This window comes from Ruegeria sp. BE10, assembly GCF_056538905.1.
This window is the reverse complement of sequence record NZ_JBQFTX010000002.1, coordinates 279482-392676: the sequence shown is the minus strand read 5'-3', so window position 1 is coordinate 392676 and position 113195 is coordinate 279482. Positions and strand designations below refer to the sequence as shown.

The 113195-nt window shown below is 58.0% G+C and carries 115 protein-coding genes (2 of these 115 running past the window's edge); 69 read left to right on the top strand and 46 right to left on the bottom strand.

What is annotated here, in order from left to right; translation table 11 throughout:
* Positions 1-1667: the 5' portion of an efflux RND transporter permease subunit gene (locus ACR0M2_RS07325; RefSeq protein WP_480704395.1), read on the bottom strand. It extends 2110 nt beyond the left edge of the window; 1667 of the gene's 3777 nt are visible here — the first part of the coding sequence; its start codon is at positions 1665-1667; its stop codon lies beyond the left edge, outside the window.
* Positions 1664-2896: an efflux RND transporter periplasmic adaptor subunit gene (locus tag ACR0M2_RS07320; RefSeq protein WP_480704394.1), complete on the bottom strand. Its 1233-nt coding sequence runs from the start codon at positions 2894-2896 to the stop codon at positions 1664-1666. Before ACR0M2_RS07320 ends, ACR0M2_RS07325 begins: the two co-directional genes overlap by 4 nt.
* A 224-nt stretch (positions 2897-3120) precedes the next feature.
* On the opposite strand from ACR0M2_RS07320, the gene ACR0M2_RS07315 reads away from it, so the two are divergent.
* From ACR0M2_RS07315 to ACR0M2_RS07295, 5 genes are all read left to right on the top strand, one after another.
* Entirely contained in the window at positions 3121-3792 is a 672-nt protein-coding gene (locus ACR0M2_RS07315) for a hypothetical protein (RefSeq protein WP_480704393.1), read from the top strand.
* 39 nt (positions 3793-3831) lie between these two features.
* Positions 3832-5154, top strand: a complete 1323-nt coding sequence (locus ACR0M2_RS07310) for a PQQ-like beta-propeller repeat protein (protein ID WP_480704392.1) — start codon at positions 3832-3834, stop codon at positions 5152-5154.
* Between the two features lie 48 nt (positions 5155-5202).
* Positions 5203-6666 carry a ribosome biogenesis GTPase Der gene (gene der / locus ACR0M2_RS07305; RefSeq protein WP_170359077.1) on the top strand — a complete coding sequence of 488 codons (1464 nt, stop codon included), beginning with the start codon at positions 5203-5205 and terminating at the stop codon, positions 6664-6666.
* A gap of 165 nt (positions 6667-6831) precedes the next feature.
* The gene (locus ACR0M2_RS07300; RefSeq protein ID WP_480704391.1) at positions 6832-7818 is read left to right on the top strand and encodes a fatty acid desaturase; all 987 of its coding nucleotides are present in this window, start codon (positions 6832-6834) and stop codon (positions 7816-7818) included.
* A 96-nt stretch (positions 7819-7914) separates the two neighbouring features.
* Complete coding sequence (locus ACR0M2_RS07295) at positions 7915-8529, top strand: helix-hairpin-helix domain-containing protein (RefSeq protein WP_480704390.1); 615 nt, start codon at positions 7915-7917, stop codon at positions 8527-8529.
* Between the two features lie 58 nt (positions 8530-8587).
* Here the strand turns inward: ACR0M2_RS07295 and serS are convergent, their stop codons facing one another.
* Both serS and ACR0M2_RS07285 read right to left on the bottom strand, forming a co-directional pair.
* Positions 8588-9880, bottom strand: coding sequence for a serine--tRNA ligase (serS, locus tag ACR0M2_RS07290; RefSeq protein ID WP_170375861.1), 1293 nt, complete (start codon positions 9878-9880; stop codon positions 8588-8590).
* A 71-nt stretch (positions 9881-9951) separates the two neighbouring features.
* Entirely contained in the window at positions 9952-11616 is a 1665-nt protein-coding gene (locus ACR0M2_RS07285) for a mechanosensitive ion channel family protein (RefSeq protein ID WP_480704389.1), read from the bottom strand.
* 201 nt (positions 11617-11817) lie between these two features.
* On the opposite strand from ACR0M2_RS07285, the gene yajC reads away from it, so the two are divergent.
* The 10 genes from yajC (at position 11818) to ACR0M2_RS07235 (ending at position 18728) form a co-directional block, all read left to right on the top strand.
* A complete protein-coding gene (gene yajC, locus ACR0M2_RS07280; protein ID WP_058280646.1) occupies positions 11818-12105 on the top strand; it encodes a preprotein translocase subunit YajC in 288 nt (95 codons plus the stop codon).
* A 33-nt stretch (positions 12106-12138) separates the two neighbouring features.
* Positions 12139-13800, top strand: a complete 1662-nt coding sequence (gene secD / locus ACR0M2_RS07275; RefSeq protein ID WP_425080423.1) for a protein translocase subunit SecD — start codon at positions 12139-12141, stop codon at positions 13798-13800.
* A gap of 1 nt (position 13801) precedes the next feature.
* The gene (secF, locus tag ACR0M2_RS07270; protein WP_480688259.1) at positions 13802-14770 is read left to right on the top strand and encodes a protein translocase subunit SecF; all 969 of its coding nucleotides are present in this window, start codon (positions 13802-13804) and stop codon (positions 14768-14770) included.
* On the top strand, positions 14751-15509 hold the full coding sequence (locus ACR0M2_RS07265; protein WP_254428447.1) for a sulfite exporter TauE/SafE family protein: 759 nt from the start codon (positions 14751-14753) through the stop codon (positions 15507-15509). Before secF ends, ACR0M2_RS07265 begins: the two co-directional genes overlap by 20 nt.
* Positions 15510-15518: 9 nt before the next feature.
* Complete coding sequence (locus tag ACR0M2_RS07260) at positions 15519-15872, top strand: Mth938-like domain-containing protein (RefSeq protein ID WP_170375855.1); 354 nt, start codon at positions 15519-15521, stop codon at positions 15870-15872.
* A gap of 66 nt (positions 15873-15938) precedes the next feature.
* On the top strand, positions 15939-16553 hold the full coding sequence (gene ccmA / locus ACR0M2_RS07255) for a heme ABC exporter ATP-binding protein CcmA (protein WP_480704388.1): 615 nt from the start codon (positions 15939-15941) through the stop codon (positions 16551-16553).
* On the top strand, positions 16550-17206 hold the full coding sequence (ccmB, locus tag ACR0M2_RS07250) for a heme exporter protein CcmB (protein WP_170349106.1): 657 nt from the start codon (positions 16550-16552) through the stop codon (positions 17204-17206). The genes ccmA and ccmB overlap by 4 nt, the downstream gene beginning before the upstream one ends.
* 61 nt (positions 17207-17267) lie before the next feature.
* Entirely contained in the window at positions 17268-18041 is a 774-nt protein-coding gene (locus tag ACR0M2_RS07245; protein WP_170359058.1) for a heme ABC transporter permease, read from the top strand.
* Positions 18038-18196 carry a heme exporter protein CcmD gene (gene ccmD, locus ACR0M2_RS07240; protein ID WP_170349104.1) on the top strand — a complete coding sequence of 53 codons (159 nt, stop codon included), beginning with the start codon at positions 18038-18040 and terminating at the stop codon, positions 18194-18196. Before ACR0M2_RS07245 ends, ccmD begins: the two co-directional genes overlap by 4 nt.
* Entirely contained in the window at positions 18189-18728 is a 540-nt protein-coding gene (locus ACR0M2_RS07235) for a DsbE family thiol:disulfide interchange protein (protein WP_480704387.1), read from the top strand. The genes ccmD and ACR0M2_RS07235 overlap by 8 nt, the downstream gene beginning before the upstream one ends.
* 76 nt (positions 18729-18804) lie before the next feature.
* Here ACR0M2_RS07235 and acnA read toward each other — a convergent pair whose 3' ends face one another.
* The gene (acnA, locus tag ACR0M2_RS07230) at positions 18805-21495 is read right to left on the bottom strand and encodes an aconitate hydratase AcnA (RefSeq protein WP_480704386.1); all 2691 of its coding nucleotides are present in this window, start codon (positions 21493-21495) and stop codon (positions 18805-18807) included.
* Between the two features lie 218 nt (positions 21496-21713).
* On the opposite strand from acnA, the gene ACR0M2_RS07225 reads away from it, so the two are divergent.
* Positions 21714-22415: a DUF1223 domain-containing protein gene (locus ACR0M2_RS07225; RefSeq protein WP_170549499.1), complete on the top strand. Its 702-nt coding sequence runs from the start codon at positions 21714-21716 to the stop codon at positions 22413-22415.
* Here ACR0M2_RS07225 and ACR0M2_RS07220 read toward each other — a convergent pair whose 3' ends face one another.
* From ACR0M2_RS07220 to purB, 5 genes are all read right to left on the bottom strand, one after another.
* On the bottom strand, positions 22416-23339 hold the full coding sequence (locus tag ACR0M2_RS07220) for a lysophospholipid acyltransferase family protein (RefSeq protein ID WP_170349100.1): 924 nt from the start codon (positions 23337-23339) through the stop codon (positions 22416-22418).
* A gap of 97 nt (positions 23340-23436) precedes the next feature.
* Positions 23437-24528: a flagellar motor switch protein FliG gene (locus ACR0M2_RS07215; RefSeq protein WP_480704385.1), complete on the bottom strand. Its 1092-nt coding sequence runs from the start codon at positions 24526-24528 to the stop codon at positions 23437-23439.
* Between the two features lie 68 nt (positions 24529-24596).
* A complete protein-coding gene (locus tag ACR0M2_RS07210; protein WP_425080429.1) occupies positions 24597-25139 on the bottom strand; it encodes a tetratricopeptide repeat protein in 543 nt (180 codons plus the stop codon).
* 104 nt (positions 25140-25243) lie between these two features.
* Positions 25244-25396 carry a chitin-binding domain-containing protein gene (locus ACR0M2_RS07205; RefSeq protein ID WP_425080430.1) on the bottom strand — a complete coding sequence of 51 codons (153 nt, stop codon included), beginning with the start codon at positions 25394-25396 and terminating at the stop codon, positions 25244-25246.
* Positions 25397-25518: 122 nt separating this feature from the next.
* Complete coding sequence (gene purB / locus ACR0M2_RS07200) at positions 25519-26823, bottom strand: adenylosuccinate lyase (RefSeq protein WP_170549488.1); 1305 nt, start codon at positions 26821-26823, stop codon at positions 25519-25521.
* An 88-nt stretch (positions 26824-26911) separates the two neighbouring features.
* On the opposite strand from purB, the gene ACR0M2_RS07195 reads away from it, so the two are divergent.
* From ACR0M2_RS07195 to ACR0M2_RS07180, 4 genes are all read left to right on the top strand, one after another.
* Positions 26912-27244, top strand: a complete 333-nt coding sequence (locus ACR0M2_RS07195; protein ID WP_170349096.1) for a hypothetical protein — start codon at positions 26912-26914, stop codon at positions 27242-27244.
* A complete protein-coding gene (locus ACR0M2_RS07190) occupies positions 27241-27663 on the top strand; it encodes a DUF6314 family protein (RefSeq protein ID WP_170349095.1) in 423 nt (140 codons plus the stop codon). The genes ACR0M2_RS07195 and ACR0M2_RS07190 overlap by 4 nt, the downstream gene beginning before the upstream one ends.
* Before the next feature lie 75 nt (positions 27664-27738).
* The gene (locus ACR0M2_RS07185; protein ID WP_480704384.1) at positions 27739-28326 is read left to right on the top strand and encodes a biotin transporter BioY; all 588 of its coding nucleotides are present in this window, start codon (positions 27739-27741) and stop codon (positions 28324-28326) included.
* 139 nt (positions 28327-28465) lie between these two features.
* The gene (locus ACR0M2_RS07180; RefSeq protein ID WP_480704383.1) at positions 28466-29026 is read left to right on the top strand and encodes a hypothetical protein; all 561 of its coding nucleotides are present in this window, start codon (positions 28466-28468) and stop codon (positions 29024-29026) included.
* 361 nt (positions 29027-29387) lie between these two features.
* On the opposite strand, the gene ACR0M2_RS07175 is transcribed toward ACR0M2_RS07180, so the two are convergent.
* Positions 29388-30602, bottom strand: a complete 1215-nt coding sequence (locus tag ACR0M2_RS07175) for a bifunctional alpha/beta hydrolase/OsmC family protein (protein WP_480704382.1) — start codon at positions 30600-30602, stop codon at positions 29388-29390.
* A 235-nt stretch (positions 30603-30837) separates the two neighbouring features.
* Here ACR0M2_RS07175 and ACR0M2_RS07170 point away from each other — a divergent pair, with 235 nt between their 5' ends.
* A complete protein-coding gene (locus ACR0M2_RS07170) occupies positions 30838-31029 on the top strand; it encodes a hypothetical protein (protein ID WP_170349091.1) in 192 nt (63 codons plus the stop codon).
* A gap of 4 nt (positions 31030-31033) precedes the next feature.
* On the opposite strand, the gene dddP is transcribed toward ACR0M2_RS07170, so the two are convergent.
* Positions 31034-32377: a dimethylsulfonioproprionate lyase DddP gene (dddP, locus tag ACR0M2_RS07165; protein WP_170375832.1), complete on the bottom strand. Its 1344-nt coding sequence runs from the start codon at positions 32375-32377 to the stop codon at positions 31034-31036.
* Positions 32378-32499: 122 nt separating this feature from the next.
* Between dddP and ACR0M2_RS07160 the strand changes: the two genes are divergently transcribed.
* Positions 32500-33240, top strand: coding sequence for a heme-dependent oxidative N-demethylase family protein (locus ACR0M2_RS07160; RefSeq protein WP_480704381.1), 741 nt, complete (start codon positions 32500-32502; stop codon positions 33238-33240).
* A gap of 36 nt (positions 33241-33276) precedes the next feature.
* On the opposite strand, the gene ACR0M2_RS07155 is transcribed toward ACR0M2_RS07160, so the two are convergent.
* From ACR0M2_RS07155 to ACR0M2_RS07135, 5 genes are all read right to left on the bottom strand, one after another.
* Positions 33277-34188, bottom strand: coding sequence for a hypothetical protein (locus ACR0M2_RS07155; RefSeq protein ID WP_226688305.1), 912 nt, complete (start codon positions 34186-34188; stop codon positions 33277-33279).
* A 199-nt stretch (positions 34189-34387) separates the two neighbouring features.
* Positions 34388-35182, bottom strand: coding sequence for a lytic murein transglycosylase (locus ACR0M2_RS07150; protein ID WP_170349087.1), 795 nt, complete (start codon positions 35180-35182; stop codon positions 34388-34390).
* A gap of 54 nt (positions 35183-35236) precedes the next feature.
* Positions 35237-35515: a hypothetical protein gene (locus tag ACR0M2_RS07145; protein ID WP_170349086.1), complete on the bottom strand. Its 279-nt coding sequence runs from the start codon at positions 35513-35515 to the stop codon at positions 35237-35239.
* 139 nt (positions 35516-35654) lie between these two features.
* Positions 35655-37061: a type I glutamate--ammonia ligase gene (gene glnA, locus ACR0M2_RS07140; protein WP_170359023.1), complete on the bottom strand. Its 1407-nt coding sequence runs from the start codon at positions 37059-37061 to the stop codon at positions 35655-35657.
* 27 nt (positions 37062-37088) lie between these two features.
* On the bottom strand, positions 37089-37427 hold the full coding sequence (locus ACR0M2_RS07135) for a P-II family nitrogen regulator (RefSeq protein WP_058280621.1): 339 nt from the start codon (positions 37425-37427) through the stop codon (positions 37089-37091).
* Between the two features lie 169 nt (positions 37428-37596).
* On the opposite strand from ACR0M2_RS07135, the gene ACR0M2_RS07130 reads away from it, so the two are divergent.
* The 3 genes from ACR0M2_RS07130 to tig all read left to right on the top strand — a co-directional run bounded on the left by ACR0M2_RS07130 (position 37597) and on the right by tig (position 42143).
* The gene (locus tag ACR0M2_RS07130) at positions 37597-39198 is read left to right on the top strand and encodes an NAD(P)H-hydrate dehydratase (protein WP_480704380.1); all 1602 of its coding nucleotides are present in this window, start codon (positions 37597-37599) and stop codon (positions 39196-39198) included.
* Between the two features lie 303 nt (positions 39199-39501).
* Positions 39502-40626 carry a porin gene (locus tag ACR0M2_RS07125; protein ID WP_170375824.1) on the top strand — a complete coding sequence of 375 codons (1125 nt, stop codon included), beginning with the start codon at positions 39502-39504 and terminating at the stop codon, positions 40624-40626.
* Between the two features lie 185 nt (positions 40627-40811).
* Positions 40812-42143: a trigger factor gene (gene tig, locus ACR0M2_RS07120; protein ID WP_170349082.1), complete on the top strand. Its 1332-nt coding sequence runs from the start codon at positions 40812-40814 to the stop codon at positions 42141-42143.
* Between the two features lie 97 nt (positions 42144-42240).
* Here the strand turns inward: tig and ACR0M2_RS07115 are convergent, their stop codons facing one another.
* From ACR0M2_RS07115 to rpsF, 6 genes are all read right to left on the bottom strand, one after another.
* On the bottom strand, positions 42241-43089 hold the full coding sequence (locus ACR0M2_RS07115) for an acyl-homoserine-lactone synthase (protein WP_170359015.1): 849 nt from the start codon (positions 43087-43089) through the stop codon (positions 42241-42243).
* Positions 43090-43185: 96 nt separating this feature from the next.
* Positions 43186-43887 carry a helix-turn-helix transcriptional regulator gene (locus tag ACR0M2_RS07110; RefSeq protein ID WP_170349080.1) on the bottom strand — a complete coding sequence of 234 codons (702 nt, stop codon included), beginning with the start codon at positions 43885-43887 and terminating at the stop codon, positions 43186-43188.
* Between the two features lie 239 nt (positions 43888-44126).
* Complete coding sequence (locus ACR0M2_RS07105; protein ID WP_170349429.1) at positions 44127-44567, bottom strand: lytic transglycosylase domain-containing protein; 441 nt, start codon at positions 44565-44567, stop codon at positions 44127-44129.
* A 190-nt stretch (positions 44568-44757) separates the two neighbouring features.
* Positions 44758-45378, bottom strand: coding sequence for a 50S ribosomal protein L9 (gene rplI, locus ACR0M2_RS07100; RefSeq protein WP_170349079.1), 621 nt, complete (start codon positions 45376-45378; stop codon positions 44758-44760).
* Between the two features lie 12 nt (positions 45379-45390).
* Entirely contained in the window at positions 45391-45618 is a 228-nt protein-coding gene (gene rpsR / locus ACR0M2_RS07095) for a 30S ribosomal protein S18 (RefSeq protein WP_005982441.1), read from the bottom strand.
* Between the two features lie 27 nt (positions 45619-45645).
* Positions 45646-45999 (bottom strand): 30S ribosomal protein S6, encoded by a 354-nt coding sequence (gene rpsF, locus ACR0M2_RS07090; RefSeq protein WP_170349078.1) that lies wholly within the window; start codon positions 45997-45999, stop codon positions 45646-45648.
* A gap of 296 nt (positions 46000-46295) precedes the next feature.
* Between rpsF and ACR0M2_RS07085 the strand changes: the two genes are divergently transcribed.
* The gene (locus ACR0M2_RS07085) at positions 46296-46814 is read left to right on the top strand and encodes a hypothetical protein (RefSeq protein ID WP_170349077.1); all 519 of its coding nucleotides are present in this window, start codon (positions 46296-46298) and stop codon (positions 46812-46814) included.
* Positions 46815-46940: 126 nt separating this feature from the next.
* The gene (locus tag ACR0M2_RS07080) at positions 46941-47513 is read left to right on the top strand and encodes a YceI family protein (protein WP_480704379.1); all 573 of its coding nucleotides are present in this window, start codon (positions 46941-46943) and stop codon (positions 47511-47513) included.
* A gap of 55 nt (positions 47514-47568) precedes the next feature.
* Here ACR0M2_RS07080 and ACR0M2_RS07075 read toward each other — a convergent pair whose 3' ends face one another.
* A complete protein-coding gene (locus ACR0M2_RS07075) occupies positions 47569-48795 on the bottom strand; it encodes a cytochrome b/b6 domain-containing protein (RefSeq protein ID WP_480704378.1) in 1227 nt (408 codons plus the stop codon).
* A 170-nt stretch (positions 48796-48965) separates the two neighbouring features.
* On the opposite strand from ACR0M2_RS07075, the gene fabD reads away from it, so the two are divergent.
* The 7 genes from fabD (at position 48966) to mltG (ending at position 55297) form a co-directional block, all read left to right on the top strand.
* A complete protein-coding gene (gene fabD, locus ACR0M2_RS07070; protein WP_170375819.1) occupies positions 48966-49904 on the top strand; it encodes an ACP S-malonyltransferase in 939 nt (312 codons plus the stop codon).
* Positions 49905-49944: 40 nt separating this feature from the next.
* On the top strand, positions 49945-50682 hold the full coding sequence (gene fabG, locus ACR0M2_RS07065; protein ID WP_170359008.1) for a 3-oxoacyl-[acyl-carrier-protein] reductase: 738 nt from the start codon (positions 49945-49947) through the stop codon (positions 50680-50682).
* A 209-nt stretch (positions 50683-50891) separates the two neighbouring features.
* Positions 50892-51125: an acyl carrier protein gene (locus ACR0M2_RS07060; protein ID WP_008756330.1), complete on the top strand. Its 234-nt coding sequence runs from the start codon at positions 50892-50894 to the stop codon at positions 51123-51125.
* Positions 51126-51263: 138 nt separating this feature from the next.
* Positions 51264-51803, top strand: a complete 540-nt coding sequence (locus ACR0M2_RS07055) for a GNAT family N-acetyltransferase (RefSeq protein WP_170349072.1) — start codon at positions 51264-51266, stop codon at positions 51801-51803.
* 119 nt (positions 51804-51922) lie between these two features.
* Complete coding sequence (locus tag ACR0M2_RS07050; RefSeq protein ID WP_170349071.1) at positions 51923-52666, top strand: 1-(5-phosphoribosyl)-5-[(5-phosphoribosylamino)methylideneamino]imidazole-4-carboxamide isomerase; 744 nt, start codon at positions 51923-51925, stop codon at positions 52664-52666.
* Positions 52667-52870: 204 nt separating this feature from the next.
* A complete protein-coding gene (fabF, locus tag ACR0M2_RS07045) occupies positions 52871-54136 on the top strand; it encodes a beta-ketoacyl-ACP synthase II (protein WP_170349070.1) in 1266 nt (421 codons plus the stop codon).
* Positions 54137-55297 carry an endolytic transglycosylase MltG gene (mltG, locus tag ACR0M2_RS07040; protein ID WP_480704377.1) on the top strand — a complete coding sequence of 387 codons (1161 nt, stop codon included), beginning with the start codon at positions 54137-54139 and terminating at the stop codon, positions 55295-55297. It abuts the gene before it with no gap.
* 40 nt (positions 55298-55337) lie between these two features.
* Here the strand turns inward: mltG and ACR0M2_RS07035 are convergent, their stop codons facing one another.
* Together ACR0M2_RS07035 and ACR0M2_RS07030 are read right to left on the bottom strand one after the other, a co-directional pair.
* The gene (locus tag ACR0M2_RS07035; RefSeq protein ID WP_170505521.1) at positions 55338-56594 is read right to left on the bottom strand and encodes a DEAD/DEAH box helicase; all 1257 of its coding nucleotides are present in this window, start codon (positions 56592-56594) and stop codon (positions 55338-55340) included.
* Between the two features lie 296 nt (positions 56595-56890).
* A complete protein-coding gene (locus tag ACR0M2_RS07030; protein ID WP_480704376.1) occupies positions 56891-57421 on the bottom strand; it encodes a winged helix-turn-helix transcriptional regulator in 531 nt (176 codons plus the stop codon).
* A 45-nt stretch (positions 57422-57466) separates the two neighbouring features.
* Between ACR0M2_RS07030 and ACR0M2_RS07025 the strand changes: the two genes are divergently transcribed.
* From ACR0M2_RS07025 to ACR0M2_RS06935, 19 genes are all read left to right on the top strand, one after another.
* Complete coding sequence (locus ACR0M2_RS07025) at positions 57467-57841, top strand: VOC family protein (protein ID WP_170396213.1); 375 nt, start codon at positions 57467-57469, stop codon at positions 57839-57841.
* Positions 57842-58274: 433 nt separating this feature from the next.
* Positions 58275-59645: a DNA-packaging protein gene (locus ACR0M2_RS07020; RefSeq protein ID WP_170396479.1), complete on the top strand. Its 1371-nt coding sequence runs from the start codon at positions 58275-58277 to the stop codon at positions 59643-59645.
* Between the two features lie 120 nt (positions 59646-59765).
* Positions 59766-60578, top strand: coding sequence for a class I SAM-dependent methyltransferase (locus tag ACR0M2_RS07015; protein WP_170396211.1), 813 nt, complete (start codon positions 59766-59768; stop codon positions 60576-60578).
* 166 nt (positions 60579-60744) lie between these two features.
* Positions 60745-61914 carry a phage portal protein gene (locus ACR0M2_RS07010; protein ID WP_480704375.1) on the top strand — a complete coding sequence of 390 codons (1170 nt, stop codon included), beginning with the start codon at positions 60745-60747 and terminating at the stop codon, positions 61912-61914.
* Positions 61907-62125 carry a GTA head formation protein, RCAP_rcc01685 family gene (locus ACR0M2_RS07005; protein WP_058280601.1) on the top strand — a complete coding sequence of 73 codons (219 nt, stop codon included), beginning with the start codon at positions 61907-61909 and terminating at the stop codon, positions 62123-62125. Before ACR0M2_RS07010 ends, ACR0M2_RS07005 begins: the two co-directional genes overlap by 8 nt.
* Before the next feature lie 26 nt (positions 62126-62151).
* Complete coding sequence (locus tag ACR0M2_RS07000) at positions 62152-62697, top strand: HK97 family phage prohead protease (protein WP_480704374.1); 546 nt, start codon at positions 62152-62154, stop codon at positions 62695-62697.
* Between the two features lie 34 nt (positions 62698-62731).
* The gene (locus ACR0M2_RS06995; protein WP_480704373.1) at positions 62732-63910 is read left to right on the top strand and encodes a phage major capsid protein; all 1179 of its coding nucleotides are present in this window, start codon (positions 62732-62734) and stop codon (positions 63908-63910) included.
* Between the two features lie 178 nt (positions 63911-64088).
* The gene (locus ACR0M2_RS06990) at positions 64089-64688 is read left to right on the top strand and encodes a head-tail connector protein (protein ID WP_480704372.1); all 600 of its coding nucleotides are present in this window, start codon (positions 64089-64091) and stop codon (positions 64686-64688) included.
* A complete protein-coding gene (locus tag ACR0M2_RS06985) occupies positions 64685-65023 on the top strand; it encodes a phage head closure protein (RefSeq protein WP_226688315.1) in 339 nt (112 codons plus the stop codon). Before ACR0M2_RS06990 ends, ACR0M2_RS06985 begins: the two co-directional genes overlap by 4 nt.
* The gene (locus tag ACR0M2_RS06980) at positions 65020-65433 is read left to right on the top strand and encodes a DUF3168 domain-containing protein (RefSeq protein ID WP_480704371.1); all 414 of its coding nucleotides are present in this window, start codon (positions 65020-65022) and stop codon (positions 65431-65433) included. The genes ACR0M2_RS06985 and ACR0M2_RS06980 overlap by 4 nt, the downstream gene beginning before the upstream one ends.
* Positions 65434-65453: 20 nt before the next feature.
* Entirely contained in the window at positions 65454-65867 is a 414-nt protein-coding gene (locus ACR0M2_RS06975; protein ID WP_058280596.1) for a phage major tail protein, TP901-1 family, read from the top strand.
* Positions 65868-65871: 4 nt separating this feature from the next.
* Positions 65872-66192: a gene transfer agent family protein gene (locus tag ACR0M2_RS06970; RefSeq protein WP_170358975.1), complete on the top strand. Its 321-nt coding sequence runs from the start codon at positions 65872-65874 to the stop codon at positions 66190-66192.
* Positions 66189-66398: a rcc01693 family protein gene (locus ACR0M2_RS06965; protein WP_480704370.1), complete on the top strand. Its 210-nt coding sequence runs from the start codon at positions 66189-66191 to the stop codon at positions 66396-66398. The genes ACR0M2_RS06970 and ACR0M2_RS06965 overlap by 4 nt, the downstream gene beginning before the upstream one ends.
* Positions 66385-67047: a phage tail tape measure protein gene (locus tag ACR0M2_RS06960; RefSeq protein ID WP_170349055.1), complete on the top strand. Its 663-nt coding sequence runs from the start codon at positions 66385-66387 to the stop codon at positions 67045-67047. The genes ACR0M2_RS06965 and ACR0M2_RS06960 overlap by 14 nt, the downstream gene beginning before the upstream one ends.
* A gap of 16 nt (positions 67048-67063) precedes the next feature.
* Positions 67064-67696, top strand: a complete 633-nt coding sequence (locus ACR0M2_RS06955; RefSeq protein WP_480704369.1) for a phage distal tail protein, Rcc01695 family — start codon at positions 67064-67066, stop codon at positions 67694-67696.
* On the top strand, positions 67696-68583 hold the full coding sequence (locus ACR0M2_RS06950; RefSeq protein WP_480704368.1) for a DUF2163 domain-containing protein: 888 nt from the start codon (positions 67696-67698) through the stop codon (positions 68581-68583). The genes ACR0M2_RS06955 and ACR0M2_RS06950 overlap by 1 nt, the downstream gene beginning before the upstream one ends.
* Positions 68580-69026, top strand: a complete 447-nt coding sequence (locus ACR0M2_RS06945; protein ID WP_480704367.1) for an NlpC/P60 family protein — start codon at positions 68580-68582, stop codon at positions 69024-69026. Before ACR0M2_RS06950 ends, ACR0M2_RS06945 begins: the two co-directional genes overlap by 4 nt.
* Positions 69026-72988 (top strand): baseplate multidomain protein megatron, encoded by a 3963-nt coding sequence (locus ACR0M2_RS06940; RefSeq protein ID WP_480704366.1) that lies wholly within the window; start codon positions 69026-69028, stop codon positions 72986-72988. The genes ACR0M2_RS06945 and ACR0M2_RS06940 overlap by 1 nt, the downstream gene beginning before the upstream one ends.
* 8 nt (positions 72989-72996) lie before the next feature.
* The gene (locus tag ACR0M2_RS06935) at positions 72997-73293 is read left to right on the top strand and encodes a DUF7742 family protein (protein WP_480704365.1); all 297 of its coding nucleotides are present in this window, start codon (positions 72997-72999) and stop codon (positions 73291-73293) included.
* Here the strand turns inward: ACR0M2_RS06935 and ACR0M2_RS06930 are convergent.
* Positions 73274-73612 (bottom strand): TraR/DksA family transcriptional regulator, encoded by a 339-nt coding sequence (locus tag ACR0M2_RS06930; RefSeq protein ID WP_480704364.1) that lies wholly within the window; start codon positions 73610-73612, stop codon positions 73274-73276. The two genes, ACR0M2_RS06935 and ACR0M2_RS06930, sit on opposite strands and share 20 nt — an antisense overlap.
* Positions 73613-73696: 84 nt before the next feature.
* On the opposite strand from ACR0M2_RS06930, the gene cysE reads away from it, so the two are divergent.
* Entirely contained in the window at positions 73697-74506 is an 810-nt protein-coding gene (cysE, locus tag ACR0M2_RS06925; protein ID WP_170358963.1) for a serine O-acetyltransferase, read from the top strand.
* Between the two features lie 7 nt (positions 74507-74513).
* On the opposite strand, the gene ACR0M2_RS06920 is transcribed toward cysE, so the two are convergent.
* The 7 genes from ACR0M2_RS06920 to ACR0M2_RS06890 all read right to left on the bottom strand — a co-directional run bounded on the left by ACR0M2_RS06920 (position 74514) and on the right by ACR0M2_RS06890 (position 80805).
* Positions 74514-74753 carry a hypothetical protein gene (locus ACR0M2_RS06920; RefSeq protein ID WP_170358960.1) on the bottom strand — a complete coding sequence of 80 codons (240 nt, stop codon included), beginning with the start codon at positions 74751-74753 and terminating at the stop codon, positions 74514-74516.
* 154 nt (positions 74754-74907) lie between these two features.
* Positions 74908-76212 carry a pyruvate dehydrogenase complex dihydrolipoamide acetyltransferase gene (locus tag ACR0M2_RS06915; protein ID WP_480704363.1) on the bottom strand — a complete coding sequence of 435 codons (1305 nt, stop codon included), beginning with the start codon at positions 76210-76212 and terminating at the stop codon, positions 74908-74910.
* Positions 76213-76226: 14 nt separating this feature from the next.
* Positions 76227-77597 carry a pyruvate dehydrogenase complex E1 component subunit beta gene (locus ACR0M2_RS06910; protein WP_480704362.1) on the bottom strand — a complete coding sequence of 457 codons (1371 nt, stop codon included), beginning with the start codon at positions 77595-77597 and terminating at the stop codon, positions 76227-76229.
* A gap of 15 nt (positions 77598-77612) precedes the next feature.
* The gene (pdhA, locus tag ACR0M2_RS06905) at positions 77613-78602 is read right to left on the bottom strand and encodes a pyruvate dehydrogenase (acetyl-transferring) E1 component subunit alpha (protein ID WP_170349044.1); all 990 of its coding nucleotides are present in this window, start codon (positions 78600-78602) and stop codon (positions 77613-77615) included.
* Positions 78603-78767: 165 nt separating this feature from the next.
* Positions 78768-79067 carry an FtsB family cell division protein gene (locus tag ACR0M2_RS06900; RefSeq protein WP_170349043.1) on the bottom strand — a complete coding sequence of 100 codons (300 nt, stop codon included), beginning with the start codon at positions 79065-79067 and terminating at the stop codon, positions 78768-78770.
* Between the two features lie 132 nt (positions 79068-79199).
* Complete coding sequence (locus tag ACR0M2_RS06895; RefSeq protein ID WP_170375783.1) at positions 79200-79544, bottom strand: lysozyme inhibitor LprI family protein; 345 nt, start codon at positions 79542-79544, stop codon at positions 79200-79202.
* Positions 79545-79614: 70 nt separating this feature from the next.
* Positions 79615-80805 carry a phosphoglycerate kinase gene (locus ACR0M2_RS06890; RefSeq protein ID WP_480704361.1) on the bottom strand — a complete coding sequence of 397 codons (1191 nt, stop codon included), beginning with the start codon at positions 80803-80805 and terminating at the stop codon, positions 79615-79617.
* Between the two features lie 132 nt (positions 80806-80937).
* Between ACR0M2_RS06890 and ACR0M2_RS06885 the strand changes: the two genes are divergently transcribed.
* Positions 80938-81444: a peptidylprolyl isomerase gene (locus ACR0M2_RS06885; protein WP_170349040.1), complete on the top strand. Its 507-nt coding sequence runs from the start codon at positions 80938-80940 to the stop codon at positions 81442-81444.
* Entirely contained in the window at positions 81437-81985 is a 549-nt protein-coding gene (locus ACR0M2_RS06880; protein ID WP_170396176.1) for a peptidylprolyl isomerase, read from the top strand. Before ACR0M2_RS06885 ends, ACR0M2_RS06880 begins: the two co-directional genes overlap by 8 nt.
* A 43-nt stretch (positions 81986-82028) precedes the next feature.
* Here the strand turns inward: ACR0M2_RS06880 and aqpZ are convergent, their stop codons facing one another.
* The 6 genes from aqpZ to ACR0M2_RS06850 form a co-directional block, all read right to left on the bottom strand.
* Positions 82029-82715, bottom strand: coding sequence for an aquaporin Z (gene aqpZ, locus ACR0M2_RS06875; protein WP_170358950.1), 687 nt, complete (start codon positions 82713-82715; stop codon positions 82029-82031).
* A gap of 122 nt (positions 82716-82837) precedes the next feature.
* Complete coding sequence (locus ACR0M2_RS06870) at positions 82838-83659, bottom strand: M90 family metallopeptidase (RefSeq protein ID WP_480704360.1); 822 nt, start codon at positions 83657-83659, stop codon at positions 82838-82840.
* A 97-nt stretch (positions 83660-83756) separates the two neighbouring features.
* On the bottom strand, positions 83757-84257 hold the full coding sequence (locus tag ACR0M2_RS06865) for a bactofilin family protein (protein ID WP_170349036.1): 501 nt from the start codon (positions 84255-84257) through the stop codon (positions 83757-83759).
* Positions 84247-85572, bottom strand: coding sequence for a DUF5930 domain-containing protein (locus ACR0M2_RS06860; RefSeq protein ID WP_170358946.1), 1326 nt, complete (start codon positions 85570-85572; stop codon positions 84247-84249). The genes ACR0M2_RS06865 and ACR0M2_RS06860 overlap by 11 nt, the downstream gene beginning before the upstream one ends.
* Positions 85573-85752: 180 nt before the next feature.
* The gene (locus tag ACR0M2_RS06855) at positions 85753-86592 is read right to left on the bottom strand and encodes a ferritin-like domain-containing protein (protein ID WP_170396170.1); all 840 of its coding nucleotides are present in this window, start codon (positions 86590-86592) and stop codon (positions 85753-85755) included.
* 61 nt (positions 86593-86653) lie between these two features.
* Positions 86654-87115 (bottom strand): peroxiredoxin, encoded by a 462-nt coding sequence (locus tag ACR0M2_RS06850; protein WP_170396168.1) that lies wholly within the window; start codon positions 87113-87115, stop codon positions 86654-86656.
* 68 nt (positions 87116-87183) lie between these two features.
* Here ACR0M2_RS06850 and ACR0M2_RS06845 point away from each other — a divergent pair, with 68 nt between their 5' ends.
* The 4 genes from ACR0M2_RS06845 (at position 87184) to ACR0M2_RS06830 (ending at position 93720) form a co-directional block, all read left to right on the top strand.
* Positions 87184-90570 carry a YhdP family protein gene (locus ACR0M2_RS06845; RefSeq protein WP_480704359.1) on the top strand — a complete coding sequence of 1129 codons (3387 nt, stop codon included), beginning with the start codon at positions 87184-87186 and terminating at the stop codon, positions 90568-90570.
* 31 nt (positions 90571-90601) lie between these two features.
* Complete coding sequence (gene queA, locus ACR0M2_RS06840) at positions 90602-91648, top strand: tRNA preQ1(34) S-adenosylmethionine ribosyltransferase-isomerase QueA (protein WP_480704538.1); 1047 nt, start codon at positions 90602-90604, stop codon at positions 91646-91648.
* A 112-nt stretch (positions 91649-91760) separates the two neighbouring features.
* Positions 91761-93032 (top strand): MFS transporter, encoded by a 1272-nt coding sequence (locus ACR0M2_RS06835; RefSeq protein ID WP_170375765.1) that lies wholly within the window; start codon positions 91761-91763, stop codon positions 93030-93032.
* 109 nt (positions 93033-93141) lie between these two features.
* On the top strand, positions 93142-93720 hold the full coding sequence (locus ACR0M2_RS06830) for a DUF924 family protein (RefSeq protein ID WP_170358939.1): 579 nt from the start codon (positions 93142-93144) through the stop codon (positions 93718-93720).
* Here the strand turns inward: ACR0M2_RS06830 and ACR0M2_RS06825 are convergent.
* Positions 93717-94151, bottom strand: coding sequence for a hypothetical protein (locus ACR0M2_RS06825; protein WP_480704358.1), 435 nt, complete (start codon positions 94149-94151; stop codon positions 93717-93719). The genes ACR0M2_RS06830 and ACR0M2_RS06825 overlap by 4 nt on opposite strands.
* A 216-nt stretch (positions 94152-94367) precedes the next feature.
* Between ACR0M2_RS06825 and lpdA the strand changes: the two genes are divergently transcribed.
* The gene (gene lpdA / locus ACR0M2_RS06820; RefSeq protein ID WP_170358935.1) at positions 94368-95762 is read left to right on the top strand and encodes a dihydrolipoyl dehydrogenase; all 1395 of its coding nucleotides are present in this window, start codon (positions 94368-94370) and stop codon (positions 95760-95762) included.
* Positions 95763-95906: 144 nt separating this feature from the next.
* Here the strand turns inward: lpdA and ACR0M2_RS06815 are convergent, their stop codons facing one another.
* Positions 95907-97292: a M20/M25/M40 family metallo-hydrolase gene (locus ACR0M2_RS06815; protein WP_480704357.1), complete on the bottom strand. Its 1386-nt coding sequence runs from the start codon at positions 97290-97292 to the stop codon at positions 95907-95909.
* Positions 97293-97612: 320 nt separating this feature from the next.
* On the opposite strand from ACR0M2_RS06815, the gene hemA reads away from it, so the two are divergent.
* The 3 genes from hemA (at position 97613) to ispG (ending at position 101369) form a co-directional block, all read left to right on the top strand.
* A complete protein-coding gene (hemA, locus tag ACR0M2_RS06810; protein ID WP_170410202.1) occupies positions 97613-98836 on the top strand; it encodes a 5-aminolevulinate synthase in 1224 nt (407 codons plus the stop codon).
* Positions 98837-98964: 128 nt separating this feature from the next.
* The gene (locus ACR0M2_RS06805; RefSeq protein WP_170349025.1) at positions 98965-100176 is read left to right on the top strand and encodes a helix-turn-helix domain-containing protein; all 1212 of its coding nucleotides are present in this window, start codon (positions 98965-98967) and stop codon (positions 100174-100176) included.
* Positions 100177-100247: 71 nt separating this feature from the next.
* Entirely contained in the window at positions 100248-101369 is a 1122-nt protein-coding gene (gene ispG / locus ACR0M2_RS06800) for a flavodoxin-dependent (E)-4-hydroxy-3-methylbut-2-enyl-diphosphate synthase (protein ID WP_170358927.1), read from the top strand.
* Positions 101370-101390: 21 nt separating this feature from the next.
* On the opposite strand, the gene ACR0M2_RS06795 is transcribed toward ispG, so the two are convergent.
* The 4 genes from ACR0M2_RS06795 to ACR0M2_RS06780 form a co-directional block, all read right to left on the bottom strand.
* Entirely contained in the window at positions 101391-102461 is a 1071-nt protein-coding gene (locus tag ACR0M2_RS06795) for an agmatine deiminase family protein (protein WP_480704356.1), read from the bottom strand.
* 196 nt (positions 102462-102657) lie between these two features.
* Complete coding sequence (locus ACR0M2_RS06790; protein WP_170358923.1) at positions 102658-103554, bottom strand: FkbM family methyltransferase; 897 nt, start codon at positions 103552-103554, stop codon at positions 102658-102660.
* 190 nt (positions 103555-103744) lie between these two features.
* A complete protein-coding gene (locus tag ACR0M2_RS06785) occupies positions 103745-104503 on the bottom strand; it encodes a DsbA family protein (RefSeq protein ID WP_170358921.1) in 759 nt (252 codons plus the stop codon).
* The gene (locus ACR0M2_RS06780) at positions 104500-105882 is read right to left on the bottom strand and encodes a M48 family metalloprotease (RefSeq protein WP_170349020.1); all 1383 of its coding nucleotides are present in this window, start codon (positions 105880-105882) and stop codon (positions 104500-104502) included. Before ACR0M2_RS06780 ends, ACR0M2_RS06785 begins: the two co-directional genes overlap by 4 nt.
* Here ACR0M2_RS06780 and ACR0M2_RS06775 point away from each other — a divergent pair.
* From ACR0M2_RS06775 to ACR0M2_RS06755, 5 genes are all read left to right on the top strand, one after another.
* The gene (locus tag ACR0M2_RS06775; protein WP_480704355.1) at positions 105881-107044 is read left to right on the top strand and encodes a pyridoxal phosphate-dependent aminotransferase; all 1164 of its coding nucleotides are present in this window, start codon (positions 105881-105883) and stop codon (positions 107042-107044) included. The two genes, ACR0M2_RS06780 and ACR0M2_RS06775, sit on opposite strands and share 2 nt — an antisense overlap.
* A 66-nt stretch (positions 107045-107110) precedes the next feature.
* Complete coding sequence (locus ACR0M2_RS06770) at positions 107111-108331, top strand: N-acetylmuramoyl-L-alanine amidase (RefSeq protein WP_480704354.1); 1221 nt, start codon at positions 107111-107113, stop codon at positions 108329-108331.
* Positions 108332-108426: 95 nt separating this feature from the next.
* Entirely contained in the window at positions 108427-110913 is a 2487-nt protein-coding gene (locus ACR0M2_RS06765) for a penicillin-binding protein 1A (protein ID WP_480704353.1), read from the top strand.
* Positions 110914-111003: 90 nt separating this feature from the next.
* Complete coding sequence (gene prfB, locus ACR0M2_RS06760; protein WP_480704352.1) at positions 111004-112128, top strand: peptide chain release factor 2; 1125 nt, start codon at positions 111004-111006, stop codon at positions 112126-112128.
* A 172-nt stretch (positions 112129-112300) separates the two neighbouring features.
* Positions 112301-113195: the 5' portion of an amidase gene (locus ACR0M2_RS06755; RefSeq protein ID WP_480704351.1), read on the top strand. It continues 506 nt past the right edge of the window; the window shows 895 of its 1401 coding nt (coding positions 1-895); the start codon lies at positions 112301-112303; its stop codon lies off the right edge, out of view.

Genomic DNA, 113195 nt, shown 5'->3' with positions numbered 1-113195 from the left:
CCTGCAAAGCCACCGAAGACGAACAGCAAGGCACCCGACAGCACGCCCCCGGGCAGCAGATAGTCAGGGTTCAGCATCTGCATCGCGCCCAAGAAGATCATGTACAGCGATGGGGGGACCATAATTGCGCGAACCCACCACGGGGCCACACTGCGCAGCCATTTCGAAGTTCGATCGAACGTGCGGCTCATTCGTCCGGATACGCCGCCGACGACCGGCAGGTAGATCAGCGCCACGATCAGCGAAGAGGACAGAACGAAGATCAACGTGATCGGCAGCATCTTCATGAATTCGCCGGGCACGCCGGGCCAGAACAGCATCGGCAGGAAGGCACACAGCGTCGTCGCGGTCGAGGACACGATGGGCCAGAACATCCGCTGCGCCGCCTCGACATAGGCGTGCATCGGGCCGATGCCTTCTTTGATGCGCTTGTCTGCGTATTCAACCACAACAATGGCACCGTCGACCAGCATCCCCACCGCAAGGATCAGCCCGAACATCACCATGTTCGAGATGGTGACGCCCATGACGGCCAGAAAAGCAAAGCTCAGCAGGAACGAGGTTGGGATTGCAAAACCAACCAACAGCGCAGCGCGCGTACCCAGCGAGGCCAGAACGACGATCATCACCAGCGCGATCGCGGTTAGGACCGAACCTTCAAGCTGACGCACCATCGAATCGACAATGCGGCTTTGGTCGTTCGAGGTGCCAACATCTACGGCGGCCTGCAGTTCGGCGGGCCATTTCTCTTGTGCTGCTGCAAGAGTCGCTTTGACGTCGTCCACTGTGTCGATCAGGTTGTAGCCTTTGCGTTTGACCACCTGAAGTGCCACCGTGGACTGGTTGTCAAACCGCGCGGTGCCTTCACGGTCTTCGAAAGTATAGTTGATCTGCGCAAGCTCACCCATCGTCACCACGCGGTCGCCATTGACCTTGACGGGTAGGCTGTAGACATCTTCAGCGGTTTTGAATGAAGACGGGATTTTGACCGAGAAAGTGCCTTGTGCTGAATCCACCTCACCAGCAGCGATCAGCTGGTTGTTGTTTTGGACAACTGTGATCAATTCGTCGGCCGAGACGTTGTAAGCCTCCAGCCGGAGCGGATCGATAATCACCTCGAGCAATTCGTCTCGGTTGCCCGCAATCCCGGCTTCAAGCACTGAATCCAATGATTCAAGATCGTCCTGCAAGTCTTTGGCGATACGCGCCATTGTTCGCTCGGGGACTGCGCCAGTTAGGTTGACGATGACGATAGGGAATTCCGAAAAATTAATCTCGAAAAGCGAATACTGCTCAGCCCCTTCAGGGAAATCGGCCTGAGCGCTGTTCATCGCGTCGCGCACATCCGCCATGATCGCGGTCTTATCCCAGCCGAATTCGAACTCTAGCGCGATACCGGCATAGCCTTCGGCAGCAGTGGCGGTCATTTCCTTGAGACCGTCCAGATCCGCCAGTTCAGTCTCCATCGGCTTGATCAGAAGGTTTTCAGAATCCTCGGCGGAAATGCCGGGAAATTGGACCGAGACGAAAAGCGCCGGGATTTCGATATCCGGTTCACCCTCTTTGGGCAGGCTGACATATGCAAACCCGCCGACAATCAGCGAGATCGCGATGAAGGCCAACACCATACGGGCCCTGTGGGCGGCCCATGCAACCAATCCTGTCATTGTGCAGCTTCCTGGTAGGTTGGTTCGACCTTAACGCCTTGCGTCACGAATTCCTGGCCGATCACAATGACATCAGAGGTTTCTGGTAGCCCATCAACCCAGACGCCTTTTGCGGTGTCGCGCAATAGCAAAATCGGCATGAATTCCACGATCTGGTCAGCGCCGACCGTGCGCACACCGATCTGCCCTTCGTTGTTCAGGGTCAGGGCGGATTGCGGCAGAAGATGGGCCTTTGCCCCGTCGGCGGCAATACGGATATTGGCCGTCTGACCATCGCGAATGGCTAGTTCCGGGTTTGGAACGGTGATTTCAACTTCGAAGGTGCGGGTCGTTTCATCCGCCGACCTGCTCAGAAAAGTCACGCGGCCTTTGACCTCAAGACCCGTGATCAGGCGCGCCGATGCTTCCGAACCGACGATGATCTTGTTTACATCCGTTTCGGGCACGAACCCCACCAGCTTGATCGGGTTTAATTGAATCACGGTCGCACACAGCGATCCGGGCTGCATCAGGCTGCCCAGTTCGGCGGTATCGCTTTCCAGCAGGCCCTTGAATGGGGCTTCGATGGTCTGACGGTCAATCTCGCGCTGGGCGGCTTTAACCTCGGCAGTGGCGGCTTCGATCCCGGCGCGGGTGGCCTCCAGTCCGGCCTCGGCGGTTTTGACGCCCGCTTCGGCAGAGCGCATCGCGGCTTCGCTGGAAATCCGTCGCGTTTCCGACCCGAACCCGGTTTCCGACAGTTTCTGTGCGGCCGTCAGGTTGATTTGCGCCTCAGCAACCAGGGCATGCGCCTCTTCCAGGCGGGCTTCGGCCTCAGGGATGCGGCTTTCGGCTTCAAGTTTGGCGGCCATAGCCTCGGCCAGGCTTGCGGGGCGGGTGCCTGGGTCAAGCTCGCACAGCAGGTCGCCCGCTTCGACGAACGCACCCTTGCGCTTGGGTTCCGAAATCACGGTCGACGTTGTTTCGGCCAGAACTTCGACCTGGCGATTGGCTCTGGTCTGGCCGCGCAACAACACGGCGCTGTCAATTTCCCGTGCGGACGAGCGCAAGACGACCACACCGATTGCATTCTGCGCCGTCTGGGGATCGGATACAAATTCTGCTTCGGATGACGTATCTGTTTCAGAGTCGCCGCGACCGGCAAATGCAAACAATGCGTCGCGTTCAAAGACCAAAAGGAATAACGCGGCAATCACCAGAATCGCATTCACGAATGAAATCAATCGCATACGGGGCCTCTCTAAAAATTCTTTGCCGATTGTCCTTCGGCGTGCATGTTTAAAAGTGGGGGCAGGCACGCGCGTTTTCTACACTAAACTGAATAGTTCGGTTCACTTTTTTTCGCAAGGGCAGCGTGACGCCGCGAAAATGTGCGAATTCCGGCCCTTGGCTTGGCAAGGTCGCCGGGGTATGACATGGCGCCATAGAAAATGTGACAGCCCAGGGAGCAGGGATGAGCGACGTCGACAGTTTTATTGATGAGGTGACCGAAGAGGTTCGCCGTGATCGCCTGTATCTGCTGCTGCGTCGTTGGGGTTGGATCGGCATTCTGGCCGTGGTTCTCATCGTTGGCGGGGCCGCGTTTAACGAGGTTCGCAAGGCCCGTACCACCGGTCAGGCTGAAAAGCTGGGTGACGAGATTCTCAGCGCGCTCGCGCAGAATGACTCGGCCGAACGTGCAAGCAGCCTGGCCAGCATTGATGCGGTAACACCCGGCGGTGATGCGGTTCTGAACATGTTGTTGTCTTCGTCGCAGGTTGAGGCCGGGTCGCGGCAAGAGGCTGTGGACAGCCTGAACGCCATCGCTGTTCAGGGTGATCTGCCGGAAATTTATCGTGCGATTGCTACATTCAAGGCTCTGCTGCTGCAAAGTGACACTTTGCCCGTGGCGGATCGCCGTCAGCAGTTCGAGGCGCTGTCTGCGCCGGGCGCACCGCTGCGCTTGTTGGCCGAAGAACAACTGGCACTGATTGATGTCGCCGAGGGGAATGCGGACGCAGCAATCGAGCGTCTACAGGCGATGCGGCAGGACGCCGAGATTGGCGTGGACCTTCAGCAACGCGCCGCGCAACTGATTGTCGCGCTTGGCGGCGAACCAGAACCACTGGTGGCCCAGCAGGGCTGAACCGGCGGCAATTAGAATGACAGGCGAGTTCGGAGTATCATGGTGACAAGTCTTTTCTCCCGCATTGGATTGACGGCTGCGGCCCTATCGCTGAGTGTTCTTGCCGCATGTGAGGAACCCGAGGTCATCCTGCCAGGTGCCCGTGAAGACATTCGGCCCACCTCTGACAACGTGACTTTGGTAACCCAGGGTTCGAAACCGATCAGCCTGCCTGCGCAAAAAGCCAACGCCAATTGGTCGCAAAGCGCCGGGACGCCCGCATTTCGCACCGGCAACGCGGCACTGCGCGCGACGCCTCAGCGTGTGTGGTCGACCTCGATCGGGGATGGGGATTCGCGCAAGCGTCGCATCACCGCAGAACCTGTTGTGGCCGGTGGCCTGATTTATACGCTGGATGCAGGCGCGACCGTTTCCGCGGTTACACCGCAGGGACAGGTGGCCTGGAGCAAGAATCTTATCCCGGCCAATGATGGCGACGCGGACGCGACCGGCGGCGGATTGGCCTATGCCAATGGTGTGCTTTACGTGTCGTCCGGGTTTGGGCGTCTGACGGCGTTGGATGCGAAAACTGGGGCGATCAAATGGCAAAAACGCCTGAATGCCCCAGGAAACGGCGCACCTTTGGTCAATGATGGTTTGTTGTATCTGGTAGCAGGTGATGAAACCGGCTGGGCCGTGAACACCAAGGACGGCCGCATCGCGTGGCAAGTTCAGGGTACGCCAAGCGTGGGCAATGTTCTGGGGGCTCCGGCCCCTGTGATTGCACAGGAGTTTGCCGTCTTTGCCTTTGGTTCGGGCGATATTTCCGCGTCTTTCCGCAAGGGGGGGATCGGGCGCTGGAACGCTTCGGTCGCGGGTGGGCGCCGGGGACGTGCGGCCGCACAGATAGTGGATGTGACCGGCGGACCAATGGTGGTGGGCGATACGATCTATATCGGCAATCACTCGGGCCGCACCGTGGCGTTTAACGCCACCTCGGGTGAGCGGATCTGGACGGCGGATGAGGGGGCTGTGGATACGGCATGGCCTGCGGGTGATAGCCTGTTTCTGATCAGTGACCGCAGTCAGTTGGTCCGGCTGAACAGAGCAGACGGTTCGATCATCTGGGCGCAGGATTTGCCCGGTTTTGTCAAGGACAAGCCCAAACGCCGTGGTCCAATTGTTGCGCACTATGGCCCGATCCTGGCCGGTGGGCGCATCATTGTCGCGTCGAATGACGGTTTCCTGCGGTTCTTTAACCCGGTCGACGGCACGCTGGTCAACAGCGTCGAGGTTCCCGGCGGCGCCACCACGGCCCCGGTAGTGGCCGGCCAGACGTTGTATGTCGTTTCGACCAAAGGTGATCTACACGCTTTCCGTTGATCGCAAGATGCGCTAAAGGGCGCGTCTGAGTCTTGAAAGTTGAGTATCATGTCGCTGACCCTCGCCATCGTGGGGCGCCCGAATGTGGGCAAATCCACTCTGTTCAACCGCCTTGTGGGCAAACGCTTGGCCTTGGTCGACGACCAGCCCGGCGTGACGCGCGACCTGCGCGAGGGCGAAGGGCGTCTGGGCGATCTGCGCTTTACCGTAATCGACACAGCGGGTCTTGAGGACGCGACCGATGACAGCCTACAGGGACGGATGCGTCGGCTGACCGAACGCGCGGTGGATATGGCCGATGTCTGCCTGTTCATGATCGACGCGCGGGTGGGGTTAACCCCAACGGACGAGATGTTCGCCGAGATCCTGCGCAAACGCTCGAAACATGTGATCCTTGCCGCCAACAAGGCCGAAGGAAGCGCGGCCGATGCGGGTGTGCTTGAGGCGTATAATCTGGGTCTGGGTGAGCCCGTGCGCCTGTCGGGTGAACATGGCGAGGGGATGACAGACCTTTATGCGCAACTCATGCCGCTGGCAGATGCCGCGGCTGAGCAGGCCGAGGATGATGCCCCGCAAACCGATATCGAACTGGACGAAGACGGCGAGGGCGAGGCGCCGCTGATCACAGCCGCCAAGCCGCTGCAGGTTGCGGTAGTCGGGCGGCCAAATGCCGGAAAGTCCACACTGATCAACAAGATCATCGGCGAAGACCGCCTGTTGACCGGCCCCGAGGCTGGTATCACCCGCGATGCGATCAGCCTGCGGATTGACTGGGCCGATCCTGATGGCGACAGCACCCCGATGCGGATTTTCGACACGGCGGGCATGCGCAAGAAGGCTAAGGTGCAGGAAAAGCTGGAAAAGCTTTCGGTGTCCGACGGTCTGCGCGCCGTAAAATTTGCCGAGGTCGTGGTGGTGTTGTTGGACGCAGCCATTCCGTTTGAACAGCAGGACCTGCGCATTGCTGATCTGGCCGAGCGCGAAGGCCGCGCCGTCGTTGTCGCAGTTAACAAATGGGATATCGAAGAGAACAAGCAGGAAAAGCTGCGCGATCTGAAAGACTCCTTTGATCGTCTGTTGCCGCAATTGCGTGGCGCACCGCTGATCACCGTATCTGCCAAGACTGGTCGGGGGCTGGAACGTCTGCGCGCTGCCATCCTGCGTGCGCATGACGTTTGGAACCGTCGTGTACCCACAGCAGCACTGAACCGCTGGCTGACGGCCATGCTGGAGCAGCACCCGCCGCCAGCCCCGCAGGGCCGCCGGATCAAGCTGCGCTATATGACTCAGGCCAAGACCCGTCCCCCTGGATTTGTGGTGATGTGTTCACATCCCGACAAGATGCCAGACAGCTACACCCGCTATTTGGTGAATGGCCTGCGCGAGGATTTCGATATGCCCGGGTCGCCTATCCGCCTGACATTGCGTGGGCAGGGTGACAAAAATCCCTATAAGGGGCGACGCAAGAAAAACGCGGGCGCTCTGGCCAAACATCTCAAAGGTCGCGCGTAACTGCGCCAATTTTCAGCACTTTCGGCTGAAAGGCGTGACAGTCCCGCTGCCGCAGGCTAGCATTCGCCTGTGTGCATCTGTTTTTTGTGCGCGCTGCTTGATTACAAGCAAAACGCAAATAGTTTCGTGGTGATACTAATTGGGCCAAACGTGGGGACAGGCTGAATGAATTTGCGGGAATATACGCGACAATATGCGGTACAGGACAATCGGCTGGCCGCGCTAAGCTATTTTGGGACCTTCGCCGTTTATTTCGCGTCGTTGACGCTGGCAATTATCTATGTCGACCGCTGGTACATCATGATCCCTGCCGGGATCGTCTTTGCCTTTGCAGCTGTGCGTCTTTACGTTTTGCAACATGATTGCGGCCACCATTCCCTGTTTGAGACCCGCGAACAGAATGAATGGGCCGGGCACGGTTTGTCGCCCTTCACCTTTGCGCCATTCGAAGTGATGAAGCAGAACCACAACCTGCACCATTCGGGGATCGGTAATCTGGAACACCGCGAAACGGGTGAAATCCACACCATGACCCTGCGGGAATGGAACGCTGCAGACTGGAAGAAGCGATTGTTCTACCGGCTTTACCGCAACCCGTTCATTCTGGTTCCGGTTGGTGCGCTTTTCACCTACTTCATTCGCTACCGCTGGCCCAAAAACACGGTACGGTTTGGTGTGACCGGAGTTCTGCTGCACAATCTGTCGATCGTGATCTTCCTGGGGCTGCTTTATCTGATCGCGGGCACGACCGGTATTCTGGTCTGGCTGGTGTTCTCGTTGCTGGGGGGGATGCTGGGTGTGTTCCTGGTCTACCTGCAACATAATTTCGAAGATACGTATTGGGACCGCCGCCCGGACCTTGATCCGCAATTGGCAGCCTTGCAGGGGTCTTCTGCTTTGGATTTTGGTTGGTGGTTCGACAATGCGGTGGCGTGTATCACGCTGCACGACATCCACCATTTCAACGCCCGTATTCCATCCTATCGGCTGCGGGCGTGCCACTATAACCTACCGCCTGAATTCACCCCGCGTCGGATCAAGTTCCCCGAGGCGGTGGCGGCGCTGAATTTGAAACTCTGGGACGAAGATGCCAAGCGTCTCGTGCCATTCCCCAAAGAGGATAGAACCGGCACTCTGGCTCACGGCAATTGACGCAAAGACGTCGCCGAAACTGCTCGCAGATTAGTAGGCGTCTGGGCCCAGCGTGCATTCAATTGAAAATGTAGGGAGAGAAAGGAAGGCTTAGTAATGACCGCAGTGACCGATGTTAAAGGTGTAGGAAAGGCGCTTGGGCAGGCGCTGATCGCCAATGGGTACAAAACCGCTGAAGCCCTTGCCAAAGCCAACCCTGCCGACCTGGTCAAGGTTCCCCGAATTGGTGCCTCTAGCGCGCCTCTGTTGATCGCCGCGGCGAAAGAGGCGATAGCAACCAAGCCCGCAGCGAAAGCGGCTGCGGCAAAACCTGCAGCCAAAAAGCCAACTGCGGCCAAGACTGCCAGACGCGCGCCCGCGCGCAAACCTGCGACGCGCAGGCCTGCCGCCCGGAAAACCGTCGCAGCCGCCGCTGCCGAGAAACGTGCCGAAGAGGCCGCGCGCAAAGCTGCCGAGGAAAAAGCCGCCGCAGAAGCCAAGGCGCGCAAGAAGGCCAAAGCCAAGGCCAAGGCTGAAAAGGCCGCCAAAAAGCTGCAAGAGATGGAAGCCGCGATCTCAAAGGCCAAGGACAAGGTGAAGGCCAAGGCCAAGAAAGACAAAAAGTCTAAAAAGGACGGTAAGAAAAAAGATCAGTCCAAGAAGGGCGGTAAGAAAAAAGACCAGCCCAAGAAAGACAAAAAGAAGAAGGGTAAGAAAAAGACGAAGAAGTAATCCTCCTTCGCCTTACGTTCTGCAAGACCGGCACCACGCAATGCGGGTGCCGGCTTTTTTATGCCAGTGTGCCGTCCAGCTGCAGTGTTCGTTTGCCGCCCAGGTATGGCGCCAGCACTTCGGGCAGGGTCACAGTGCCATCCTCGTTCTGTCCATTTTCCAGAACCGCAATCAGGCAGCGTCCAACCGCCAGCCCAGAACCGTTCAGGGTGTGGACATATTCCGGTTTGCCGCCACCTTCGGGGCGGAAACGTGCGTTCATACGGCGGGCTTGGAAAGCTCCGGTTGTCGAGACCGAGCTGATCTCACGGTACGTGTCCTGCCCGGGCAACCAGGCTTCGATATCAAAGGTGCGGCGCGCGCCAAAACCCATGTCACCTGTACACAGAACGACGGTGCGGTAGGGGATGCCCATCTGCTCCAACAGGTCCTCGGCACAGCGCAGCATGCGTTTCTGTTCCTCATCCGACTTGTCGGGATGTGTGATCGAGACCATTTCGACCTTTTCAAACTGGTGCTGGCGTAGCATCCCGGCGGTGTCCTTGCCCGCGCTGCCGGCCTCGGACCGGAAACAGGCCGTGTGGGCGGTCATGCGGATGGGCAGGGCGGTTTCGTCCAGAATGTCACCGGCCACGGAATAGGTCAGCGTCACTTCGGACGTTGGGATCAACCACCAGCCATTGGTGGTCTGATAGCTGTCATCGCCAAATTTCGGCAGTTTATCAGTGCCGTACATCGCCTCATCGCGGACCAGAACCGGAGTCTGCATCTCGGTCAGGCCGTTCTTGTCGATATGGGTGTCCAGCATGAACTGGGCCAGCGCACGGTGGATACGCGCGACACCCTTCGACAGGTTTACAAAACGGCTGCCGCTGGTCTTGGCGGCGGTTTCAAAGTCCATCGCAGCCGCGACGGCGGGAATGTCGAAGTGTTCTTTCGGAGCAAAATCGAGTTCGCGCGGGGTGCCCCAACGGTTCACCTCGACATTGTCGTTCTCATCCGCACCTTGCGGCACATCCTCGGCGGGCAGGTTGGCGATGCGTGCCAGTTGGTCGGTTAGCAGCGCGTCCAGATCCTTGGCCTCGTTCTGCATGCGGGCGATTTCGGTCTTTTTCTCAGACACCAATGCGCGCAGACGCTGGAATTCATCCTCGTCCCCGCGCGCTTTGGCGGCACCGACCTCTTTGCTGGCCTTGTTCTGCTCCGCCTGAGCGGTTTCGGCGGCCAGAATCTTGGCCCGGCGGCTTTCGTCCAGCCGCAGCACATCTGACGACACCGGCGCATCCCCACGGCGCGCCAGGGCGGCGTCGAAGGCGTCAGGGTTTTCGCGAATGGCGCGGATGTCGTGCATGGTTCAGATCCTTAATGCGTGAATCACTAGGATCGCTTATGCACCATCTGAAAGGCAGGGTGTAGCACCGGTTACGACTTATCGGTGTCCTCGTGTGTTTCATGCGCCAGATGCCCGTCCCATTCTTCGGCGGGTATCTTCGGTTCGGGCGGATCGGCCATGTAAGACGGCGTCATGATCTGCACGTTGTTTTCGTTGAACACTGCCACGATGTTGCGGTGCAGATCCGAGCGGATTTTGGGGATGATACTGCCCCGCGTCGTATAGCCATTGATCTGGTAATTTATCGCGTAGTCAGCCAGTGCAGTCCACAACACGAACGGCTCGGGCTTGGTTTTGATCCCCTTGGTGCGCTTGGCGGCTTCGATCAGCATGGCCTCGACCTTCTCAGGTGGCTCCTCGTATCCGATGCCGACTGTGGTGTGCAGTAGCAGCCCACTACCATCTGTTTTCTTTGAAAAATTCACCACATCCGAATTCATCAATTGCGCATTGGGAATCGATATCAGCTCATTCTTGATGGATTTCAGGTGGGTTTCCATTAGCTTGATCTGCACCACATCGCCAATGTGGTCCCCGATCTGAATACGGTCCCCGATCGAGGTTGAGCGGCGGTAGATAACGAATAATCCAGCCAGCATGTTGGACACGACCGAATTCGCCCCCAGCGATAGCATAGCGCCAACCAATATGGTCAGGCCCTGAAACGCGGCCGAGTCCGACCCCGGAATGTAAGGAACGGCGAAAACCAGCGCGATGAGGATGACGACGACGCGGGCGATATTGAAGGTCGGGTTGACCCAGTGCTTCTCGAAATCGCCCATATCGAACGACCCGGCCTCAACGGCATCAAAGAACACGCGCATGCCCTTGATGATGTACATCGTGACCCAGGCGATCAGGGCCAGCATGATCATGTTGGGGATGTAAGAGAGAATGCCTTTGAAAATCAGCAGAACCGGTTCGGTCAGGTAGGTCAGTAGCAATTGCGCAAAATAGCGGGTTTCGGCAAAGGCGAGCAGAACAAAGGACAGGTAGTAGTAGAAGCCCAGGAAGAAGATAATGAGCAGAACGAAATTCAGACCATACCTGACCAGTGCGGCAATCGCCTCGGCCTGAACACTTTTGGCAGTGGCGGTTTCCACATCCCGCAAGTGGCGTTTGACAAATTTTAGCGTGCGCCGCCTGATCCTGCGATGCATCCACAGGATCGCAACGATGAAAACGGCAAACCCAAGGGTCCACGCGGCGGCTTCGATCGCGCCGGATACGCGGGCCTGTTCCGTGCGATTAGCCCGATAGCCAAGGATGGCTTCTTCGATGGCCTGACCGTGTAGGAAGCTGAGAACATCCAGCTCCATCTGGTCCAGATCAGCATCTGCCACGGTCACAATGGACACGATCACACCATCCGCGCGAATTCGGATGCCAAGCTCGGTCTCTTCGAATGAAATGTCGACCGAGGGGTCTTCTGAGGCCTCGGCAACCTCGATGATCTTGTTCTGGACACTTTCCGCCCGTTCCGGCGCGGGCAGGGCGCTAGAGCCGCGCAGGAAGAAGAGCATATCGCCGTCCACGATGACGGGGGCTTTGAAACTGTCTGTTTCCTCGGCCTCGGGTTCAACGATATCGGTGGGCGTTTCCTGTGCCCCAAGCGGTGCTGCAAGACACAAAATCAAGGCCAGCAATGACAGCAAAAGCGTCAACGATTGGAATGGTTTGTAACGAGCTGTCATTGTCCCTCCTCAGGTTTGACTATAGCTGAGTTCAGGCCTCTGCCTAGGACATATCTGCAACGCTTTGACGCGAGTTCATGCGTTGGGATCAGGTTCAGGTGGGTCACAGCACCGCCTTTGCTTGCAAAGGCGCATCTCAGGGCATAGGTTCCCGCCAAATTTGCGGAACCGTGCCGCAATCCAAAGCAAAAGGAATATCCCATGGAAGGTGGCGCATTCGCCCAGTTTCTCCCGCTGATCCTGATCTTCGCGATCATGTATTTCCTGCTGATCCGTCCGCAGCAGAAGAAGATGAAGCAACATCAGGCGATGGTCGAGGCCGTGCGCCGGGGCGATCAGGTTGTCACCCAGGGTGGTCTGATCGGCAAGGTGTCGAAGGTCAAGGAAGGCGAGAACGAGGTCGAGGTTGAACTGGCCGAAAACGTCAAGGTTCGTGTGGTCAAGTCGACTATTGCGCAGGTTCTGAACAAGACCGAACCGGCGAAGTAACTTCGCGCGACAATTCCTTGAAAAGGCAGGGTAATGCTGCAAATTAATACCTGGAAGCGGGTTCTGATCTGGTCGGTCTGTGTGATCGGTCTGCTGATGGCCCTGCCGAATGCGTTTTACACGCGCGTCGAGCAATCCAACGATGCCAAGGCCGCAATTGAACTTGGCATCGACACCCCCGAGATGCAGGCACAGGCGGCGCAATGGCCCAACTGGTTGCCATCGTCACTGGTCAATCTGGGTCTTGATCTGCGGGGTGGTGCACATCTGCTGGCCGAAGTGAAGGTCGAAGATGTTTACGAATCCCGGATGGAGGCGATGTGGCCGGAAATCCGTGACGCGCTACGCGATGAACGCGCGACTGTTGGTACGATCCGCCGGCAGGATTCGGCACCGGATGAGATTCGCGTTCGCATCAGCCAGCCCGAGGGCATGTCCCGCGCGCTGGAAGTTGTGCGCGGTCTGGCCCGTCAGGTGCAGACGCTGACCGGAGTGGGGGCTACCGATATCGAAGCCCGCGCCGATGGTGACACCATCGTCGTGCAGTTGTCTGAGGCCGAAAAGCTGGCCTCGGATGATCGCACCGTGCGTCAGGCGCTGGAAATCATCCGCCGCCGGATTGACGAGGTCGGTACGCGAGAGCCCACAATTCAGCGCCAGGGTGCAGACCGTATCCTGATTCAGGTGCCGGGCATTGGCAGTGCAGGTGAACTGAAAGAGATCATCGGCACCACCGCTCAACTGACTTTCAACTCGGTCGTCAGTCGCGGCACCGACCCGGACGCTGTTCCGGGGATAGGGCAAGAGGTCGTCCCGTCCATTGACGAAGATGGCGTTTATTACATCATTGAATCCGCCCCGGTTGTGACGGGTGAGGAACTGGTCGACGCGCAGCCCTCGTTCGACCAGAACGGTCGCCCGGCAGTCAGTTTCCGGTTCAACACGTCCGGCGCACGCAAGTTTGGCGACTACACGCTGGAAAACATCGGCGCGCCCTTTGCGATTGTATTGGATGACGAGGTGATCTCGGCCCCGGTGATCCAAAGCCATATTCCGGGCGGGTCGGGTATCATCACCGGTAACTTCACCGTTGAAGAAAGCACCAATCTGGCGGTCCTGTTGCGAGCGGGTGCGTTGCCTGCGGGGCTGGAGTTCCTTGAAGAACGCACCATCGGTCCTGAACTGGGGCAAGACAGCATCGATGCCGGTAAAGTGGCAACCATCGTAGCCTTTGTCGCGGTGCTGACCTTCATGGCGCTTAGCTATGGTTTGTTTGGCGTGTTTGCCAACATTGCGCTGATCATCAACGTCGGGCTGCTGTTCGGCCTGCTGTCGCTGATCGGGGCCACGCTGACCCTGCCGGGTATTGCGGGGATTGTCCTGACGGTCGGTATGGCGGTGGACGCCAACGTGCTGATTTTTGAGCGTATCCGCGAAGAACTGAAATCCGCCAGAGGCCCGGCGCGTGCCATTGAGCTGGGTTATGAAAAAGCCCTGTCGGCTATTCTGGACGCAAACGTTACCACTTTCATCACCGCCGTGATTCTGTTTGCCATGGGCAGCGGGCCGGTGCGCGGGTTCGCGATTACGCTGGGCTTGGGTATTCTGACCTCGGTCTTTACCGCGATCTTCGTGACGCGTTTGATGATCGTGATGTGGTTCGAACGCCGTCGTCCGAAAATGATCGAGGTTTGACATGAGACTGAAACTCGTACCCCAGAACACCTCGTTTGATTTCTTCAGCCGCTGGAAGGTCTGGCTGGGTATCTCGGCCCTGATGATGGTTGTGGCGTTTACGTCTTTCATGCTGCAAGGGCTGAACTTCGGTATCGATTTCCGTGGCGGGACCACGATCCGGACCCAATCCGCACAGGAAATCGACGTCGGCGCCTATCGCGACGCGATCTCTCCGCTGGAGCTGGGCGACGTGAGCATCACCGAGATTTTCGACCCTACATTTGGGCCGGATGAAAACGTCGCCATGATCCGCATTCAGGCGCAAGCCGATGCCGAGGCCGTCTCGGCCGCGACGGTTAACGCCGTGGAAGAGGCGCTGAAGGTGGCAGCGCCGGACATAGAATTTGTGTCCGTCGAATCCGTCGGCCCAAAGGTCTCCGGTGAATTGATCCAGACCGCCGTGATCGCGGTGGTTTTGGCGATTGGCGCCGTGCTGGTCTACATCTGGCTGCGCTTCGAATGGCAATTCGCTTTGGGAGCAGTTGCCGCGTTGGTCCATGACGTGATTCTGACCATCGGTATTTTCTCGGAACTACAGATTCGGTTCGATCTGGCCATTATCGCGGCGCTTCTGACCATCGTGGGTTATTCGCTGAACGACACTGTGGTCGTCTTCGACCGCGTGCGTGAGAACCTGCGGAAGTACAAGAAGAAAGATCTCAAAGAGGTTCTGAACATCTCGATCAACGAAACGCTCAGCCGGACGGTGATGACCTCAGTGACCACGCTGCTGGCGCTGATTTCGCTTTACGTGTTGGGTGGGGATGTGATCCGCGGTTTCGTCTTTGCGATGATCTGGGGTGTGATCGTGGGAACCTATTCTTCGGTCTTTGTGGCTTCGACCATCCTGCTGTGGCTGGGGGTCAAACGCGACTGGTCCAAGCCGTCCAATACGGCGGGCAATCAGTTTGCCAACATCGACGCCTGATATATTCGGCCAGTCCCCAATGGGGCTGGCCGTTATCATTTTTGCGGCTTTCCTCGGCGGCGTTGTTCGCGGGTTTTCCGGATTCGGCACCGCACTGATTTTCCTTCCTCTTTCCACACCCTTCCTTGGTCCATTCGGAGCCATCATCGGCCTGACTATAATGGACATCTTCGGCCCATTGCCGAACCTGCGTCGCGCTTGGCATGTTGTGCATCGCAAGGATCTGCTGCGGCTGTTGGTGGGCTGTGCGCTGTTGCTTCCTGTAGGGTTATGGGTGCTGACCAAGGTTGAACCCGAGGTTTTCCGCTATGCCGTCAGTCTGCTGGCGCTGTTTATGCTGGCCGTGCTGATCCTTGGCTTGCGGTATCACGGCCATGTTGGCCGGGGGATGGTTGCGGGAATTGGTGCAGCGGCCGGGTTTCTGGGCGGCGTGGCGGGCTTGCCCGGCCCGGCGGTAATCCTGTTTTACATGTCGCGCCCCATACCGGTCGAAGTGATCCGCGCCACGATTTTATTGTTCCTGTTCGGGTTCGATTTCCTCCTCCTTGGGTTCCTGACCGGGATGGAGCGGATCACTTGGGCGGCGGCGGCATTAGGCCTTGCATTGGCCGTGCCCAATTTGCTGGGCAACTGGCTGGGCGGTTGGTTGTTCCGGCCCGCGTATGAAAAGCTGTATCGCGCTGCGGCTTACCTGGCGATTGCGGTTGCGGCCTTGTCGGGCCTACCGCTTTGGGGCTAGAACACGGCCATGCGCCTGAATGAGATTTCCTATACCAACGCAGTCCCGGTTGACGGGTACGGCCCGGGCTTTTTCCGGATCGGTGGGCAGGTTTATGAGGGAGCCGTTCTGACAGGCCCCGCCGGAACCACGACCTGGGACGGGTATGAGGACAACGCGCCGCTGCTGGAACTTTCCGATACCGTGGACGTTTTGTTTATTGGCACCGGGGCTGAACTGAATCACATTCCTGCTGATCTGCGCACGGCCCTGGAAAATGCCGGGATCGGAGTTGAGATCATGAACTCTCCGGCTGCGTGCCGCACGTATAACGTGCTGTTGTCCGAAGGGCGGCGCGTTGCGCTGGCCTTATTGCCGGTCTGATCTGTCGGCAGGGCCTGCGTCAAATCTCACCTTTTGCGCCTGACGGCAATGAGATAAGCGGGACCCATGACATTGACTGTGACCGATCTGGCCATCGCCCGTGGCGGCGTTCCTGTGCTTGAAGGGCTGAGCTTTGCTCTGCCGCCGGGCAAGGCGTTGATTCTGCGCGGGCCGAACGGGATCGGTAAGACGACCTTGCTGCGCACACTGGCCGGGTTGCAGCCGCCGCTGGCGGGGCGGATTGACGGGGCCGAGGATCAGATCGCATATGCCTCGCATTCCGACGGGTTGAAGCCGACATTGACGGTGGTTGAGAATTTGACCTTCTGGGCCTCGGTCTTTGGCACTTATGAAATTCAGCCCGCGCTAGACGCCTTTGCGCTGAACGAGCTGTCCGACCGTCATGCAGGCAACCTGTCGGCGGGGCAGAAACGGCGGTTGGGTTTGGCGCGAATGCTGGTTACGGGGCGGCCGATCTGGATGCTGGACGAACCGACCGTGTCGCTGGACCGTAACGCGGTGCAGATGTTCGCCGATGCTGTACGCGCGCATCTGGGGCAGGGCGGGTCGGCCTTGGTCGCTACCCATATCGACCTTGGCCTGGACGGAGAGGTTCTGGACGTTGGCCCCAACAAGGCCAAGCCCAGCCCCATCGATGACTTCGACGGAGGCTTCCTGTGATTGCCCTGTTGCTGCGTGACCTGAAACTGGCCTTCCGCGCGGGCGGAGGGTTTGGTCTCGGTCTGGCGTTTTTTCTGATCGTGACCGTTTTGGTGCCCTTTTCAGTCGGGCCGCAATCCTCGCTGCTGTCGACCATCGCGCCCGGTGTTCTGTGGCTGGGCGCGCTGCTGGCTTGCCTGTTGTCGCTGGACCGCCTGCTTGCACTGGATTGGGAGGACGGCTCGCTTGACCTATTGGCCACCGCGCCGCTGCCGTTGGAAGCGGTAGTAACCATCAAGGCGCTGGCCCATTGGCTAACCACTGGCCTGCCACTGGTTCTGGCCGCTCCGTTTTTGGGCGTGTTGCTGAACCTGCCAGTGCCGGGGTTTTTCTGGCTGGTCGTATCGCTGTTGATCGGCACCCCGGCAATGAGTGTCATCGGCACTTTTGGCGCGGCCCTGACCGTGGGCCTGAAACGTGGCGGATTGCTGCTATCCCTGCTGGTCCTGCCGCTGTACGTGCCGACCCTGATCTTTGGGGCCGAAGTCGCGCGCCGTGGGGCGACGGGGATGGAAACCCAGACCCCGCTGTTGATGCTAGCGGGGATCACCGCCGCGACAATCGCCCTATTGCCCTTTGCCAGCGCAGCGGTGCTGCGCATTAACCTTCGCTGACGTGGTCAAACTTTGACTGATGTCAATTGAGAACGAACCCGACTCGGACTAGATAAGGCCCATGTCTATCGCAGCCAAAGCCAACGCCCTCTGGGAATACGCCAATCCGCGCAAGTTCCTTGCCACCAGTGAACGGGTGATGCCGTTTTTCTGGGCATCATCGCTTGCCTGCATCGTGGTAGGGCTGGTGTGGGGGTTCTTCTTCACACCGGATGACTACAAGCAGGGATCGACGGTCAAGATTATCTATCTGCATGTGCCTGCTGCGCTGATGGCGATCAATTGCTGGCTGATGATGCTGGCGACCTCGCTGGTGTGGCTTGTGCGGCGCCACCATGTCAGCGCGCTGGCGGCGCGTGCAGCGGCCCCTGTGGGTATTGTGATGACCCTGATCGCGCTGGCGACCGGGGCGATCTGGGGGCAGCCAATGTGGGGCACCTGGTGGGCCTGGGATCCGCGCCTGACCTCGTTCCTGATCCTGTTCCTGTTCTATCTGGGCTATGTCGCACTTTGGGAAGCTATCGAAGACCCTGATACGGCGGCCGATCTGACCTCGGTCCTGTGTCTGGTCGGGTCTGTCTTTGCGCTGCTCAGCCGCTATGCCGTGAATTTTTGGAATCAGGGGCTGCATCAGGGCGCATCCGTGATGCGGGCCGCCGCCGTGACCGGGGCGGATACCGAAGAGAAGGTCAGCAATATCTATTTCTACCCACTTTTGTTGTGCATCATCGGGTTTGTACTGCTGTTCATTGCTCTTGTTTTGTACCGCACGGGCACGGAAATTCGCGCGCGCCGGGTCAAGGCGCTTTTGGCGCGGGAAAGGGTAAGCGGATGATCCCTGATCTCGGAAAATATGCCGATACGGTTCTCTGGTCCTATGCGGCCTCGATCGGATTGCTGGCGCTGCTGATTGTGTTCAGCATCGTACGTGGCCGCAAGGTCCGGGCCGAGATGGAAAAGGTCGAACAAAGGATGACGCGCAATGGCTAAAATCTCACCCCTGATGATTGCGCCGCCGCTGATTTTTGGCGCTTTCGCCGTCCTAGCGGGCATCGGCATGTTCCGCGATGACCCCAACGCGTTACCGTCGGCCCGCGAAGGCCAACCCGCGCCGCCTGTGGCGCTGACGGAATTCGCGGGCAAGACAGGGTTTGATGATGCCACGCTGCGGGACGGAGAGGTCAAGCTGGTCAACTATTGGGCCAGCTGGTGCGCGCCGTGCCGGGTTGAACATCCCAACCTGCAGGCCCTGGCAGATGAGGGCATCCCCGTTTACGGCATCAATTACAAGGATCAACTGGCAAACGCCGAAGCCTTCCTGACCGAACTGGGCGACCCCTATGCCGGAATCGGCCGGGACGAGCAGGGGCGTATGGGATTGGACTGGGGCGTTTATGGCGTGCCCGAGACCTATGTGATCGATGGTGAGGGCACGATCATCCTGCGCTTTGCCGGGCCGATAACTCAGCGCGTGATCGAAAGCACGATCCGTCCGGCGTTGGAAAAAGCGGCAGGCAACTAAAGCCGCGATGGTTTAACCAAATGAGAAATGAAAAAAGGCGTCCAATCGGACGCCCTTAATTTTATAGCGCGCAGATTTAACCAGCTTTCGCCAAGTTCCGCAGCACATATTGAAGCACACCGCCGTTTTCGACGTATTCGATCTCGGGCGCGGTATCTATGCGGCACTTGAGGGTGATGGTCTTTGTGGTGCCGTCGCCATAGGTGATGGTGCATGGCACCTCTTGCAACGGTTCAACCGTATCCAGACCGTCAATCGAGACCGTCTCATCCCCCTTCAGTCCCAGCGATTTCCGGGTGTCGCCGCCGGTAAATTCGAAGGGGATCACGCCCATGCCAACTAGGTTAGAACGGTGGATGCGCTCAAAGCTTTCGGCGATCACGGCCTTGATGCCCAGCAACGCGGTACCCTTTGCCGCCCAATCGCGTGAGGACCCGGCGCCGTATTGCTGCCCCCCAAACACCACAAGCGGAACGCCCTGTTCCTGATAGGCCATCGACGCGTCGTAGATCGAGGTCTGCTGACCGTCCGGACCTTTGGTATAGCCGCCCTCGACGCCATCCAGCATCTCGTTCTTGATGCGGATATTGGCGAACGTGCCGCGCATCATGACCTCGTGATTTCCTCGGCGCGAACCATACGAGTTGAACTCGCGCGGCTGGACCTGACGCTCTGTCAGGTACTTACCCGCAGGCGAGGTTGCCGCAAAAGACCCCGCAGGTGAGATGTGGTCGGTGGTGACCATGTCGCCCAGAATGGCCAGAACCTTGGCGCCGTCGATGTTCGAGATGGTGCCCGGTTCGGGGCTCATACCCTGAAAATATGGCGGGTTCTGGATGTAGGTCGATGTCGGCGGCCAGTCATAGGTTTCCTGTTGCGGAACTTCGACCGCCTGCCATTTGTCGTCGCCTTTGAACACGTCGGCATATTTCGACTGAAATGCCTCGCGGGTGACGGTTTCCTGCACCAGATCGGCGATTTCCTTCTGGTCGGGCCAGATATCTTTCATGAACACATCATTGCCGTCTTTGTCCTGACCGATCGGTTCCGAGGTCAGGTCGATATCCATGGTGCCCGCCAGCGCATAGACCACCACCAGCGGAGGGGAAGCCAGATAGTTGGCGCGCACATCCGGCGAAATCCGACCCTCGAAGTTGCGGTTGCCCGACAGAACCGAGGTGGCGACCAGATCGCCCTCGGCAATCGCTTCGCTGATTTCCTTCTGGATCGGACCCGAGTTACCGATGCAGGTGGTGCAGCCATAGCCCACAAGGTTGAACCCGATGGCGTCCAGATGCTGTTGCAGCCCGGCGGCCTCAAGATATTCGGTCACAACCTGCGATCCGGGGGCCAGCGAGGTCTTGACCCAAGGCTGACGGTTCAATCCCAGCTCATGCGCCTTTTTCGCCACCAGACCGGCCCCGATCATCACATAGGGGTTCGATGTGTTGGTGCATGAGGTGATCGAGGCGATTACCACCTTGCCCGAATCCATGGTGTAGTCTTCGCCTTTGACGGCGACTTCCTTGGCCATCGGGCGTTTGAAGGTCTCAGCCATTTCCTTGGTGAAAGCGGCTTTGGCGCCAGTCAGCGCGACATAGTCCTGTGGACGTTTCGGACCCGATATGGCTGGAACGATAGTGCCCATGTTGAGCGACAGGGTGTCCGTGTAGATCGGGGCGTAGTTTTCATCCCGCCACAGGCCGTTCTCTTTGGCGTAAGCCTCAACCAGCGCCAGGCGATCCTCGTCGCGTCCGGTATTGCGCATATAGCGCAGGGTTTCGCCATCAATCGGGAAGAAACCGCAGGTCGCGCCGTATTCCGGTGCCATGTTGGCAATGGTCGCGCGGTCAGCCAATGGCAGGCGATCCAGACCGCTGCCGTAGAATTCGACGAATTTGCCAACCACGCCTTTTTCGCGCAGCATCTCGACTACTTTCAGAACCAGATCGGTGCCGGTAGTGCCCTCGACCATCGCACCGGTCAGCTCAAAGCCAACAACCTCGGGGATCAGCATCGAAATCGGCTGGCCCAGCATCGCGGCCTCGGCCTCGATCCCGCCAACGCCCCAGCCCAGAACGGCCATGCCGTTGACCATGGTGGTGTGGCTGTCGGTGCCGACCAGAGTATCGGGATAGGCAACTTCCTCTCCGTTCTGGTCTTTGTCGCTCCAGACGGTTTGGGCCAGATATTCAAGGTTTACCTGATGGCAGATGCCGGTGCCGGGTGGCACAACGCGGAAATTGTCAAACGCCGACTGCCCCCATTTCAGAAACTGATAGCGTTCCATGTTTCGTTCATATTCGCGATCCACGTTCATCTGGAACGCGCGCGGATTGCCAAACGCATCAATCATGACTGAGTGGTCGATGACCAGATCCACCGGGTTCAACGGATTGATCTTTTGCGCGTCACCACCCAGCGCCTTGATCCCGTCACGCATTGCGGCCAAATCGACGACGGCCGGGACGCCCGTGAAGTCCTGCATCAATACGCGGGCAGGGCGATAGGCAATCTCGCGCGGGTTTTTACCACCATTTGCGCCCCATTCGGCAAAGGCTTTGATGTCATCAACCGAGACAGAAAACCCGTCATCCTCAAACCGCAGGATGTTTTCCAACACTACTTTCAGTGCCGCAGGGAGTCTGGAAAAATCACCTAGACCGGCCTCTTGCGCGGCGCGAATCGAGTAATAGGCAATGGACTTGCCGTTCACGCTCAGGCTGCGGCGTGTCTTGGCGCTATCCTTTCCAACGGAAATGGGCATTGTTGGCCTCCCTTTCAAAATATTGGGTTTGGGGATTTGCTGATTGTTTTCTGGAGCATCATTGCCGGGCATTCAAGGCTTAGATACCTTGACTTCTAAGTTGTATGCTAAGGTATACAATTCAAGGGCGATTGTTTTAAATCTCAAGAAACCTTGATTGGCGGTTGAGCGTCGATCCGTTTAAACCGGATAAGCACCCCAAAAGCCCGAGATTTCATATGTTCAGAATTGCTCCTGTCACTGTGTTTGTTTCCCTGTTTCTGGCCACCTCAGCCCTAGCCGAGAATGACCCGGTTGTGGTTGAACTGTTCACATCACAAGGGTGTTCGTCCTGCCCGCCAGCCGATGAGTTGATGCATGATCTGGCACAACGTGACGATGTGATCGGACTGGCACTACATGTGGACTACTGGGACTATATTGGTTGGAAGGACGAATATGCCGATCCCAATCACACCCTGCGTCAGCGCGCCTATGCGCGTCAGGGCGGGCGGTCGATGATCTACACGCCTCAGATGGTTATCAACGGTCAGCAGGATGTGGTCGGTGCAAAGTCGCAGGAGTTGGAGTATCTGATCGATGCCCATCTCAAAGCTGCGCCCGAGGCCGAAGTGGTGGCGACCCGTTCGGGCAACGATGTCACGGTCGATGTTACGCCGGTCGAACTGCCAGAGGGTGAGCTTTTTGACGTGCGCGTGGTGCAGTATGCGCCGATGCGCCATGCCTCGATCCGCCGAGGAGAGCTGGCAGGGCATGAGCTGGACTATGCAAATGTTGTAGATACCTGGCAGGTCGCCGGGCAGTGGGACGGGGTGGCGCCGCAGAAGTTTTCGGCGGTGTTGACCTCGGACCTGCCAGCGGTCGTACTTGTGCAGAAGGTTGGGCATGGCCCAATCGTTGCCGCCACCAAGGTCAAGTGATCAGGGCATATCCTCGGGCTGAACGCCAAGTCCGTTCCAGGCTTTCCAACGTCGGTGAATCCAGAACCATTGTCCCATGTGCTGCCGTACCATGGCCTCAAGATCATCATTGGTGAACTGGGTCATGGTCTTGGCGTCAGTATGCGGAACCGGGTCATGCAGGACGATTTCGAAATCAATGCCATTAGGCTGGCGGATCGCATAGCACGGGATCAGTTCGGCTTTGTATTTCATCGCCAATTCGGCGTTCAAGACGGATGTCACGGCCGGTTTGCCAAAAAACGTCAGCTCTTCCCCGCCGTGGGCGTGCAGGTCTGAGACGATGGCAATGATACCGCCGCTCTTAAGGGAGCGCACCATTTCAACCATGCCGCGGCGGCCCTGTTCGAACATCGGCGCGCCGGTTTTGTAGAACGCGTCGACATACATGTCGTTGAAATAGGGATTCGCCATACGACGATAGAGGCATCCAATGGGCTGTCCACTGCGGGTTTGCAGGGCGATCCGCGCTGCCAGGTAGTGACCGAAATGCGCGGTTATCATCATGACGGGTCGCCCTTCGGCCACGGCGGCGTCAAAGGCAGCAATGCCGGGGCCGGACACCTTGGCGCTGGCCTGCCGTTCCGTGAAGCCTTCTGGCGAAAAGTGCTCCATGATGGCGCGACCTGCATTGTCGGGTACAGCGCGACAGATGCGATTTACCTCGGCGTCCGACAGGTCGGGGCGGGTGAGCTTCAGGTTGCTGCGCACGCGCTTAGTGAACCCGACCAAAGGGGCAAGCCCGCGTACGATGGCCCCCATCGTTGCGATACGCCGTTCATACGGCAACAGCCGCATTGCCCCGATTACACCTTTCAGAAACAGGCCGGTGACATAATATTTTCGAAGCGCCCCGCGGCTTAGTTCCGACTTTTCGACGGGCATAATCTGGTCTCACCGGCTGTTGCATTTTGCCGGGTCAGACATACAAGGCACATTCCGCGACCACAAGCATTCCTATGACCTAAACCGCGGCGCTTGCCTATTCCTCATTGTCTTCTTCGATCAGGGCGATCGTTCCTTCGTCAACCAGTGCACGAATAGCGCCAACAATCTGAGTCATGGCCTCTTCAGCCTCGGACTGCTTGACATTGCCGCGTTCGCCGATTTCTTCACGCAGGTTGTCGGCCATTCGCGATGACATGTTGGACAAAAGGAATTCGGTTGTATTTTGGTCATCCTCAGCAGTGGCCCCGGCCAACGCGGTGACCAGATCGGCCTGATCCACACTGCGGAGAACCGCCGGGACGTCGCGTGACAGAATACGGGCTGGGATATGCGCAAATGTAAAGATCGAACGGCGCACGACGCTGGCGAAATCCGAATCCTCTTCATCCAGCGCGGTTAGCAACCCGTCGCGGGTGGAGGCCGCCGACTGGTTCAGAATTGCGCCCACACGCGCCCCGGGACCATCCGCAAACGCCTGCGACGGCCTTTGGTCCAGCTGAGCCGCCAGCGACCAGCCGATGCGTTCCACCGCCTCGGGTGTGACATTGGCGGTTTTCGAAACCGCATAGGTGATCTGACGGGCAACAGGACCGGGCAGGTTCCCCAAAAGCTGCGCGGCCTTTGCGGTTTCCAGTTTCGATAGCATCACGGCGGCGATCTCGGTGCTTTCTGCTTGTGCCATGGCAGCTAGGTCTTCGGGTGGTACCTCGCGCAGCCGTTGCCAGGGATCACCAATCTGGCGCACTCCAGCCACCTTACGCAGCCGCGCGGCTGTAGCTGGGGCAATCTTACCATCCACCGCGTCCAAAGCACCGGCCAGACCGTGCGGGAAAGACAGGCCGACGCTGTCCAGCGCCTGTGCAAACTCCTGCGCCACTGCGTCCAATGTTACACGATCCACTAGCCCCATCTCACCCAGCTGATGGGTCAGTTTTTCCTGCAAATCGTCGGGAAGGTCTTCCAGCGGGATATCCGCGCCTTCATTCAGCAGCAGCCGCACGACCACGGCGGCCTTCTGTCGGTTGCTGAGCGCGCGAGGAATGACGCGAGGCGCTTCACTGTCCGCCTGATCTGTCACCGGAGCCGCCCCCGGTGCCACCTGTATCAAAGTGTTTGTAACCTGCATCTGCCTGCGGTGCCATAGTTGCGTTCCACAGGCAGATTACGGAGAGTCGGGTAAAGAAAGGCTGAAGCTTAGTAGTTATAGGTCAGCCCGGTGCGGATTGCCTCGCGCAGCGACGCCTCGGCCCAGGTGCCTTCACCACCGCGCGCCTTGATCTCGCGCCATTGTGCAATTGCCAAATCGGTTTTCCCTTCGGCCACAAAGCCCTGACCCATATAGCTGCGTGCTAGGATATTGTCGGGGTTGGTTTCGATGGCATTGGAATAAAAGACATTGGCCAGCTCAAGCTCACCCATTTTGCGATAGGTAAAGCCCCAGTAGGTCAGCACACGATCATCGTTTTGATCCATGATGCGTAGAATATTCTGAGCGTTTTCTAACTGGCCGTCATATGCCAATTCCCGCACGGCTTCATAAAGCTCATCTTGGGTGAAGTTGGTCTTGTCCGGCTTGACACAGCGCCCGGCATCCTTGTCGTAAACGCGGCCAAACAGGCATTTCTTGGTTGTGTTCGTTGGCTTGGGTGCGGCGCCGCTTCCACCGCCCGCAGCGTATGCCGCCGGTGCAAAGACAAAGGCCTGAAGGGCAATAGCTGAAACTAATACAAGACGCATTTTCCTACTCCGTTCTCTGGGCTGCTCTGATCAAGCATAGTGCGATCTGATAAAAAGCTAACAATCGCGCCTTCGCTTTTATTCACAAGTAGGAAATATAATTCTCAGCTGTTTACGATTTTCGCGCAGGTTTGGGTTTCGGAATCCCAATATGTCCCGTCTGCGCAGGACTGGGTTTGCTTGGAATGGCCAGTACAGGCCAAAGCGACCGAAGCTGAAACCGTAAGGGCCAAGGCGCAGAGAATGGTGCGTATCATGCTATTTCTCCCGTTCGGAAATATACGCGCACTATAGCTGATTTTGACCCGTCTGGCAAAAGAGCAGGGCCCGGATCGCGTTGTGCGAACCGGGCCCTTTGAACTGACTGAACGGTCAGGTTTTATTCGCCAAACACGCGGGCGAAGATCGTGTCGACGTGTTTGGTGTGGTAACCGAGGTCGAACTTCTCTTCGATTTCTTCAGGGCTCAGCGCTGCGGTGACATCGGCGTCGGCAAGCAGTTCTTCTTTGAAGTCGGTGCGATGTTCCCACACTTTCAACGCGTTGCGCTGAACCATGGCATAAGCATCTTCGCGGCTGACCCCTGCTTGCGTCAGCGCCAGCAGAACCCGCTGGCTCATCACCAGACCGGGGAACTTGTTCATGTTCTCCAGCATGTTCTCGGGGAAGATCAGCATCTTGTCGACCACGCCGGTTAGGCGGGCCAACGCAAAATCCAGCGTGATTGTCGCATCCGGGCCGATCATGCGTTCGACCGAGGAATGCGAGATATCACGTTCATGCCAGAGCGCCACATTTTCCATCGCCGGGATCACCGCTGCGCGCACCATGCGCGCCAGACCGGTCAGGTTCTCGGTCAGGACCGGGTTTTTCTTGTGCGGCATGGCCGAGGAGCCTTTTTGGCCCATCGAGAAGAACTCGGCACCCTCCAACACCTCGGTCCGCTGCATGTGACGGATTTCGATGGCGATGTTTTCGATGCTGCTGGCGATGACGCCAAGGGTCGCAAAGAAGGCCGCGTGGCGGTCACGCGGGATGACCTGCGTGCTGATCGGTTCAGGCACCAGACCTAGCTGATCGCAGACATGCTCTTCAACGCGGGGATCGATATTGGCGAAAGTGCCGACCGCACCACTGATCGCACCGGTGGCGATTTCCGCACGGGCGTCGCGCATGCGTGACAGGTTGCGGTCCATCTCAGCATAGAATCGGGCAAAGGTCAGACCCATTGTGGTGGGTTCCGCATGGATGCCGTGGCTGCGACCGATGCGGACGGTGTTCTTGTGTTCGATCGCGCGGCGTTTCAGGGCGGCCAGCAGGCTTTCGAGGTCAGCAATCAGCAGGTCCGCGGCGCGGGTAAGCTGTACGTTCAGGCAGGTGTCAAGTACATCCGAAGAGGTCATGCCCTGATGGACAAAGCGTGCCTCTTCACTGCCGACATGCTCGGCCAGATGGGTCAAAAAGGCGATAACGTCGTGCTTGGTGACGGCCTCGATCTCATCAATGCGGGCCACGTCGAATTCCACGTCCTTGGCCTTCCACACCGCCTCGGCGTTTTCGCGCGGGATGACGCCCAGATCGGCCATGGCGTCGCAGGCGTGAGCCTCGATCTCGAACCAGATGCGGAACTTGGTCTCGGGCGACCAGATGGCAACCATATCGGGGCGGGAATAACGTGGAATCATTGGCGGTGAGACCTTTTTGTGTTTGGGATAGAGCGTTGGCGCGGGGTTTAAACCCAGCCGCACAAGGGAACAAGGCACGAGTGCAAGTATGAGACGGTTTGCCCTGATTTTGGCCGTTTGGCCCGGTTTTTTGGCCGCGGAAGAGTTCCGGACACTGACCGGAGACGAGATTCTGGATGCCCTGACCGGCCAGAAGCTCGATTACGGGGACGGCGTCTGGCAGACATTCGATGAAACGATGCTGACGCAGTATTACTCGGGTCGCCCAAGCGCGGGCCGTTGGGCGGTGCGCGAGGATCGGTATTGCTCGGTCTGGCCGCCCTCTGATTTGTGGGCCTGTTATGACGTTCAGAAAAAGGGTGACGTGATCCGGTTCGTCGATGACAGCGGAGGCACCACCGACGGGACCTATGCCGAATGACCCAGCCTCGCAGCCTATCCGAGTTCGAAGGGAGCTGGAGTCTGAGCCGAACCATAAACGACGCGCGGGCAGGGCAGTTCGTGCAAGCCGAAGGTCACGCGGTTCTGCGCCCGGCTGAAAATGGGTTAATCTATGATGAAGAGGTCACGCTGCGTATTCCGGGTCAGGCCGAGATGACAGGCACCCGGCGCTACCTGTGGCGGGATGAAGGCGAAGGGATTGCGGTTCATTTCGAAGACGGACGGTTTTTTCATACATTGAAGCTGGAGCATTCGCAGTCTAGGGATCATCATGATTGTCCGCCAGACAGCTATGACGCGGTTTATGATTTCTCAGCCTGGCCGATTTGGTCCGTCCACTGGACGGTGAACGGACCGCGAAAAGCCTATGAAATGAAAACCGAATACCGCCCTCGATAGCGCAATCATCTTGAAGTCTCGATGTGAAATGGGCCATCCTGTGCCCCAATTTCCATCCGAACGTGGAGAAAGAAAATGACTACAAATGTTCTGGCTGAAGCAATCGGTCCGCGCGAGGGCACAGCGCTGCGCGTGAAACAGGTAGCGCTGGTTGCGCTGGGCATCGTGGCCTTGGCGATTGCTGCAAAGATTAAAGTGCCGATGTGGCCGGTTCCGATCACTATGGGCACCTTTGCCGTGTTGACCATCGGTACCGCCTATGGCGCGCGTCTGGGTTTGATCACCATGCTGGGCTATCTGCTGGTCGGCGCGCTGGGTTTTGACGTTTTCGCCGGGTCCTCGGCCGAAAAATTCGGGCTGACGTACATGATGGGCGGCACGGGCGGTTATCTGGTCGGCTACCTGATGGCTACCGTACTGCTGGGCGCGTTGGCCGCGCGCGGTTGGGATCGCTCGGTCGGGAAACTGGCGCTGGCGCTGGTGCTGGCCAATGTACTGATCTATGTGCCCGGCCTGCTTTGGCTGGGTCAGCTCTATGGTTGGGATAAGCCGATCCTGGAATGGGGTCTGACGCCCTTCCTGATGGGGGATGTGATCAAACTGGCGCTGGCCGCTCTGCTGATCCCCGGCCTGTGGAAACTGGTTGGCGACGCCCGCAACTGATTTCCGAATAACTTTGTGAATGACACCGCGCCCAAAGCAATTCGGGCGCGGTTTTTTGTGGCCTATTCCAAGAGATGCTGGACAAAACCGGCCACCGCAGTCCAAGCTGCATTCAACGAAAACATCAGGTTATTTAGAAATGAGAATTTTTGCTGGCTCGACTCTGGCCGCCTGTGCCGCCCTGTGGTTAGGGGCTGTGACACCGGCGTCTGCGGATACTCCTGTCACATACACCGAAGCAGGGCGCGCCCTGTTTGGCTTTTCGGTGCCCGACTATTGGGTCGTACGAACGGGCGGCCCGCGTGAGATTGAGGATACCGAACTGGGTGATCTTCGCGCTGTCGCACGTGTCATGGCCATACGGCCTTTGACCGATGACAACGTCTGGATGGGGTTCGTTTCACCTGCTGGCGTAAAGTCAATTAAGGATGGACTGCAATATCTTGAAGATATTGATAAGTTTCTTGTAAAAGATCCCGAAGTTACCAACACGTCCGACACACGAATTGGCGGTTTACCGGCGCGGGTGATCCGGGGGACCGGTACCCGCGACGGGCGTGGCATCAACTTTACGGCCTCGGTCATTGACCTGCCAAACAGTCGCGTGGCCGTTGTTGTCGCGATCCTGCGCAATGGCGCTGATCCGGCATATGTTGACGACCTGAATGCCGTTTTCGCGTCGTTTCGGGCCTCGCAGTAAGGAGATGTGCTGATGATCACAAAACGTATCAAACGTACAATCCTTGCGCTGGGGCTTGGGGCTGCAGGTTTTACGCTCTCTGCATGTGATGGTGTTTCAGTTGGTGTCGGCTATGGATACGGTTACGACCCGTTTTATGACTCGATGCTGTGGAATGACTACTATCGACGCGATGTTGACGTAGATATTGACGTCGACCGGCCTCCGCGGCCGAAGCCGCCTGCTGGCAAACCTCCGGCAAGACCAAAGCCGCCGGTTGCAAAACCACCTGCGCGACCGCGTCCACCAGTGGCGCGACCACCCGCAGCCAGGCCGCCGATCCATCGCCCGGCGCCACGACCGCGCAGATAGTTTCAGAGGGTCAGGTCAGAAGTTCCGTAGTGATATGGGCTGACCCTTCCAACGTTCTGTGTACAGGGCATTTATCTGCAATCTCCAGCAGCCGGGCACGCTGTTCCTGATCCAGCGGTCCTTCCAGGCGGATTTTGCGGCGGAACACGTCGATCTTGCCGTCTCCTGCAAGACCGGCATCCTGACCATGTACTTTGTTGTGGCAGACATCGACCGAGATACCCGTCAGTGGCCACCGCTTGCGCCGCGCGTACATGCGGATCGTCATCGACGTACACGCCCCCAGACCCGAGGAAACAAAGCCATAAGGCGACATGCCCCGATCCGTACCGCCATAGGATTCAGGCTCGTCCGCAACCGCGTGATGCCGGGGGCCGGATTGGATATCCTGCAAATACCCGGAGGGATCAACTTCTGTCACGCGCACCACGCCCTCGGGTGCGCCCGGCGGTGGTGCCGGTGGGCAGAGTGTGACGTATCGCTTGACCCATGCGGCGATCACATCCGCCGCGTATTCCGCATCCGAGGCCCGCGTGATCAGGTGATCGGCATCGTCCAACGTAACAAAGCTTTTGGGATGTTTGGCAGCAAGAAAGATGGTGCTGGCATTGTCGATGCTGACGGTTTCATCCCGGGGGGCGTGCAGGACCAGCAGGGCAGCTTTCAGGTCGCCAATGGCAGGAGTCAGAGCCGTTTCTGAAATGTCGTCGACAAATGCCTTGCCGATGCGGAACGGGCGACCGCCCAGCATGACCTCGGCTGATCCTTCCTGTTCGATCTGGGGCAGTGCAGCCTCAAAATGGTGCGAGACATGTCCGGGATCGGCTGGCGCGCCCAGCGTGACCACTGCCTTGACGCTTGGGATACCAGCGCGCGCGCGTAGAACGGCAGCCCCACCCAATGAGTGACCGATCAGCAAGGCGGGAGCCATGTTTCGCCCGGCTAGATACTGCGCGGCGGCAATCAGATCTTCTACATTCGAGGTAAAGGTGGTGTTCGCGAACTCTCCGCCCGAATGGCCCAGACCGGTGAAGTCAAAACGCAATACAGCAATGCCCATAGCCGCCAGACGCGCAGCAATACGGCGGGCGGCGGGAATATCCTTGGAACAGGTAAAACAATGCGCAAACAATGCGGTCGCAAGTACCGGTCCATCCGGCAAATCAAGGCGCGCAGCCAGCTGGTTGCCGTCGTGACCGGCAAAAGTGATGCGTTCGGTGGGCATGACAATTCCTTACCTATCGGGATGGCCCCAATAGTGTGTGCTTCGGTCTGGGCACTCAACCCCATTGTAAGAAGCGTCACGGGAAGGTGAGGGGAATACAGATATTTGGGTCGGATTCTTGTGAGAATTCGAGGTTCAATATTTGTGATGCCTGATCAATCAAATATTCGTTTTAATTATTTTTCTCTGATGTCCATCTTGCAGACGTCACACACAGTCAGCCAAGGAGGCTCAAATGGCACATACTGCATCCGCCCCGCGTGGCGTTGTTATTCGTCCCGATCTTTTGATCATCATTGCCCTGACCGGAATTCTGGGGTTCTCAGTGGGGCAAAATTGGCCACAGGCGGCACCGTCTACAACCGAAGCCGCCATCCCACACGAGGACTGGCATGGTAACGTCCGCCGCTCAACCTGGCCGGACTAATCCTTTATGTTAGACCCATAAGCTGAGGATCAAATGGGTATGTGCTGAGGTTTTCATACCCGTCCTCGGTGATCAGCACCTGATCTTCCAGCTTGATCGAAAAATCGCCCCCAACCTCGCCACAGGCGGCTTCGACACACAACACCATGCCGGGCTCAAGCGGATAGTCGTATGAGCCCGCAACCGCCTTGTCCGGATAGGCAACCAGAGGCCATTCATCACACAGACCCACGCCATGCATCAGGCAGCCGTATTTTTGCGCCTGAAACTTGTCGTCCAGCTTGTGTGCATTGGCGGTCAGTTCCGGAATCATCACGCCGGGTTTCAACATCTCCATATTGGTCATGATGTGTTCATGGGCGTGCTGCATGGCATAAACCATGTCAGGGCGGGGTTTCTCATCCCCGATCCACCACGTGCGCGAAATATCGATGCAGATACCGTAAGATCCGATCAGATCGGTATCAAAGGCGATGATTTCGTTCTTTTGCGTGATACGTGGGCCGCACTCCTGAAACCAAGGATTGGTGCGCTGCCCCGAGGCCAGCAGGCGGGTTTCGATCCATTCCCCACCGCGCCGGATGTTTTCGGCATGTAGTACGGCCCAGATGTCGTCCTCGGAGGTCTTGCCGTCACCCACATTGGCGCGCGCGAACTTCTCCATCTCGGCCACCGCGGTTTCACAGGCGTGATTGGCACAGCGCATGGCCAGGATCTCATCCGGGCCTTTTACGGCGCGGGTCTTTTCGGTGACCTCTTCACCCTCCATGATCTCAAACCCTTGCGCCTCAAGCGCGCGTAGGCCGTGCAACATGATCTTGTCGACGGCCAGACGTTTGTTGCCATCGCCATGTTCGTCGATCAGCAGCCGTACCTCGTTCGAGAACACGTCGGCCTGAACATCCACCTTGTCACCACGGTCAAAATAAAACAGGTCCGCTCCCGAGCGTTGTTCACGTACCAGAGGATTGAATTTTGACAGGAAGGGAGAGTTTTTATAGTCCCAGATCACCATGTAGCCATCGGCACACAGCAGCACGGCGCGGAACGGGTTATGGGTGTTCCACAACTGCATATTGGTGCTGTCCGTGGCATAACGGATGTTAAGCGGATCGAACATCAGCAGCCCACCATAGCCACGATCCACGATGGCCTTCGTCAGGCGCTTCCACCGGTATTCCCGCATCCGCGCCAGATCGGGCAGGGCAAGCCCGGCGGCTTCCCATTCGGCAAAGGCCAGTTGCGTCGGCCCGATCTCAATCCGATCATTCTCGTTCGGGGTGCCGTCGCCAAGCGTAGCGCCCTTTGCCGGGTCAATCTTGCGGCTGTCGCGATAGTGCTGGTTCATAGTGGGTCTCCCTGCCTGCGGTCGAGCGTGGAGAATCATTTCCCCCACGTCTTGAAGGTTTGCGACCGGGCATCCGTCGCTTTTTGACCGACAATCCAGTAAACTGGTGTTAGGTCAAAGGCATGACGATCCTCCAGACCTCAATTCCTTATGATCCGCTTGCCCCACGTCCTTTGCCCGGTATCCAACCGGTCAGCATGGATGATTGGCTGCATTGTGATGATGTGTTTGCCGCGCAGATGCAGCGGCGCACGACGTTGTTGGCCGAAAGACGGGCAGAGGTTCTGGCGCTGGACCCAAGTGCCGTACCTGCGGCGCAAGAGCTGTTGGATCTTGTCCTAAAGCACGCTTACCCTGGGTGTTTGGACCGGGTCATACGCCCGGACGGGCAGGGTGTTGAAATCGACCGCTCCAACCCCATGGATATGCTGTGTCGTCTGGTGCAGGAAGATTTCTGCATCCTTCAAAAGCACGGGGATGAACACGTTCTGACCGGTGCCATCCTGTGTTTTCCCGCCAGTTGGCGTTTGTCTGAAAAATTCATGCGCCCCTTGATCGACATTCATGGGCCCGTCGCCAGCTATGATGCCGATATCGCCCGCCGCGTGCAGCGCCTGTTTGATGGAATACAACCTGAACGTCCGCTTTGGCGCTTCAATGCCTTGTGGTACGAGGACGCGGAACTGCACCAACCCCGCAGTGCCAGCGCACCGCGTGATGTCCAAGAACCTGGGGTCGCGCAGTATCTGCGCAGCGAACGACAGACGCTTTTGCGTCTGCCTGAAACGAAGGCCGTGGTCTTTTCAATCCATACTTATGTGCTTGAGGCAAAGCGCCTGCGCAAAGCGGAAAACCCCGCCTAAGTGGCGGGGCTTCCAAGGAGGGTCTTCGGTTTAGTGCTACATGCCAAACGCGTTTGCGACACCGGCAATTGCCCCGCTTGTGCTGAGAGCGGAGATTGCGACGGAGTAGGCAAGTACCTGAGTATTAAGGCGAAAATCTTCACCTTTGATCAGGTTCACTGCGGCCAGAGAGACCGCGATCGGAACTGACACGCTTGCCACGGCCCCGGTCAATCCCCAACTGGACAGTCGCAGGATATCGCTGGGCTTATCGTGGTCGAGGGGGGGCGTATCTTCGTCCCGATCAGTAGGTTGCTCGATAGGTTCTGTCCGGAAAGCGATGCTGAGCAACTGCTCATCCGACAGCTGGATCGGCCGGGCTGCTGGTTTCAGCGCCTCTTTTTGTGGCTCATCCAGGTCTTCTTCAGTAATGGCCAGCCCCGCGAACGGGCCTGTCACTGCCTCGAAAATCTGTTGTCTGTTGCGTGGTTTGGAAGGCGTCAGCGTGTTGAACGCGCTCATGAACTGTTCCACGGTCAGAACTGTGTTGGGCGACAGCCATTCGACGCGCTGCGTCGCGCAGATATCAACCATCCGATACAGGATGACCACCAACATAAGCTCTGAGATTTCACTGTCATCCAGCAGCGCTGATACCGGAGAGATTGTAATTGCCAAACGGCTCTGCGGAAGGGTCACGATCGGCCGATGGGCGGTCTTTAACCCGGCGGCACGGTCCAACCGCTCAAAACGGTCTTCTGCTCCGGTCGCCTGAGTTTCCAAAGTCAGGCGCACCAGATACTGGCTGGAAACGATGCTGGCTTCGGTTGCGCTTAGCATGGTCTTACGCTCGACCAGATGGCCATAGTCTTCCAATGTCGTGGCGACGATGGCACCGAACCGCTCGATCGCGCCGTCAGTCTCACCGTCGAATTGAAGACCACCATGATAGCTGTGCTTCGTAGTCACTGCGCTGTCCCTTGTCGCATCCTGTCTTACCAAACAGGTTAACAAGCGATATGGGGCAGAATTTGGCAGAAATGGAAAAAAATCCAAAATTGGCAGGATTGATTACTCTATGGAAACCTAGACATTTTAGCGGCCACTTAATGTCTGTGGCAACAATGTGGCCGGATTGGGGTGTGTAGGCGCAGATTTGTGGCAGGTCTCAGCCGTCGATTCGGGCTGCCATAATCGCAATGGATTGCTGATAGACCGTGGCAGCGTTCCATTGCTGAATTACAGCGAAGTTGGGTTGCCCCGGCTGGTAGCCACGCCCCGGTTTCCACCCTTTTTGGCGTAGAAAATTGGCGGTTGAGGCAAGCGCGTCTGTCATATTGTAGAAATCGACCTGGCCGTCACCGGTTGCATCGACCCCATAGGTCAACGCATTGCCCGGCAGGAATTGAGTGTGCCCCAATTCGCCATGTTTGGCCCCTTGGGTTGCCGTCGTAATACTGCCTTGATCGACCAGTTTTAGCGCACCGATGGCATGTGGAATAAAGAAGTCAGAACGGCGACAATCATAGGCCAGTGTTGTGATCGCGGAAACAACCTGACTGTCCCCCATGAAATTTCCGAAACCCGTTTCCATTCCGTGAATGGCGATAAGCACTCCGCTGGGGACGCCGTATTGGCGCTCCAGCGCGGCATAGAACTGCGGGTTGCGGGCCTTGCGCTTGCGTCCTTGCGACACGATTGCGTCGGCGCCGCGTACCCGCATGAATTTGTCCAACGAGTATTTAAAGCTTTTTTGATTGCGGTCTGCCGCGATTGTACGGGTGGCGTATTGGCTTTGCGCCAGCGCCTGCAATCCCTTCTTTTTGACTCCCGCGCGTTTAGCCTGTTTGGCAAAGTCCTTCTTCCAAACCTCAAACCCGCTGCTGGTATTGCCGCAAGGGGCGCTGGCCGCAATTGTGGGCAGAGCCAGCGTAAGGGTCAGTAAAATTGCAAATCGCTTCATGAAAAGAATCCCTAAATAAGCTAATTCCAACCGACCCCGCGATCCGAGTGGCACTTATAATGCACGCTGCAGATCCTCGGCCGTCAGGACGGGCTGAATTTCGATATTGGCGTTCAATGCGGCAAACAGGGGCTCGTTGATTTTCGGCATGCGGGCCTGATCGCTTTCCTCGAAAATGACAATGCCCATGCGTTTTCCGTGTTCCAGCGCAAAATAGGCGGCCTCGGCATTGACGTCTTTCACAAGCGCTTCGATGGCTTTTCCCAGCGATCCGTCCCGTTCTGCTTGATTGCCTTTTTCAACCGGTATTGTGAATTTCAACATCAACCGCATCGCGCCCTCCCAAAATCCTCTGATCAATACTTTGGGACGAGGCTCGGACGTTCGTGCGTGTCAGTCAAGATGTGTTACCCTGAACGGCAAAAGGGCGCCCGGTAGGACGCCCTTTTCTTTTCTTAAGTTCAACCGCCGCTTAGCAGCTGTAGTACATGCCGTACTCAACAGGGTGCGGAGTATGCTCGTAGGTTTCGACCTCTTCCATCTTCAGTGCGATGTAGCCGTCGATCTGGTCTTTGGTGAACACGTCGCCTTGCAGTAGGAAGTCGTGATCCGATGCCAGAGCTTCCAAAGCTTCACGCAGGCTGCCGCAAACGGTCGGGATATCGGCCAGTTCCTCGGCGGGCAGATCGTACAGGTTCTTGTCCATGGCTTCGCCCGGATCGATCTTGTTCTTGATACCGTCCAGACCGGCCATCAGCAGTGCGGCAAACGCCAAATAAGGGTTCGCAGCCGGGTCGGGGAAGCGGGCCTCGACGCGCTTGGCTTTCGGGCTTTCGGTCCACGGAATACGGACACAACCCGAACGGTTACGGGCCGAGTAGGCGCGCAGAACAGGAGCTTCGAAACCTGGGATCAGGCGCTTGTAGCTGTTGGTCGACGGGTTGGTGAAGGCGTTCAGGGTCTTGGCGTGCTTCAGAACACCACCGATGAACCACAGGGCTTCGTCCGACAGATCAGCATACTTGTCGCCAGCGAAGAGCGGCTTGCCGTCTTTCCAAATCGACATGTTGACGTGCATACCGGTGCCGTTATCGCCTGCGATCGGCTTCGGCATGAAGGTCGCCGATTTGCCGTAGGCGTGGGCAACGTTATGGATGATGTACTTGTATTTCTGCAGCTCGTCAGCCTGTTTAGTCAGGCTGTCGAAGATCAGACCCAGCTCGTGCTGGCACGAGGCAACCTCGTGGTGGTGCTTGTCGACCTTCATGCCCAGACGCTTCATGGTCGACAGCATTTCCGAACGCAGGTCCTGTGCTTCGTCAATCGGGTTGACCGGAAAGTAGCCCCCCTTGACGCCCGGACGATGGCCCATGTTGCCCATCTCGTATTCGGTGTCGGTGTTCCACGATGCGTCGGTTGCATCAACTTCGTAGGATACTTTGTTGATAGTGTTAGAGAAACGAACATCGTCGAACAGGAAGAACTCGGCTTCGGGGCCCATATAGGCCACATCACCGATACCCGATGCCTTCAGGTATGCTTCGGCTTTCTGAGCGGTGCCGCGCGGGTCACGCTCATAAGCTTCGCCAGTGTCGGGCTCGACAACCGAGCAGTGCACGCAGATGGTCTTTTCGGCGTAGAACGGATCGACATAGGCGCTGTCGGTGTCGACCATCAGCTTCATGTCCGATGCTTCGATCGACTTCCAGCCCGCAATGGACGAACCGTCGAACATAAAGCCTTCTTCCAGGAAATCCTCGTCAACCTGATCGGCCATCAAGGTCACGTGCTGCAACTTGCCGCGCGGGTCGGTAAAGCGAACATCGACGTATTCGGCGCCTTCGTCCTTGATCAGCTGAAGAACTGCGTCCTTGCTCATACTCTTATTCCTCTATTGGGTGTTCGATTACAGGGCTTCCGAACCGGTCTCGCCGGTACGGATGCGAATGGCTTGTTCAACGGGCGAGACAAAGATCTTGCCGTCGCCAATCTTGTCGGTTTTCGCGGCGGACACGATGGCCTCGATGGCGGCGTCAACCTGGTCATCATCCAGAACGACCTCGATCTTCACCTTGGGCAGAAAGTCGACCACGTATTCAGCGCCGCGATAGAGCTCGGTGTGACCTTTCTGTCGGCCGAACCCTTTGACTTCGATCACGCTGAGGCCCTGGACACCTACGTCCTGCAGCGCCTCTTTCACTTCGTCCAGTTTGAACGGTTTGATGATCGCTTCGATCTTCTTCATCCCGGGCTCCTATAACTCTTGTCAGAAAGGCACTGATCACGTCTAAGATCGGTCGGCAATCTGATTGCGAAAATGGCCGGGCCCTTGTGGTGAGAAATTAAGCGGTGGGTGAAATTTTGATCGACTTGCACAAAAAGTAATCAGAATAGAATCGCCAAAGGAAATTGAGATGACGGAATTGCTGACAGCCGCACAGATGCGGACCATCGAACAAGCCGCGATTGAGTCTGGCGAGGTGACCGGGCTTGAGTTGATGGAACGGGCCGGGCGCGGCGTTGTCGAGGCTATTTTCGAAGAGTGGCCAGAGCTGTCGAAAACCTTGGGTCGAGCCGTGGTATTGTGCGGTCCGGGAAATAACGGTGGTGATGGGTTTGTCGTTGCGCGGTTGCTGAAAGAGTGGGGTTGGGAGGTCGAGGTTTTTCTATATGGAGATCCGCAGAAATTGCCGCCGGATGCTCGTCAAAACTATGAACGCTGGGCTGACATAGGAGGCGTCGAACCACTTGATGGACAGTTGGAGCCTTCGACGCTCAAGGCCAACGTGATTGTTGATGCCCTATTTGGCACAGGGCTTACCCGCCCCATATCGGATCTTGGTCTCCTTATGCTTGACCTGCATGACAGTCAGGGGCTTGGTGCAGCTATGGAGGTGGCGCAAAGACCCGACTGGTGTCCGCTGATTGTGTCAGTTGACCTGCCAAGTGGTTTGTGCAGCGACAGTGGTCGTGCTTTGAGCACGCCGGATTTCGTAGGACTACCAGCCAAATTAGAGGCAATGTCTTGCGCTAGCGATCTTACTGTCACCTTTCACAGTAAAAAGCTGGGTCACACGCTGGCTGATGGGCCTGAATTGTGCGGACGTGTTGTCGTTAAGGGGATCGGGCTAAAAGTGTCCAAGAAGGATGAGTGTGTATCTGAGGTGCATGCCGGTTCTGGTCGGAGAGGAGGTAAAGAGAGTACATCGCACAAATACTCCCACGGCCACGCTCTGATCCTTTCGGGTGGCGCAGGTAAAACCGGTGCCGCTCGATTGGCGGCGCGCGGGGCTTTGCGGATTGGGGCAGGGCTTGTGACGTTGGCGGTGCCTCCGGCGGCTCAGATGGAGGTCGCTGCGCAGGTCACAGCCATCATGTTGCAGAGGATCGAGGGGGCGGATGGCCTGACGCAAGTCCTGCAGGACGAGCGGCTCAACGCATTGTGCCTTGGCCCCGGGTTGGGGCTGGAACGTGCGCGGGATTTGGTGCCAGCGGCTCTGAACGCCAAGAGCGCGACTGTACTGGATGCGGATGCATTGACGGCTTTTGCGGATGATCCCGCAGCCTTGTTCGCGCAATTGCATGAAAACTGCGTTTTGACACCTCATGGAGGTGAATTTACGCGGCTGTTTCCGGATATCGCAGAAAAACTGTCGGCACCCGCAACTCAAGGACCGGCCTACTCCAAGGTTGATGCAACGCGCAAGGCTGCCAAGAGGGCGGGGTGCGTGATCCTGTTCAAAGGGTCAGACACAGTGATCGCGGCGCCGAACGGACAGTGTTCGGTCAATGCGGCAGTCTACGACCGTGCGGCCCCTTGGTTGGCTACAGCCGGGTCCGGCGATGTTCTGGCTGGTTTTATCACCGGGCTGCTCGCGCGTGGGTTTGCCCCGATGCAGGCCGCTGAAACAGCGGCTTGGTTGCATGTGGAATGCGCGCTTGCGTTTGGCCCGGGGCTTATCGCTGAAGACTTGCCCGAGTTGCTTCCTGAAGTTTTCAAACAACTTAATATATGATTTTTAGGCGAGATTTGGCCGATCCACCCGATCTTCGGCAGCATTTGGCCGACGGGTTTGCGGTGTCATCAAATCGAGTGTTTGCCAGACGCATAGCCGGGCGTCAGAATTCGCTTGGAGGGGGTCTCCGGCTGCGGTCTTCCTGCAGATAATGCGTTGATTAAAATAGGAATTATTTCTGACTTTCTTGCTCTGAGTGGCGGACATGCAATACTTTGAAAGTATCGCAAGAGGCCTCTGGAGCCATGGCGACATGCGCGCGATTGATGAGCAACGAAAGCCGGAATTTTCAAGGTGAATGAAATGACCCAGAAACTAAAACTGTCCTCAATGGCTGCGATGTTGGTTGCGACAACGGCAATTCCCGCGGCAGCGGAACTGAAATACAACAACAACAGTGGCGGTTACGTTCTGTTGTACGGACAGCTCGATCCGGTGATCGTCTCGGTCGATGATGGCGAGGAAACGGAAACGCGCTTGCTGGACAATGACCTGTCCAACAGCCGCGTCGGCCTGCGGCTGATGCAGCCCTATGGCAGCAATGAATTCATGTTCCGTTTCGAAACCGGACTGGGTCTGCCGAGTACGGGAACGGCCAACCAGAATGGAACCAACAATGACGGGTGGTCACGGGAAGACATCCGACATGTCGATTTCTCGTTAAAAGGGGGATACGGCAAGTTCTCGGCCGGGCAGGGGAGCATGGCGTCGGACGGTGCGGCCGAGGTTGACCTGTCTTATGTTGGAACGGCTTTGTATTCCTTTACGAACGACGAAAACGGTGCGTTTTTCTATCGCGGCACGGACGGTGTACTAAGCGGCATCACCGTCGGTGACTCGGCCAGTAACTTTGATGGCGCTCGCCGTGGCCGGATCCGTTACGACACCCCCGACTTCAACGGTTTCTCAGCGGCAATTGCCTATGGTCAGAACATTCTGTCCAGCAGCGACGATGATGACTACTACGACATCGCGGTTTCTTACGGCAATACTTTCGCAAATGGCGTGGAGTTTGCCGCAAGCGTGGCCTATGCGGTGCGGGATTTCGACAATAGCTCGGGGGAACGCAAAGACACGATCGGGTCCGCTTCGGTTTTGCTGCCCAGCGGTTTCAGCTTTACGGCGGCCTTGGGTACGCGTGACGACACTGCCACCGGTGCCAGCGACCCGGACTATTGGTACACCAAACTGGCCTATGAAGGGGATTGGGTGTCTTGGGGGAAAACCGGTGTCGGGATCGACTATTTCGATGGTTCGGATTTCGAAAACGACGGGTCCAGCACAAAATCCTGGGGTGTCGCCGTCGTTCAGCGGATCGACAGCATCAACACTGATGCGTACCTGAAATATCGCAACCATGACTTCGACGACACGGTCGACTTTGACAAGAACGAAGCCTGGGTTCTGGGTGCGCTCTGGAAGTTCTGATCCCGACCTTCTTGGGAATAGGCGCCCCGGGTCAGTCCGGGGCGTTTTTTTTTGTTCAAATCGGCGGTAAAACAAGGCTGATCCGGGCTTTGCCCCCTTGCACGCAGGCGGCTGGGCAAATAGAAGGCGTCAAATTTGCCCGGCGCGCCGTTTTGCGCGCCCCGAATCCTATGGGGACTACCATAATGCAGGTTACCGAGACGCTGAACGAAGGTCTGAAACGCGGCTACAACATCGTTGTGACCGCAGCCGAGCTGGACGACAAGGTCAACGAAAAGCTGACCGAAGCACAGCCCGAAGTCGAGATGAAGGGCTTCCGCAAAGGCAAGGTGCCGATGGCCCTGCTGAAAAAGCAGTTTGGTCAGCGCCTGCTGGGCGAAGCGATGCAGGAAAGCATCGATGGCGCCATGAGCAAGCATTTTGAAGACAGCGGTGAGCGTCCGGCGCTGCAGCCTGACGTCAAGATGACCAACGAAGATTGGAAAGAAGGCGACGACGTTCACGTCGAGATGTCTTATGAGGCGCTGCCGGAAATCCCCGAAGTTGATCTGAAATCGGTCGAGCTGGAAAAGCTGATTGTCAAAGCAGACGATGAGGCCGTCGAAGAAGCGCTGAAAAGCCTGGCAGAAACCGCGCAGGACTTCAAAGCGCGCCGCAAGGGGTCCAAAGCCAAAGACGGCGATCAGGTTGTGATCGACTTTGTTGGCAAAGTGGACGGCGAAGAATTCGAAGGTGGTTCGGCCGAAGACTACCCGCTGGTTCTGGGCTCGAACAGCTTCATCCCCGGCTTTGAAGAGCAGCTGGTCGGTGTGAAGGCCGAAGAAGAAAAAGACGTGAATGTCAGTTTCCCAGAAGAATACGGCGCCGAAAACCTGGCCGGTAAGGACGCTGTTTTCACCTGCACGGTGAAAGAAGTGAAAGAGCCGGTTGCTGCCGAGATTAACGACGAGCTGGCCACCAAGTTCGGTGCCGAAGATCTGGCTGGTCTGAAAGCTCAGATCGCTGAGCGTCTGGAGGCAGAGTATTCCGGTGCGTCGCGTGCGGTCATGAAGCGCGCGCTGTTGGACGCGCTGGACAAGATCGTTTCCTTCGACCTGCCGCCGTCGTTGGTTGAAGCCGAAGCCAAGCAGATCGCTCACCAGCTGTGGCACGAGGAAAACCCGGAAGTGGAAGGCCACGACCACGCCGAGATCGAGCCCACCGACGAGCACAACAAACTGGCCGAGCGCCGCGTGCGTCTGGGCCTGCTACTGGCCGAGCTGGGTCAGAAGGCCGAGGTTGAAGTCACCGATGCCGAGATGACGCAGGCGATCATGAACCAGGCGCGTCAGTACCCGGGTCAGGAACGTCAGTTCTTTGAGTTCGTGCAGCAGAACGCTCAGATGCAGCAGCAGTTGCGCGCGCCGATCTTCGAAGACAAAGTCATCGACTACATCGTTGAACTAGCTCAAGTTGCCGACAAAGAAGTCAGCAAAGACGACCTGCAGAAAGCCGTAGAGGCACTGGAAGAGGAGTAATCCTCTTCCGCCCCCTGCCCACGGGGCACAAAAAACGGAGCCGTCTGACAATCAGACGGCTCCGGTGGGTGGCTTTTGATCTTATGAGGTGAGGGGGTCAGGCCTCATGAGCAAAAGCACGGGGGGTACTCAGCAGAGCAGTCTTTTGCTCTGGCGTGAAACGATCTGACAGCGCTTCGATCAGTTTAAGCACGTCTTTGACTTCGTCTTTCGATTTTGCTGAATGCATCTGTTCGACGAAGTATTTCTCAAGCTCGGTCAGCGGTTGGTGATCGACATTAGCGGGTTTTTCGGCCTTGCTGAGCGCGAACAGACTCAGCGCCTGTTCTTCGGTCAGGAAGACGTCATGTTCGATTCCCGCATAGTCCCGAATGCCCGAAATTCGTTCATCCGAGCAATCCATCATCGCCGCCATCGCAACCACTTTGCCCATTGGTTTTGCACTACCGAGGTAGTCATACGGGGCATTGCCCGACCGTTGCAGAACACGGTTCATGATCGGATCAATTACGGCGATCGAGTCCAGTACGCCGGCGGTTTTGGCGTATTCGAACGAGCCGATCATGACCTCGCTGGTCACATAGGACACTGAATTTTTGCCGCGCCCTCGGCCCAGTCGTTTGGTGTCGACACAGAACCGGGTCGCTTCCCAGACCTGTGAACTGCGCAAGGGCGGTTCACCGTCCAGAATGGAATTGAAGACATCCGCAAGCATGTGTGGACCTGTGGTCTGCAACAGGCGCATACACCCAACGACTTCCCCCTCGTCGTTGATGCTGACCACGTGTGCAGGATTCAGGTCGTCGAACATATCGCGTTCACGGCCGTCTACTATGTTGACCTCCCAGCCCAAACGATCGCCGAACACGCGGGCTCGTAGTTTGAACATTTCGTCCAGGACATCACTAAACATATGCTGGTTGATACCATCAATTACGATGATCATTTCCATCCCCCTACAGTCTGGTTACCGTGACTCGAGAGTTAACCATGTCGCGGGCGGAAACTATTGGGGGTTTCCCGTATTTTTTCGATTTTTTGCTTATCCTGGGGCGATTAAGCCCAAACCTATCGCCCGGCCAATGGCCTGAGGCGTGGTTAACGCGCCCAATTTTTCGCGGCCAGAGCGCATGTGAACCTCGACGGTTCGGTGGGAAATCGACAAAATATCACCAATATCTTGCTGCGATTTACCCTCAGCGACCCATTGAAGGATCTCTTTTTCGCGTGTCGAAAGGGCGGGCAGGTACAATGCTTTGGCCAGAACCCCGGACTGCATAACCGTATCATGCGCATGCACAGCGGCCATTTGCAGGTCGCCCATAACTTCTCTTTTGAGCGACTCCCATTCAGCATCTGAACAATCGCGGGTCACGCTTAGTATTCCGCATTCGCCGTAAGGGCCGCGGACAGGAACGGTTAAACCACGCGGGGTAATGCCGAAGTCATGTGCATCGCGGAAAACGGCATTAAATTTTTCGTCGTGATTGAAACGGCCCCAATCGACCGGTGCAATGCTGAGAACCGACTGGTAAATTGTTGGATCGAAATGGTGGTATCCATGGCTGCCGTAATGGATTTTCCATTCGTCAGGGTAATTCGCATACCCCTGAACGTCACCTTTCACAGGATTCAAAGTGGCATAAGACGCATAGTCAAAGCCGAGTTCCTCGCAGACCGAGTTGATTATGTCTGCGGTCGACTTTTCCTGTTGGTCGAGCGCGGCCAAGTCTATGAGTTTCACCTGTCCAACCTTTTACATAGCGCTTTCCACCCCCCGAAAGCGCACAGTCTGTCCGTATTCAAGCCTACGTTGCGTCAACCGAGGTATTAAGCGCAAGGGAATTGTTAATATCGCGCAGGCATAATGCGTACTTAGAGCAACAGAACTGTGTGAATCTGGGGTATTTGGGTGGAATTCCGCCGATTCTGACGCGAATTGGCATCGGATGTTTACGTTCTTTGTACAAGTTGAGCGGGAATTCATTCGGGTACAAGCCCAGTTTCAACCAGCATTCCGCGGGCTTTGGCTTCGGGCCAATACCCTTTGGCGTACAGGAAGATTGCCCTTTGCTGATCGCCATCCGAAAGCAACCAGGCGCCGCGCAGATACTTTCCGGCAAATTCCAGATTGGCATCGGCGTCCAGCAGCCCCTGTGCATTTCCGCTGTAGCCCATAGAGCGTGCCGTCGCAGGAAGGATTTGCAACAGTCCGTAATAAGGCCGGTTCACAGCCCACGGGCGATGAGTGCTTTCCCGGATCGCCAGCTTGTGCACAAGCTCGCGGGGGACTTCGTAGTGATCCGCCCACTTATTGATCGAGGCCCGTAACTCAGGCGTTTCGTTTGGGTAAAGAGGGGGATCGAATGCGTCTTGCGACACCGTCTCCGGCCCTCCGCAAGCAGCGAAGGGGATCATCAGCATCATGGCCAGAGCGCTGCGGCGCAGGTAAGCGGTCATCTGTGTACTCCGAATTTCAGGGCGCGATGATAGGAAACGAGTGCCCATCTGCAAGCGTAGGCTTGAGATGTGGCCGAAATTTGCCCGTTTTGCGTGTGCATGAAAAAAGGCCGCACAAATCGGTGCGGCCTTTTCGAAATTCGATTGAACCAGATCAGGCTTTGGCTTCGTCTTCTTCAGCCGGAGCTTCTTCGGCAACCAGCTCTTCATCTTCCGAAGCAGCGGAACCGATATCGTCGAACAGTTCGGCGATTTCGAATTCAGCAGCGGCTTCTTCTTCAGCAGCCAGTTCCTGGATCGATTTGCCCGACGCCTGCAGTTCGGCTTCTTCTTCCGAACGGGCGACGTTCATCTTGATTTCAACTTCGACCTCAGGATGCAGTTTGACTGCGAGCGAGTGCAGACCCAGTTCCTTGATCGGTGCGATCAGGGCAATCTGTTTCTTGTCGACGGTGAAACCAGCCTCGGTTGCTGCGTCTGCGGCGTCACGCGGGGTGACCGAACCGTACAGAGCGCCGGCATCCGATGCCGAGCGAATCACGATGAACTGCTGACCATCCAGCTTTTCGGCCAGTGCTTCAGCTTCTTTTTTGGTTTCCAGGTTGCGGGCCTCAAGCTGCGCTTTCTGGGCTTCGAACGAGGCGACGTTTGCCTCGGACGCGCTCAGCGCTTTGCCTTGGGGCAGCAGGAAGTTGCGGGCGTAGCCGGGCTTGACGTCAACGACGTCGCCCATCTGACCCAGTTTCGCAACGCGTTCCAGAAGGATAACTTGCATGTCAGTCTCTCCTTACTTCACGGCGTAGGGCAGCAGGGCGAGGAAGCGGGCGCGCTTGATAGCACGGGCCAGTTCACGCTGCTTTTTCGCCGAAACGGCGGTGATGCGGGAAGGTACGATCTTGCCACGCTCAGAGATGTAGCGCTGCAGCAGACGGGTGTCTTTATAATCGATCTTCGGCGCGTTGTCGCCCGAGAACGGGCAGACCTTGCGGCGGCGGAAAAATGGTTTTGCGGCCATGGTTTATGTCCTTTCGTCAGGCGTTGATCAACGGCGCTCGCGGCGGCCTTCGCGCTCGTCGCGCTTCTGCATCTGGACCGAAGGGCCCTCGGCATGCTCGTCGACCTTGATGGTCAGAACGCGCATAACATCATCATGCAGGCGCATCAGGCGCTCCATTTCCTGAACGGCGCCAGCGGGGGCGTCGGTCTTCAGGAAGGAATAGTGACCCTTGCGGTTTTTGTTGATCTTGTAGGCCATTGTCTTGACGCCCCAGTACTCGCTTTCGACGACGTTACCGCCGTTGTCCGCCAGAACGGTGCCGAAATGTTCGACAAGGCTTTCTGCCTGCGCGTTGGACAGGTCCTGACGCGCGATCATTACATGCTCATACAGCGGCATGTGTACTCCTGTTTCTATCAAGGCGCATTTCATAGGCGGGGCCATTTTGTCCTTCGCGACCCTGCCACGAGAGGCTGCGCGATTCATAAGATTTGCGAAGGATGGCCTCGTATACACGTTTGAGCGCGAAGGGCAAGCCCCGCCACAGACGCCTTGGCGGTGTCGCGCTATTAACATCCAATTAACATTGCGCTGCCCAATTCCTGACGCTTTTCCGCTCAAAGTTGTTTTTCATACCGGGGACTATCCGGAATTACCGGACCCAGAACGGCAACCTGAAAAACAGGGTGAGAGAGATGACCGCGATGAATACGAATGCATTCGAAGAGTCCGCAACCTCAGCGAACTATGAGAAATCTGTACCAGTTCTGATCACCTTTGCACCGAACTGGAAGGTTCGGATGGTACTGGCCCGCGTCCTGGGCGCCTTTCTGATCGTGATGGCGTTTTCCATGTGGTTGGTGGCCGGTTCCGCAATGGCTGCCGAAGTATGGCCAATCAAGCTGGCTGCTTCACTTATGTTCCTGCTGGTCGGTGTTAGCCTGCTGACGATTCAGCTGCTGGATGCCCGCCCGGATGCTTATTTCGATCCGATCCGCCGCGAGGTTCGGGTTCTGCAAAAGAACGAAAATGGCCGCCCGCAGACCGTTCTGCGCCGCAGCTATGACACCTTGGGTGGTGCCCGCTTTGCCGACGATCAGGTCGAATTGTACGATGTCGATGGCAGCCTGCTGATGAAACTGCCGCTGCAATCGGCGGATGTCAGCCGAGCGCTCAAGGGGCAACTCAGTGGAAGCGTAACAATCTTCGCGTGAAATTTATTCTGTTCATCTAGGAACAGAAACTGTTAGAGAATAATACTTGTGTGCTGCCCTTGGGCAGCACATTTTCGTTATCGAGCAACCCATTCGGGTTGCATCCATAATTTTTCGGAGATTGTCATGAAATCCACCCTTCTTGCTGCTGCACTGGCCGTTTCGGCAACTTCGGCGTTTGCCAGCGCCGAGAAATACGTTTTGGACCCCAGCCACAGCCAGGTCGTCTTCAGCTATAACCACCTGGGTTATTCCACCACGACCGGCATGTTCTCGGGCTTCGAAGGCGAGATCATGTTTGACCAAGAAGACCCTGCGTCATCCAGCGTTTCTGTTTCGATGCCCGTGATTGAAATGATCACCGGTTGGAAGCCACGCGAAGATCACTTCATGACCGAAGATTTCTTTGGCGCCGCCGAAGGTGACCTGGTCACCTTTACTTCGACTGGTATCGAAGTCACCGGTGAAAACACGGCCAACATCACCGGCGATCTGACCATGAACGGCGTGACCAAGTCGGTCGTTCTGGATGCCAAGTTGAACCAGGTGTCCGAACACCCAATGGCGAAAAAGCCGTGGGCGGGTTTTGACGCGACCACCACGCTGGTACGCAGCGATTTCGATCTAGGACAGTTTGCGCCTTTTGTCGGTGACGAAGTCGAAGTCCGGATCTCGGTCGAAGCAGTTAAGGCTGAATAAGTCGCTCGCGATCTTCTGAACAAAACCGCCGAGGCACGTCGCCTCGGCGGTTTTTTTATTCGGCTCGTTGCGCGACCAGTTCCACAGAAACTGCAACCACAAAGGCCAGCGAGTCCTCGCCGGGCATGGATTTGCCAACATCAAAATCCAGCCGGTTCAATTCCAACACCCCGGACATCGCGGCGGTGTTGTCCTGAAGATCAAGTGTGAAAGGCACCACCACATCCATAGTTTTGTCGCGGATGGTCAGCGGACCGCGGGCCTCGTACCCGGTGTCGGTCTTGTAGAGGTCGGCCTTGAACTGGGCGGTCGGGAATTGGGTGCTGTCAAAGAAATCGGCCCCCATGGCCTGATCCGTAACCGTTCCAAGGCTCAGCGAAGGGATCGCGATTGTGACGTCAACTGTACCGGCTAGGCCCGGCTCAGATGGGTCTTCAAAGGCAATTGCTGCGGTCCAATCGGCGAATGTGCCGGTCACCGGGCTGCCCAGTTGGGTAATGGTAATGGACAGTGTGCCTTCTTGCACCTGCCAGTCCGATTGCACTTCAGACAGTTCTGCGGTGTCGGTTGCGGCGGCGGAGTGATCCGAGAATACGCCCGTGGACCAACCACCCAACAGGACCGCACCCCAAATAGCCAACGCAGCAACAGCGGGTAGGGCAGAGTGATGTTGGTCTGGGGGCTGAGGCACGTCTGAACGGCCGGGCAGCATACGGCGTAGAGTGCTGTCCTTGTCGACCACGTGGTGCTTTAGGGCACCTGCAATGTGTAGGATCAGTGATCCCGCCAGAACCAGAATGAACAGCCAGTGCAGGCCCGCCGTAACCTCGGCGACATAGGGTGACTTGGGTACGAAGGGCAGATTTTGCCCAAAGGGCCACAGGATCGGGGCGAAACCTTCCGCTGCGGCATGGTGCAGCCAGCCAGTCAGGGGAACCAGAACCAGCGAGGCATAGAGCATCCAGTGTACGACCTCGGCGGCGAAGGCTTCGGGTTTGTTGTCTGCGTTCAACAGGCCAGGCTTGGTCTGGGTCATCGCCCATAAGATGCGGGCCAGCGCGACAAAAAAGACGGTGACCCCGACTGTTTTATGGAGCGAGAACAACTGAACCGCCCGAACAAGGTCCTCTTCGGTGGTGGGGATGGACGGATCATAGATTGCGTGGGCCAGATTGTTGGCGAACCATCCCAGCGGCAGGGCGGTAAAGATCAGCAAGGCGGTCAACCAGTGAAAGGTCTTGGCCACACTGCCATAGCTGGAAAAGGTGTTGGTCGAGGGCATTGGTTGCTCCGTACTGGGGTGGCTGCGTTCAACCTAAAGCCATGGGATCAGGACGCAATAGCGAGCCACGCACAGCAAAAGTGCCAGATTGCAGAGGTCAGGCAGTGCTTGTGCCGCGCCCGCGCACGGTTTACACCCCGCCGCAACCTAACGTCATCCAAGAGGTCGCAATGACACGCGCATTCGTTTTTCCGGGGCAGGGTGCCCAAACTATCGGGATGGGCAAGGCTCTGGCCGAGGCTTATCCGGCTGCTCAGGCTGTGTTCGACGAGGTCGACGAGGCGCTGGGTGAAAAGCTGAGTAGCCTGATCTGGGAAGGTGATATAGCGGATCTGACGCTAACGCAGAACGCGCAGCCTGCGCTTATGGCGACGTCAATGGCGGTGATGCGCGCGCTGGATGCCGAAGGTGTTTCGGTTACTGACGCAGCATTTGTAGCCGGTCACTCGCTGGGTGAGTATTCCGCGCTGGCCGCTGCTGGAGCTTTGTCGGTTGCCGATACTGCCCGCCTGCTGCGCACCCGTGGTCAGGCTATGCAAAGCGCCGTGCCGGTAGGCGAAGGCGCAATGGCTGCCATTTTGGGCTTGGATTTGGACGCCGTCCGCGTCGTGGCCGAGGAAGCCGCGCAGGGTGAAGTCTGTCAGGCCGCAAATGACAATGATCCGACACAAGTCGTGGTTTCAGGCTCCAAAGCCGCCGTAGAGCGTGCCGCCGAGATCGCTAAGGGGAAAGGTGCCAAGCGCGCAGTGATGTTGCCGGTTAGCGCGCCGTTCCATTGCGCTCTGATGCAGCCTGCCGCAGACGTAATGGCAGAGGCGCTGTCAGAGGTTGAAATCAAGGCACCTGCTGTGCCGCTGGTGGCCAATGTGCGGGCCGAGGCAGTCTCGGACCCCGATCTGATCCGTCAATTGCTGGTCGAGCAGATCACGGGTTCGGTTCGGTGGCGTGAAAGCGTGCAATACATGGCGGCGCAAGGCGTGACCGAGACATGGGAGATTGGCGCAGGTAAAGCGCTGTCAGGTATGGTCCGCAAGATTGATCGGGCCATTGCGGGCAAGGCCGTCAGTACGCCGGAAGACGTGCAAAAGGTCATTCAGGCTGAATCGTAAGTTGAAAACGTCGCAACGGACGTACCAAGAGGGAAACCGAATGTTTGATTTGACAGGTAAGAACGCGCTGATCACCGGCGCTTCGGGTGGTATCGGGGGCGATATCGCACGCGCACTGCATGGCGCGGGTGCCACTGTGGGGTTGTCTGGTACGCGGGTCGAACCGCTGCAAGCACTGGCGGATGAGTTGGGTGAGCGCGCGCATGTATTGCCTTGCAACCTGAGCGACCCCGAAGCAGTTGCAGCGCTGCCGAAGCAAGCCGCCGACGCGATGGGATCCGTGGACGTTCTGGTGAATAACGCGGGCATCACGCGGGACAATCTGTTTATGCGGATGTCGGATGACGAATGGCAAAGCGTGATTGACGTGAACCTGACTGCCACAGCAAAGCTGTGCAAAGGCGTATTGCGCGGCATGATGAAAGCGCGTTGGGGTCGGATCATCAACATCTCGTCCGTGGTCGGCGCGACCGGCAATCCGGGTCAGGTCAATTATGCCGCGTCCAAGGCCGGTATGGTCGGTATGACCAAGTCGCTGGCCTATGAGGTCGCAAGCCGCGGAATCACGGCAAACGCAGTGGCCCCGGGATTCATCACAACTGCGATGACGGATAAGCTGACCGACGATCAGAAATCGGGAATTCTGGGTCAGGTTCCAGCTGGTCGTATGGGCGAGCCGTCAGAAATTGCTGCGGCAGTTCTGTACCTTGCAAGCCCTGAAGCGGGATATATCACAGGAACGACCTTGCATGTGAACGGCGGTATGGCCATGTTGTGAGCGCACACCGGGGCAGGCGCGAAAGCGTTTGCGTCGGGCGTTGTCTGTGCTATAGGCGGCGCATGTATGCGGGGGTCGGCCAGTGGGTCGGCCTTCTACTTTCCCGGCAATCGGGAAACCAAACCGCCCGGACCGGGCAAAATCAAGCCAGCCTGAGCGGGCAAGGGCAGAACCGGGCGCTACGCCCTGAAATGGAATGAGGAATAGACATGAGCGACGTCGCAGATCGCGTTAAAAAGATCGTTGTTGAGCACCTGGGTGTTGAAGAAGACAAAGTGGCAGAAAACGCTTCCTTCATCGACGATCTGGGCGCAGACAGCCTGGACACTGTTGAGCTGGTCATGGCCTTTGAAGAAGAGTTCGGCATCGAAATCCCCGATGACGCAGCCGAGACCATCCAGACCTTTGGCGACGCCGTCAAATTCATCTCTGAAGCGTCCTAAGCGTTTCAAATCCTTAAAAGCGGCGCTTCCGGGCAACGGAGGCGCCGTTTTTTATGCCCGAAACAAATTCACTCTTGCTTGACGCTTTTCCGCTAAGCACTGTCTGAACAGAGGCAATTTTTTCCGAGCGGGCAGGGCATGATACGATCCACCCCGACGATAAACACGGCACGCTTGATGCTTTGCGCCATGCGTCCCGAAGATTTTAACCGGTTCGCCGAGATCTGGCGCAACCCGTGCATCGTGCGGCATATCGGTGGCAAACCAAGGTCGCGTGGTGAGGCGTGGGATTCATTCCTGCGCAATGCCGGGCACTGGCAGATGGCCGGGTTCGGGCATTGGGCGGTTTTGCAGCAATCGAATCGCCAGATGATCGGTCAGGCTGGTTTTTTCTACGGCAACCGCTCGATGGGTGAAGATTTTGACAGTTACCCCGAAGCCGGATGGATTTTGGTACCCGAAGCGCAGGGGCAGGGTTTGGGCATAGAAGCGGCCCAAGCGGCGCATGATTGGTTCGACCGCATCATGCCTGGGCCCTTGGTTGCAATGGTAAATTCGGCCAATGCCGTCTCGCAGAAACTGGCTGAGAAGCTGGGATATGTGCCGATGCGCGAAGATAAGTACAACGGGTCTGAGGTTGTATTGCTGCGCCGGAATGGCCCCCCGAAACGCCATTAGTTATCAATCGCGGCAATGCCGCAAAATGTCCTCAGTTTGCCGAAACTGGTAAAATCCGGGATCGGTCCGGTGTGTATGGTACACTGGATTGACATGCGATTGAGCGAAGGAGCGGGCTCATGAGGATTTACCCTACTATGGAACTGCAGAACGGCCGGTGCGTGACGCTGGACAAGGGCCGTCTGGACAATGCCATGATCTGGCACGTGGACCCGGTTGAAACAGCGCGCAGTTGGTCGGCCGCCGGGGCCGAATGGATGCAGCTGACGGATTTCGACGCGATCGAAGGCCGTGACACCAATGCCGAACTGGTCGAGGAAATCATCCGCTCGGCTGAAATGCCGGTGCAATTGGCCGGTGGGATGCGCGCGCGCGAACATGTCGAACATTGGATCGACAAAGGGGCCGGGCGGGTCGTCATCGGTACCTTGGCTGCGCGCGACCCGATCTTGGTAAAGGAACTGGCCAAGTTTTATCCGGATCAGATCGTTCTGGCGGTTGATGTCTGGCAGGGCTTTGTCATGACCGAAGGTTGGCGCAGTCAAAGCGCCTTTACCCCCGAAGCCTTTATCGAAGCGTTCGCCGACACCCCGTTCGCGGGTATTGTGGTGACGGATATCGACAGTGACATGGAAGATGTCGAAGCGCAGTTGGGGCTGATCTCGGGACTTGCGGAAAAGTCCCGTACCCCCGTTATCGCCAGCGGTGTGGTGCGCACGGCGGACGATATCTCGCGCTTGGCCTATATCCACAACATATCGGGCGCGATTGTCGGGCGGGCGCTGTTCCGCAAATCGCTGAGCCTGGAAGATGCGCTGGAAGTTGCCAAAACCGCGCACGAGCCCGTGGCGCAGTTCCAGTAAAAGACAAGTCACCCGGAAATCGCCTTTTGCCCCGCGCGGGCAGAAGGCGGTTTTTCATTTCTGAACCCTTCCAAGGGTGACAGGCGGATTTTCTATCGGTTTTGGCGGGATGATGCCGGAAGGGATTGCGCCGTGGCTCTTGCCCCCGGCCCCCACGCCGGGGTATGAGCGGTTCTCAAATAGGAAGCAGGCAAGAGGCATTTCATGCGCAGAGTCGTTGTAACCGGTCTGGGATTGGTCACTCCGTTGGCCAGTGGGGTCGAGGAAAGCTGGTCACGGCTGCTGGACGGAGAATCCGGCGCGGGCCCGATCACGCAGTTCGATGCTGAGGCGAGCGGGGTCACCACGACCTATGCCTGCGAAGTGCCCCGTGGCGATGGTACGAACGGTACGTTCAATCCCGACGATTGGATGCCACCGAAAGAGCAGCGCAAGATTGAGGACTTTATCCTGTATTCCATCGCTGCGGCTGATATGGCCTGCCAGGATGCGAATTGGCTGCCTGAGAATGAAGAAGATCGCCTGCGCACTGGGGTTCTAATCGGCTCGGGTATCGGTGGGCTGGGTTCTATCGCGAACACGGCCAATCTGATCCGTGACAAGGGTCCGCGCCGCGTGTCGCCCTTCTTTATCCCTGGCGCGCTGATTAACTTGGCCTCGGGTCAGGTCTCGATCCGTCATGGGTTTAAAGGGCCGAACCATTCGGTTGTTACCGCCTGTTCGACCGGAGCACATGCCATTGGCGATGCCAGCCGTATCATCCGTGCCGGTGACGCGGATGTCATGGTTGCAGGTGGCGGCGAGGGTTGCATCTGTGAGATTGGCATTGCGGGCTTTAACGCGTGCAAGGCGCTGTCGACCAAGTATGCCGACGACCCTAAGAAAGCCAGCCGCCCTTATGACGTCGACCGCGACGGGTTCGTAATGGGTGAAGGCGCAGGCATTGTCGTGCTGGAAGAATACGAACATGCCAAGGCGCGCGGTGCGAAGATTTACGCCGAGGTTCTGGGCTATGGCATGTCCGGTGACGCCTATCACATCACCGCACCGTCCGAGGACGGCGACGGGGCAGAGCGTTCCATGAAAGCCGCACTGCGCAGTGCCGGGCTAGAGCCAAAGGATCTGGATTATATCAACGCGCATGGGACTTCGACCATGGCGGATACGATCGAGCTGGGCGCGGTGGAGCGTCTGTTGGGCGATCATGCGGGCAACGCAACCATGTCTTCGACCAAATCGGCCACGGGTCACTTGCTGGGCGCGGCTGGCGCGATCGAGGCGATCTTCTCGATCCTGGCGATCCGCGATCAGGTGGCTCCGCCGACGATCAACCTGGACAACCCGGCGGTTGAGACACCGATTGACCTGGCGCCGAATGCCAAACGTGAGCGTGAGATCAACGTGGCCTTGTCGAATTCGTTCGGGTTTGGCGGCACCAATGCCAGCGTGATCTTCGGAAAGGCCAGCTAAATGTGGCGGGCTTTGGCATCAAACGCGCTGACCATCCTGGTGGTCGGCCTGTTTTTGATCGGCGGTCTGATCCTTTGGGGGCAATCGCAGTACAAGGCCGAAGGCCCGCTGGACACCGCCATGTGCCTTCAGGTGAAAAGCGGCTCGAACATGACTCGCGTCAGCCAGCAGCTTGCAGATGAGGGTGCCATCAGCAGCGCCATGATCTTCCGGATGGGTGCGGATTACACTGACAAGGCGCAGCAGCTGAAAGCGGGCAGTTTTCTGGTTCGCGAAGGCGCATCGATGGCGCAGATCATCGACGATATCACCAGCAGCGGTGCCAGCACCTGTGGATCCGAGATTGAATATCGCGTTGGTGTCACACGGGTACAAACCCGCGTGCGAGAGCTGAACCCGGCCACCTTGGAGTTTGTCGAAATTGCGAGTTTCGAAGCTGGTGAAGAGGAAGCCCCTGCTGAATACGTTGAAAAACGTCAGGACTCCGATACGCGGTATCGTGTTTCGGTGGCTGAGGGCGTGACCTCTTGGCAGGTGGTCGAGGCGCTTAAGGGCATTGACGCCCTGACCGGTGAGGTGCCCGAAATTCCGGCCGAGGGCATGTTGGCGCCCGACAGCTATGAGCTGGCCCCAGGTGATGACCGGGCTGCTGTGTTACAGGACATGCAGGCGAAGCAACAGTTGCGGATCAACGCGGTTTGGGAAAGCCGGCAGAACGATTTGCCGATTAGCAGCCCAGAGGAGATGTTGATCCTTGCCTCGATTATCGAGAAAGAGACGGGTGTTCCACATGAGCGCGGCCAAGTGGCCAGCGTCTTTGTCAACCGGCTTGAGAATGGCATGAAGCTGCAGACAGACCCGACAGTGATCTATGGTGTCACCAAGGGACAAGGTGTGCTAGGCCGTGGCCTGCGCCGCAGTGAGTTGCGCCGTGCAACCCCTTGGAATACTTATGTGATTGACGGTTTGCCGCCCACACCGATCGCCAATCCCGGCCTTGCAAGCCTTGAGGCCGCTGTGGCGCCGGATGATACAGACTATGTGTTCTTCGTTGCGGATGGTACTGGCGGGCACGCGTTTGCGGAAACTCTGGATGAGCACAACCGCAACGTCGCCAAATGGCGAGAAATAGAAGCTGAGAGAAACAGCTCGAGCAACTAAGAAAAGGGCCGCGTCGAAAAAACGCGGCCCTTTCTTTTTCTTATGCAGCGGGACGTCTGCGGGGGCGGCGACGTTTTGACGACGCAGGTTTCGACGTCGAATTCGCTCCGTGCGGTTTGCGCCCCCGGAACCCACCACGATTGCGCGGTTTTTTGGGCTCGGCGTATTCAGGCATGGTACCGCTGGCGACCGGAATTTCGATCTTCATCAGCTTTTGAATCTGCAGCAGCTGGTCCAGCTCATCGGGCGCGCAGAAGGCAATGGCTTCGCCTTCACGACCGGCGCGGGCTGTGCGGCCAATGCGATGGACATAATTGTCTGGCACCTCGGGCAGGTCATAGTTGATCACATAGGCAACGCCGGGAATGTCGATGCCACGCGCCGCCACGTCTGTGGCAACCAGTACATTGATCTCACCGGCGCGGAACGCCTTGATTGCCCGATCGCGCTGTCCTTGGCTTTTATTTCCGTGGATCGATGCCGCGTTGAAGCCATCGGCCACAAGACCTTTCATCAGCTTTTCAGCACCGTGTTTGGTGCGGGAAAAGACCAACGTCAGGGCGTCCATGTCAGCGGACAGAATTTCGCGCAGTTTTTGCGGCTTTTCTCCTCGGCTGAGGAAATGCACAGACTGCGTAATCTTGTCTGCCGCCTTACCCGGAGGTGAAACCTGTACCCGCTGCGGGTTGGTCAGGTAGGATTGGCTGAGTTCCTCCATCTGCTTTGGCATGGTGGCGGAGAACAACATGGTTTGACGCGGTGTGCCCAGTGCAGGTGCAATTTTACGCAGGGCGTGAATAAAGCCCATATCCAACATCTGGTCAGCTTCATCCAACACCAGATGACGCACTGAACTGAGGTCAACGGCACCGCGTTCCATCAGGTCGATCAGGCGGCCCGGAGTGGCAACCAGAATATCGGTGCCTCGCGACAGGAACGAGATCTGTTTGCCAATGGATTGTCCGCCGACCACGGTGGCCACGCGCAGTTTCGTCTTTTGCGTCAGATTGCGCAGGCTTTCCGCGATCTGATTCACCAGTTCGCGGGTGGGGGCGAGGATCAAAGCCTTCACCGTTTTCGGCGCAGGTTTGCCCGGTTGCGCCAGCAGATGATCAATCAGAGGCAAGCCAAAGGCCAAGGTCTTGCCGGTGCCAGTCTGGGCCAGCCCAAGAATATCATGCCCGTTCAGCGCCAGCGGAATGGCCTGGTTTTGGATCGGCGTAGGTTGGGTAAAATTGGCGCGTTTCAGCGCATCGTTCAGGGCGGGCGCGAGGCCCAGCATGTCAAAGTCGAACAAATAACTATCCTTTGCAGCCCTCGGTATTAACCCAAAGGCAAGTCGTCACGGGCCGCATCTGCGACCGGCAGGGGTTGTACGAGACCTCGGGAAATGCAGGCGGCTCCTGCACCATCCGGTCGTCGCATCAAGAACCCTGCGTGATGGGGAACTATGGGTGGATCGGGCGCTGTGGGGCTGTTGATGGCCCGAATGCTCACGCAGCAGCGCTGTTTCATGGGCACATGCGGGTTGAGAGGTCGAATGTCAAGCTATTGGGCAGGGTTTTCTATGTCCTGTACGACGGTGTTGCTTGATTACTGACCCAACCCGACGGCCTGATGGATGGCAAAACCGGTTTTGACCGCGCGATAGGTCGGGAAGGGCATCCGCCCCGAGGTCTCGATATCGCGCTGGATCCAGTCGTGATCCTCTAACTGATGCAATGAGGCGGATAAGGCACGATCGGTGATGGTGATCAGATCCGACCTGATCGCCGAAAAGCGATGCGGGGTGCCGGTTAGGGCCAGGATGGGAACGGTCCACGACTTTCGAAGAAGCTTGTGCGTGGCGTCATCCGGGGCAACCTGAATGATCGCGCTGGCGATACGCGCGGCTTGGGTGCCTGCGGGGGTGAGGCGAAACTCGGGGCGTAGGGGATGGCCATGGCCGGGGTTACGCTCGAGCAGTTCGAGTTGGACGAGGTGATCGAGACTGGCCGCGAAGGCCGTTCGACTGGCGCTGGTTGCGGCGAGTAAAGGGGCTTGTCGCCCAGAAACACCGGAATGCATCAGCGCCAGAATGTTCAGTGACCATGCGCGGGAGGTGAGCTTGACAAGTAGAGCCATGTCCATAAAGTATAGTAACTATATTTAAATACAAAGGAAAGTTCAATGCCGCATGTTTCGTTAAAAAACACGATCACGTTTGCGATTTCAGTCAGGGATCGTCACGCCAGTGCGGATTGGTATCGTGACATGCTTGGGTTCGAACTTGCCCATCACATCGATGAAGCCGGGTGGAGCGAAATGCGCACCAATGTGGACGGAGTGACATTGGGTCTGGGAGAACAGGCCGAGCCGTCACCGGGCAATTGCGTTCCGGTCTATGAAGTTGGTGATATTGCCACGGCGCGTGGTGCGCTGGAAGCTGCCGGGGTGGCGTTTGATGGCCCGACGGAAACGATCGAGGGGATGGTCAGCACGGCCACATTCTATGATCCGGATCGCAATGCGATGATGCTGGCGCAAGATTTGACGAGCGGTTAATCTTAACACGGCGTACGATTGTTGTTGCGTTCGATGTTGCGTAACACATTGACTTTGCGCGCTTAATCACGTAGAAGTTATGTCATGCTAGAAGAAGTGGGCCACGGCCCCGGGGCGACCCGGTGGCCGTTTTTCGTTTCTCTCGTGCGGAGAAACTCACGCATGAGGTCACAGGCAAACATGACTTTGATTACCCCGGAAGAGCGGATTTCTCAGACGGCTGACTTGTTGCAGTCCCTTGAAAGATCCATTCGCGATCTGCGCCAAGCAGCGGAAGAACTGCGCCAGCAGATTGGTGCCGGGGAGGATGCAGACCTTGCCGGAGCAGGCAAGCAACTGGGGCAGCTAGAGGGGCTGATCCGAAGTTGTCAGAAAGTGGAGACAAGCTTTGTCGAACAACATCACAGACAAGCCGGAATTGCCCAAGGAGGGTATGCGCTCGACCTTGAGCGCGCTCGATTTGAAATCGGGTGCAGGTTGGCTCGCCTCCGCAGATGCTGCGGTTCGGGAGAGATTTCTGAGTGAGATCGGGGAGGGGGGGCTGTGTGCCCTCCCTTTCCTGTTTGAGTTTTGGGCGCTGCCGCATCAGTTGCCGCCCGAGGGTGATTGGCGATCCTGGGTGATCATGGGCGGGCGTGGCGCGGGCAAGACACGGGCTGGATCCGAATGGGTGCGGTCGATGGTCGAGGGGGCGAAACCGCTGGATCGGGGTGAGGCCCGCCGTGTGGCTTTGGTTGGAGAGACCTTCGATCAGGTGCGCGATGTCATGATTTTTGGTGACAGCGGGATATTGCGATGTTCGCCCCCGGACAGGCGGCCCAGTTGGAAAGCATCTGAACGCAAACTGATCTGGCCCAATGGGGCCGAGGCACAGGCATTTTCGGCAAATGATCCCGAAGGGTTGCGGGGACCCCAGTTCGATGCAGCTTGGGTGGATGAGCTGGCCAAATGGAAAAAGGCCGGGGAAACCTGGGATATGCTGCAATTTGCGCTGAGATTGGGTGAGCGACCGCGGGTCTGTGTGACGACCACGCCGCGGAATGTGAAGGTTTTGAAAGAGTTGCTGGCGTCGCCTTCAACGGTGCAGACGCACGCGCCGACCGAGGCGAACCGGGCAAATCTGGCCGCATCGTTTCTGGACGAAGTGCGCGCGCGCTATGCAGGCACGCGGCTGGGACGGCAGGAGTTGGATGGCGTATTGCTGTCGGATGCCGAGGGGGCGCTCTGGACCGGTTCGATGCTCGAGGCAGCACGGTGCGGGCAGGTGCCCGATTTGGACCGCATCGTGGTGGCGCTAGACCCGGCTGTGACGGCCGGTTCAGATACGGATGCCTGCGGGATCGTGGTCGTGGGGGCTCAGGTGCAGGGGCCGCCCGAGGAGTGGCGCGCCTATGTGTTGGCCGACCGGACGGTGCAGGGCGTTGGCCCAGCTGGTTGGGCGCAGGCGGCGATTGACGCAATGGATGAGTTCGGGGCCGAGCGTCTGGTGGCCGAGGTCAATCAGGGCGGGCAGCTTGTAGAAGAGGTCGTGCGGCAGGTGGACCCTCTGGTGCCCTATCGCGCGGTTCGGGCCTCCCGCGGCAAGGTCGCCCGGGCCGAGCCTGTGGCGGCGCTGTACGAACAGGGGCGTGTGGCGCATGTCTCGGGGTTGGATGCGCTGGAGGAACAGATGTGCCAGATGACCGCGCGGGGCTTTGAAGGGCAGGGCTCGCCCGACCGGGTCGACGCGCTGGTCTGGGCGCTGCATGAGTTGGTTGTGGGGCCTGCGGGGGTGTATCGGTGGCCTAGGGTTCGGAGTTTGTGAGCGAAGAAAATAGGCGGAGAGCGGCGGTTAAAAGGCTGCTCGCGGTCTGAAGTGACGTAACCAGAGAATTATGCTATGGACAAACCCTTTGCGGCCACAGGGTCGGGAAGGGAATTCCTAATGTCTACAAAAGACAAAAACTTCACCGGCTCAATTCCAGACATTTATGATGAATTCCTAGTTCCGTTGATTTTCGAATCTTATGCCTCAGACATGGCAAAGAGAGTCGCTGATGCAAAACCCAAAGCTGTTTTGGAAACTGCAGCGGGCAGCGGCGTAGTAACACGCGCGTTGGCCCCGCTGCTGAGCGACGGAATTCGTTATGTCGTTACTGATTTGAACCAACCGATGCTGGACAGAGCGTCAACGCAGCAGCCGAACGCCGATCAATTGGAATGGAGGCAGGCAGATGCGTTGGCGTTGCCCTTTGAGGCAAGTACCTTTGACGTTGTGTGCTGTCAATTTGGAGTGATGTTTTTTCCTGACAAAGTAGCAGGCTACAAGGAAGCCCTTCGCGTTTTGAAGGATGGCGGGTGTTTTATCTTCAATGTCTGGGACAGTATCGAAGAGAACGAGTTTGCGCATAGCGTGACGAAGACGGCATCTCGTTTTTTCCCGGAAGACCCCCCAGTGTTTTTAGCAAGAACACCCCATGGGCACGGCAATATTGGTCCAATTGTCGATGATCTAAAGGAAGCTGGTTTTACTGATATTGAAACATTGACAATTTCCGAGCAAAGCCGAGCGAGCACCCCCCAAGCTCCGGCAGTGGCTTATTGCCAGGGGACACCGCTAAGAAATGAGTTGGAAGAACGTGCTGCGGGCTCATTGGCTGAGATTACAGACGCGGCAGCAGCTGACATCGAAAAGCTGTTTGGTAAAGGGCCGGTGTCCGGCAAAATTCAGGGGCATGTATTTCTTGCGAGACCGTAAACCGAAATTGGTTTTTCCACGTACTCTGTTCGCTTCTGCGTTGTGAACTAGTAAGAATTCCAACCCGTTGCCCACCCCCCGTACGCCCCATTCCCGAGGCTTAAACTTCTTTCCGTCATAACTCCTTTCAACAAGCCGGGCAGTGCGGCGGCAGAAAGGAGCACAGATGGTATTCGATTTCTTGCGTCGTGGATCGGCTGGCGAGGCGCCCGAGGTGAAGGCGAGCGCGGCGGGGCCTGTGGTGGCGTGGCAGACGGGTGGGCGCGTGGCGTGGAGCCCTCGGGATGCGGTATCGCTGACGCGGACGGGGTTTTCGGGGAACCCGGTGGGGTTTCGCTCGGTTAAGTTGATTGCCGAGGCGGCGGCGGCATTACCACTGGTGTTGCAGGACCGTGAACAGCGCTATGAGACGCATCCGATGTTGACCCTCATGCGTCGTCCGAACGCAGCGCAGGGGCGGGCCGAGTTGATGGAGACCGTGTTCGGTCAGCTACTTCTGTCCGGCAACGCCTATATCGAGGCGGTACAGGCCGAAGACGGGCTGCCGGTTGAACTACATGTGCTGCGCTCGGACCGGATGAGCGTGGTGCCGGGCGCGGATGGCTGGCCCAAGGCGTATGACTATAGCGTCGGTGGCAAGACGCATCGTTTTGCGGCTGAAGTCATCTGTCACATAAAGTCCTTTCACCCGCAGGATGACCACTATGGATTTTCGCCGATGCAGGCGGCGGCTATGGCGATTGATGTGCATAACAGCGCGTCTCGGTGGTCGAAATCGTTGTTGGACAATGCGGCGCGGCCTTCGGGGGCGCTGGTGTGGAAAGGCGATGGCAATGGGGTGATGGCCGAAGATCAGTTCCGCCGCCTGTCCGACGAGATCGAGCAGAACTATCGCGGGGCGCGGAATGCCGGGCGACCGATGGTTCTGGAAGGGGGGCTGGATTGGAAGCCGATGGGGTTCTCTCCGTCCGATATGGAGTTTCAAAAGACCAAGGAAGCCGCTGCCCGCGAGATCGCGCTGGCCTTTGGGGTCCCGCCAATGTTGCTGGGAATTCAGGGCGACGCGACCTATTCGAACTATCAGGAGGCCAACCGGGCGTTTTATCGCCTGACCGTTCTGCCCCTGGTGACGCGGGTGGCGGCGGCAGTGTCAGAGTGGCTCTCGGGCTTTTCTGGCGAGGATTTGATGCTGAAACCCGATCTGGATCAGGTGCCCGCGTTGGCTACCGAACGTGATGCGCAGTGGACCCGCGTCAGCCGTGCCGATTTCCTGACAGATGCCGAGAAGCGGTCTTTGCTGGGGTTGCCGGCTCTGGCGGAGGATGCGGATGGCTGAAGGGTATCCGCCATTCGATTGCGCGCCGGGCTTGCGTCTGGCTGCGCATGAACGGGTGGCCGAGATTCAGCATGCGCACCTGTGCAAACGGTTGGATCAGATCGAAGAAATGATGGAGCGGTTAGAGCGCCGGTTGTGGCTGACGGTCTACGGTGTGGCCGCAGTGATCCTGGCACAGGCGTTTCAGTCTTTTTTGTCGGTAACACCATGAGTTCAAAGGTTTACGAGGAGTTGTTCATGGATTTGGAGCATAAGTTTGCGCGGTTCGGCGATAGGCTGTCTGTGTCCGAGGATGCAGTGATCGAAGGTTATGCCAGCCTGTTCGGTCAGGTCGATCAGGGTCGTGACGTGGTGCAGAAAGGCGCTTATCGCGCGTCCCTGGACGGGCTGGTGAAGGCCGGTCAGCGGGTCAAGATGCTGTGGCAGCACGACCCGGTGCAACCAATCGGCGTTTGGTACGAAGTGCGCGAAGACGATAAGGGCCTGTGGGTCAAGGGTCGTCTGCTGGAAAGCACACAAAAGGGTCGCGAGGCGGCAGAGCTAATCCGAGCGGGTGCCATGGACGGTCTGTCGATTGGCTATCGCACTAAGCGAGCCGTTAAGAATGACAAGGGCCAGCGGGTCCTGACGGAACTGGAGCTGTGGGAGGTGTCGCTTGTGACTTTCCCGATGCTGCCCAGTGCGCGGGTGGCGGCAAAGGGGACGACCCCGGATGCCGAAGAAACCCTGCGCAGTATTGCCGAGGTGTTCAACGACGCCCGGCAGGAGCTGGCGCGACCCTAGCGCGCCTCAAACCCACCCAAGAATGGAAGTGCTTATGAGCAAGACCGAGACCCCGGCCTTGACCGGAGAGGGTGCGCCCCTGGTTCAGGAGGTGAAGCAGGCGATGGCTGGCTTCGTAAATGAATTCAAGGGCCTGAAGGCTGAAGTGAAAACCAAACTGCAACAGACAGAAGAGCGACTGACTATGCTGGATCGTAAATCAACCATCGCGGCACGCCCGCATCTTGCTGCCTCGATCACCGAAGGCGCACCGCACCAAAAGGCTTTTGACGCTTATGTGCGTTCGGGTGACGATGACGGCCTGCGTGGGCTGGACATGGAGGCCAAGTCGCTGACCAGTGCGGTCAACAGCGATGGCGGTTACCTGGTCGATCCGCAAACCGCCGAGATCATCAAATCGGTGCTGAAATCCACCGCCTCGATCCGTTCGATCGCCTCGGTCGTGAATGTCGAAGCGAACTCGTTCGATGTGCTGATCGACCACACCGATGTGGGTGCGGGATGGGCGGATGAGGCCTCGAACGCGACCGAGACTGCGACTCCATCGATTGACCGCATCTCAATCGCGTTGCACGAGTTGAGCGCGCTGCCCAAGGCCTCGCAGCGCCTGTTGGATGACAGCGCCTTTGACGTCGAAGGTTGGCTGGCCGGTCGTATCGCTGACAAGTTTGCCCGCGCCGAGGCGTCGGCGTTTATCAGTGGCGATGGTGCCGACAAGCCGAAGGGTATTTTGGATCACGCCAAGGTCGACAATGACGTCTGGGATTGGGGCAATATCGGCTACGTTCCGACCGGCATTGATGGCGGTGTTGAGGCGGATGCCATTGTTGATGTTGTCTATGCGCTGGGCGCGCAGTACCGGGTCAATGGTACCTTCGTGATGAACTCGAAAACTGCGGGCCTGATCCGCAAGCTGAAGGACAGCGATGGCCGTTTCCTGTGGTCGGACGGTCTGGCCGCTGGCGAGCCTGCGCGCCTGATGGGCTATCCGGTGCTGATCGCCGAGGATATGCCGGATGCGGCATCCGACAGTTACTCGATCGCCTTCGGTGATTTCCAGGCAGGATACACCATCGCCGAACGTCCCGATCTGCGCGTTCTGCGCGACCCGTTCAGCGCCAAACCACACGTCCTGTTCTATGCGACCAAACGCGTCGGCGGCGACGTGAGCGACTTTGCCGCAATCAAACTGGTGAAATTCGGCACTGCCTAAGCGGTGGCGGATCCGGGGGGCTGGGTAACCGGCCCCTCGGGCGGCGGGTACGGGCCGGGGTGAGATCCCCTGCGTTGTCTAGCTGCTCCCCTCCGTCCGAGCAACGTGGGGCGGCCCGTGCCTGCCAATTTCCTGAAGTGACGACCCCCGGAGGGGGCCGAGATTGCGGAGTGAATGGATGATGTTGATCGAAGAAACCGTCATCGCGGATGCGGCGTTGCCGGTAGATCAGTTCAAGGCGCATCTGCGTCTGGGCGCGGGCTTTGACGAGGGCAGTGTGCAGAACGAGGTGCTGAACGGTTTCCTGCGGGCGGCGATCGCTGCGATCGAGGCGCGCACCGGCAAGGTGCTGATTGAACGCGAATTTTCTTGGAGCCTGAGCGAATGGCTCGATGCTGCAGGCGAGGTGCTGCCGGTAACCCCGGTGGTGACTGTGGGCGCGGTGACAATCCGCGATGCGGCGGGTTTGGAAAGCACAATCGCGCCCGATGCCTATCGGCTGGAACAGGACAGCCAGCGCCCCAGGCTGCGCCCAAAGGGCGCAATGTTGCCGAACATTGCGACAGGCGGCTCGGTGAAAATCACCTTTGCTGCAGGGATGTCGGCAGATTGGGGTGGGCTACCTGCTGATCTGGGTCAGGCAGTTTTGTTGCTGGCCGCGCATTACTACGAATACCGCGACGAGACTGCTTTGGGTGCTGGTTGTATGCCCTTTGGCGTAACCAGCCTGATCCAACGCTATCGCGTCGTGCGCTTTGGCGCAGGGGTGACGCAATGAAGGCGCCGCGATTGAACCGAAAGCTGGTTCTCGAAGCGCCAATCCGAACTGCCGACGGCGCAGGTGGGTACATCGAAACATGGGCCTCGTTGGGTACGGTTTGGGCTGAAGTCACTGCACGCAGCGGGTCCGAGCGTCAGGTGGCCGGGGTGCCAGTTTCGCGCGTGGGTTACCGCATCGTTGTGCGGGGTGCGCCCGAGGGGTCATTGATGCGCCCGTCGCCGGACCAGCGTTTTGCCGAAGGCATACGGCGTTTTGTTATTCGCGCGGTCGCCGAGCGTGACCCGCGTGGCCAGTACTTGACCTGTTTCGCGGACGAAGAGGTAGCGGCATGAGCTATGGCGTTTCAGCGGCCTTGCAGGCGGCGGTGTATCAGCAGCTTTCAGGCGATACGCAGGTCAGCACGCTGTCGGGCGGCGCGATCTATGACGCGGTGCCAGCAGGGGCGGTGCCCCAGACTTATGTGACGCTGGGCCCGGAAGAGGTGCGGGATGCCTCGGACCGATCGGGCGCTGGTGCCCTGCATCGGTTCACGGTGTCGGTGATGTCCGAGGCCGCCGGGTTTGGCGCAACCAAGGCCCTTGCGGGGGCGGTGTGCGATGCGCTTGAGGGTGCAGCACTGACCCTGGATCGCGGGCGACTGGTGGGGCTGTGGTTCGAACGCGCCTCGGCCCGCCGGACGGGAACCGGCGGTGCCATCCGCCAGATCGACCTGAGATTCCGCGCCCGCGTGGAAGACGACTAAGCAATCAACGGAGAGAGCATATGGCTGCCCAGAACGGAAAAGACCTGTTGGTCAAAGTGGATATGAACGGCTCGGGCCTGTTCGAGACCATCGCGGGGCTGCGGGCCACGCGGGTCAGTTTTAACGCGGAAAGTGTGGATGTCACCAGCCTGGAAAGTCAGGGTGGTTGGCGCGAGCTGTTGTCGGGGGCCGGGGTGAAGTCCGCTGCGATCTCGGGTTCGGGCGTATTCAAGGATGCAGGCACCGACGAACGCGCAAGACAGCTGTTTTTTGACGGTGAGACACCGAACTTTCAGGTGATCATTCCCGATTTCGGCATCGTTGAAGGCGCGTTTCAAGTCACCGGCATCGAATATGCGGGGTCGCACAATGGCGAGGCGACTTATGAGATGAGCCTGGCCAGCGCCGGCGCTTTGGCCTTCACGGCACTGTAATCCTATGGCTAATCCGTGGACAGGCGAGGTGGCATTGACCATCGATGGAGAGCGGCGGGTGCTCAAGCTGACGCTGGGTGCTTTGGCGGAATTGGAACAACAGCTGGGCACTGGGTCTTTGGTGGAACTGGTGCAGCGCTTCGAAGGTGGGGCCTATTCCAGCGGTGATGTGCTGGCATTGATCGTGGCCGGGCTGCGAGGCGGGGGCGCCGATGTCGCCCGATCGGATCTGCTGCGGGCCGAGATCGATGGTGGGCCGATGGCTGGCGCCAAGGCTGCGGCTGAACTGCTGGCACGGGCCTTCATGGTACCGGGTGACGCATGAGCGGGTTCGACTGGCCCGCCCTTATGCGGGCCGGTTTCGTCGGCCTGCGCCTGACGCCGGATCAGTTCTGGCGTCTGACACCGGCTGAATTGCGACAGATGTTGGGGCAAGGGGCCGGGATGACAGCGATGAACCGGGCTGGGTTGGACGCTTTGCTGGCGGCCTATCCGGACAAGCAACAAGGAGAGCGTGATGACGGATCGTGACGGGTTGGATGACCTGCAGGAACGGGGTGAGGCGCTGGGCGACTCTTTGGGGGATGCGGCGTCGATGGCTGCGGCATTCGACAATCAGATGAAGCGGATCAGCGCAGCCTTTGAAGAAACCGGCAAGGACGTCGCCACGTTGGAGCGCGGTATGTCCGGCGGTTTGCGCAAGGCATTTGACGGCGTGGTGCTGGACGGCATGAACCTGTCAGATGCGCTGGATGTGCTGAAGAACTCGATGATCCGCACGGCCTATTCGGCGGCGATCAAGCCTGTGACCGATCACTTTGGCGGTATGCTGGCCAATACGGTTGGTGGTCTGGTGCAGGGAATTTTGCCCTTTGCCAATGGCGGCAGCTTTTCGCAGGGCCGGGTGATGCCCTTTGCCAATGGCGGTGTGGTCAGCGGCCCAACGACATTTCCGATGCGGGGCGGCACCGGACTGATGGGCGAGGCCGGCCCCGAGGCGATCATGCCTCTGGCGCGCGGGCCAGATGGCAAGTTGGGCGTGCGGACATCCGGCGGAGGGCGCGCAGTGAACGTGGTGATGAATATCACAACGCCGGACGTGCAGGGGTTCAGACGCAGTCAGGGTCAGATCGCCGCTCAGATGAGCCGCGCCTTGGGTCGCGGCAATCGCAACAGGTAACACGAGGGAGCAGCTCATGAATTTCCACGAGGTAAGATTTCCCGCCAGCCTGAGCTTTGGTTCGGTCGGCGGCCCCGAGCGGCGCACAGATATCGTGACGCTGGCCAACGGGTTCGAAGAACGCAACACGCCCTGGGCGCATTCCCGTCGCCGCTATGACGCCGGGCTGGGGATGCGATCATTGGACGATATCGAGACGCTGGTTTCGTTTTTCGAAGCCCGTCAGGGGCAGATGTTCGGTTTTCGTTGGAAAGACTGGTCGGATTACAAGTCCGGGGCTGCGACAGCAGACGTGGCAATGGATGATCAGGTCATTGCTCGTGGTGACGGTACAAGCACCGAGTTTCAGCTGGTCAAAACCTACAGCTCGGGCGGGTTCAGCTATGTCCGCCCAATCGTCAAACCGGTTTTGGGTACCGTGCGGATCGGTTTGGAACAGGATCAAATGCGCGAAGGCGTAGATTTTGAAGTGGACATAAACAGCGGTCTGATCACGTTTACTGCGCCGCCGCCTGAAGAGGTGGAAGTCACCGCCGGATTTGAGTTTGACGTCCCGGTTCGTTTTGACACCGACAAGATTCAGACCAGTGTCGCTAGTTTTCAAGCGGGCGACGTACCCAACGTTCCAGTGGTCGAGGTACGTGTATGATGAGCGGCGATAAGCAGGGGCTGCACACCCATCTGCAAACAGGGTTGACCACAACCTGCCGATGCTGGGCGATCCGGCGTGAGGACGGGCAGGAATACGGTTTCACCGATCATGACATGGAACTGAGCTTTGACGGGATGACCTTCAAGGCCAGCACGGGCCTGACGGCCACGGCTATCGAACAAGCCACCGGACTGTCCGTCGACAACTCTGAGGCCATGGGGGCCTTGTCCGATGCTGCGGTCACAGAAGAAGACATCGAAGCGGGTCGGTTCGACAATGCTCAGGTCCGGGCGTGGCTGGTCAACTGGGCCGGGCCTGAACAGCGTTTTCTGCAATTCAAAGGCTCGATCGGTGAGATGCGCCGCGCAGGTGGTGCATTTCACGCCGAATTGCGCGGTTTGACTGATCTGCTCAACCGACCGATGGGCAGGGTTTACCAGAAACCTTGTACGGCAGTTCTGGGGGACGGTGATTGCAAGTTCAATCTCGGCGCGCCAGGGTATCAGGCCGAGGCTGAAGTGGTCGCTTTGATTGCCGGCACTGTCCTGCAATTGAAAGGGGCAGAAGCACCGGATGAAGCCTGGTTCAGGCGGGGCAGATTAGATGTTTTGTCCGGTCGGGCAACCGGGTTGTGGGCCGCAATCAAACAGGATGACCGGATCGTAGGTGGGCGCAATGTTACGCTTTGGTCCGGGATCAGCGGCGGCCTGGCCGTCGGGGACCGGGTAAAGCTGACAGCAGGGTGCAACAAAAGTATGCACACCTGCCGGAAAAAATTCAATAACATCATCAACTTTCAGGGATTTCCTGACCTGCCCGGTGAAGACTGGGTAATGGCGGTGCCCAAGCAAGGCAATCCCAACACTGGGGGAAGCAGACGATGAGCGGTCATAGGCAGGATATTGTCGACGAGGTGCGGGGCTGGTTGGGAACGCCTTACGTGCATCAGGCTTCGGTCAAAGGGGTGGGTACGGATTGTCTGGGCCTTGTGCGTGGTGTGTGGCGCGCGCTGCTGGGGTACGAACCCGAAACGGTGCCGAGCTATAGCATGGACTGGTCTGAGCCGCAGGGCGAAGAGCGCATGTGGGCAGCGGCCCGCCGTCACCTGATCGAAAAGAACCCCAGTTCTGCGAAGGCGGGCGATGTTTTGATGTTCCGTATGCGCGATGGGCGTGTTGCCAAGCATGTAGGTATCGTCAGCGAAACCGCACCCGCGCTGCGGTTTATTCACGCCTATTCCGGCTACGGCGTCGTCGAAAACACGCTGAGTGATCCCTGGCGCCGCCGGGTGGTCGCCTGTTTTGAATTCCCGCTGGAGGATGTGTGATGGCTACAATAATTCTGTCTGCAGCAGGAGCCGCGGTCGGCGGAGCGATTGGCGGCACTGTTGCGGGGCTGTCGACCGCGGTGATCGGCCGCGCCATTGGGGCAACGCTGGGCCGGGTCATCGACCAGCGGTTAATGAGCCAGTCGGTCATGGGCGGCGGCAGCGAAGTGGTCGAGACCGGGCGCTTGGACCGTTTCCGCCTGACCGAATCCGGAGAGGGTTCTCCGGTCGCTACGGTTTTCGGGCGTATGCGGGTGGGTGGTCAGGTTATCTGGGCGTCGGATTTTCTGGAAACCAAAAGCACAAGCACAACCTCGCAGGGTGGCGGAGGTGGCAAGGGATCTCCGAAATCGCCCGAGGTCACAACAACCACGCACAGCTACAGCTATTCGATTTCTCTGGCCATTGCGGTAGGGGCGGGGCAAATTTCGGACGTCCCGCGCATTTGGGCTGATGGAGAGGAACTGGAGCTCTCACCTCTGAACATGCGTATCTATCGGGGGAACGACCATCAATTGCCGGACCCTCTGATCGAAGCCATTGAGGGCGCAGGCAACGTTCCGGCCTATCGTGGCACGGCTTATGTTGTGATCGAAGGTTTGCAACTGGCGCCGTTTGGAAACAGGGTGCCGCAATTCTCATTCGAAGTCGTACGTCAGGAACAGCCGGGATTGCCGGATACGCCGGATGCCCTGTTCAAGACCATCCGGGGCGTTGCCCTGATGCCGGGCACCGGTGAATATGCGCTGGCCAGCGAACAGATCAATTACACAAAAGGGCGTGGGCAAAGCTGGGCGGCGAATGTCAACTCTACCTCGGGGAGGCCGGACCTGGTGACCTCGACCCGGGCGCTGCAACGTGAGTTGCCTTCCTGCGAGGCGGCCTCTTTGATCGTGTCGTGGTTTGGCGATGACTTGCGGTGCGGGCAATGTCAAATTCAGCCCAAGGTTTTGCGCAAAGACATCGAAGGCAAGAACATGCCCTGGCGCGTGGCAGGTGTGACCCGACAGACCGCCCAAGCTGTCAGGTACGAAAATGACCGCCCCGTCTATGGCGCAACCCCTGCGGATCAATCCGTAGTTCAGGCAATCCGGCATATGAAAAGTATTGGCAAACGGGTTATGTTTTATCCGTTTATCCTGATGGATCAATTGCAAGGCAACGGTTTGCCAGACCCGTGGTCGGATGCACCCAACCAGCCGCATTTGCCTTGGCGGGGGCGCATCACGCTTAGCACCGCGCCCGGTAGAAAAGGATCACCGGAAAAAACGGCGACGGCCGACGCGCAGGTGGCCGCGTTCTTTGGACACGCACGCGCCAGTGACTTTGCCGTTGGCGATGGCGAAGTGACCTATAGCGGCCCTCAGGAATGGGGTTTGCGCCGCTTCATTCTGCATTATGCGGCATTGTGTAAAGCTGCTGGAGGGGTGGAGTCTTTTTGCATCGGTTCCGAAATGCGCGGGCTGACCCAAATCCGAGGTCTGACCGGCTTTCCAGCAGTTTCCCAAATGCAAGCCTTGGCCGCCGAAGTGCGCGAAATCTTGGGGCCAGGCACAAAAATCGGGTACGCATCGGATTGGAGCGAGTATTTCGGCTATCAGCCGAATGATGGAACCGGGGACCGTTATTTTCACCTTGATCCACTGTGGGCAGATGAAAACATCGATTTCGTCGGTATCGACAATTACATGCCCCTGTCGGATTGGCGGGATGGTGAGGATCACGTGGATCTGAAGGCCGGCACAGACGCGATCTATGACCTCGACTACCTTCGAGGCAATATCGAAGGCGGAGAAGGCTATGACTGGTATTATGCCTCGCCGGAAGAGGCCGAAGCCCAGATAAGAACGCCGATCACGGATGAGGAGCATGATGAGGCATGGGTCTGGCGTTACAAGGACCTTCGCAATTGGTGGTCGAACCGGCATCACGAACGCATTGGCGGTGTACGTCAATCGAACCCGACCGATTGGGTGCCTAACTCAAAACCTATCTGGTTTACGGAACTGGGTTGCGCGGCCATCGACAAAGGAACCAATCAGCCGAACAAGTTTCTTGACCCGAAATCCTCGGAATCCAGCCTGCCGAAATACTCTTCCGGTCGGCGCGATGATTTCATGCAGGTGCAGTACTTGAAAGCGATGTATGGCTACTGGTCTGATCCGGCAATCAACCCGCTTTCGGATCAATATGATGGTCACATGGTTGATATGGCGAACGCCTATGTTTGGGCATGGGATGCGCGTCCGTTTCCAACGTTTCCGAACCTGCGAAGCCAGTGGAGCGACGGGGCGAACTATCCCCGAGGTCATTGGTTGAATGGACGGTCAGGCACGCGGACTCTGGCCTCTGTGGTCACTGAAATCTGCCACGGTGCCGGAGTAACGGATATCGACGTGTCGCGTCTGGATGGCGTCGTACGGGGCTATCTGGTTCAAGATGTCTCTAGCGCGCGCGCGGCATTGCAGCCCTTGATGCTGCGTTATGGGTTTGATGCGATTGAACGGGATGGTGTCCTGCTGTTTCAGATGCGCGACGGTCGCAAGGTGGTCGGATTGGATACAGACGATCTGGCAGACAGCTCTGATATCGAAGGCCGCGTGGAATATCGCAGAGAAGCCGAGGCCGAAATGACAGGCCGCGTTCGGTTGCGCTTTGTACAATCGGACGCCGATCATGATGTAGTGTCTGAAGAAGCCATCTTGCCGGGCACTCGAACGCATTCGGTGGCCGTGAACGAGATGCCTCTATCGCTGACACGGGCCGAAGGCCGCCAAACCGCTGAACGCTGGCTAAGCGAGGCGCGAGTCTCACGCGAGACAGCGCGCTTTGCATTGCCGCCGTCGATGTTGCATCTGGGGGCGGGTGACGTCGTGAGCCTGACCAAAGACGGGCAGAGTGCACGCTATCGCATCGACCGGCTAGAGCAGGCCGATCTGCAACTGGCCGAGGCAGTGCGCATCGAACCCGGCGTCTATGCGCCATCTGATCTGCCTGACGATCAAGTTTCGATCAAACCCTTTGTGGCACCGGTTCCTGTTTTGCCTGTGTTCCTGGATTTGCCGCTGCTGACCGGGTCCGAAGCCCCACATGCCCCATACCTTGCTACTTCGGCCAACCCATGGCCCGGCAGTGTTGCCGTCTATTCGGCGGCCAGTGACGAAGACTATGCTCTGCAAGAGGTGATCTCGGGGCAAGCGATAATTGGATTTACCGAAACCCCGCTGAGACGGGCAAGCGCCGGTGTCTGGGATGAAGGAACGCCGCTGCGCGTCAATCTGGTTGATGGCCTGCTGGAATCGCGCCCTCGGGATGCGTTGCTGAACGGGGCCAATCTGGCCGCGATCGGTGATGGAACACCCGGCAATTGGGAGCTGTTCCAATTCGCCGACGCCACGCTGCAAGAAACGGGCGTCTATACATTGTCCGGTCGCTTGCGCGGTCAGCTTGGGACGGATGCGATCATTCCCGATGTCTGGCCCGATGGGTCGATGTTCGTCCTGTTGGATCAGCGTGTTTACCAAACCGGCTTGTTGCGGTCCGAGCGGCGTGTGGGCAAGCACTACCGCATTGGTCCGGCAACGCGCGGGTATGATGACCCGTCCTATGTACATCTTGTCGAGGCGTTCGACGGCAAAGGGTTGCGCCCATACGCACCGGTGCATCTGAAGGCGATGGGAACAGCCGCAGGTGATCAACTGTCGTGGATACGTCGAACCCGGCTGGATGGGGACGATTGGGCGGGGATCGAGGTTCCGCTGGCCGAGGAAAGCGAATCCTACCTTCTGCAAATACGAACCAACGGGACCCTGGTACGGGAACAGATCGTGAGCGTTCCAAACTGGACCTACACGTCAGCAATGAAAGCAGACGATGGGATCAACGGGCCTTATGAAGTCCACATTGCACAGGTTTCAGCCAGCTACGGGCCGGGACTATTCGCCCAAGTGGCAGTCGGGTGATCCACTGAATGCGCCCTATCCTGCATGGAGATGTCGCGGCGGCGGCGCGGGCCTTGCTGGCCGCGCTGCCGCAGGATCGCGACCGCCTTTGTACACGTCTCATCCAAGAAGCTGCGCTGGCCGACCAATATGTCGGCCAGACGGGTAATCTTCATCCATTGTTCGGGAATGGATCTTTGATGGCAACCGCGCGAAACAGGCGGCTAGCGGATGAACCCGGATTTGATGATGTGCAATATTGTCGCTGTTTCGAACTGGTTTTGCAGCATCTGATCCGGTTTCAGATCAGCCGGACGCACAACTGACGCATTTCGTGGCGGCAAGGTCCAGATTCAATCGACCGCCAGGAATCTCATCGCCGCAATCTTCGCAATACCCGAATTCTCCGTCATGTATGCGGTCCAGGGCGGCTTGTAACCGATGCGTTTCGATATCCCGATTGGCCTGTTGTGCCTTGGCCATCGCCTGATTCTGCAGGGCATCCATTCTGCTAAGGCGGCCGACGGCCTGCTGATCAAGCTCAACAATGGCCTGAGCCTGCTTTTCCACCGCGGAATGTTCTGAAAGTTCAGCCAATCTTGCCTGAATTTTCGCTTCATAGCCTGCCAAATCAGTTTCATTCATTTTCGTTACTCTGCCGATCACGGGTTTGCGTTTGGCGTTTTTCCCACTAAATGGCATTCTAGGCGCAGCAAAGGATCAAAAGCCATGTTGGAAAAGCGCAGTCAGGTTACTCCGGTCGACCCGGTTTGGAATCGTATCACGACCGAAGCTCATGCAGCGGTCGAAAGCGAACCATTGATGGGTGGTCTGGTTCACGCTTGCATCCTGCACCACCGAAGCCTTGAGCGGGCCCTTTCATACCGGGTGTCGGCCAAGCTGTGTTCGAACGAAATGTCGATGATGGTGCTGCGTGAAATCGTGGATGAAGCCTATGCGGATGACGCTTCGCTGCTTGAAGCGGCCCGTGCGGACCTGATGGCAGTCTATGAACGTGATCCGGCATGCCACCGATTGTTGCAGCCGATCCTTTATTTCAAAGGCTACCAGGCGATGCAGGCTTATCGCGTGGCGCATTGGCTGTGGAAAAAAGGGCGCCACGATCTAGCGTATTTCTTCCAGATGCGCTCGTCCGAGATTTTCGGGATCGACATTCACCCTGCTGCGAAAATCGGCAAAGGCATCATGATCGACCACGCCCATTCGATTGTCATTGGTGAAACAGCTATTGTCGGTGACAATGTCTCGATGCTGCATTCCGTGACACTGGGTGGGACAGGCAAGGAAGAAGAGCAGCGCCACCCGACCATCGGTAACGGTGTGCTGATCGGGGCCGGGGCCAAGGTTCTGGGCAACATTGTGGTCGGCCATTGCAGCCGCATCGCAGCGGGGTCTGTGGTTCTTCAAGAAGTTCCTGCCTGCAAGACCGTGGCAGGTATTCCCGCAAAGATCGTCGGCGAGGCTGGGTGCGATCAGCCCTCGATCTCGATGGATCATATGCTGGGCAAAGACCAGTAATTCAACCTTAGTTCGAGCGGTTTTTCTTTCTGTTCAACCGCTCGATCCGCTTTTCCTCGCGGCGCTTTTTGCGCGCCTCGATACGTTTGGCGCGCTCAGCTTTGCGCTTGGCAACTTCAGCGGGATCCGGGTTATAGGTCGAGTTCTCGCCCGGATAGCCGTTGGGCTTTGCGATCGCAGCAACGGGCAGCGACGTCGCCAACAATGAAACCACCAGAAAGCACTTGGCCGAGTTCACGAGGGTCATGGGGCACCTTTGCATCAGAACTAGCAATGCAATCAAGGTGGTCTGTTGCGTGTGTCTGAGCAACTATCGCAGCGATCACGACTGCTCACAACATGGCAGTGATTTGGTAGGCCACGCCAGGGAATGATCCGGCGTGGCCTGTATTCACAAGGCTTTACGCCAGCATAACCATGGGGTTTTCAAGATTATCGACGATGGCTTGCAGCAATTCCGCACCTAACGCGCCATCAATGACCCGGTGATCCACCGACATGGTGACCGACATGACTGTGGCAACGGTAAGTTCGCCATCGTCGCCGACAACCGGTTTTTTGACGCCCGAGCCCACGGCCAGAATGCCGGCGTGAGGCGGGTTCACAATGGCGTCGAAATTGTCGATGCCGAACATACCCAGGTTCGAGATGGCAAATGTGCCGCCCTGATACTCGTGCGGTGCCAGTTTGCGTTCACGGGCGCGACCCGCAAGGTCTTTCATCTCGGTCGACAGGGCCGACAGGGATTTGGTGTCGGCATCCTGCAGAACCGGTGTGAACAGGCCACCCTCAATTGCAACTGCGACGGCCACATCCGAAGGTTTTAGTTGCAGAACTCGGTCTTCCGCCCAGACGGCATTGCATTGCGGTACTTGCTGCAGGGCGTTGGCGACGGCCTTGATGATGAAGTCGTTGACGCTGAGCTTTACGCCTCGGCCTTCCAGCTGTTTGTTCAACTGGCCGCGGAATTTGAGCAGCGCGTCGAGCTTGATATCGCGGCGCAGGTAGAAATGCGGGATGGTTTGTTTGGCCTCGGACAGGCGCGCGGCGATGGTCTTGCGCATACCGTCCAGCTTGACCTCTTCATACTCTCGCCCTTCGTACATGCGGGCCACGGCATCTGCCGACGGACCAACCGGTGCCGCAGCGGGTGCGGGTGCCGTAGCAGGGGCCGAAGCGGCAGCAGTGGCCGGAGCAGCCGTGGCGCTTTCGACATCTGCCTTGACGATGCGGCCATGCGGACCGGACCCTGCGATTTGCGTCAGGTCCAGACCTTTTTGTGCCGCAATCCGGCGGGCCAGCGGAGATGCAAAGATACGACCGCCATCCGCCTTGGCCGGAGCAGCTGGGGCAGGGGCGGGCGCCTCGGACACCGCTGGCGCGGCGGCCTCGTTGCCCGCGGCGGCTGCGGGGGCAGCCGCAGGTGCGGCGATGGGCGTGGACGCGATATCATCGGCGCTTTCGCCATCTTCCAGCAGAACTGCGATGGCGGTGTTGACCTTGACCCCTTCGGTGCCTTCGGGGATCAGGATCTTGCCGATGGTGCCTTCGTCGACGGCTTCGAACTCCATCGTGGCCTTGTCGGTTTCGATCTCGGCCAGCAGGTCACCGGACGAGACGGTATCGCCTTCCTTGACCAGCCATTTAGCAAGCGTGCCTTCTTCCATCGTCGGTGACAGGGCGGGCATCAGAATTTCTGTGGGCATCTATCTGTCGCTCCTTACCGGTAAGTCACTTGTTTGACAGCGGCGATCACCTCATCGGTGGTGATCAGAGCCAACTTTTCAAGGTTGGCAGCGTAGGGCATTGGCACATCCTTGCCGGTGCAATTAATGATGGGCGCGTCGAGGTAGTCGAACGCCTCCTGCATCACTACGGACGAGATGTAGCTGCCGACCGAACCTTGCGGCCAGCCTTCTTCTACGGTCACCAGGCGGTTGGTTTTCATCACTGAGTTGATGATCGCGCCGGTATCCATGGGGCGGATGGTGCGCAAGTCGATCACTTCGGCGTTGATGCCTTCCTCGGCCAGCTTGTCGGCTGCTTCCAACGCGAACTGCATGCCGATGCCAAAGCTGACGATGGTCACGTCCGAGCCTTCGCGCCAGATACGGGCTTTGCCCAAAGGGATAGCCAGGTCATCGACCTGTGGCATATCGAAGGAGCGGCCATAGAGGATTTCGTTTTCCAGGAAGACCACAGGGTTGGGATCGCGGATCGCTGATTTCAGCAGGCCTTTGGCGTCGGCTGCAGAATAGGGCATCACTACCTTCAGGCCGGGGACCTGCATGTACCATGCGGCGTAGTCCTGAGAGTGCTGTGCGGCCACGCGGGCAGCAGCACCGTTAGGGCCACGGAACACGATGGGGCAGCCCATCTGACCACCGGACATATAGAGCGTCTTGGCGGCCGAGTTGATGATCTGGTCCATCGCCTGCATGGCGAAGTTGAAAGTCATGAACTCGACAATCGGTTTCAACCCGCCAAAGGCAGAGCCAACCGCGATACCGGCGAAGCCATGCTCGGTGATTGGGGTGTCGATCACGCGCTTGGACCCGAATTCGTCCAGCAAGCCTTGGGAAATCTTATAAGCGCCCTGATATTCGGCGACCTCTTCGCCCATCAGGTAGACATCTTCGTCGCGGCGCATCTCTTCGGCCATGGCGTCGCGCAGGGCTTCGCGGACCGTTTCAGATTTCATCTCGGCGTCGGCAGGCCAATCGGGTGACAGATCAACAACTGGTGCTGCCGGCGCCGTGGATGGAGCGGGGGCCTCAACCGCCGCTGGGGTGGCCTCGGCCACCGCTGTGGCTGCAGGCGCAGCCGCGGGCAGGGCCGAGGCGTCTTCGCCTTCCTCGACCAGAACCGCGATTGGGGTGTTAACCTTGACCCCTTCGGTGCCTTCCGCGATCAGGATCTTGCCGACGATGCCTTCATCGACCGCTTCGAATTCCATTGTCGCCTTGTCGGTTTCAATTTCGGCCATGATGTCGCCGGAAGAAACGGTATCGCCTTCCTTGACCAGCCATTTGGCCAATGTGCCCTCTTCCATCGTGGGCGAGAGTGCGGGCATGAGAATTTCGGTTGCCATGTCTTAATCGTCCTCTCAGGCGTAGATATCTGTCCAGAGCTCATCCAGCGACGGCTCGGGGCTTTCTTTCGAGAATTCGGCGGCCTGGTTGACGATCTCTTTGATCTCTTTGTCGATCGCCTTCAGATCCTCCTCGGTCGCGTGTTTGCCGGTCAGCAACAGCTCGCGCACATGTTCGATCGGGTCGCTTTGTTCACGAACCTTCTGAACCTCTTCGCGGGTGCGGTACTTGGCCGGGTCGGACATCGAGTGGCCGCGATAGCGATAGGTCTTGATTTCCAGAATGTAGGGGCCTTTGCCTGCGCGGCAGTGCGCGACGGCTTTTTCACCTGCGGCTTTAACCGCCAGAACATCCATGCCGTCGACCATTTCGCCTGGTATCCCAAAGGCTTGACCTCGGTGGTAGATGTCAGCGGAAGACGTCGAACGCGCCTGAGCGGTGCCCATGGCGTACTGGTTGTTCTCGATCACGAACACCACCGGCAGTTCCCACAGCGCGGCCATGTTGAAGGTCTCATAGACTTGACCCTGGTTCGCTGCGCCATCACCGAAATAGGTGAAGGTCACGCCGCCGTTTCCCTTGTACTTGTCGGCAAAAGCCAGGCCTGCACCCAATGGCACCTGCGCGCCAACGATACCGTGGCCGCCGTAGAAGTGCTTCTCTTTCGAGAACATGTGCATCGAGCCGCCCTTACCTTTGGACAACCCGCCTTCGCGCCCTGTCAGTTCGGCCATCACACCGCCCGGTTCCATCCCACATGCCAGCATGTGGCCGTGGTCGCGGTATGAGGTGATGCGTTTGTCACCTTCCTTGGCTGCGGCCTCAAGGCCCACAACGACGGCTTCCTGCCCAATATACAGGTGGCAGAACCCACCAATCAGACCCATGCCGTAAAGCTGGCCTGCTTTTTCTTCGAATCGGCGGATCAAAAGCATTTCGCGGTAGTAGGTTTTAAGCTCTTCCGCAGAAACATTTGGTTTCTTTGTGGTTTTTCGCGCAGCCATCGTGGCGATCTCCCCCTTCCGGACAGATAGTTTAGCGTTAAACTATCTCATAAAGCATTTCCGGCAATCTGGCGAGAGTAAATATGACGCATCGTCATTTCGCGCGGCTTCAGGCCGGGGGACCTTCGGGCAAAGTAGGATTTCCAAGAAAAATGTCGGTCCGGCTTAGCGGATGACGATTTCGTCCGAACGGATCATGCCTAGGACCGAACGGGCTTGCTGATCCAGCAGATCGAGGTCCAAATAAGTGTCGGACAAACGGCGGGTCAGGTTATCCATCTCGGCGATCTCGGCCTTAAGCTTGGCCAGGTCTTGTGACAGGGCGTCCCGTTCCGCTGCAATCTCGACCCGTCTGAATAGGCCATAGTCGCCCTGCACGGCGGCGAAGGTGAAATACACACCCAGCATGAAAGCCACCATGAAGAATACAACTGCGCCCAAACCGGGCCGATGGGAACGGGACACTCTGTTTACCGCCGTATGAAGTCTGCCTCAAAAACGTGCCCTTTGCGGGCATCTGTTTGCACTATGTCACAGGTGATTCGGCTTGTGAATCCCTTGATTCGCACTTTTTCGCGAATGGTCGGATTAAGTTTCTCAGCGCGCAGACTTTAAGATCTGATTGCGCGTCAGGGTTTGTTGTTCCATGCAATCCCAATAGAACATGGGCGCCGCGCTGCCGTCACTATCCAGTTCCGGGTCGCAGGCTGCGTCGCGCGCTTTCAGCCAGGCGCGCTGTTCGTCCAATAGGGCCTGACCGTTTCCGCGTGCGTCGACCATTGGTTTGACCTCAGCCCAGATACGGTTCAGTTCGCGATCAGCGATTTCCCACTTTTCCTTGGCGCAGAAATTGGCGTCGAGTTGCGTTTGCCCTTCGCAGCTGGATTGTGCCGCAGAGTAGGCAGGTATCAATATGGCGACCAGGCAGACTATGAACCTCATGACAAAATCTCCGATTCAACAAGGAGAGACTACCATGAGGCCCGAAATGCGACCAATTTTGACCTTACGCCTAACCTTCTAGGGCGGCGACGCCGGGCAGGGTTTTACCTTCCATCCATTCCAGGAACGCGCCGCCAGCGGTCGAGATATACGAGAAATCCTTGGCCGCACCGGATGCATTCAGCGCCGCGACTGTGTCACCGCCGCCAGCGACCGAAACCAGCTGTCCCGACCGTGTCAGCGCCGCCGCTTTTAGGGCCGCTGCGTTGGTGGCAGTGTCAAAGGGCTCGATCTCGAATGCGCCCAGCGGACCGTTCCAGATCAGGGTCTGGCTCTGACCAAATATGTCCGTAATGGTCGTTACGCTTTCAGGACCAGCGTCCAGGATCATTCCGTCTTCGGTGCATTGATCGGCTGGCAACACCTGATGTGGGGCATTTGCCTCGAATTTCTCGGCGACCACAACGTCCGAAGGCAATACGATCTTACAGCCCGAGGTTTCAGCCTTGGTCAAGATCTCGGCTGCGGTGTCCTTCATCGCTGTTTCCGCCAATGATTTGCCAACGCTAACTCCCTGAGCGACCAAAAACGTATTCGCCATACCGCCACCGATCACCAGGTAATCAACCTTGTCGATCAAGTTGCCCAGCAGCTCTAGCTTGGTTGATACCTTTGCCCCCCCAACAACCGCTGTCACAGGGCGCTTGGGCGCACTCAGTGCGCCTTCCAGCGCTTCCAGCTCGGCCTGCATCAGGCGGCCAGCACAGGCAGGCAGTAGCCGCGCGATGGCCTCGGTCGAGCTGTGGGCGCGGTGGGCGGCTGAGAACGCGTCGTTGCAATAGACATCGCCCAGCTTAGCCATGCCGGCGGCAAGATCGGCGTCGTTCTTGGTTTCAGCGGCGTGAAAGCGGGTATTCTCCAGCAGCAGTACCTGACCGGGCTTCAAGGCTTCGGCGGCTAGATCAGCCTCGGTGCCGACGCAATCTGCGGCGAATAGAACTTCGGTGCCAAAGGCGGCTTCAAGCGTGGGGATCAATTGTTTCAGCGACAGGTTCTCGCGCCGCTCGCCACCAGGGCGACCGAAATGGGCCAGCAGGATAGGCTTGCCGCCTGCTGCGAGGATATCGCGAACGGTCGGGACGATACGCTGAATACGGGTCGCATCTGTCACAACTCCGTCAACGACCGGCACGTTGATATCGACGCGCACCAGCACGCGTTTGCCGTTCAGGTCCATATCGTCCAGAGTTTTCCAGCCCATCGCTCTATCCTTGCCATTTAAACAGATTCAGGCGGTTCTTTTCCTGCATTTTGCCTTCAGGTCAATGCGTCACTTGGCATTCACGCGCGTGGCGCATAGGTATTTGCGCAAGATAAACGACAGGAGGGCCTCATGGCCGAGATCAAGGATCCCGAAAACACGATCATCATGGAACTGAAAGACGGCAATGTCGTCATCGAGCTGCTGCCGGACGTTGCCCCACAGCACAGTGCCCGGATGAAGGAACTGGCGCGTGGTGGTGAGTATGACAACGTGGCCTTTCACCGCGTGATCGACGGTTTCATGGCGCAAACCGGCGACGTGCAGCACGGCGATATGGAAGACGGGTTCAACCTGCGTATGGCGGGTACTGGCGGCTCGTCTTTGCCGAACGTCCCGGCAGAGTTCTCAAAGCTGCCGCATGACCGTGGCACCTTGGGTGCGGCTCGTTCGCAAAACCCGGACTCGGCCAACTCGCAGTTCTTCATCAACTTCAAGGACAACCACTTCCTGAATGGCCAGTACACCGTTTACGGCCGCGTCATCGACGGGATGGAGCATGTAGATGCCATCGTGCGTGGCGAGCCGCCTGCAAGCCCCGACCGCATGATCAGCGTCAAGGTTGCGTCTGATGTATAAGCTGGCCGCCGCTTTTGCCCTGCTAGCCAGCCCTGCGCTGGCCACGGGCCTGCAGATCGAGATCGAAGGTGAGGGCGCCAACGGCACCGTCACCGTTGACCTATTTGATGACATCGCCCCCAAACATGTCGAGCAGATCAGCGCTCTGGCCTCTGAGGGCAAGTATGACGGCGTGGTGTTCCACCGTGTCATCGACGGTTTCATGGCGCAGACCGGTGATGTTGAATTCGGCCGTATCGGTGGCGACATGCGTCGTGCCGGAACCGGTGGATCTGATCGCCCCGATTTGCCTGCCGAGTTCTCGGATTTCAACTATGACCGCGGTGTCGTCGGCATGGCGCGAGCGCAGGATCCAGACAGCGCGAATTCGCAGTTCTTCATCATGTTCGAACCGGGTCCGTTTCTGAACGGCCAATACACGGTTGTCGGTCAGGTCACTGACGGCATGGACGTGGTGGACGCGATTAAGCGCGGTGACGGCCCGAACGGCGCTGTGATCGGTCAACCGGACGTGATGAAAAAAGTCACCGTCACCGAATAATAAAAAAAGCCCCGATGCGCATCGGCATCGGGGCTTTTTTGTCTCAGTCGTCACCCATCATTTGCCAAATCAGCGCCCCGATGGCTGCGCCGATAAGTGGGGCGACCCAGAATAGCCAGAGCTGCGCCAGCGCTGGGCCGTCAGCAAACAGGGCCACGCCGGTAGAACGCGCCGGGTTGACCGAGGTGTTGGTCACCGGGATCGAAATCAGGTGGATCAGGGTCAGGCAAAGGCCAATCGCGATCGGAGCGAACCCGTCAGGTGCAAAGTTGGATGTTGCGCCCAGTATGACCACAATGAAGAACGCGGTCATCACGATCTCAATCACCAATGCAGACATCATTGAATAACCTTCGGGTGACGCTTCGCCGTACCCGTTCGAGGCGAACCCGCCAACACCTTCGAACCCTGGTGCGCCGCTGACGATCAGGTACAAAACGGCCGCAGCAGCAATGGCGCCGATCACCTGCGCGATCCAATAGGGGATCAGTTCTTGCGCCGGGAACCTGCCTCCGATCATCAAGCCAAGGCTGACCGCCGGGTTGAAATGCCCGCCCGAGATATGTCCAACCGCGTATGCCATGGTCAGAACCGTCAGGCCGAAGGCAAAGGAAACGCCCAACCAGCCGATGCCTACGTCAGCAACGCCAGCCGCCAGAACGGCGCTGCCGCACCCGCCCAGTACCAGCCAGAATGTGCCGAAGAACTCGGCCATGAGTTTAGGTGCCATGAAAATCCCTCCTGAAAACACTGGTTTAAGCGTAATTCAAAAATCACAATTTGTGAAATGTCAGTATAAGGAGAAAATTCTCCAACTGTGTTCAGGGATGACTTTTCACGTCCCTGTTGGCTTCATTTCTTTGCGTTGTCCCAACTGGCTGGATCCAGTCGAAACAGCTTTGACAGCTGTTTATAAACATCGGGAACAGCGGCCTTGAGCTGCCGGGGCTGTTCAAAAAACACCTCGACCGACACGGCAAAGAACTCTTCGTGACCCACGGCACCATAAGGATCGATAACCGTAGGTTGGCCATGCTCGACTGCTCGAACGTGGGCGTCATAGGCAGTCAGGAAAACACGTTCCCACTCCGCAAAGCTCTGACCGTCGCTCAGGATCGGAACGCCGTTGGTGCCCCCAGACAGGTCATCGACCTGATGCGCAAACTCGTGCAGGACGACGTTCTGCCCATCGTGATCATTCGCGGCGCCTTGCTTGCTGTGCGACCACGACAGAATGACCGGCCCGCGATCCCAGCTTTCGCCGGTGCGTACGATCTCTTTTTCACTGACGACATAGCCATCTTGCCGCCGCTGACGTGATTTGAAGGCGCTAGGATAGATCAGGATGGTTGTCAGGTGATCGTACCAAAGGTCGCTGTTAACCAACAAAAGGCTGGCTTGCACAGCAATGGCCAGCTCCATCTCTTCGGTGACTTCAAGCCCGTCGCAGCCGTGGAACTCCACCTGGTCCAGAAAAAGGTTCACCTTGCCGTCCAGCTTGGCTCGCAGATCGGCGGGAAGGCGGCGGATCAGTGGTACTTGCTGCTCGATCAGCCTGCGCTGGTGGTCGGTCAAGGGTGTGGCCAGCAGGGTCTGCCGTGCTTGGGATTTGGACCAGTGGCGGTACAGAAAGAAGCCCACAATCAACAGAAGGATAGAGAAAAAGATCAACATGTCAGAACCCTATACCGACCACAGCAACCGGCAAGGGCAAAAGAAAAACGCCGCAGGCTGACCCGCGGCGTTTGCTTATTCATATTTAGGGGCAGTGTTACTGCTTGACCTCGGCCGCCGGGTTGGCGCCCGACTTGCCGCTGCGGCCAGGATTCAGCGGGTCGTCCTGACGCTGCACTGAACCTTCGAAATGCGCGCCGCTTTCGATGGCGATGGTCTTGTGGATGATGTCGCCTTCGACACGGGCAGACGAGGTCAGGCGCACCTTCAGGCCACGCACGCGGCCCACGATGCGGCCGTTGATCACGACGTCATCAGCGGTGACTTCGCCCTTGATGGTCGCGGTTTCGCCGATGGTCAGCAGGTGCGCGCGGATGTCGCCTTCTACTGTGCCTTCGACCTGGATGTCGCCCGTGGTTTTCAGATTGCCTGTGATGTGCAGATCCGAGGACAGAACCGATGCCGGAGGCTTGGGCTTGGGCGCGGTGCTGGCCTTGGTTTCCGCCGGTGCAGGGGCAGCCGGTGTCGCCGGAGCAGCAGGTTTTGCTGTCTCGGGGGCGTCGGATGCGGGCTCGTTGATTTTGCTCTTAGAAAACATTTCTCGCAGCCTTAATGTAAGTCATTGGATTTCTTGGCACACCGTCGACGCGAACCTCATAGTGCAGATGCGTGCCGGTAGACCGTCCAGTGCTACCCATATCAGCAATATGATCCCCGCGCGAGACCCTTTGGCCAACCTTGACCCGGATCTTGGTATTATGAGCGTAAAGAGTTTCAACCCCGAACGCGTGCTTGATTTTCACCAGCCTGCCGAACCCGGATTGCCAGCCCGCATGGGTGACGATTCCGTCGGCGGTGGCAAAGATGTCGGTTCCGTGGGCACCGGCAAAATCCGCCCCATTGTGCATGCGCCGCCCCCCGGTTTTTGGATCCCGTCGCGTGCCAAAGCCGCTGGTAAAGCGCACCACATCATGCACCGGGCTGGCAAAGGGGGCTTTTTCGGCGGCAATGCGGTACAGGTTCAGCTGGTCCATCTGTTGCAGCAACACATTCGCGCGGATTTCGTCGGGGGTCAGGTCCTCTCCGCGCGTGCTGAATGAGATGGGGGTGAGGGGGCCACCCATGCCGCTATAGCCGCGGCGGACTTCTTCGATAATACGGTCGGTGGGCATACCGGCCTGGCGGAACATTTTGTCCAGAGGCTCAACCGAGATAATCATCGCCTCTTCCAGCTGGCGGAAAATCTCGTCGCTGCGTTCCTGCATCAAACGGATTTCCAACTCAAGATCGTCGCGCTGCGCCAGAGCATCCTGTGCATCGGCGGCGATTTGGTCACGCTCTTGTGCCGTCCGGACCAGAGCGTCGGTCATGAAATTCATTTGTTCCGGGTCGCCTGCGGCGGTCATATAAATGTCGCCGTCATCGGTCTCGACCTGCATGCTGGCCAGCTCAGTGCGGGCCTCTTCGCGCTGTTTCATCGTGGCGCGCAGGGTGGTCTGGATGACCTCGATCCCGGTCTCAAGCTCGCGGCGGCGGTTTTCCGATGCCAGCAGCTCCGATTGCATCGCCGAGATCTGTTCCAGCGCCGCGTTGAACCGGTCTTGCGCTGCCAGCGCTTCTTGCGCCCGGGCATCCCGTTCCGTCGACAGGATGTTCAGACGGTCTTGATAAGTCGCCTGATCCCGCTTGGCTTGCTCGCGGAAGTTACCCGATCCGATGCTGTCCATCAGCAGAATCGCCGTGGCGACGGCGGTCCAGCCAACGAATACTGCAACGCCAGCAACGGCGAAAATCTGCGTTTCCGAGCTGAGCCGGATAAACCGCGTGTCGTTGTCAGATTTCAGGAAAACCCGGCGTTCGGGAAAATGCCGCTCGAGCAGTGAGTGTAGTTTGATTGCCAGACGGGTTCGCACGCGTCTTCACCTCTCATCCCCAAGATTCGGGATCGGTCGTGAGTGATAGCCGTCCCTTTGGCGAAGTGCATAGAGGGCACGGGTGATTTGGGCAAGTTTGTAAACTAGTTCACACATGAAACCGCGTTATTCCCGCCAAATCTCGGCGGGAAATTGCCGATAACATCAATTTGCGCGCGTTTATTGCGCCGAACCGGGCGCGGGCAACTCCTCGGTCAGGGGCCAGTAGAAATCAGGCGGCAACCCGGCCTCGGCGCGTTTTTCTTCGTTGAAAGGTGGCTTCAACACGCCGTGAAAGTACCGGCGAACCAATTGGTGAAACACATCCTTGGGATCGGCATTCTCGCGCCCACACAGGAAATGAAACCATTTCGAGCCATAAGCCACATGCCCGACCTCTTCGGCATAAATGACTTCCAGCGCAGCAATAGCTTTTTCGTCCTTGGCCTTGCGGAATATGTCGATCATGCCGGGGGTCACGTCCAGCCCGCGTGCCTCAAGCACCATGGGAACCACGGCCAATCGACCCATCAAATCTTCGGCGGTGTCCTCGGCCGCGCGCCACATCCCAGCATGGGCGGGCAGGGCGCCATAGTTGCTATCCATGGCCTCAAGGCAATCGCACACCATCTCGAAATGACGCGATTCCTCTTCGGCGCATTTAACCCAGTCGTCATAAAACCCGACAGGCATCGGCACATGACCAAAGCGGGCGATGATGTCCCAATGCAGATCAACGGCGTTCAACTCGATATGTGCGACAGCGTGCAGCAGGGCGACACGGCCCGCTTCTGTACCCGGTTTCCGTTTTGGTACCTCGCGCGGGGAAAGCAGTTCAGGCTGATCCGGGCGTGCGGGTTGCAGCGGTGGCGTAGCGGTGCCGATCTCGATCTCTGGCGCGTCACCGCTGCGCGATGCGAACCACGCGGCGGCATGACTTTTGGACAGGGCGGTTTTTTCCCGACCATCCGCCGTTGTCAGAACCTCAGTAGCCATCTGGGTCAGCGTTTTGGGCACCATGTTTCTCCGCTTGATTGCACGCGCGGCTCTTAGACCGGATGGCGCGCGTGGTCGAGGGGCGTTACATCGCCCGTACGGCTTCCAGCACTTCATCCACGTGACCAGGAACTTTGACCTTGCGCCAGATCTTGGCGATTTTGCCATCGGCATCGATGATGAAGGTCGAGCGCTGAATGCCCATCGATTTCTTACCGTACATATTCTTTTCAACCCATACGCCATAGTCCTCGCAGACCGACGAGCCCTCATCCGACAACAGCGGAGTGGTCAGATTGTGCTTGGCGACAAACTTGTCGTGCTTGGCGACGCTGTCCCGCGAGATGCCGAAAACGTGAGCGCCCGCGTCACCAAAGGCTTGAAGTTGTTCCGAGAAACCGATGGATTCCTTGGTGCAGCCCGGCGTATCATCACGAGGATAGAAGAACAGAACGACGGTGCCGCCGCGCAGGGCTGACAATGTGACCTCGCCGCCTCCGTCGCGGGGCAAAGTGAAATCAGGGGCGATGTCTGAAACGTCGGGCATTGGAAACTCCGCTAAAGTTTTTTAAGGGCTGCCAGACATCATAGGGCGGCGCGGGCGGGTTGGAAGACGTGGATAGAAAATTGGTGCAGCACGAAGACAAAAGTGCGTCGCAGCCCAAAAAGCCCCGGCGTCGCCGGTCCCGTCGTCGTATTGCCGCGCATTTTTCCGGTTGGACGGTCCTGTCGCTGGGGCTGTTGGTCTTTGTGGGCTGGTTTTTTCTGATCGGCCAGAATCTTCATGCACCCGAATGGTTGCGAAAGCAGGTTGAACAGCGCCTTGAACACAGCCTCGGAGGGCTGAAAATCCGGTTTGGCGACGTCAACTTTATCGTGAATGAGGAATGGCGTCCCCGTCTGCAGCTGAGCGACGTGACGATCAGCGACGCAGCCGGGCAGCAGATTGCGCAGGTTTCGGACCTGCGCACCCGATTGTCGATGCGCGGGCTTTTACGGGGTCAAATCCGCCCGCGCCGCATCATCCTTCGCGATGCACAGATCGCGCTGACCCGGGGCCTGGACGGGGCATTGTCGCTGACAGTTGGTTCGGGCAGCGCCCCTGTGCAGCAAGCACCGGACCTGGCCCAACTGATCGAGCAATCGGATGATGTATTCCTGTCGCCTATCCTGTCCGGGTTGCGTTCGGTCGACTTGGAATCGCTGACGCTGGATTATCAGGATCTGCGTCTTGGGCGGGCCTGGGTATTCGACGGGGGACATATCACTGTGACCCGCACCGGCGATGAAATGCATCTGGCCACGGGGTTTTCCGTGCTGACCGGGCGCGACTATGCAAGCTCGATCGAGGCGAACTATACCAGTGTTCTGGGTACGCCACAGGCGCGGTTCGGCATTTCGATCACCGACCTGCCAGCCGAAGACATCGCCAGCCAAAGTCTTGCCCTGTCGTGGTTGCAGGTTCTCAAGGCACCGATCTCTGGGGCGTTGCGCGGCAGCATTGACGACAAGGCGGCGTTGGGGCCGCTGTTTGCAACGCTAAACCTTGGGGCAGGCGCGGTGCAGCCCACGCAGGAAACGCGCCCCATTCCATTCGAGTCCGCCAGAACCTACTTCACCTACAACCCCACGCGGCAGGAGCTGGACTTCAACGAAGTCTCGGTGGTGTCCGCATGGGGCGCGTTTCATGCCGAGGGCAAGGCGTTCCTGCGTGGAATTGAAAACGGTGCGTTGGAAAGCCTGACCTCGCAGCTGAGCCTCAGCAACATCAACATCAACCCGGCCAACCTGTTTCCAGAATCGCTGAACCTGGCACGCGCCGAACTTGATATGAAGATGAAATTGGCCCCGTTCGAGTTGCGGTTGGGTCAGATCATGGTCGAAGACGCCAACTATCGGTTGCTGGGTTCTGGCAAGCTGATCGGCGAACCCGAGGGTTGGGCGGCGCAACTGGATGCACATCTGGACAGCATGAACGGGGATGAACTGTTGAACTACTGGCCTGAACGCCTGGCGTCAAAACCACGGCTTTGGGTCCAAGAGAATTTGTATGAGGGGCGGTTCTCGGACGTTGACTTTGCTTTGCGGCTGCGGCCAGACAGCAAACCAGATATCTATCTGGATTTCGGTTTTGACGAGGCAAAGATCAGGTTCGCCAAGACCCTGCCGCCGCTTGAGAACGCACAGGGACAGGCCAGTCTGATCAATCACCGTTTCACCGCCACCGCTGAATCGGGTGTTGTCATCGCGGATGAAGGGGGCGCAGTTGATGCCACGGGCACGTCCTTCATCATCCCCGATACCGAGATCAAGGGGATTTCCCCGTCGATTACCCGGATCACGGCCCAAGGGAGTGCGACCGCTGCGTTGTCGCTGCTTGATCGCCCGCCGCTCAGCTTGCTAACCAAAGCGAACCTGCCGGTTGATCTGGTCGAAGGTACTGTAAATCTTGCCGGAACATTGTCGCTGCCAATGAAGAAGGGGTTGAAATTCGAAGACACCGAATTCCACTTTCTTGGTGATATCGACAATGTAGAAAGTGACAAACTGGTTCCTGGCTTTTCGGTCAGCGCCGACCAGCTTGCGCTTGAAGGCAACCAAACCGGCGTTGAAATTTCCGGCGAAGGATTGTTTGGCGATGTTCCCATCCAAGCTGTGTGGCGACAACCGATCGGTGAAACCGAAGCGCAGCGCAGCGAATTGACGGGCCAGATCGAATTGTCCCCCCGATTGATGACCGAGTTGAATGCCGGGTTGCCTCGGGGGATGCTGACGGGGCAGGGCACGGCGGATATTGCGCTGGGTATTGGCGCAGGTACTCCGCCAAAGCTGACCGCATCGTCCGATTTGAAAGGCGTCGCGCTGGCTATTCCCGAACTGGGCTGGCGCAAGGGGACGGGCACGCCCGGCACGATGACGCTTGAGGCCACGCTGGGGGACAACCTGCGAGTGGACGAACTTAAGCTGGATGCAGCCGGATTGCGCACCACCGCGTCGATCTCGTTCAACGACGGGGATTTCGACCGGGTTCAGTTCAGTTCCTTTGATCTAGGCAATTGGCTGGCGGTTCCGGCCGAGCTTGTCAATCGAGGTGGGGCAGTGCCGGATATTCGGGTGCTGGGTGGCGTGATGGATCTGGGGCGCGCGACTTTTGGCAGTGGCGGCGGCGGTAGTGGTGGCGGTTCCGGTACCGGCCCTCGAATGGACGTGACATTGGACCGTTTGCAAGTAACCGAGACCATAGCCCTGACCGGGTTCAAGGGCGCGTTTCAAACCACCGGCGGCGTCAACGGTGCCTTCACCGCCAACGTAAACGGGGGCGCGTCTGTGCGTGGGCAGGTCTCTCCACGTGCGGATCGCAGCGCGGTGACACTGACCTCGGATGATGCGGGGGCGGTACTGCGGTCTGCGGGCATGATCACACAGGCGCGAAGCGGATCCCTGAACGTGCAACTGGAACCGGTTGCCGGGCCCGGCAATTACGACGTCATCGCGAAAATCACCAATACATATATTAAGGATGCCCCGGCCATGGCCGCGCTGCTGAACGCCATCAGCCTTGTTGGTCTGGTCAATGAAATGGCCGGGCAGGGCATCTTTTTCTCGTCCATCGAAAGCCGGATGCGCATCACCCCGACCGAGGTCAAAGTTCTCAGCGGCAGCGCGGTAGGTCCGTCGATGGGATTGTCCTTTGACGGCACCATCAACACGGTTGCCGGAACGCTGAACCTGCGTGGCGCGATTTCTCCGATCTATCTGGTGAACGCGATTGGCAGTGTTTTCACTAAAAAAGGTGAGGGCGTCATTGGTTTCAACTATACCCTGACCGGACCGTTGCGGGACCCGAAAGTGTCGGTCAATCCGTTGTCTGGGCTGGCACCACTGTTTCTGCGAAACCTACTGAGGGCTCCAGCCCCCACGGTGTCCGACGGGCCAAACGCACAGCCGATAAAACCGGATGAGCCGAAACGAACTTTCGGGGCACCACCATCAGACCGTTGAATTGGGAAGTGGGGCGCTGTATGGCGCGGCCATGAAACTCAGCGACTTTGATTTCCACCTGCCCGAAGACCTGATTGCCACACGCCCGGCGAGCCCACGCTCGTCCGCGCGGCTGCTTGTGGCCAATGGTGAAACGGTAACGGACGCCCATGTGTTTGATTTGCCGGATTGGCTGCAACCTGGTGACCGGCTGGTGCTGAACGATACGCGCGTTATCCCCGCGCGCCTGAACGGTCGCCGCCATCGCGACACCGCACAGGGGCCGGTCTCGGCCGCGATCGAAGCGACCTTGCTGGACCCGCAGGCCGACGGCACATGGGCGGCGCTGATCAAACCGCTGAAAAAGGTCAAGCTGGGTGAAGACATCAGGTTTTCCGATGACCTCAGCGCCACGCTGGACCGGGTCGAAGATGGCCAGGCTTATTTGCGATTCAACCTGACGGGCGAGGATTTCGATGCCGCGCTGGAACAGGCCGGTGCAATGCCGTTGCCGCCCTACATTGCGGCCAAACGCCCGGCGGACGAACAAGACAAGACCGATTACCAGACGATCTGGGCACGCAATTCGGGTGCCGTCGCAGCCCCCACGGCATCGCTGCACTTTGATCAGGCGCTGATGCAGGTGCTTGAAGCCCGCGGGGTCGCCATCAGCCACGTGACCTTGCATGTGGGGGCTGGGACCTTCCTGCCGGTCAAAGTCGAAGACGTGACCACCCACAAGATGCACGCCGAATGGGGCAAGGTCAGCGCCTCGGCCGTCGAAGAAATCCGCGCCACCAAAGCCGCCGGAGGGCGGGTGATCCCCGTGGGCACAACCGCCCTGCGCCTGATCGAAAGCGCCGCACGGTCCGGGCAGATCGAGCCGTGGGAGGGTGATACTGATATCTTCATCTATCCCGGTTTTGAATTCCACGTCACCGACGCGTTGATGACCAACTTCCATCTGCCGAAATCCACCCTGCTGATGCTGGTTTCGGCACTGATGGGGCAGGACCGGATGCGAGATGTCTACGCGCATGCGATTGAACAGAAATATCGTTTCTTTTCCTACGGAGACGCGTCGCTTTTGATCCCATAAGGGGCGCGTTGTCGGGATCGTCTACCTGCAATGTCGTAGACAAGCGCGATCAGAGCCGTTTTTCATATAAAAACGAATCCATAATACAGGTCGGCATTTTTCGGAGGCCCCAATGATTCAGGTCCTGTCCAGCGCGTGGGCGCTTCTTCTTGGTATGGGCCTATTGATGGTCGGAAACGGCCTGCAAGGGACGATCCTGGGGGTTCGGGGTGAGATCGAGGGCTTTTCGACCCTGCAAATGTCCTTTGTGATGTCAGCCTATTTTATGGGATTTCTGGGCGGGTCGCGTCTGGCGCCCGAAATGATCCGACGGGTTGGGCATGTGCGTGTGTTTGCGGCGTTGGCCTCATTCATCTCGGCCGTCATGATCCTGTACCCGTTGATGACCGACCCGGTCATCTGGATTTTGGGTCGTGTCGTGATCGGATTTTGCTTTTCCGGCGTGTACGTCACGGCAGAAAGCTGGTTGAACAACGCGGCCAGCAACGAGAACCGCGGTCAGGCGCTATCGCTGTATATGATCTTCCAGATGACGGGCATCATCACTGCCCAAGGGCTGGTATTGTTGGGCGACCCGGCTGGGTTTGACACTTTCGTGATTGCCTCCATTCTGGTTTCCGTCTCATTTGCGCCAATCCTGCTGTCTATTTCACCAACACCGGCGTTCGACACAACCAAACCAATGACCTTACGCGAACTTTTCAAAAGCTCGCCGCTGGGCTGTGTCGGTATGTTTCTTCTGGGTGGTGTATTCTCGGCTCAGTTCGGTATGGCGTCGGTCTACGGTGCCCGCGCGGGCCTGTCGTTGGTTGAAATTTCGACCTTTATCGCTGCGTTCTATGTCGGTGCCTTGGTGCTGCAATACCCGCTGGGCTGGATGTCGGACCGCATGGACCGTCGTTTCCTGATTATGTTGGTTGCAGGGGTGGGAACGTGTGCTGCATTAGCGGGCATGCTATTCGGCGTCACTTTCCCGATCCTGTTGGGCGCGGCCTTTGTGATCGGGGGAATGTCGAACCCGCTTTATTCGCTGTTGATCGCCCACGCGAACGATTTTCTGGATCATGAAGATATGGCCGCAGCCTCGGGCGGTTTGCTGTTCATCAACGGTCTCGGCGCGATTGCCGGCCCGCTGATCACCGGTTGGCTGATGGGGGACAGCGTCTTTGGCCCGCAGGGGTTCTTCCTGTTCATCGCCGCGTTACTTGCAACGATGGCTGTTTATGCGCTGTACCGTATGACACAGCGTGCGGCGATCCCGGTGGATGAGACGGGCACCATGTCCCCGGTCTATCCGACGGCCTCGCCAGTTGCGGTTGAAGTGGCGCAAGAGGTTGCCATTGAAGCCGCCGAAGCCGAGGCCGAAACGCAAGATGTTGCCTAAGACACAAGAATATGTCGCGAATGTTGCAATTTTTTACTGTTACAATCCTGAAAAACATCCTTAAATGACCTTACGTCCCTGGGGAGGGCAACACGACGGAGTTAGGGCAATGGTAGGGCCTGAAGAAGTATTGAGTTATTGGTTAGATGAGATTGGTCCCAAAGGTTGGTATCTACAGGACGATGCCTTGGACGCAGACATTCGCGAACGGTTTTTGACCACCTGGGAAGCCGCGAATGAAGGCAAATTCTCTCTTTGGTTGACGTATCCTAGTGGGTCACTGGCCTACATCATTTTGATGGACCAGTTCCCGCGCAACATGTTCCGCGGCAGCGCCAAGGCTTTTGCGTCAGATCGCGCCGCATTGTCGGCCGCGAAATGTGCGGTGGACAAGGGGTGGGATCTCAAGATCGACGAACCAGCGCGGCAGTTCTTTTACCTGCCGATGATGCATTCGGAAAATCTGTGTGATCAGGAACGCTGTGTCCGTTTGATGTGCCAGAACATGAGTGACAGCGATAAAAGCAATCTGCTGCACGCACGAGCACATCGTGAGGTGATACGCAAATTTGGGCGTTTCCCTTATCGGAACGAAGCACTGGACCGTCCGATGACCGAACACGAAGCCGCCTATGTCGACATGGGTGGATATGGTTCGACGGTACGCGAATTGCAGGCGTCCCTCTAGGACTGCGGCACGCAAGCTCGAATGGCAATAATTCGGTCGGCGACCACGTCGGCCGATTTCTCTATGGCGGAATTGATCAGCTTGTCCGGAGAGTCGGTCAACTCGGCAATGCTGGCTTGCGCGCCTTGCATTCTTTGTTCCAGATTATCCAGTTTTACCAGCGCCGTGGATATCCGCAGTCTTTCGGCAATATCTGTGACTGAGCCGCTTGATTGCACCTCGGCAAGATCATTGCGTAGCGCCGCAAGTTCCCCCCGAACGCCGAGAATTTCGTCCTTCAAGGGTGCGATAACCTGGACTTTTTCCGAGAAGACCGTGGTGACGCCCTCGACTGTCGATGCCAGTTTCCAGCCTAGAAATAAGCAAAGAGCCACGAGGATGAGTGTCGCGTTGAGCATTGCAAGCAGCAGATCTTTAAGTGTTTTGGCCATGGTAAGCCTCTCGAATGATTTGCGTTTATGAAATGGCGGGCGAACCCGACATCTATGTTCTAGCCATTGAAGGATGCCCGGTATAGGCTGAAAACCGCATAAACTGATACCGATGATCCCTCGTCGTATTTGTCGCGGGATTGGTGTGTTGATGCGTTTCGAAAATTAGTTTAATGGTAAACTAAATTTTCAACCGTCCTGCGCCGAGAGGGAAACATGGCTGCACAATCTTTTGATCTGATCGTAATCGGCGCTGGTCCGGGCGGCTATGTCGCTGCCATTCGTGCGGCGCAGCTGGGCCTTAAAACGGCCGTGGTTGAACGTGAGCATCTGGGCGGCATCTGCCTGAACTGGGGATGTATCCCTACCAAGGCACTGCTACGTTCGTCCGAAGTGTTTCACCTGATGGAGCGCGCCAAGGATTTTGGCCTCAAGGCGGACAAGGTCGGATACGATCTTGATGCTGTCGTTAAACGCTCGCGCGGTGTGGCGGCGCAGCTTTCAGGCGGCATCGGTCACTTGCTGAAAAAGAACAAAGTCACCGTGGTGATGGGGCAAGCGACGATTCCTGCTAAGGGCAAAGTCTCGGTCAAAACCGAGAAAGGAACCGAAGAGCTGACGGCCAAAAACATCGTACTGGCCACCGGCGCACGAGCTCGTGAATTGCCGGGGCTTGAAGCTGATGGCGATCTGGTCTGGACCTATAAGCACGCGCTGCAACCGCCGCGGATGCCCAAGAAACTTCTGGTCATCGGCTCGGGCGCGATTGGTATCGAATTCGCCAGCTTCTACAACACGTTGGGCGCTGACACGACCGTTGTCGAGGTGATGGACCGCGTGCTGCCGGTAGAAGATGCCGAAATCAGCGGGCTGGCCAAGAAAGCCTTTACCAAGCAAGGCATGACCATCATGGAAAAAGCGATGGTCAAGCAGCTGGATCGGGCCAAGGGCAAGGTCACCGCGCATATCGAAGTGAAGGGTAAGGTCGAAAAGCACGATTTCGATACCGTGATCTCGGCCGTGGGGATCGTCGGGAATGTCGAAGACCTTGGGCTTGAGGCTTTGGGCGTGAAAATCGACCGCACCCATGTTGTAACGGATGAGTTCTGTCGCACCGGAGTTGATGGTCTCTATGCGATTGGTGACATCGCGGGCGCACCGTGGCTGGCGCACAAGGCAAGCCACGAAGGCGTCATGGTCGCCGAACTGATCGCAGGCAAACACGCGCATCCCGTAAAGCCCGAAAGCATCGCCGGCTGCACCTATTGTCAGCCGCAAGTGGCTTCGGTCGGATACTCCGAGGCAAAAGCCAAAGAGTTGGGTTACGACATCAAAGTCGGTCGTTTCCCCTTTATCGGAAATGGCAAGGCCATTGCGCTGGGTGAACCCGAAGGTCTGATCAAAACAGTATTTGACGCCAAAACCGGCGAATTACTGGGGGCCCACATGATCGGTGCCGAGGTGACCGAGCTGATTCAGGGCTATGTGGTTGGTCGTCAGTTGGAAACCACGGAAGAAGACCTGATGAACACGGTCTTCCCGCATCCGACACTCTCAGAGATGATGCATGAAAGCGTTCTGGACGCTTATGGAAAGGTCATCCACATGTAATCTGCGGTGGGTGGGGACTTTGCCCCCCGCCGCCCGTTCCGGGCGACTCCCCCGAGATATTTATAGCCAGATGAAGCAAGGGATCCTTAACTTCATCTGGCCGAATACACCTCAGAGCGCGAGGCAGAGCTTCGCTTGGACTCATCAGCGCGTCAGCGCGTCCAGAATGCGAGCCCAGGACCGGATGCCTTTGTGAAAGCTTTTCACGTCGTATTTTTCGTTCGGCGAGTGAATTGCATCGTCATCGTTGGCAAAGCCAACCAGCATCGAATCCAACCCAAGTTCAGTATTGAAATAACCGACGACGGGGATCGAACCACCCATCCCGGTGAACACGGCTTCGCGCCCCCATTCGTCCGACAGGGCGCCGCGGGCGGCTTCGAACTCGGGGCGGTCCAGATTCATAACCGAAGCGGGGGACCCGTCTAGATCATTGTCCCAGTCGACCTTGGCGTCGGGTGACAGACGCTCTTGCACATGTTTGCGGATTTTGGTGCGCAAAGCGTCAGGGTCCATGTCACCGACCAGACGGCAGGTGATCTTGCAGTGTGCCTGCGACGGGATCACGGTTTTCGAGCCTGCACCATTGTAACCGCCCCACAACCCGTTAACCTCAAGCGTAGGGCGCGCCCATTGCTGTTCCAGCGTCGAATACCCTTTTTCGCCATGGGGTTGCGAATAGCCGACCGAGCTTAGGTACTCGACCTCGTCAAACCCACAGTTTTGCCACTGGCGCAGTTGCTCGGCGGGCACTTCGTGGACGCCATCATAGAACCCCTCGACCGCAACACGGCCGGTTTCGTCGTCATAGAACGAGGCGATGATCTTGGACAATTCCCGCAGGGGGTTCAGGCCGGGGCCGCCGTAATGGCCCGAATGCAGATCAATGCGGGGGCCGGTGATAGTGAATTCATCCTTGAGCATGCCGCGCAGTTGCGAGGAAATTGACGGTACGCCGCGAGATACCATCGAAGTGTCGCACACCAGTGCCAAGTCAGCTTTCAGCTCGGCCGCGTTTTCCCGCAGGAAAGGCACCAGGGACGGCGATCCTGATTCTTCTTCACCCTCGAAGAAAAAGGTGATGCGGCAGGGCAGGGAGCCATTGACGGCCTTCCAGGCCCGGCAAGCTTCGACAAAGGTCATCAACTGGCCTTTGTCATCCGACGACCCGCGACCGCGAATGACGGGGCCGTTGTCGGTGTCTTCAATGGCGGGATCGAACGGGTCGCGTTTCCACAGCTCAAGCGGATCAACGGGTTGCACGTCATAGTGCCCGTAAAACAGCACATGCGGTGCGTTGCTGTCCTCTCCGACATGGCCGACTACCATGGGGTGGCCGGTGGTTTCACGCTTTTCCGCTGCGATGCCAATACTTTGTAGGTCAGCGACCAACCAGTCCGCGGCTTGATCCACTTGCGCGTCATAGGCCGGGTCGGTCGAGATGGATGGGATGCGCAGCAGCGCCATCAGGCGATCGATTGAGGTTTGCAGATCAGTGTCGATGCGGTTCAGAACGGCGTCCAGCGACATGGGGTTCTCCTGCTTTCAAGATTTGGCAGAACCTATCAGCGCAATCGGCGCCGTCCAGTGCGCTTTGGCGGGAATATGATATAATATCGGAAACTCCGAGTGGCGCCTGCGTCGTTTCCTCGCGCCCGATGGCCGTAACTTTACTTGTCGATGCGAGTGCGAGGGGATATTTGATGCAAATCAAATGTGTGATCCCAATGTTGTCTATACGTACGGGGCACAAGGGAACGCATTGGCGTATAATCGGATTCGTCCGGTGAGAGCGTCAGAAATTTTGTCCGGCTACAAATGCAAGGGGTCGGGCATGTAAGGAGATACCGGTGGACTATACTGCTCAGCTCGATACAGCGATTGCCAAGCTGCATGATGAAGGACGTTACCGGACCTTCATCGACATCGAACGTCGCAATGGTCATTTCCCGCATGCGGTGCGGACCCGCCCGGACGGGTCGCAGCAGAATATCACCGTGTGGTGCGGCAATGACTATCTGGGCATGGGCCAGCACCCGGTTGTTCTGAACGCAATGCACGAAGCCGTTGACGCCGCCGGCGCCGGTTCGGGCGGGACCCGCAATATCTCGGGGACGACCGTCTACCACAAAAAGCTTGAGGCCGAGCTGGCCGATCTGCATGGCAAAGAGGCCGCGCTGCTGTTCACCAGTGCCTATATCGCCAATGACGCGACGCTCAGCACTTTGCCGAAATTGTTCCCCGGCCTGATTATCTATTCGGACGAGTTGAACCATGCCTCGATGATCGAGGGCGTGCGCCGCAATGGTGGGGCCAAGCGTATCTTCCGTCACAACGATGTTGCCCATCTGCGCGAATTGCTTGAGGCCGACGATCCCAAAGCACCCAAACTGATTGCGTTTGAATCCGTTTATTCGATGGACGGCGATTTTGGTCCGATTGAAGAGATTTGTGATCTGGCCGATGAGTTTGGTGCGCTGACCTATATCGACGAGGTCCACGCAGTTGGCATGTACGGCCCGCGCGGTGGCGGCGTGACTGAGCGCGATGGCCTGGCGCATCGCATCGACATTATCAACGGAACCCTTGCCAAAGCCTTTGGCGTAATGGGCGGTTATATCGCCGCCAGCGAGAAAATGTGCGATGCCGTGCGTTCTTATGCACCGGGCTTCATCTTCACCACCTCGTTGCCGCCTGCAGTGGCCGCAGGGGCAGCGGCCTCGGTAGCTTTCCTAAAAACGGCGAGCGATCTGCGTGAGCAGCATCAGACACAGGCCAAGATCCTTAAGCTGCGGCTCAAGGGGCTGGGCATGCCATTGATCGATCACGGTACACATATCGTGCCGGTGATTGTTGGAAATCCGGTACACACCAAGATCCTCAGCGACCGGCTACTTGATGATCATGGCATCTATGTTCAACCGATCAATTTCCCCACTGTCCCGCGCGGAACCGAGCGTCTGCGCTTTACCCCATCTCCGGTACATGGGCCTGACGAAATGAACCGTTTGGTACAGGCGATGGACGAACTTTGGTCACATTGTGCGCTAAATCGCGCCGAACTTGCCGGTTAACCTCACGCTAAAGTGTGCAACGCGTTTGCCGCGTGTTAAGCTTAGGCTAACAAAAGTATCGGACGAATCGTTAATGGGATGATTCGCCGTTAGCGCGAAACGCGCGCAGGCAGAATGGGGCAGCAGGGATGATTGGGCGCAGATCTCAGCGCGATTCCAAGGACGAAGCCGACGTCAGGCCAAAGGGTTTTGATGATTACGAAGTGCGGCTTGGTGACAGAATGCGCGGCGAACGGGCAACGATGGGCAAGTCCCTGTTGGATGTTCAGCGCGAACTGCGGATCAAAGCCAACTACATAGCTGCCATCGAAGACGCCGATCCTGACGCGTTCGACACACCCGGCTTCATTGCCGGGTATGTGCGTTCTTATGCCCGGTATCTGGGGATGAACCCGGATGAGACTTTTGCCGCCTTCTGTAAGGAAAGCGGGTTCGAGGTTGCGCATGGCATGTCGGCCGAGGCTTCGGTTGTTCGCAAGCCTACGGGCGCGGTTCCGGCGCGCGGTCCGATGGGGCGTGATCCGTTTACCTCGCCCAACACGCCATACATTCCCGGCCGCGAATCCCTTGTCAGCCAGATTGAACCGCGGGCTATCGGCTCGTCACTGGTTCTGGTCGCAGTGATCTGCGGCATTGGCTATGGCGGCTGGTCGGTGCTGAACAAGATTCAGCAGGTACAGGTAAGCCCGGTCGAACAGGCCCCGGTGGTTCTTTCCGATCTCGATCCGCTGGATGCGGCGCGCGACAGTGCCGAAACAGAGGTTGCCGTTGCGGCCACCCCCAGCGCCGAGGCGTTGGACCGTCTGTATCGCCCACAGGCGCTGGACGTTCCTGTTCTGGTCGCCCGTGATGCTCCGATCTCTACCTTGGACCCGCGCACTGTGGGCACCTTCCTGCCACAGGAATTGCCAAAGGTTGAGGTCGCCGAGGTCCACACTGTCGAACGCCCGGCCTTGCCGCAGGTGGTCGAGCAAATCGACACCACCTTGAAAATTGTCGCCGTGAAACCAGCCTGGATGCGGGTCACCGCAGCTGATGGAAGCGTAATCTTCGAAGGCACCCTTGGCACGGTTGAACAAGGTAATGTGTTCGAGGTTCCGCTGACGGAAGAGCCGCCTCAACTGCGCGCGGGTGCTTCGGGTTCGGTGTTCTTTTCGATGAACGGCGAACATTACGGACCGGCGGGCGCGCCGGGGACCGTCGCTAAAGGCGTTGTTCTGTCCAAGGACGCGGTTGCCGAAACCTATGCGGTTGCCGATCTTGAGGCTGATCAGAACAGCGCGCTGAAACAATTGGTGGCTGAACTTCAGGCACAGGTTTCAGAAGACCCCGCCGAGTGATCTAGCCATTGCGGTGCCCTGGCAGGCGGACTATCTAAAGACGCAACTTAGGTTGTCTTGGACCCGTCCTCATGTCGCTCAATCACGTTCGCCCGTGGCGCAATATCTACCGCCGCAAGTCCCGTCAGATCATGGTTGGGGATGTTGCTGTCGGTGGTGACGCACCCATTGCCGTTCAGACGATGACCAACACGCTGACAACCGATGTTGCGGCGACCGTGGCACAGGTGCAAGCCGCTGCCGAGGCCGGTGCCGATATCGTACGTGTGTCTGTCCCGGATGAGGCGTCATCAAAAGCCCTGAAAGAGATCGTACGCGAAAGCCCGGTGCCGATCGTCGCTGACATTCATTTCCATTATCGCCGTGGGATTGAGGCTGCCGAGGCTGGTGCTGCCTGTTTGCGGATCAATCCGGGCAATATCGGTGACGAAAAGCGTGTGAAAGAGGTCATCAAGGCGGCGCGCGACCACAATTGCTCGATCCGGATTGGCGTGAATGCGGGCAGTCTGGAAAAGCACCTGCTTGAGAAATATGGCGAGCCTTGCCCCGAAGCGATGGTCGAAAGCGGGCTGGAGCATATCCGCATCCTGCAGGACAACGATTTCCACGAATTCAAGATCAGTGTGAAGGCCAGTGACGTATTCCTATCCGCCGCTGCCTACCAGGGTATTGCCGAGGCCACCGACGCCCCCATTCACCTAGGGATCACTGAGGCCGGAGGGCTGGTGTCCGGCACCATCAAATCGGCCATCGGGCTGGGTAACCTGTTGTGGATGGGTATTGGCGACACAATCCGTGTCAGCCTGTCTGCCGATCCGGTCGAAGAGGTGAAGGTGGGTTATGAGATCCTGAAATCTCTGGGCCTTCGCCATCGCGGCGTGAACATCATCTCATGCCCGTCCTGCGCGCGGCAGGGGTTCGACGTGATCAAGACGGTCGAGGCGCTTGAGCAGCGGCTGGAACACATCAAGACCCCGATGAGCCTGTCCATTATCGGCTGCGTGGTAAACGGCCCGGGTGAGGCCTTGATGACCGATGTCGGCTTTACCGGCGGTGGGGCTGGGTCGGGTATGGTCTATCTGGCGGGCAAGGCCAGCCACAAGATGTCCAACGACCAGATGATCGACCACATCGTTGAAGAGGTCGAAAAGAAGGCAGCCGAGCTGGATGCCGCGCAGGAAGCGGCAGAATAACATAACCTCGGGTGGGCAGTTTCAAACCGCTGGCATCTGCTGTGTTGCACAGTGAATCCCGCCGCCAGATTGCCCTAATACATCCACGTTCAGGGCAACGACCTCGCGCCCAGGATAGTGGCGAGCAATTGCATCTTGCGCTAGTAGGTCGGTTTCAATATCGCCGAACTCAGGCATGATCACACCATTATTGCACACATAATAGTTCACATAAGACGCGACGAAATCCAGGTCTCTGATGCGCGGTGAATGGGGCTCTGGGATCACCTCGATTTGCAGCCCTTCGGCGGCCAATCGGTCATGTGTATCCAGTGCAGCCAGATGAAACGGGTCCCGCATGTCGGGCTCATCGGGCAGGTTCATCAAAACGCGCCCCGGCCCCGTGAAACGAGCCAAAGAGTCGATATGGTAGTCGGTGATATCTTCGCCCCATACCCCCTCGGACCAGATCATGCGATCTGCTCCGTAGGCGGCCAGCAAGCGCGTTTCGATCTGGTCCCGCGATAGGCCGGGATTGCGGTTCTTGTTCACCCACGAGCTTTCATGCGCCATGAGCAACCCGTGCCCGTCCTGTTCAACCCCTCCAGCCTCGCCTTGTAAACCGCTTGGCAGCAGGGACAGGTCCAAGTGTTCCGCTACGCGACCAGCGATGCGCGCGTCATGCGTATGGACCTGCTTCTTGCCCCAACCATTGAATTGAATCTGACGGATCGCCAACTGACCGCTTTCCTTAACGACGAATACCGGCCCAGAGTCGCGACACCAAAGATCTTCGGTCGGAATGTCCCAGAGTTCGATGGATGGCGAGAGTTTTCGCTTTGCCGATGCATGATCAGCCGCAGAAGCCAGCATGACCACGGGCTCAAATGCGGATATGGCGTTGGCTATGTCGGCGATGACCTGTTGCGTGTCTTCCAGATGGGCTGCATCCCAATACACCCGTCGGCTGTTAGGCCATTGCATAAAGGTGCGCTGATGGCGGGTTTCCTCGGCGGGTACAAAATAGCCCAAGTCCGGTTGCGATGCAGAGTGATTGGACCAACCCATCAATCCCAGCGCGCCTCCGGTCAGGATCAAATGCCTTCTGTTCATGGCAATCTTATATCGGTTCCCGGACGTTAAAGCACGTCATCGTTTCATGGCCCGAAAGTAGTTAAGGTTTTGGACCTTCCGATTGACGCAGTGTAGGCTGGCCAGAGCGAAGACTTTCAGGGTCGAACCCTAAGGGGCAAAGACATTGGCATTTCGCAATACCTCTGACCCGGTATCCCCGGCAAAGCGGGTGCACTTACTTGGCCGATGAGTGTTTGGCATGCAGATCAAACCACCCGATGGCCATGGAAAACAGGTTGTCAGGGGCGGTTTTCGCAGCGTCATTCAGAGATTTTTGGATTTTCACGGCGTCTTCATAGCGAATCCAATTTCCCGGGACATCTTCACCGAACGCACCCGATGCGCTGATTTCGAATGTGTGTTCAGGAATGTGACCATGCGGAGAAGAAGGCGCAAAAGTCTGATATTCAACGTATTTCTGATTGGAGAACTTGAATCTGTCATACCCGTGCTCATGCATGATCTCGAGCATCTTCAGGCTTCCGTTCTCAACCGACACATAGGGCGGCAGATGTGGCAATGCCATGATCTGGGAAAGGGCAAGCTGGTCTAGCCCTTCGATATCGATTTTTACGTAATGGATTTTCTTCGAAACCGGGCGCAGGTCCTTTGACAGATCAATCGCCGGAACAACGATCTTTTCAGCCCCGTCCCGCCGACTCCCAAATTCCTCGTCGACGGAGCTCCAGGCTGTATTGAACTTGTTCACATAGAATGTGACCTCATCCGCGTCGTCATCGGTAACAGCAAAATTCCTGATGTCGACGCCATCGACCTGACTGTCCGCAAAATACTTGGCCACCGTAGTGCAGAGATGAGGGATCGCCTCGATGGCAATGACCCGAAAACCCCTTTTTCGGTAGTAGACAGTGTCTTTTCCGTCATTCATGCCGATGTCGACAATAATACCCTGATCTGCCGCCGGATATTGGTACCGGCCAAATGAAGATTCTTTCGCCAACCGCTCAAGAAACGTGAGTTTAACAGGTTTTTTCTTACCGCGAAGAACACGGCCAGCTTCTCGTATGCGTCGCGCTGCGCGGGACAGTCCAGATTTCTTGTTATCGCCCATGCGTGCCTCTGACTTTGGATATATTACTTTTAGCGTGTTCAATGCCCGAGACCAAAATCTCGTTCAACACAGAAATTTGGATTTCAAACCTTGATAGGTGTGCGTGGCAATAGGTTGCTGAACAAGTCCGACCTATTGCCCGAACACTTGCGTCAGAAGCGAGAGGGGGGGCGGATGAACTGCCCTTTACTCAGCCTTGTTCAGCGCGCACGCCTTTGGCGATTTGCAGCATTTGATCCGCAGGAAGGAAGCCGCGCAGCATTTCGGTGCCCAAAACAAACGACGGCGTTCCCGTAATCTGCATCCGTTGTGCCAGGGCGCGGGTGCGGGTGATCTCATCGGTCACCTGATCGCTGTCCATCGCCGCGACGATTGCATCGCTGTCCAGACCCAAACCATCGGAAATACGACGCAGAGAAACCTCGGTCGGTTCGCCGCCAAATTCCAGCAGCGCGTCATGAACTTGTTTATATGCGTCGTCGCCGGCCACATGTTTGGTCGCCACCGCAAAGCGCGAAGACAGGACCGAAGCTTCGCCCAGGATCGGGAATTCCTTGATTACCAAACGGATATTGCCGTCCTCAGCCAGCAGGTCGGCCACTTCGGGCACCGCACGGCGGCAATAGCCGCAGCGGTAGTCCATGAATTCGACCAGAGTAATGTCGCCTTCTGGATTGCCACCTACCCAGCTATAGCCGTCATTGAACAGTTCTTCGGCATTGGCGGCCACTAGTTCTTGGTCAGCGGCGGCCTCGGCAACCGCGTTGCGTTGTTCAAGGATGTTGATCGCCTCGATGATCACTTCGGGGTTCTCCAGCAGATATTCGCGCACCTGGGCGCCGAATTCTTCCTTTTCCGAGGCGCTAAGCGCGTTCAAATCCAACGCGTGCGCAGGGCCAGTGATCAAGGAAAGCCCCAGTAGGGCAGGTGCTGCATGTCTGAGGATCATTTCCGTTTCCTTTTTGCTTTCTTAGCGCGTTCCGAGGCAATCAGCACATCCTGCGCCCTTTGCCAACCCGGAGAGCCTTCGGGCAGTTGCCCTAAGGCCCGTTTTGCGTGAATACCCGCGTCGGCCAACCGGCCGCGCAAGGCATATCGTTCAGCGGTCACGACCGAAGCCATGCCATTATTGCCGACCTTCGCATATGCGACCCCGAGGTCCTGCATCAGTCGGGCATTTCGGTAATCTCTTTGACGTGCCTTTACAAGCATTTGCAAGGCGTTCTTTGTCTGACCTTGCGCCAGCAATGCACGCCCGTACCCAGCCAGGATCAACGCGTCATTCGGGGCCATTTCAACAGCTTTGCCATAGGCTTTCACGGCGTCCTGCATTTGCCGGTTTTCCAGTAAAATCTGGCCCTTAAGCTCATAGTAAAACGGATCATTTGGGCGAATGGCCAGGGCGCCATCTATGGCGGCGCGGGCGTTGGCCAGATCATGGTTCTGATGATAGGCCGATGCCTCACGCATCAGACGGATGTCTTGCGCGTCTTCCTCTTTTGCGCGTCGCATGGTCCATGTTGGGGATCGGAGGAAAGCCGAAAGCTTACCCTTGACCCGCGCGAACCAGTAATCGGCATTTGGGTCCGATTTGGACCAGTCGCCAGATTGCGCTAGAAACCTCTCAGCCACGCGCAGGCGCTCGCGGCTGGTGGGGTGCGACCGCATATAGGGGTCTTGATTGACCGCGTTTAGCAACTCTTGACCAGCGAACTTTCGATGCAGTTCAACCATCCCGATGGGCGAGATACCGGCCCATCGGAGGTAACTGGCGGCGCTTTGGTCGGCCGAGGATTCTTCGGCGCGGGTATGTCCCAGAAAACTGCGCAGGGCAGCACTTTGGGTTCCTGCGGCAATGCCTACTGCGGCCTCACCACCTCCGGCGGCAGCGGCAATTAGGGCCAGCGCAGTCCCTAACCCCGCCTTGCGTTGCGCCGCGCGCAGGTTTTGCGTCCGCCGGGCCAGATGGCCATTGGCGATATGCGCGGCCTCGTGCGCGATCACGGCCTGCAGCATTTCAGGGCTTTCGACGGTCAGGATCAGCCCGTAATTCAGGTAAATCGCGCTGTAATCGATGACAAAGGCGTTGAACGTGCGATCATTGACGACAAATATCTTGACCCGATTGGTGTTCAGCCCGGCCGCACGCAGGATCGGAAAGGCCAGTTCGCGCAGCCCATGTTCGATATCGGGGTCTCGGATCAGGCCCTGAGCGTTTGCCGGAACAAGGCTTGCCATCCATGTCACTGCCACCAGCAACAGGGTCGGGATTGACGCCACCCTGGATAAGCGTTCAAAAGCCATGGCTGAAACATGGGAGATTGGCATGAGAAACTCAACCCGGTCCGGGGTCGATCCCTTTATCGTGATGGACGTGATGGAGGCCGCGCGCCGCGCCGAAGAGGCCGGGCGCCACATTATCCATATGGAGGTCGGCCAGCCCGGCACCGGTGCGCCTAAGGGGGCAGTTAAGGCTCTGGCGAAGGCCATGGAGCAAGCCCCGTTGGGTTATACGGTCGCGTTGGGATTGCCTGAGCTGCGGCAACGGATCGCACGTCTGTATGGCGATTGGTATAATGTTGATCTGAACCCCGAACGCGTTGTGATTACTCCGGGATCTTCTGGCGGATTTCTACTGGCTTTCACCGCGCTGTTCGACAGCGGTGACCGCGTTGGCATCGGCGCGCCGGGCTATCCGTCTTATCGGCAGATTCTGAAAGCACTGGGTTTGGTGCCGGTTGACCTGCCCACTGCGCCGGAAAACCGCCTGCAACCGGTGCCCGCAGATTTCGCGGAGCTTGATCTGCAGGGGCTGATGGTCGCGTCACCTGCCAATCCGACCGGTACCATGCTGGATCATGCGTCAATGGGCGCGCTGATCGAGGCCGCGCACGGGCAGGGGGCCTCGTTCATCAGCGATGAGATTTACCATGGTCTGGAATATGAGGCCAAAGCCGTCACTGCGCTGGAGTTGACGGACGAGTGCTATGTGATCAACTCATTCTCGAAATATTTCTCGATGACCGGCTGGCGTGTTGGCTGGATGGTCGTGCCCGAGGATCAAGTGCGCGTCGTCGAGCGTATCGCCCAGAACATGTTCATCTGTGCGCCCCATGCCAGCCAGTTGGCAGCAATAGCCGCGATGGACTGCGACGCGGAATTGCAAGCCAATCTGGATGTTTACCGCCGCAATCGCACTTTGATGTTGGACGGTTTGCCCAAGGCCGGCTTCACCAATATCGCGCCGCCTGACGGGGCGTTCTACGTTTACGCCGATGTCTCGGACCTGACCGAAGACAGCCGTGCCTTCGCGGCCGAGATTCTGGACAAGGCCGGGGTGGCCGTGACTCCGGGGCTGGATTTCGACCCAGTGCGCGGTCACCACACGCTGCGGTTTTCCTATGCGCGATCAACTGCGGATATCGAGGAAGGTCTGATACGGCTTCAGCGTTTCATGGTTGAACGCGGTTCGATCACAACTCCGGCGTAACCCGTTCACAAATTAGCTTCGGTCCGCTAGTCTGACCGCCAAACGATCTCGGGAAAACTTGAGGCCATGAGCAGGATTTTCTACGCCATCACGCTGATCTGGGCGCTGAGCAGCGCTGCGCTCGCGCATGATTTCAGCGCGCTTGCGCGGGTTTTGCCCGACGATAGCCGCATAACTCAAGATGGCCGCGCCGGAGTTCGTGTTGAACTTGGCCTCAGTCAGGGCGTTCCTTACCGTGTCTTCACACTGCGCGATCCGTACCGTGTCGTGCTAGATTTTCAGGAGGTCGACTGGACCGGCCTGGACGCCGACACTTTCCTGCAAACCGACCGGATCAGTGGTGTGCAATTCGGCGCCTATGTTCCCGGCTGGTCGCGCATGGTGTTGGAGCTGGGCGCACCACTGGCCGTTGATACCTCTGACATGAGGGTGGATCAGGTCAATGGAACAGCGCACCTGTCGCTTGGTCTGAGCGGCACCGATTTCGACAGTTTCGCCGCCAGCGCCGGGGCGCCGCGCCAGCCAGGATGGGACCTGCCGGAACCGTCGGTGACGCCTGCCAAACCTGGTCCAAACGGAACACGCCCTTTGCTGGTGATGCTGGACCCAGGCCACGGCGGTATTGATCCGGGGGCCGAGGTCGCGGGAACAAACGAGAAGACCCTGATGCTGACCTTCGCGCGCGAGTTGCGGGAAACACTGCTGCGGGCCGGGGGATATCAGGTGGTAATGACCCGTGTGGACGACCATTTTGTCAGCCTCGAACGGCGCATAGCTCTGGCGCATCGGGCGGGTGCGGACGTGTTCATCTCGCTTCATGCCGATAGTCTCTCCGAGGGTCGCGCGCATGGTGCGGCGGTCTATACGCTGTCCGACGATGCCTCGGACGTTGCCAGCCACAAATTGGCCGAACGTCACGATAGGGGCGATCTGATCTCGGGCGTGGACCTCAGCGGTGCCGACGATCAAGTGGCCGACATCCTGCTGGATATCGCGCGGCAAGAGACCAAGCCACGCACCGACGCGTTGGCGCGGGCCGTTGCCGACGGGATGACGCAGCAGGGCGGGCCGATGAACAACAGACCGATCCGCACGGCATCTTTTTCTGTACTAAAGGCGGCGGATATCCCGTCGATTTTGGTCGAGCTTGGGTTTCTGTCCAGCCCCAGAGATCTAAAAAACGTCACGAATCCAGAATGGCGCAAACGGATGGCGCGCGGAATCCTGGCCGGGCTAGAGCAATGGCGGCAGGACGATCTGGTTAAACGCGTCCTGATTGGGCAGTGACCCTGCGGCGCAAACCGGCTAAAATTGGCCATCGTGTTTTGACCCTGCGCCGGGGCACCACTATATAGGCGGCAGCGCGAGTAAAAGGCAGTAACGTGATCCGTTTCATTCTTTCGTTCTTCGGGGCAATCTTCAGCCTCGTCACCTTGGGTATCTTCATGGCTGCGTTGGTGATCGGCGCGGTGTTCTGGATGTATGGGCGCGACCTGCCCAGCCATGAATCGCTGGCGCAATACAAGCCACCGACGATCAGCCGGATTTATTCGGGCGAAGGTCAACTGATCGACGAATTCGCGCAGGAACGCCGCTTGTTTACCCCGTCCGAAGAAATTCCCGACCTGGTGAAGCAGGCGTTCATCTCGGCCGAGGACAAGAACTTTTACACGCATCAAGGCTATGACCCGCGCGGCATCATCGCTGCCGGTGTCGAGGCTGTGAAATCCAAGGGTGAAAACGTGCGTGGTGCGTCCACGATCACGCAGCAGGTGATGAAGAACTTCCTGCTGTCCGGCGACCGCCGGGCCGAGCGCAAGATCAAGGAAATCATCCTCGCCACCCGGCTTGAGGATACGCTGGACAAGGAACAGATTCTCGAACTCTATATGAACGAGATCTTTCTGGGCCAGAACTCGTATGGTGTGACGGCTGCGGCGCAGACCTATTTCAACAAGACGTTGCAGGAACTGGCCCCGCATGAGGCGGCCACACTGGCCGCAATGCCCAAAGCGCCGTCCGATTACCATCCAGTTCGCCAGAAAGAACGCCTGCTGGCGCGCCGTGATTACGTGCTGCGCGAAATGCACCAGAATGGCTATATCGATAAGGCGACCTATGAGACCGAGGTCAATCAACCGCTGCGCTCGGTCCAAAACGGTGACTTCGAAAGCTTCCGCACTGCGCTGCCACCGCGTGACTATTTCACCGACGAAATCCGCCGCCAGTTGAGCGAGGATTTCGGCGAGGGTGAGTTCTTTACTGGCGGCTTTACCGTCCGCGCCTCGGTGGACGAAGAGATGCAGATTGAAGCGGCCAAGGCCCTGCGTACCGCGCTGCAGAAATACGACCGCTCACGCGGTAAATGGCGCGGCACGAAAGAAGTGATCGCCGAAGATAAACTGACCGATGAAGCCCAGTGGCGCGAGGCGCTGGCGATCTTGGAAATCCCGCGCGACGTGGTGCTGCCAACGCAGTGGTATCCGGCGGTGGTTTTGAACGTGGCCGATCAATCCCTAACGGTCGGTATCGAGAACGGCCCAGCCGACGGCGTTGTGCCCCGTTCCGATATCAAATGGATGCAGGGCGATTTCGCCGCCAATTTCAAACGTGGTGACGTCATCCTGGTCATGGCCGGCGAAGAAGGTCAGTGGTCGGCGCGTCAAATTCCCGAAGTACAGGGCGGATTTGTCGCGATGGACGTGAATTCGGGCCGGGTTCTGGCGATGCAGGGCGGGTTCTCGTATCAGGATACGGTGTTCAACCGCGCTACGCAGGCGCAGCGCCAGCCGGGGTCCAGCTTTAAGCCTTTTGTTTACGCGGCGGCACTGGACAGTGGTTATAGCCCAGCAACAATCGTGGTGGATGCCCCGATCGAGGTGAACACGCCGCAGGGTTTGTGGCGGCCCAAGAACTCGACAAACAAGTTCTATGGTCCGACGCCACTGCGCACCGGGATCGAACAGTCGCGGAACCTGATGACGATCCGTCTGGCGCAAGAGGTCACGATGCCGGTTGTCGCGGGTTATGCTGAACGGTTCGGCGTTTACGACCGGATGGGTGCATTCCTTGCCAACTCGCTGGGGTCCGAGGAAACCACGCTATACAAGATGGTCGCGGCCTATGCGATGTTCGCCAATGGTGGCGAACGGGTCGAGCCCACTCTGGTCGACCGAATTCAGGACCGGTTCGGCAAGACGATTTACCGACATGACGACCGCCAGTGTGTGGACTGTAACTCTAGCTGGCTTGAGCCGGACGAGTCGCCCACCATTGTGACCGATCGCTGGCAGGTCATGGATGCGATCACCGCGTATCAGCTGACGTCGATGATGAAGGGCGTGGTGGATCGGGGAACTGCGTCGAGCGTCGTTAATCTGCCCGTGCCCACAGCGGGTAAAACCGGTACGACCAACGAATCCAAAGATGCGTGGTTCATCGGCTTTACGTCCAATATCGTGGCCGGCTGCTATATCGGGTATGACCGCCCGCGACCGATGGGGCGGGGGGCCTATGGCGGCACAATGTGTGGCCCGGTTTTCCAAAGCTTTATGGAAAAAGCTGTCGAGAAATATGGCGGCGGTCCGTTTGAAGTGCCCGAGGGTGGCCACTTTATCAAAATCGACCGTTTCAGTGGCGCGCGCCTGCCTGCGGATGCGACCGGGGATTATGTCGTTGCCGAGTATTTCCGCGATGGCGTCGACGGCTTTATTGACCGCGTGTATGACGGCGGCTTTGCGGTTGGTTCGGACCTGCCGCTGTTCGAAGAGGTCAACACCGGCCGTCAGGTGACCACATCAACCGGGAATACCGTTACTGTTGGCCCCAATGCCAGCCAGGGTGATCTCTCGACCGGTGGGCTTTACTGATAACCGATATGTTTCGGGGCTCCGCTGTCTTGTGGTGCCCCGAACCTCTTGCTATCACGCAGGCCTGATTGAGCAAGTTGGGACAAGACCATGCGCGCCGAAACCCAGAATACCGTGGCGGAAATTGAAAAGTCGCTGGAGCTGCTGGCGCAGCGTATGGACTATGAAACTGCGCCCCACCGCCTTGAGGAATTTAATGCGCGCGTCGAGGACCCCAACCTTTGGGACAACCCCGAGAACGCGCAGAAACTGATGCGCGAACGTCAGATGTTGGTTGATGCCATCGAAACCTATGAAACCATCAAAACCGATCTAAGCGACAATATCGAATTGATCGAACTGGGAGAGATGGAGGAGGACGAAGAGGTTGTCACCGACGCCGAAAACGCCATCAAAAGCCTGAAGGCCAAAGCCGCCAAGAAAGAGCTGGAGGCGCTGCTGGATGGCGAGGCCGATGGCAATGACACCTTCCTTGAAATCAACTCGGGCGCGGGTGGCACGGAAAGCTGCGACTGGGCCTCGATGCTGGCGCGGATGTATGTGCGTTGGGCCGAGAAAAAAGGCTATACCGTCGAGCTGCAATCCGAGACCTCGGGTGAAGAGGCGGGGATTAAATCCGCCGCCTACAAGATTTCCGGTCATAACGCCTATGGCTGGTTGAAGTCTGAAAGTGGTGTGCACCGGTTGGTGCGGATTTCACCGTATGACTCGGCGGCTAAGCGGCATACGTCGTTCAGCTCAGTTTGGGTCTATCCGGTGGTCGACGACAATATTGAGATCGAGGTGAACCCCTCGGACATCCGTATCGATACATACCGGTCCTCGGGCGCGGGTGGTCAGCACGTGAACACCACTGACTCGGCGGTTCGGATTACGCACATTCCGACCGGGATCGTTGTGACCAGTTCCGAGAAGTCGCAGCACCAAAACCGCGATATTGCGATGAAGGCGCTGAAGTCGCGCCTGTATCAGCAAGAGCTGGATCGCCGCAACGCGGATATCAACGCTGCGCACGAGGCCAAGGGCGACGCGGGCTGGGGCAACCAAATCCGGTCCTATGTCCTGCAGCCTTATCAGATGGTCAAGGATCTGCGCACCAACTATGAAACATCAGACACCAAGGGTGTGCTGGATGGTGATCTGGATGGGTTCATGGCAGCCACACTGGCGTTGAACGTGGCGGGCAAAAGCCGGTCCGAGGCGCAGGGCGACTAGGACGGACAGGGGCTTTGCCCGGTCTCCGCAAGCGGAGCCTCCCCCGATATATTTTTAGCCAGATGAAGCGGATCCCGGTTTTCTGTGGGAACGGAAAAGATTCATTTAAACAGTGGGTTTAAATGGGGGGATGCCCCGGCTAGGTTGACCTTGCAAAAGGGACGAGCCTGGGATGAATCTGAGCCAAGCAACTGCAAGTGACCTGTTGAACGCGCTGACGGACCGGCAGGTGTCGGCGCAAGAGGTGATGCTGCAAACGCTGGAGCGGATTGGCGAGGTCAACGAGGCCGCGAACGCCATTGTGGCTTTGCGCGAGCGGGATGATTTGATGACCGAGGCCCGCGCTTTGGATGCTGGTCCAATCCGTGGCCCCCTGCATGGGTTGCCGATTGCGGTCAAAGATCTGGTGAACGTGGCGGGGATCGTAACATCGCAGGGATCTCCGATTTTTAGGGATCACGTTGCGCAAAGGGATGATCTGATTGCCGCGCGGATGCGGGCGGCCGGAGCGATCCTGATCGGCAAGACCAATGTTCCCGAATTCGGGCTGGGGTCCCATACTTTTAATCCGGTCCATGGCGCGACGACGAACCCTTATAATCCGGCCCGGACCTGCGGCGGGTCATCCGGCGGCGCGGCGGTGGCGCTGGCGACCGGGATGGTGGCGCTTGCGGATGGGTCAGACGCGATGGGCAGCCTACGCAACCCGGCGGCCTGGAACAATGTTTACGGGTTTCGGCCAAGCTGGGGGCGGGTGCCGTCGGAACCGGTAGGTGATGGCTTTCTGCATCAGCTGTCCACGCTTGGCCCGATGGCGCGCAACCCCGAGGATCTTGGCCTGTTGCTGGACGTGATCTCAGGGCCGGATGTGCGGCAGCCGTTTGGTGGGGCCACCCCCATAGTGTCGCCGGTGCAGGCGGCAGACATGCGCGGCGTGCGGATTGGGTGGCTGGATGACTGGGGAGGGGCTTATCCATTTGAGGATGGCGTACACGCGCAATGTGAAAGTGCTTTGAATGTGTTCACTCAGCTGGGGGCCGAGGTCATCCCCGTTGCGCCGCCATTTG

Coding starts and splice junctions, on each gene's coding strand:
- ACR0M2_RS07320 (WP_480704394.1), bottom strand. CDS start 2,896: ATGCGATTGATTTCATTCGTGAATGCGATTCTGGTGATTGCCGCGTTA.
- ACR0M2_RS07315 (WP_480704393.1), top strand. CDS start 3,121: ATGAGCGACGTCGACAGTTTTATTGATGAGGTGACCGAAGAGGTTCGC.
- ACR0M2_RS07310 (WP_480704392.1), top strand. CDS start 3,832: ATGGTGACAAGTCTTTTCTCCCGCATTGGATTGACGGCTGCGGCCCTA.
- der (WP_170359077.1), top strand. CDS start 5,203: ATGTCGCTGACCCTCGCCATCGTGGGGCGCCCGAATGTGGGCAAATCC.
- ACR0M2_RS07300 (WP_480704391.1), top strand. CDS start 6,832: ATGAATTTGCGGGAATATACGCGACAATATGCGGTACAGGACAATCGG.
- ACR0M2_RS07295 (WP_480704390.1), top strand. CDS start 7,915: ATGACCGCAGTGACCGATGTTAAAGGTGTAGGAAAGGCGCTTGGGCAG.
- serS (WP_170375861.1), bottom strand. CDS start 9,880: ATGCACGACATCCGCGCCATTCGCGAAAACCCTGACGCCTTCGACGCC.
- ACR0M2_RS07285 (WP_480704389.1), bottom strand. CDS start 11,616: ATGACAGCTCGTTACAAACCATTCCAATCGTTGACGCTTTTGCTGTCA.
- yajC (WP_058280646.1), top strand. CDS start 11,818: ATGGAAGGTGGCGCATTCGCCCAGTTTCTCCCGCTGATCCTGATCTTC.
- secD (WP_425080423.1), top strand. CDS start 12,139: ATGCTGCAAATTAATACCTGGAAGCGGGTTCTGATCTGGTCGGTCTGT.
- secF (WP_480688259.1), top strand. CDS start 13,802: ATGAGACTGAAACTCGTACCCCAGAACACCTCGTTTGATTTCTTCAGC.
- ACR0M2_RS07260 (WP_170375855.1), top strand. CDS start 15,519: ATGCGCCTGAATGAGATTTCCTATACCAACGCAGTCCCGGTTGACGGG.
- ccmA (WP_480704388.1), top strand. CDS start 15,939: ATGACATTGACTGTGACCGATCTGGCCATCGCCCGTGGCGGCGTTCCT.
- ACR0M2_RS07245 (WP_170359058.1), top strand. CDS start 17,268: ATGTCTATCGCAGCCAAAGCCAACGCCCTCTGGGAATACGCCAATCCG.
- ccmD (WP_170349104.1), top strand. CDS start 18,038: ATGATCCCTGATCTCGGAAAATATGCCGATACGGTTCTCTGGTCCTAT.
- ACR0M2_RS07235 (WP_480704387.1), top strand. CDS start 18,189: ATGGCTAAAATCTCACCCCTGATGATTGCGCCGCCGCTGATTTTTGGC.
- acnA (WP_480704386.1), bottom strand. CDS start 21,495: ATGCCCATTTCCGTTGGAAAGGATAGCGCCAAGACACGCCGCAGCCTG.
- ACR0M2_RS07225 (WP_170549499.1), top strand. CDS start 21,714: ATGTTCAGAATTGCTCCTGTCACTGTGTTTGTTTCCCTGTTTCTGGCC.
- ACR0M2_RS07220 (WP_170349100.1), bottom strand. CDS start 23,339: ATGCCCGTCGAAAAGTCGGAACTAAGCCGCGGGGCGCTTCGAAAATAT.
- ACR0M2_RS07215 (WP_480704385.1), bottom strand. CDS start 24,528: ATGCAGGTTACAAACACTTTGATACAGGTGGCACCGGGGGCGGCTCCG.
- ACR0M2_RS07210 (WP_425080429.1), bottom strand. CDS start 25,139: ATGCGTCTTGTATTAGTTTCAGCTATTGCCCTTCAGGCCTTTGTCTTT.
- ACR0M2_RS07205 (WP_425080430.1), bottom strand. CDS start 25,396: ATGATACGCACCATTCTCTGCGCCTTGGCCCTTACGGTTTCAGCTTCG.
- purB (WP_170549488.1), bottom strand. CDS start 26,823: ATGATTCCACGTTATTCCCGCCCCGATATGGTTGCCATCTGGTCGCCC.
- ACR0M2_RS07195 (WP_170349096.1), top strand. CDS start 26,912: ATGAGACGGTTTGCCCTGATTTTGGCCGTTTGGCCCGGTTTTTTGGCC.
- ACR0M2_RS07190 (WP_170349095.1), top strand. CDS start 27,241: ATGACCCAGCCTCGCAGCCTATCCGAGTTCGAAGGGAGCTGGAGTCTG.
- ACR0M2_RS07185 (WP_480704384.1), top strand. CDS start 27,739: ATGACTACAAATGTTCTGGCTGAAGCAATCGGTCCGCGCGAGGGCACA.
- ACR0M2_RS07180 (WP_480704383.1), top strand. CDS start 28,466: ATGAGAATTTTTGCTGGCTCGACTCTGGCCGCCTGTGCCGCCCTGTGG.
- ACR0M2_RS07175 (WP_480704382.1), bottom strand. CDS start 30,602: ATGCCCACCGAACGCATCACTTTTGCCGGTCACGACGGCAACCAGCTG.
- ACR0M2_RS07170 (WP_170349091.1), top strand. CDS start 30,838: ATGGCACATACTGCATCCGCCCCGCGTGGCGTTGTTATTCGTCCCGAT.
- dddP (WP_170375832.1), bottom strand. CDS start 32,377: ATGAACCAGCACTATCGCGACAGCCGCAAGATTGACCCGGCAAAGGGC.
- ACR0M2_RS07160 (WP_480704381.1), top strand. CDS start 32,500: ATGACGATCCTCCAGACCTCAATTCCTTATGATCCGCTTGCCCCACGT.
- ACR0M2_RS07150 (WP_170349087.1), bottom strand. CDS start 35,182: ATGAAGCGATTTGCAATTTTACTGACCCTTACGCTGGCTCTGCCCACA.
- ACR0M2_RS07145 (WP_170349086.1), bottom strand. CDS start 35,515: ATGCGGTTGATGTTGAAATTCACAATACCGGTTGAAAAAGGCAATCAA.
- glnA (WP_170359023.1), bottom strand. CDS start 37,061: ATGAGCAAGGACGCAGTTCTTCAGCTGATCAAGGACGAAGGCGCCGAA.
- ACR0M2_RS07135 (WP_058280621.1), bottom strand. CDS start 37,427: ATGAAGAAGATCGAAGCGATCATCAAACCGTTCAAACTGGACGAAGTG.
- ACR0M2_RS07130 (WP_480704380.1), top strand. CDS start 37,597: ATGACGGAATTGCTGACAGCCGCACAGATGCGGACCATCGAACAAGCC.
- ACR0M2_RS07125 (WP_170375824.1), top strand. CDS start 39,502: ATGACCCAGAAACTAAAACTGTCCTCAATGGCTGCGATGTTGGTTGCG.
- tig (WP_170349082.1), top strand. CDS start 40,812: ATGCAGGTTACCGAGACGCTGAACGAAGGTCTGAAACGCGGCTACAAC.
- ACR0M2_RS07115 (WP_170359015.1), bottom strand. CDS start 43,089: ATGATCATCGTAATTGATGGTATCAACCAGCATATGTTTAGTGATGTC.
- ACR0M2_RS07105 (WP_170349429.1), bottom strand. CDS start 44,567: ATGCTGATGATCCCCTTCGCTGCTTGCGGAGGGCCGGAGACGGTGTCG.
- rplI (WP_170349079.1), bottom strand. CDS start 45,378: ATGCAAGTTATCCTTCTGGAACGCGTTGCGAAACTGGGTCAGATGGGC.
- rpsR (WP_005982441.1), bottom strand. CDS start 45,618: ATGGCCGCAAAACCATTTTTCCGCCGCCGCAAGGTCTGCCCGTTCTCG.
- rpsF (WP_170349078.1), bottom strand. CDS start 45,999: ATGCCGCTGTATGAGCATGTAATGATCGCGCGTCAGGACCTGTCCAAC.
- ACR0M2_RS07085 (WP_170349077.1), top strand. CDS start 46,296: ATGACCGCGATGAATACGAATGCATTCGAAGAGTCCGCAACCTCAGCG.
- ACR0M2_RS07080 (WP_480704379.1), top strand. CDS start 46,941: ATGAAATCCACCCTTCTTGCTGCTGCACTGGCCGTTTCGGCAACTTCG.
- ACR0M2_RS07075 (WP_480704378.1), bottom strand. CDS start 48,795: ATGCCCTCGACCAACACCTTTTCCAGCTATGGCAGTGTGGCCAAGACC.
- fabD (WP_170375819.1), top strand. CDS start 48,966: ATGACACGCGCATTCGTTTTTCCGGGGCAGGGTGCCCAAACTATCGGG.
- fabG (WP_170359008.1), top strand. CDS start 49,945: ATGTTTGATTTGACAGGTAAGAACGCGCTGATCACCGGCGCTTCGGGT.
- ACR0M2_RS07060 (WP_008756330.1), top strand. CDS start 50,892: ATGAGCGACGTCGCAGATCGCGTTAAAAAGATCGTTGTTGAGCACCTG.
- ACR0M2_RS07055 (WP_170349072.1), top strand. CDS start 51,264: ATGATACGATCCACCCCGACGATAAACACGGCACGCTTGATGCTTTGC.
- ACR0M2_RS07050 (WP_170349071.1), top strand. CDS start 51,923: ATGAGGATTTACCCTACTATGGAACTGCAGAACGGCCGGTGCGTGACG.
- fabF (WP_170349070.1), top strand. CDS start 52,871: ATGCGCAGAGTCGTTGTAACCGGTCTGGGATTGGTCACTCCGTTGGCC.
- mltG (WP_480704377.1), top strand. CDS start 54,137: ATGTGGCGGGCTTTGGCATCAAACGCGCTGACCATCCTGGTGGTCGGC.
- ACR0M2_RS07030 (WP_480704376.1), bottom strand. CDS start 57,421: ATGGCTCTACTTGTCAAGCTCACCTCCCGCGCATGGTCACTGAACATT.
- ACR0M2_RS07025 (WP_170396213.1), top strand. CDS start 57,467: ATGCCGCATGTTTCGTTAAAAAACACGATCACGTTTGCGATTTCAGTC.
- ACR0M2_RS07020 (WP_170396479.1), top strand. CDS start 58,275: ATGCGCTCGACCTTGAGCGCGCTCGATTTGAAATCGGGTGCAGGTTGG.
- ACR0M2_RS07015 (WP_170396211.1), top strand. CDS start 59,766: ATGTCTACAAAAGACAAAAACTTCACCGGCTCAATTCCAGACATTTAT.
- ACR0M2_RS07010 (WP_480704375.1), top strand. CDS start 60,745: ATGGTATTCGATTTCTTGCGTCGTGGATCGGCTGGCGAGGCGCCCGAG.
- ACR0M2_RS07005 (WP_058280601.1), top strand. CDS start 61,907: ATGGCTGAAGGGTATCCGCCATTCGATTGCGCGCCGGGCTTGCGTCTG.
- ACR0M2_RS07000 (WP_480704374.1), top strand. CDS start 62,152: ATGGATTTGGAGCATAAGTTTGCGCGGTTCGGCGATAGGCTGTCTGTG.
- ACR0M2_RS06995 (WP_480704373.1), top strand. CDS start 62,732: ATGAGCAAGACCGAGACCCCGGCCTTGACCGGAGAGGGTGCGCCCCTG.
- ACR0M2_RS06990 (WP_480704372.1), top strand. CDS start 64,089: ATGATGTTGATCGAAGAAACCGTCATCGCGGATGCGGCGTTGCCGGTA.
- ACR0M2_RS06985 (WP_226688315.1), top strand. CDS start 64,685: ATGAAGGCGCCGCGATTGAACCGAAAGCTGGTTCTCGAAGCGCCAATC.
- ACR0M2_RS06980 (WP_480704371.1), top strand. CDS start 65,020: ATGAGCTATGGCGTTTCAGCGGCCTTGCAGGCGGCGGTGTATCAGCAG.
- ACR0M2_RS06975 (WP_058280596.1), top strand. CDS start 65,454: ATGGCTGCCCAGAACGGAAAAGACCTGTTGGTCAAAGTGGATATGAAC.
- ACR0M2_RS06970 (WP_170358975.1), top strand. CDS start 65,872: ATGGCTAATCCGTGGACAGGCGAGGTGGCATTGACCATCGATGGAGAG.
- ACR0M2_RS06965 (WP_480704370.1), top strand. CDS start 66,189: ATGAGCGGGTTCGACTGGCCCGCCCTTATGCGGGCCGGTTTCGTCGGC.
- ACR0M2_RS06960 (WP_170349055.1), top strand. CDS start 66,385: ATGACGGATCGTGACGGGTTGGATGACCTGCAGGAACGGGGTGAGGCG.
- ACR0M2_RS06955 (WP_480704369.1), top strand. CDS start 67,064: ATGAATTTCCACGAGGTAAGATTTCCCGCCAGCCTGAGCTTTGGTTCG.
- ACR0M2_RS06950 (WP_480704368.1), top strand. CDS start 67,696: ATGAGCGGCGATAAGCAGGGGCTGCACACCCATCTGCAAACAGGGTTG.
- ACR0M2_RS06945 (WP_480704367.1), top strand. CDS start 68,580: ATGAGCGGTCATAGGCAGGATATTGTCGACGAGGTGCGGGGCTGGTTG.
- ACR0M2_RS06940 (WP_480704366.1), top strand. CDS start 69,026: ATGGCTACAATAATTCTGTCTGCAGCAGGAGCCGCGGTCGGCGGAGCG.
- ACR0M2_RS06935 (WP_480704365.1), top strand. CDS start 72,997: ATGCGCCCTATCCTGCATGGAGATGTCGCGGCGGCGGCGCGGGCCTTG.
- ACR0M2_RS06930 (WP_480704364.1), bottom strand. CDS start 73,612: ATGAATGAAACTGATTTGGCAGGCTATGAAGCGAAAATTCAGGCAAGA.
- cysE (WP_170358963.1), top strand. CDS start 73,697: ATGTTGGAAAAGCGCAGTCAGGTTACTCCGGTCGACCCGGTTTGGAAT.
- ACR0M2_RS06920 (WP_170358960.1), bottom strand. CDS start 74,753: ATGACCCTCGTGAACTCGGCCAAGTGCTTTCTGGTGGTTTCATTGTTG.
- ACR0M2_RS06915 (WP_480704363.1), bottom strand. CDS start 76,212: ATGCCCACAGAAATTCTGATGCCCGCCCTGTCACCGACGATGGAAGAA.
- ACR0M2_RS06910 (WP_480704362.1), bottom strand. CDS start 77,597: ATGGCAACCGAAATTCTCATGCCCGCACTCTCGCCCACGATGGAAGAG.
- pdhA (WP_170349044.1), bottom strand. CDS start 78,602: ATGGCTGCGCGAAAAACCACAAAGAAACCAAATGTTTCTGCGGAAGAG.
- ACR0M2_RS06895 (WP_170375783.1), bottom strand. CDS start 79,544: ATGAGGTTCATAGTCTGCCTGGTCGCCATATTGATACCTGCCTACTCT.
- ACR0M2_RS06890 (WP_480704361.1), bottom strand. CDS start 80,805: ATGGGCTGGAAAACTCTGGACGATATGGACCTGAACGGCAAACGCGTG.
- ACR0M2_RS06885 (WP_170349040.1), top strand. CDS start 80,938: ATGGCCGAGATCAAGGATCCCGAAAACACGATCATCATGGAACTGAAA.
- ACR0M2_RS06880 (WP_170396176.1), top strand. CDS start 81,437: ATGTATAAGCTGGCCGCCGCTTTTGCCCTGCTAGCCAGCCCTGCGCTG.
- aqpZ (WP_170358950.1), bottom strand. CDS start 82,715: ATGGCACCTAAACTCATGGCCGAGTTCTTCGGCACATTCTGGCTGGTA.
- ACR0M2_RS06870 (WP_480704360.1), bottom strand. CDS start 83,659: ATGTTGATCTTTTTCTCTATCCTTCTGTTGATTGTGGGCTTCTTTCTG.
- ACR0M2_RS06865 (WP_170349036.1), bottom strand. CDS start 84,257: ATGTTTTCTAAGAGCAAAATCAACGAGCCCGCATCCGACGCCCCCGAG.
- ACR0M2_RS06855 (WP_170396170.1), bottom strand. CDS start 86,592: ATGGTGCCCAAAACGCTGACCCAGATGGCTACTGAGGTTCTGACAACG.
- ACR0M2_RS06850 (WP_170396168.1), bottom strand. CDS start 87,115: ATGCCCGACGTTTCAGACATCGCCCCTGATTTCACTTTGCCCCGCGAC.
- queA (WP_480704538.1), top strand. CDS start 90,602: ATGAAACTCAGCGACTTTGATTTCCACCTGCCCGAAGACCTGATTGCC.
- ACR0M2_RS06835 (WP_170375765.1), top strand. CDS start 91,761: ATGATTCAGGTCCTGTCCAGCGCGTGGGCGCTTCTTCTTGGTATGGGC.
- ACR0M2_RS06830 (WP_170358939.1), top strand. CDS start 93,142: ATGGTAGGGCCTGAAGAAGTATTGAGTTATTGGTTAGATGAGATTGGT.
- ACR0M2_RS06825 (WP_480704358.1), bottom strand. CDS start 94,151: ATGGCCAAAACACTTAAAGATCTGCTGCTTGCAATGCTCAACGCGACA.
- lpdA (WP_170358935.1), top strand. CDS start 94,368: ATGGCTGCACAATCTTTTGATCTGATCGTAATCGGCGCTGGTCCGGGC.
- ACR0M2_RS06815 (WP_480704357.1), bottom strand. CDS start 97,292: ATGTCGCTGGACGCCGTTCTGAACCGCATCGACACTGATCTGCAAACC.
- ACR0M2_RS06805 (WP_170349025.1), top strand. CDS start 98,965: ATGATTGGGCGCAGATCTCAGCGCGATTCCAAGGACGAAGCCGACGTC.
- ispG (WP_170358927.1), top strand. CDS start 100,248: ATGTCGCTCAATCACGTTCGCCCGTGGCGCAATATCTACCGCCGCAAG.
- ACR0M2_RS06795 (WP_480704356.1), bottom strand. CDS start 102,461: ATGAACAGAAGGCATTTGATCCTGACCGGAGGCGCGCTGGGATTGATG.
- ACR0M2_RS06790 (WP_170358923.1), bottom strand. CDS start 103,554: ATGGGCGATAACAAGAAATCTGGACTGTCCCGCGCAGCGCGACGCATA.
- ACR0M2_RS06785 (WP_170358921.1), bottom strand. CDS start 104,503: ATGATCCTCAGACATGCAGCACCTGCCCTACTGGGGCTTTCCTTGATC.
- ACR0M2_RS06775 (WP_480704355.1), top strand. CDS start 105,881: ATGAGAAACTCAACCCGGTCCGGGGTCGATCCCTTTATCGTGATGGAC.
- ACR0M2_RS06780 (WP_170349020.1), bottom strand. CDS start 105,882: ATGCCAATCTCCCATGTTTCAGCCATGGCTTTTGAACGCTTATCCAGG.
- ACR0M2_RS06770 (WP_480704354.1), top strand. CDS start 107,111: ATGAGCAGGATTTTCTACGCCATCACGCTGATCTGGGCGCTGAGCAGC.
- prfB (WP_480704352.1), top strand. CDS start 111,004: ATGCGCGCCGAAACCCAGAATACCGTGGCGGAAATTGAAAAGTCGCTG.